Origin of the sequence: Streptomyces sp. NPDC126497, from assembly GCF_040302425.1 — a bacterium.
Classification (GTDB): Bacteria; Actinomycetota; Actinomycetes; order Streptomycetales; family Streptomycetaceae; genus Streptomyces.
In genome coordinates, this window is record NZ_JBEORT010000011.1 from 1 (window position 1) to 114,201 (window position 114,201).

Sequence of the window (114,201 nt, forward strand, 5' to 3'; positions counted from 1 at the left end):
CGAGGACGGTGTCGCCGGGTTCGAGCAGGGCGGTGGCGAGCAGCGACAGGGCCTGCTGCGAGCCGGTGGTGACGAGGACGTCGTCGGCGTCGGTGAGCCGCGTACCGCCGGACGTGCCGGAAGAGAAGCAGGAAGGCTGGACATGACCGCACTGGGAATCCTCTATCCGGGCCACTCCGCAGAGGACGACTATCCGCGTATCGAGCAGTTGTTGGGCAGCGACATCCGGGTGGACCTGGTGCACACCGACCTCGGCGAGGACGCGCACCGGGTGGAGGTGCTGCGGCAGATGGGGGCGCCCGAGCGGCTGGCGGACGGCCTGCAGCAGCTGCGCCTGTCGGGCGCCGAGGCGGTGGTGTGGGCCTGCACCAGCGGCGGTTTCGTGCACGGCTGGGAGGGCGCCCACGAGCAGGTGCGCAGCCTCGCCCTGACGGCGGGCATGCCGGCGTCGTCGACGTCGTTCGCCTTCGTGCACGCGGTGCGGGAGGTCGGGGCGCGGCGGGTCGCCGTCGGCGCGCCCTACCCGGACGACGTGGCCCTGCTCTTCGCCGAGTTCCTGCGGGCCGGCGGGGTGGAGGTGACCGGGGTGCGCGGCTCCGGGACCGTCACGGCGGCGGAGGTCGGCGGCTGGGGCGAGGAGGAGCTGTTCGCCCTGGCCCGGGCGGCCGACACCCCCGACGCGGACGCCCTGCTCCTGCCGGACACGGCCCTGCACACGATCGCCCACCTCCCCGCCCTGGAGAAGGAGCTCGGCAAGCCGGTCCTCACCGCCAACCAGGTCACCGCCTGGGAGTGCCTGCGCCTGACCGACCGCCGGGTGAACGCCCCCGAACTCGGCGCCCTGTTCACGCGGGAGCCGATCGTCCAGGTCTGAGGACGACGGGGTACAACCTTGATCGACTCACGAAGGTCTCACTCCCGTGAGCCCCGCGCCGCGCCTGGGCGCGGGGCGTCCGAATCAGGGAGTGAGCACCATGAGAGTCACCGTCGTCCGCCGTACCGCCCTGGCCGCTTCCGCGGCCGCCCTCGCCCTTCTGGCCACCGCGTGCGGCGGCGGTGACGAGGAGGGCGGGAGCGGCGGGGACGGGGCGGCGAAGGGGGAGACCGCGTCCGGCGCCCCGGCCGCGAAGGCGCTGACCGCCGCCGAACTGGAGAAGCGCGTGATCGCCTCGGCCGACCTCAAGGACCACAAGGTCGTCGAGCCGGGCAAGGACGACGTCTCCGACCCCGGCACCCTCTCCGTCGAGCAGGCCGAGTGCGAGCCCGTCGCCCAGGCGCTGTCGTCGGTGCCGACGGGCAAGCCGGCGGCGAGCGTCCAGCGGCTCGTCACCCAGGAGTCCGAGGCGGCCGGGAAGGGCATGCCGGACCTCACGGGGCTGACGGAGGAGGAGGCCGAGGAGGCGATGCTCGACTCCCTCGACATCACCAAGACGATGACCTCCCTGCGGTCCTACGACGCCGACGGCGCGGAGCGGACCCTCGCCGCGCTGCGGGAGGCCGGCAAGAAGTGCGCCGGAGGCTTCAGCATGTCGATCGACGGTGAGAAGCAGCAGGTCACCAAGGTCACCGAGGAGAAGCTCACGGCCGGCGAGGACGCGGTCGCCTGGACGGTGGGCACCAAGCTGGACGACACCTCCGCCGAGACGAAGGTCGTCGTCTTCCGCCAGGGCACCACGCTCGCCGGCTTCTCGTCCTTCAACATCGCCGCGCTCGGCCGGGGCGAGGCGTTCGGGCAGCCGACCGCCGTCATCGAGGCGCAGGAGGCCAAGCTCGGCTGATCCGCGTCCTGCCGTGGACCGGGTGGCGGCCCCGCCCGGTCCACGGGACCCGCGGAGCAGGCGCCGTGCGGCGGACACGGAAGAACCCCGGTCCCGCTGGAGCGGGGCCGGGGTTCCGTTCGAGCGCCGGGCAGGCCTTGCACCTGCATCTCCCCGCAGGAAGCGGGGCGTCTTTCCTTGGACCACCAACGCGTGACCACTGTCGGGGGGCGACCCCCTCAGCGAGCAAGATGATCGTATCGCATGATCGTCGGGTGTGCACACCGCGAGGTGCCGGGGCGGGGGAGGGAATAACCGGGGACCGTCTCCTGTTACGTCGCGCAGCGACCGTCACACCCCACAGGAGGCACCCCACCATGGCCGCAGACGCCGCAGAGGAGATCCGGGGCACCGCCCACGGCACCGCACCCGTCCCGCTCTCCGTGCTGGACCTGGTGACCGTCGGCGCGGGCCGGACCGCCACCGACGCCCTGCGCACCAGCGTGGACATCGCCCGCCTCGCCGAGGCCCGCGGCTTCCACCGCTACTGGGTCGCCGAGCACCACTCCATGCCCGGGGTGGCCTCCTCCTCGCCCGCCGTGATCCTGGCGCACCTCGCCGCCCACACCGGGCGCATCCGCCTGGGCTCCGGCGGGGTGATGCTGCCCAACCACGCGCCGCTGGTCATCGCCGAGCAGTTCGGCACCCTGGAGGCCATGGCCCCGGGACGGGTCGACCTCGGCCTCGGCCGCGCCCCCGGCACCGACGGGGCCACGGCGGCGGCCCTGCGCCGCTCCGACCGGCTGAACGAGGGCGCCGACGACTTCCCCCAGCAGCTCGCCGAGCTCACCCGCTTCCTCGACGACGACTTCCCCGACGGCCACCCCTACCGCCGCATCCACGCCGTCCCCGGCCCGGTGCAGGCGACCTCGCCCGGCGGTGTGCAGTCCCCGCACCGGCCGCCGATCTGGCTGCTCGGCTCCTCCGGCTTCAGCGCCCGGCTGGCCGGCATGCTCGGCCTGCCCTTCGCCTTCGCCCACCACTTCTCGGCCCAGAACACCGTCCCCGCGCTGGACCTCTACCGCGAGACCTTCCGCCCGAGCGAGGTCCTCGACGCGCCCTACGCCCTCATCGGCGTCTCCGCGCTCGCCACGGACGACGAGAAGGAGGCCCGCCGCCAGGTGCTGGCCGCCGCGCTCAACATGGTCCGGCTGCGCACCGGCCGCCCCGGCCTGGTGCCCACCCCCGAGGAGGCGGAGGCGTACGACTTCAGTCCGATGGAGCGGGAGTTCGTCGACTCCTGGAACGCCAACGTCGTCCACGGCACCCCCGACGAGGTCCGCGCCGGACTGGACGAGCTGCAGAAGCGCACCGGCGCCGACGAGCTGATGCTCACCGCCAACGCCCACGGCGGCGACGTACGCCTGCGCTCCTACGAGCTGATCGCCGACGCCTACGGGTTGCCCACGCCCGCCTGAACCCCGGGCGTGCCCAGCAGTTCGGAGATGCGGTCCGGCGGCACCGGGCGGGAGTACAGCCAGCCCTGACCGGTGTCGCACCCGATCCGGCGCAGCCGGCTGGCCTGCGCCGCGGTCTCCACGCACTCCGCGGTCACGGTCAGGCCGAGCCGGTGGGCGAGCTGCACCATCGCCTCGACGATGACCTCGTCCGCCGGGTTCGGCGGTGCGGCGGCGCGCTCCTCGTACTGGAAGCCCCGGACGAAGGAGCCGTCCAGCTTCAGCACCGACACCGGCAGCCGGCTGAGGTAGGCCAGGTTCGAGTAGCCGGTGCCGAAGTCGTCGATGGCGATGCGCACGCCCATGTCGCTGAGCGCCTTCAGGACCTGGATCGGCCGGCCGGACGAGCCCATCACCGCCGACTCGGTCAGCTCCAGCTGCAGCAGCCCCGCCTCGAGGCCCGTCTCCTCCAGGGTCTCGGCGACGTCCGCCACCAGGTCGGAGTCCCACACCTGACGGACCGCCACGTTCACGCTGACGAAGATCGGCGGCTCGTCCGGGTGCTCCACCTGCCACGCGCGGGCCTGCCGGCAGGCGGTGCGCAGCACCCAGCGGCCGAGCGGCACGATCGAGCCGTCCTCCTCCGCCAGGGGGATGAACCGGTTCGGCGTCAGCGTGCCGAACCGCGGGTGGTGCCAGCGGACCAGGGCCTCCACGCCGTGCACCCGGTCGTCCTCCATGCCCACCAGCGGCTGGTACTCCAGCGCGAACTCGCCCCGGTCGATGGCCGGGCGGAGCGTGGAGGCGAGGGCCTGGCGGGTCACGCGGGAGGCGTTGCGCTCCGGGTCGAACAGCGTCCAGCGGGCCTTGCCGTCGGCCTTCGCCCAGTACAGCGTGGTGTCGGCGGCCTGCATCAGCGCGGTGGGCGTGGTCCCGGCGGCGTGCCGCTCGACCACCCCGATCGACGCCGACACCGACAGCCTGCGCCCGGAGAGGTCGAAGGGCGCCTGGATCGCGTCGAGCAGCGACTCGGCCAGGTCGGCGAGCTGCTCGGTGCCGGTGGAGTCCTCGACCAGCAGCGCGAACTCGTCCCCGCCGAGCCGGGCGACCAGCGGCGGGCCGGTCCTGGCCCGGCCCGCCTCCTCGGCACAGCGCGTCAGCCGCTCGGCGACGGCCGCCAGCAGCTGGTCGCCGACGCGGTGGCCCAGGGTGTCGTTGACGGCCTTGAAGCCGTCCAGGTCGAGGTAGCACAGCCCGATCCGGCCGGTGCCGCCCTCCTCGTACGACTCCGCCTCCAGCGCGGCCGTCAGCCGTTCGAAGAACAGGGTGCGGTTGGGCAGCCGGGTCACCGGGTCGTGCACCCGCAGGTGCCGCAGCTGCGCCTGGAGTTCGCGGTGGTCGCCGATGTCGGCGACGGAGAGCAGGACGCCCCCGCCCCCGTCGTCGGCGGGCAGCGGGGAGACCGTCACCCGCACCCACAGCACGTGCCCCTCGGGGTGCTTCAGCCGGCGCGTGCAGCGCAGCCCGGCCCGCCGTCCGCGCAGCAGCTCCCGGTAGGCGTGCCAGGTGCGGGCGTCGGAGGCCAGGTCCACCAGGTCGGCGGCGGCGGTGCCGGCCAGGGTCTCCGGGTCGCGGCCCAGGAGGGCGGCGAGGGCCGGGTTGACGCCGGTCACCGAGCCCTCGCGGTCGACCACGGCCATGGCGAGCGGCGCGGCCGCGAAGACGGAGCGGTACGGCAGGGACGGTGGGGGCGAGGGAGACGGCGGGGGCGGGGACTCCGTACGCGGAGACGTAGGGATCTCACTCTCTGTGACGGTCGGCCGGTTGAATCCTGGCGCGGGCGCCGGCCCTTCGGACGTTCCGCTCACCGCTCGCTCCCGCAGTGCACTCGATCGCTGTCCGTGCAGAAAGTCTCAGGAAAGTGTGCCGATCATAGAGGCCCACGTCGGGCCCTTCCAGCCACTGTCCGGCCTTCCGGACGGATCCGCATCCCTGCCCGATCGTTTCTGCCCGCGGGTGGACTGCTTAATGCGGGCCTCCGACCAGTTGTGACGTTCCGTGAGTGTGCGGGGTGTCGGTCCCGCCCGGTCCCGCCCGGATGTCCGCGTTTCTCACTCGTCCGGTGCAGCAGAACACGGCGCAGTACGACAAATCAGCACACTCTGGGTGCGGTGTCCCGTGAACCGTCTCCCGGAGGTCCCCGTGCCGCGTCAGCTCACCCCGGGACGACTCGGCCGTGAGACGCTCCGGGAACGACTGACCCGATCGGGTGGACCGGGCCGGCCGGGCGCGCCGGGCGTACGGCCCCGGCTGCGCAGCACCGCCGCGATGTGCACCACGATGTCGGCGCTCGCGGCGACCTCGATGGTGAGCGTCCCCTCCGCCGCCGGGCCCTTCTCCACCGCGCCCTGCGCCCTCACCCGCACCACCGCCCACCACTCCGAGGGGCTGGACACCTGGAACGCCGCCTACCCCCGCCCCGCACGGAGCCTGGACGCGGTGATGGTCTTCCTGTCCTTCCCCGACTCCCAGCCCCTGACCACGCCCGCCGAACTCGCCGCCGACCACTTCCCCGCCACCAGTCGTTTCTTCGAGCAGGCCTCCTACGGCAGGTTCACCCTCCGCCCGCACCCCCTGCGGCGGTGGTTCCGGATGCCGCGCCCGTCCACGGAGTACGCCGTACGGCGCGACTGGACCGTCGCCCACCGGTCCGCCTACCTGCGGGACGCGCTCTCCGTGGTCGACCGGCACGTCGACTTCTCGCGCTACGACATCGTGTACCTCGTCGCCGACCCGGACGCGCCGGGCGTGGACTCCGACGCCACGAAGGTCGTCAACCTGGACCGTCCGCTGCGCGCCGACGGCACCGACATCCGCCGGGTCGTCACCGTGTTCGAGAACCACCCGCCGGACCGGCTCGTCCTCGCCCACGAGACCGGGCACGTCTTCGACCTGCCCGACCTCTACCACCGGCCCGTGGACGGCAAGGGCGACTGGGACACCCACGTCGGCGACTGGGACCTGATGGGCAGCCAGTTCGCCCTGGCGCCGGACCTGTTCGGCTGGCACAAGTGGAAGCTGGGCTGGCTGGAGCCCCGGCAGGTGCGGTGCGTGCAGGACGCGGGGCCGGTGCGGCTGACGCTGGAGCCGCTGGGAGCGGGGGCGGGGACGCCGGTGACGGGCGCCGCGGGGGCGCCGTCCTTCGGGCTCGGACGGGGCACCAAGCTCGCCGTGGTCCGCACCGGACCCGACAGCGTGATCGCCCTCGAAGCCCGCGGACCGGTCGGCAACGACACGGAGGTCTGCCGGCAGGGGGTGCTGGTGTACCGGGTGAGCAGCGACACCCGGTCGGGGCGCGGCCCCATCGAGGTCGTCGACGCCCACCCGCGCACCGGGGCGTGCGCGGGGGACTCGGTCTACCCGCCGCTCGCCGACGCCCCGGTCGCCCTCGGCGAGAGCTTCACGGTGCCCGGGGAGTCCGTGCGGGTGGAGGTGGAGGGGCGCACGGCGTCGGGGGCGTGGACGGTGCGGATCAGCACGGGGTAGGCGCGACGAAGGCCCCCCGCTCGCGCGAGGGGCCTTCGTCGTGTCGTGCGCCGCCAGGGACTCGAACCCCGGACCCGCTGATTAAGAGTCAGCTGCTCTAACCAACTGAGCTAGCGGCGCCTGCTGACGTCGTAGACATTAGCACCCTGATCGGCGGGAGGAAAAATCGAAATCCGCACGGCCGACCGGGCCGCCCGCACGGCCGCCCACAGCAACACCTCCGGGCCCGGCAGCCAGGGGTGACGGGTGTCGGGGGCGACGAGCCAGCGGGAGCCGGAGCGGGCGGCGGCCGCCGGGACGGTCACCGCGTCGCCGGGGCCGTGGCACAGCAGCGGCGGGACGCCGTCCGTGCGTGAGCCGTCCGCGCCGCCCGCGCCCCACTCCTCCCACTCCATGAGGGCGGGAAGCCGCTGTGCCGTGCCCGGTGCGGCGAAGAGCAGCATCCGGCCCCGGAACTCGGCCACCGGACCCGAGCCCGGACCCTCCTCCCACATCCGGTCCAGCATCCGGCGCCCGAAGACCGTGGGCGCGCTCACCACGTCGAAGACCACCCCGCAGGGCAGCACGACCGGCGCGTCCGGCCGCTCCCTCCAGTGTGCGAGCGCGCTGCGCGGATGCGTACCCGCCGAGGCGAGCCAGGCGGCGCCGTCGGGGGTGAGGCCGTCGGCGTCGGAGGCGTTCCATGGGCTGCTCATGACGGACAGGTCTACCCGCTGTGGCGGGACGCTCGCGCAGAGTCGCCGAAATCCGGGACGCGCGGCGGGAAAAGGGGTATCTTGCCCGCCCGGCATATGCCCGCTAGGCGGGATCGGTGTGCCCGGGGCCGCCCTCGCCGCCCCGCATCAGGCCCTGGCCGAACTCGACCATCTTCTTCGCGTAGTCCTCGGTCCACTCGGCGCGCTCGGCGATGTCCGCCGGCGTCAACCGGTCGAAGCGGCGGGGATCGGCCAGCTGGGCCGCCGCCACCGCCTGGAACTCCGTGGCCCGGTCCGCCGCGGCACGGAAGGCGAGCGTCAGCTCGGTCGCCCGCTCCAGCAGCGCGCGCGGATCCTCGATCGACTCCAGGTCGAAGAAGTGCTCGGGATCCGAGGCCGCCGCCGCGGGCTCGAACAGCAGGGGCGCGGGGCGTAGCCGCGGCTGGTCCCGGCGCGGCGTGTGCTCCGCCATGACTTCTCCTTCGTACGTCGCGGTCGGCCCCCCGGGAGGGCGGGCCACCGTCCATTGTCCCGCGCCCCCGCAAGAGGGCCTCGCCCCGCCGCCGGACCGTCCTCGGCCGGCGGGGCGCCGCGGCCTGTCGGCGAGCACCGGAAAACCGCCGGCGCCCTTTCTGTTTCGCCGGCGCAAGTTGTCGGATCAACATTGCGAATGTGTCAGCTTTTCCCACCCGCATTGCACCCCTCACCCCTTGCGGAGGGAAAGTGTCTGTGATGTCCTGATATCAGGTTCCTGTGTCGGGTCGGACGGCATCGAACCCGTACCGGACGGTCGCCCTGCTGGTCACCCTTCCCGAATTCCGTGCGCCGTCGAGGGCCGTCTGCGTGTCCTGAACGCTGTCGCGCGACAGTGGAACCGGCGATTCCGTGACACCCAGGTGATGACCATGTTGCCGGACAAGCCCATTTCCGTTCCGCAGGATGCCGTCGAGGCCGCAGTGGCGCTGCGTAACAAACTGAATGCGCGCAGCGCGGGAAAGTATTCGACCGGTGTCGGACTGAAGCAGGTCGGCGGAAGTTACACCGGCCGGCTGGCCCTGTTCGTCTACGTTCCGGAGAAGAGGGGTGCGGAGGACGTCGCGGAGTCCGAATTCGTCCCGCCCGAGTTCGGCGGCTACGTCACGGACGTGGTGGTGGCCCGGCCGGAACTCCTCGACGACACCGCCAGGTACGACCCCTTGCGCGGCGGCATGGAGATCTCCAGGGAGCGCACCATCGCCGACGGGATCTTCGCCCCGCCGACGGGCACGGCGGGGACGGTCGTCAAGAGCCGCGGGGACGGCGGATTGCACCTGCTCACGAACGCCCACGTCGCCCAGCAGGCCGGCCTCAACGTCTACCAGCCCGGGCAGACCTTCTTCTCCCCCGTGACGGACGTCGTCGGCCAGGTGTCCGCTCTGCGCAACGAAAACAACCCGCTGTTCCTCGACTGCGCGACCATTCGGCTCAACGGATCCCGTGGCGCCAAGGCGATCATCGAGGAGATCGGGCCCGTGCAGGGGGCGTGGACCCGGATTCCCCCTCTGGGGGAAGTGGTGAAGAAGCGCGGCAAACGGACACTGCTCACCCATGGATTCGTGGTGAGGACGATCGCGTCGCTGTTCGCGCCGGTCATCGATCAGATCGAGTTCAGCGGATCCGTCCCCTTCGTGACGGTGTTCGGAGGAAAAGGCGATTCGGGGTCGGTGGTCCTGAATTCCAGCAACCAGGTGATCGGCCTTCTGTTCGGGACCTCCGGCCTGGATCTCGGTGGCGGCCTGAGCAGTCACGGTCTCGCCATGCCCATTCACAATGTGCAGGAGGCTCTCAAGGTGGACGTCGCCACCTGAGCCGGCAGGAATGTGGTGAACGATGGCCGATGTGAAGGTATGGTTCACGGGGCTCGAATGCCGAATTCGCCAGGAGGAACTGGACGAGGTGGTCGGCACCGTCCAGCTGTTTGCCGGGATAAATCCCCAACCGCTGGTCAAGATCCCGGAAAGCGGATTCCTGGAACTGGGGAAAGACGCTCCGCGGATCGCCGTCGTCCAACGGCTCCTCTACTCCGGGCCGGTGCAGGACCTCAGCGTCTCCGCCACGTTGGTGGAGATCGAGACCTCCGATCCGGCGGAGGCGGAGAAGCAGAAGCAGGCGTTGGCCCAGGCCGTCTCCGCCGCGGTCACCGCCGCCCTGTCCGCTCTCGCCGGGGGAGCGGTGGGCGCCGTGGCGGCGCCGGTGGTCGACGTCCTGGCCTCGCTCCTGGTCGACTTCATAGCCGACGAACTCCTGGGCATGGGGCCCGACGCGTACCAGCCGTCGGCCATCGCACTGCCGGCGGCCAGGCTGCTCAGCGCGGACGGCCGTCGGCGCACCCTGCAACGCCCGGACGACCCCCGGACGCTCCAGTACACCGATGAGCTCGTCCTCACCGGCGTGGACGACGCGGGGGACCTGGGGGTGTACGCGATATACCTGGACATCCAGCCATCCGCGCCCGCGCCCACCCCCGCTCCCATGGAACCCGGCGGGGGCGCCACCGACGTGCCCACGCTGAGCCTGGGCTCCCAGGGCCCCGCGGTACGCATCCTCCAGCACTTGCTCAACCACCACCTGCGGCGCGGGGAGCGGCTGGCCGTCGACGGTGACTTCGGTCCCGTCACGGAAGCGCGCGTGCGGGAGTTCCAGCAGCGCGCGGGCATCACCGTCGACGGCGTCGTCGGCCCCCAGACCTGGGAGACGCTGACGAGCAGCGGGTCGACACCGCACACCTCCGTCGGTGCCCCCACGCTGAGCCTGGGCTCCCAGGGGCACGCCGTGCGCGTACTCCAGCGTTTGCTCAACCACCATGTGCGGCGCGGGGAGCGGCTGGCCGTCGACGGTGACTTCGGTCCCGTCACGGAAGCGCGCGTGCGGGAGTTCCAGCAGCGCGCGGGCATCACCGTCGACGGCGTCGTCGGCCCCCGGACCTGGGAGACGCTGACCCGCTGAACGGCTCAGGGCCGCCAGGACACCCGGTGTTCCGTCAGGTGCGCCAGGACCGCGTGGTTCGCCTCCCAGCCGTCCGGGAACTTCACCAGCGTGCCCAGCTGGACCGGTTCGGTGGACGGGTAGTCGTCCAGGAGACCGGTCACCCCCTCGCGGCAGATGACGACGCAGGCGTGGCGGTGGCGGGAGGCGAGGACGCACAGGCGGCCCGTCTCCAGGTGGAAGGCGGTGGCGTCGGGGCGGCCGGAGAGGGGGTGGAGGACGACCGTGACGTCGTACTCGCGGCCCTGGAGCCGGTTGGCCGTGTCGACGGTGACGTCCGCCGCGCCCAGCTCCGCGAGTGCCGACCGGATCGCCGCGGCCTGGTCGCGGTGGGCGGTGCCGACGGCGATGCGGTCGGCGGTGAGGGGGGTGGGGTCCGGGGAGCGTTCGGAGACCGCCGCTCCGCCCCGGTCCAGCAGGCGGCGGACCACCAGCGCGACCGCGTGCACCGCCTCCGGGTCCGTGCGCGGGGTGTGCCGGGCGGGGAGTTCCAGCAGGCCCCAGCCGGACTCCGCCGCCTCGTCGATCACCCGGTCCGGGGCCGAACCGTCCGACGGGACGGCGAAGGTGAGCGCGCGGTCGCCGTGGTCCGTGCCGCTGCGGAACGGGGTGTAGGGGTAGAAGGCGTCGGAGACCAGGGGGGCCGCCGACGCCGGGAGCCGCCAGGACACCGGCAGGCGGTGCTGCGGCAGGTCGGGGTTGTGGGCGAGCAGGGTGGTCACCGCCGACGCCGACGGGTCGTACGACAGGCCCGCCCACTGCTCGCCGCCCACGACGGAGAACGGGTCCAGCTGGCCCGGGTCGCCCACGAACAGCGCCCGTTCGAACAGGTTGGCCACCGCGAGCAGCGCGTCCGAGCGCATCTGGTACGCCTCGTCGACGATCGCGTGCTCCCACGGCTCGACGCCCTTGACGTGCGCCCACTTCGCCGCCGTGGAGATCACCACCGGCAGCCCGGTGAGATCGGCCGCCTTCGCCGACGTGCGGACGTTGTCCAGTGCGTCGAGCGCCTTGTCGTACGGGTCGGTGTCGCTGCTGTGCAGCCGGCCCACCGGCAGGTCGGGGTCCTTCTCGGCGAGGCGGAGGACCAGGTCGTCGACCTGTGCGTTGGTCTGCGCCACCACCATCAGCGGGCGGCCCGCCTGCGCCAGCTCCAGCGCGGCCCGCACCACCAGCGTGGACTTGCCGGCGCCGGGCGGGGAGTCCACGACGACACCGCGCGCGGCACCGCGCAGCGTGTCGCGGAGGATCGCGTCGGTGGCGCGGGCGGCCGCCGCACCCGGGTCGAACACGGCCTGTCGGGCGGGGGCGGTCACAGCACGTCCTCCTCGGTCACCGGGTCGGCGGGCTCCGCGACGGCCTCCTCACCGGGCGGACCGCCGTGGGTCCACGGGGTCTCCTCCGGGTCGGGCAGCTTCGCGCCGCCGCGCGGTTCGTGCTCGAACAGCGTGAAGCACACCCGGTCGCCCTTCTCCGGGACGGAGCCCTCCTCCGGCTCCCTGCCCCGGCCCATCCTGTCCAGGACGCGCAGGACCAGCAGGCCGCCCTCCGGACCGTCCTCGTACCCCGCGAACTCCACCGTCTGCGGCTTCCCGCCCAGCGAGCGGTACGCCCGCACCCGCTCGCCGAGGTGCGGGCGGTCGTCCGTGCGGACGGTGACCAGCGGGCGCGGGCTCGGCCGCCTGCTCTCGCTGTACGCCATCACCACGTCGACCACCTCGCCCGCGAACGCCTCCCCGGACAGCCGCCGGGCCGCCATCACCAGCGGGTCGTCGAGCGCCTCCTGCGCCTCAAGGCGGGCCTGCTCCCGCTCGCGCACGGCGAGCTTGTTGGCCGCGGTCACCGCGTCGTCGCGGCGCGGCTGCGGCGGCTCACCGGCCAGGACGCGGTCCCGGTGACCGGTGAACGACCAGCGGTCGCGCGTCCACCGCTCCTCGACGCGCGCGCCCTCCGGAAGCCCCCGCAGCAGGTCGATCCCCCGCCACACCGCCCTCCAGGTGGGCAGCGTCCGGCTCTCCACCAGCTTCCGGATCTCCCGCTCGGCGGCGGTCAGCGCGCCGAGGCGGTCGTCGGCCTCCAGGCCGTCCTCCGCCGCCGCGAGCGCGCTGCGGGCCCGGTCGTAGCGCTCGATCGCCGGGGCGAGCAGCTTGTTGTCGAACGCCGGGTCGGTCGCCGGGCCCGCGGGCGGGCACACCAGTTGGCCGTCGGCGTCCCGCGCCAGCTCGGCCTCCCGCGCGGCCTCGGCCCCCGAACGCCCCTCGGGCGGGTCGATCCAGGCGAGCAGCGCCCCCAGGTGCTGGTCCTCCAGGGAGGACTGCCCGGTCGCCCAGTGCCGGGCCAGTACGTCGGTCATGGCCAGCAGCAGCGAGGAGCCGGGCACCCGGGCCCGCTCCCCGAAGTGCGTCAGCCACCGCCCCAGCAGCGGCACCCGGGGCGGTGCCGGGAACGGGGCCTCCGGATCCTGCTCCGCCGTGCGCCGGAACCGCGTGGACCGTCCCAGCAGCCGCATCAGGTCGATGCCGGCCCGGGACGGCACGATCAGCTGGGGCGCGTCCGCGCACAGCTCGACCTCGACCTTGACCCGCTTGCCGGTCTCCGGGTCGGTCCCGGAACGCTCGGCGGCCTCCACGACGTCCGCGAAACCGTCGACGTACGGCAGCACCACGTCGGCCAGCTCGGCCAGGAACGCGAACCGCAGGTCGCGGTCGCGCGGCTGCGGCACCACCAGCAGCCGCGGCGCGTCCCGGTCGGTGCCCACCAGCGCGCCGAGCGGGGCGCCCGCCTCACCGGCGGTGATGAGCGGGACGAGGACCAGGGGCCGCTCGGAGAGGTGCCGGTGCCGGACGGTGGCGGCGGGCCGGGCCCGGCCGGTGCTGACGGCCTCGAGGCGGGCGAGGGTGGTGATCAGCGACAAGGGGCCACCTCCGGGGCGGCCGCGCCCAGCGCCTCCGCGCGCAGCGCCGCGGCCCTGCGCAGGGCCGCCACCGCCGGGTCGTCGGGGTCGCCGGCCTCCCCGCGGGCCGCGGCCAGCACCTCCCCGATCGTCGTCAGACCGCCCAGCTCGGCCCGTACCGGACGGCCCAGGCGGGTCACCATGTCCCGCGCGCGGGCCCGGTCCCGGCAGTGGAAGGCCAGCTCGCACGCGGACAGGCACTCCGGCGCGTAGGTGGCCGGGACCGACTCCACGGCCTCGGCCAGCCGCTCGGCGGGCAGCCGGGGCGAGAAGCAGGTGCCCTCGGGGAGCGCGTCGGCGATCTCCTCGATGCGGGTGAGCCGCTCCAGCTGACGGGCGGTCACCGCGCGCTGCCTGCGCACGTCCACGGCGGACGCGGTGGGCAGGTTGGAGAAGTCCTTCGGGCACACCAGCAGGATCCGGTGCCGCACGCGCGGGGCGGACTCCAGCCGCGCGGCGACCTGCTCCAGGGCCAGCACGTACACCGCCGCCTGGCGCGCCGCCGCGCCGACCTTCGCCGGGTCCGCGGCGCCGTCCAGCATCGGGAAGGACTTGATCTCCACCACCGTCCAGCTGCCGTCCGGGTGCACCACCACCGCGTCCGGCTCCAGGAAGGCGGGGGAGCCGGCCACGTCGAGCGCGAGCATGGGGTGGTCGAGCAGCGTCCAGGCGCCGGGCGCCTCGGTGGCCTCGCGCAGCGCCAGCTCCGTACGGGCCGTGCGGCCCCGCGGGCCCTGGGCGGTGAGGTCGGGCACGCGCGCGCCGGCGGGCGGTTCGGCTCCGCGGTCCAGCTTCTCGTGGGCGAGGCGCAGCAGTTCCGTACCGCCGTCCGCCTTGACCTTCGCCTCGAACGCGTTGCCCCGCACGAGGGCGAACTGGGACTGGCCGAAGACCGACGGCGCGCCCAGCGCGTCGGCCAGCACCGCCTTGTCCACCCCGGCGCCGTCGAGGATCGCGCGCCGTCTGCAGCCCGGGTTGGCGGCGAGGGCGGCCAGGGCGCGCGCGTCCAGCGCCCTGGGCTGGACCTCCGGGCCGCGCAGCTCAGCGAGCCGGTGCCGGAGCGCCCTCTCCCGCGTCCGAGGGGGAGGCACCCGGTTCGGTTCCTGGTCCGTACCGCGACTCGGGGTACCGCTGCCGTGGAAATCGCTCACCCGCGGAAGTGTGGCATCCGGCACTGACAATCGGGGAACCGGTGACGGGCGGGTCCGCCGGGACGACCGAAGGGCGGGGCAGGAAGCGGGCCTTCGCCAGGTCCGCGAACCGCGTCACGGCGGGGACCAGCAGCAGGCCGACGCCCATGACGGCGGCGCCCGCCGCCGCGTCGAGGAAGTAGTGGTTCGCGGTGCCCATCACCACGATCGTGGTCACCAGCGGGTAGACGACGGCCGCCGTCCTCGTCAGGCGCGTGCGCCCGTACCGCCAGAGGATCACCCCGCACCACAGCGCCCAGCCCACGTGCAGGCTCGGCATCGCCGCGTACTGGTTGGTCATGCCGCCGAGCCCGCGCGGGGCGCTCGCCTCGCCGCCCCACCAGCCGTACGCGCTGTAGTGCGCCATCGTGTCCACGAATCCGTGGCTCGCGTCGAGCAGCCGGGGCGGACAGGTGGGCAGCAGGGTGAAGCCGATCAGGCCGATGAAGGTGGACGTCATCAGCCAGGTGCGGGCGGCGCGGTAGCGCACCGCGTGGGAGCGGAACAGCCAGACGAGGACCGCCGGTGTCACCAGGTAGTGCAGCGACGCGTACCAGAAGTCGGCGGGTATGCCGAGCCACGGCTCACGGGTGAAGAGGCGGTTCAGCGGGTGCTCGGCGTTGAGGTACAGCGCCTTCTCGATCCGCAGGATCGCCACACCGTGGTCGACGGCGTCGGAGACGTCGCCCCGCACGACCAGCCGGCCCGCCGAGTAGCAGGCGTACACCAGGAGGATGAGCGGCAGCTCCGTCCACCAGCGCAGCCGGGTCGCCCGGGCAGCCTCGGTGCCCGGTGTCTCGGTGTGCGGCATCCGATTGCTCCCCTTGGTCTTGCGCGCGGCGCTCGGTCAGCGGCCAGCCACTCTACGGCGTGCGCGGATCCCCCGTGACACGTCCCCGGACCTGAGAGACGCGGAGATCGCCCCCCGGGTTGCCCCCCGCCGGCGTGCGCGATGATGGAGGGGCTCCGCCTGCGAACTCTCACCCGGAAGGTCTCCCATGGCACCGCGCATCCTGCTGGCCCGGCACGGACAGACCGAGTGGTCGCTGTCCGGCAAGCACACCGGCAGGACCGATGTGCCGCTCCTGGAGGAGGGCCGCCGGGGCGCCAAGCTGCTCGGCGAGCGCCTGCACCGGGCTCCGTACGACGGGCTGCCCGGCGTCGAGGTGCGCACCAGCCCGCTGGTCCGCGCGCGGGAGACCTGCGAGCTCGCCGGTTTCGGCGACCGCGCGCAGACCTGGGACACGCTCATGGAGTGGGACTACGGGGCGTACGAGGGCATGACCCCGGGGGAGATACAGGCGGTGCGGCCCGGGTGGCTGATCTGGCGGGACGGGGTCCCCGAGGGGGAGACCCTGGCCGAGGTGACGGCCCGCGCGGACGAGGTGGTGGACTGGGCCCGGTCGGCCGACCGTGACGTCCTGGTCTTCGCCCACGGGCACGTGCTGCGCTCGATCGGCGCGCGGTGGCTCGGTCTGCCGATCGGCTTCGCGGCCCGCATCCGGTTGAATCCGACCTCCCTGTCGGTGCTGGGGTGGGCGTACGGGGAGCCGGCGGTGGAGTCGTGGAACGAGACGGGGCACCTGGCGGCCTGATGTCCGGGCCCCGGCCCGGTGTGTTCGAGGGTGCCCCGGGGCGGTGCGGGACGGGGTGTCCGCGCGGCCCGGCGCTCATGGGGTGCCTCCCCCACTCCCGGCTTCTCCCCCACTGGGGACCCCCATGAGCGGGGGGACCCCCATCGCCCTGGGGGCACCTCCCGGGCCCTTTCGGGCTCCGGGGGAGGCACGGCTGCCCGCGGCTGTGCGGGGGATCACATGGTGCGGGGGAGGGCTTCGTGGCGGTCCAGGAAGGCTGACACGCCCGAGGTGCGGCGGTGGGGGAGGAGGACGCGGGACGTGCCGGCCAGCATCGTCCGGACCCGGGACGACTGCACGTCGTTCAGCAGGTCCAGCACCCGCATCCCCGCCTCGGCCGCCTCGTCGGGCCGGCCCCCGCGGGCCAGGTCGTCCGCCAGCTCCGCCGTGTACAGCGCGATGTTCCGGGTGAAGTGCGGATCCTGCAGTTCCGCCGCCCGCCGCGCGTGCCGCGCCGCCCGCGGCCAGTCGCCCAGCGTCGACCAGCACTGCGCCTCCAGCCCCTCCAGCTCCGCCTCCCCGTAGAAGCTCATCCACTCCGGATCCGCCTCGGAGGTCCCGCGCTCGAAGTACGCCTGCGCCCGGACCAGCGCCTGCTCGCAGCCCGTGCGGTCGGCGAGCCCGGCCCAGCCGCCCGCCTCCCGCAGCGCCAGCAGCGACATCAGCCGCGGGGAGCCCAGCGGCCGGGCGGCCCGCTGGGCGGCCTGCGCCGCCCGCACCGCCTCCCGGGGCCGGCCCGCGTCCCGCGCGAGGAACGCCGTGTTGCAGAAGGCGTGCGCCTCCACCCCCGGGTCCCCGGTCATCCGCGCGGTCGCCAGCGCCTCCGCGTAGTGCGAGCGCGCGTCGTCGAAGCGGCCCGAGTCGTGCGCCAGCCAGCCCACCGAGATGGCCAGCTCACCGGCGCCCGCGTACAGCCGCTCCGCCGTCCGCTGCCGGATCGCCCCCGCGTCCAGCAGCGCGTAGGCGGCGCGCAGGGGGGCCGCCGCACGGCGGTACAACCCGTCCGCCCCGTGCCGGTCGTCCAGCAGCCGGATGCGGCGGACGGCCTCCTCCAGGGCGCCCGCGTCGCTCGCCCCCGGGCGGCGCACGGCACGCTGCGCCGCCGAGGCGTCGGAGGCGAACCCGTAGGGGCTCAGCGAGGCGGCGGCCACCGTGGCGCCCCCTCCGGTCATGAATGCGCGACGCAGCACGTCGCTCTCCTCGTGGTCGTGCGGGTCGTACGGGTCGTACCGGTCCTGCGTCTCATACGGCTCGTACGCCCCGCTGTTCTCACTCGTGGCGTTCGCCGGGTCCTCGGGGGGAGCCGGGGAGGGCCCCCCGGCGGTCCGCGCTCCGCGCCCGCGCACCGACGAGCGGGGCGCGAAGCCCAGGTCGGTCAGCGTGCGGCCGGGGAACATGTGCAGGAACACCCGCTCGTAGGCGTAGTTCGGGCAGCGGATCTCGCCCGCTTCCACCCGGTGCACGTACCGGGCGTCACAGCTGACCCGCTCGCCGATCTCGCGGGCGGCCCGGCGGACCGCCGCGGCGAACTCGGCCGGCGAGCGCGGTCCCCGCAGCCGCCGGAAGGCGAGGTTCGGCCGGGGGGGCCGGGGGGGCTGGGACGAGGGCACCGTCGACGACGCCATGGCCGGGTCCTCTCTGCGAACCGTCGAACCATGCCGGATCCGGGGCGTTTTGTAGGTGTGGCGCCCTGTTTCCGGCGGGCTAGAACGTACCTGCTGTGACGGAGTCACTACGCGGAGTTTGGCAACAATCCGGATATGTCATCCGTGATCTGCCATGAACTGCCATCCTTTGCGGCGGACTTTCGTCGTAGCCGTTGACGTTCCGGTTCGTTGGTCTCCGTGTAGCCGGGGGCCCTATGCGTGCGGTGGAGGCCGGGATGACGACCAGTGGGAGCAAGAACCCGTCGGAGCTGTCGAGTGCGGACTGCGACGTGGTCACGGTTCCGGCGCGGCAGGGACTGGAGGCGGTCGACATCCTGCGGCGCGGCGCCGGGGACGCGATGGGGCCGGTGCTGCACGACGACGGGTGTGACACGCTGGGGTTCCTGGTGCCGCCGGGGACGGCCGCGGCCTGGGACGTGCCGGGCAGCGTCTGCACGGAGACGGAGGGCCGCGGGCCGAGACCGGCGCCGGCCCCTCCGGGGGAGGGGTCGGTCTGGCTGCTGCCGCCGGGGGAGGCGGAGCCGGCGACGGATCCCGCGGCGCTGCGGGAGGCACTGGACGAGGCCCAGCGGACGATCGAGGCCGCGGACGGGTGCGTGTGAGGTTCGGGTCCGTGGAGGGCCGGGGATTCCGCCCCCGCCGCCCACCCCCGTCCCCGCCCGTTCCCGTCCGTCGGGGGTTCCGGTTCCTCGAGCGCCGGAGGGGCTGCGCGGCGGGGCCGGAGGCTCTGGAACCATGGGGGGATGGGAAGGACCAGGAACAGTGGGCGCCGGCAGGCAGCCGCCGAGGCCGTCGTCGAACCGGTCGACGGGGGGCTCGCCCGGCTCGTCCCGGACCGGGAGCGGGCGCGGGCCTGGACGCTGCTGATCGACGACGCGCCGCAGTCGCACGTCGACCTCGACGACCCGTCGTACCTGTCCTTCGAGTACCAGCGCCGGTTCGGCCACGTCGTCGATCTCGCGGCCCCGCCCGGCAAGCCCCTGCGGGCCGTGCACCTCGGCGGCGGCGCCCTCACCCTCGCCCGGTACGTCGCCGCCACCCGCCCCCGTTCCACCCAGCAGGTCGTCGAACGCGACGCGGCGCTGGTGCGACTGGTCCGGCGGGAGCTGCCCCTGGACACCGGGGCCCGCATCCGGGTGCGTTCGACGGACGCCCGCGAAGGGCTCGCCAAAGTGCCGGACGGCTGGGCCGGACTCGTCGTCGCCGACGTCTTCAGCGGGGCCCGCACCCCCGCCCACCTCACCTCGACCGAGTTCCTCGACGACGTCCGCAGGGCCCTCGCCCCCGGCGGGGTCTACGCCGCCAACCTCGCCGACGGGCCGCCGCTGGCGCACCTGCGCGGCCAGATCGCCACCGCCGCCGCCCGGTTCGCCGAACTCGCGCTGATCGCCGACCCCGCGGTGCTGCGCGGCAGACGCTTCGGCAACGCCGTCCTGGTCGCCTCCGACGCGCCCCTGCCGATCGCCGAGCTGACCCGCCGGGCCGCCTCCGACCCGCACCCGGGCCGCGTCCAGCACGGCAGGGAACTCCTCGACTTCACCGGCGGGGCCGCCCCCGTGACGGACCGGGCGGCGGTCGCCTCACCGGCGCCCCCCGCGTCCGTCTTCCGGTGACGGAACCCCTCAGTACGTTCCGATCTCCACCCGCGGCGGTCCGTCGTGCCAGGTGCAGAAGACCGACACCCGGTCCGCGCCCGAGCCGAACTCCACCCGGATCCACGACTCCGTCTTCCACACCTGCATCGACCAGCCGGCCCCCGGGGTCGCCGACACCAGTGACGCGGAGGTCTCGCCGAGGTCGAACACCGCCCGGCCGCCCTTGGTGTCGTAGCCCTCCACCCGGCCGGAGGCGGCCGGGGCGGTGGGGGAGGTGACGGGCGGGGAGGCGGCGGTCCGGGACGGCTCCGGAACCGGGGCCGAGGACGACGCCGTGCCGGGCTCCGCCGACGGTTCCCGCGTCGCCCCGGGCTGCTTCGAACGCCGCTCCGCCGGCCGCCGCGTCGAGGACGACACCGCCCGCGACTCCTCCTCGGCAGCGTCGGCCGCCGCGACGGGCAGGGCGCGGGGCGGGTCGTAGGCGGTGCCCGCCATCACCGTGCTGACACCCCACCACGACAGGGTGACCGCCGCGCCCGTGGCGAGCAGCCAGGCCAGTACGTGTACGAGTCCTCTGCGCATCGTCGGCCCATACTGCCCCATCCGCCTCGGGGGTGTCGCGCCGGCGGAGGCGTCCGGAGTTGTCCACGGGCCCGCGCCCGGCCTGCCCGGCATGGCGTACGGTGCCGCCCATGGCACGTGTTCTCGTGGTCGAGGACGACCCGTTCGTACGCTCGGCGCTCATCCGGCAACTCACCGACGCCTCGCACACCGTGCGCAGCGTGGGCACGGCGCTGGAGGCGCTGCGCGAGGTCGCCCACCACCGCTTCGACGTGGTCGTCCTGGACCTCGGACTGCCCGATCTCGACGGCTCCGAGGCCCTGAAGATGCTGCGCGGCATCACCGACGTACCGGTGATCGTCGCCACCGCACGGGACGACGAGACCGAGGTGGTACGGCTGTTGAACGCCGGCGCGGACGACTACCTGACCAAGCCCTTCTCGGTGGAGCACCTCTCGGCCCGGATGGCGGCCGTGCTGCGCCGGGCCCGCACCGGCGGCGGCGAGGCGGCGCCCTCCCCGGTCATCCGGGTCGGCGGTCTGACCGTCGACCCGCTGCGCCGCCAGGCCGAACTGGACGGTGCGCGGCTGGACCTGACCCGGCGCGAGTTCGACCTGCTCGCCTTCCTCGCCGGCCGCCCCGGCGTGGTCGTGCCCCGCAAGGAACTGCTCGCCGAGGTGTGGCAGCAGTCCTACGGCGACGACCAGACCATCGACGTCCACCTGTCCTGGCTGCGCCGGAAGCTGGGGGAGACCGCCGCCCGGCCCCGCTACCTGCACACCCTGCGGGGCGTCGGCGTGAAGCTGGAGCCCCCGGCCGCGCCCGGAGCGGAGCCGCCGCGGTGAGATGGGCCCTGGTGAAGGTGTCGCTGGCGGTGACCGCGATGGTCGTGATCGCCTTCGCGGTGCCGCTCGGTCTGGTCATCCGGGAGATGGCCCGCGACCGCGCCTTCTCGAACGCCGAGCGGGAGGCGGCGGCCGTCGCCCCCGCGCTGTCCATCACCACCGACCGCGACCAGCTCGAACGCGTCGTCGCGTCCGTCGGTCCGGGCGCCGCGATGGCCGTGCACATCCCGGCCGGCGGCGGCAGCGAGGCCCTCGACCTGGGGGAGCGGCGGGCCGCCGGGAAGGACATCGCGGCCGTGCGGAAGCTGGGCCGCGCCTCCACCTCCGCCGTGACCGGCGGTTCGGCGCTGCTCCAGCCGGTGGCGCTGAGCACCGGCGAGATCGCCGTGGTCGAGGTGTTCGTCCCCGAGTCCGCGGTCACCAACGGCGTCGGCACGGCCTGGGCGGTGCTCGCCGGGGTCGGGGCCGCGCTGATCCTCGGCTCGGTCGCGGTCGCCGACCGGCTGGGCGTACGGATGGTGCGGCCCGCGCAGCGGCTGGTGGAGGGGGCGCACGAACTGGGCGAGGGGAAGCTGGGCGCCCGGGTGCCCGAGGAGGGGCCGACCGAACTGCGGCTGGCGGCCGTGGCGTTCAACTCCATGGCCGACCAGGTCGTCCAACTGCTCGCCAACGAAAGGGAACTGGCCGCCGACCTGTCCCACCGGCTGCGCACCCCGCTGACCGTGCTGCGGCTGAACGCCGCCTCCCTCGGCGAGGGACCGGCCGCCGAGCAGACCCGGGCGGCGGTCGAGCAGCTGGAGCGGGAGGTGGACACCATCATCCGCACCGCCCGCGAGGCCAAACCGCAGACGGCCGCGGCGGGACCCGGCGCCGGCTGCGACGCGGCCGAGGTGGTGCGGGAACGGATGGCGTTCTGGTCGGCGCTCGCCGAGGACGAGGGCCGCAAGTGGCGGGTGGCCGGCGCCGACCGGCCGGTGCGCATCCCCGTGGCCCGTGCCGACCTGGCCGCCGCCCTCGACGCGCTGCTCGGCAACGTCTTCCGGCACACCGCCGAGGGCACCGCCTTCGCCGTCGACGTGCACAACGGCGAGGACGCGGTGATCGTGCTGGTCTCCGACGCGGGCCCCGGCATACTCGACCCCGAGGCGGCGATGGCCCGCGGCCGGGGCTCCGGCAGCGACGGCTCCACCGGGCTCGGCCTGGACATCGTGCGCCGGCTCGCGGAGTCGACCGGCGGGGACGTGCGGATCGGCTCGTCCGTGCTCGGCGGGACCGAGGTGCGGATCTGGATCCAGCTCGACGGACGCGAGCGGGCGCCCCGGCGGCGCGGGCACCGGGGGAGCGTGCGACGCCGTCGCGGACCGGGCCGTGCGGCCTTCTCCTTTAACCGCTCCCGATCCCTTCCTTAAGCGCGCCCTAAGATCCTCAACGGCCTCCCGGAACAAGAGATTTGTCCGGATCCGGCTCGCTAGCGTGCTGCCGCACCCCCCGAACGGCGACGAAGGCAGGCACGCGATGAGCACCCACCGGCGCAGGATCAGCGGCAGGAACAAGGCGATCGGCGCGGTGACCGCCGCGGCCGTGGCCGGCGGCGGCGCGTTCCTGTTCACCGGCACCGCCCAGGCGGCCGGTGTCGGCGCGGCCTACACCAGGACCAGCGAGTGGTCGACCGGGTACACCGCCCAGTACGTGGTCACCAACGACGGCGGCGAACGGAACCAGGACTGGAAGCTGGAGTTCGACCTGCCCGCCGGCACCGAGCTCGGCTCGCTGTGGAACGCCGAGTCGAGCGTCAGCGGACGGCACGTCACCGTCCGGCCGGCGAAGTGGGACACCGACGGCCTGGCCGCCGGCGAGTCCGTCACCGTCGGCTTCGTCGCCAAGGGCACCGGCGACCCGTCCGGCTGCCTGGTCGACGGCGCCGCGTGCGGCACGGACACCGCGCCCGTGCCGGAACCCGACGGCCGCCCCACCGACGCCCCCACCACGCAGCCCACCCCCACCGAGGAGCCGACGCGGACCGAGGAGCCGACCGCCGAACCCACCGGGGACACCGGCACCGGCACGGGCACCGCCGCGGGGTTCGCGCCCTACGTCGACACCTCCCTCTTCCCCGCCTTCGACCTGGTCGCGAGCGCCGAGGCGACCGGCGTGAAGAACTACAACCTCGCCTTCATCACCGACGGCGGCGGCTGCACCCCCACGTGGGGCGGCGTCAGCGGCCTCGGCGACAACGCGGTGGCCGGACAGATCGGCGCGCTGCGCGCCGAGGGCGGCGACGTCCGCGTCTCCTTCGGCGGCGCGGCCGGCTCCGAACTGGGCACCACCTGCACCTCGGTGGACGCGCTGGCCGCGGCGTACGAGAAGGTCGTGAGCGCCTACGGCCTCACCAAGGTCGACTTCGACGTCGAGGGCGGCGCCCTGCCCGACGCGGCGGCCAACACCCGCCGCGCCCGGGCGATCGCGAAGCTCCAGAAGGCCCACCCGGACCTGGACGTCTCCTTCACCCTCCCGGTGATGCCGGAGGGCCTCACCCAGGACGGCGTGAACCTCCTCGCCGACGCGAAGAGGAACGGCGTGCGGATCGACGCCGTCAACATCATGGCGATGGACTACGGACCGGCGTACAGCGGCGACATGGGCACCTACGCCGAGCAGGCCGCCACCGCCACCCAGGCCCAGATCAAGGGCCTCCTCGGACTGAGCGACGCCGACGCCTGGAAGACGGTCGCCGTCACCCCCATGATCGGCGTCAACGACGTCGTCACCGAGGTCTTCGAGGTCGGCGACGCCACCCAGCTGGTGGACTTCGCCCAGGCCAAGGGCCTGGGCTGGCTGTCCATGTGGTCCGGCGCCCGCGACCGGCAGTGCGCCGGCGGCGCCAAGCAGGCCGCCGACCCCACCTGCAGCTCGATCCTCCAGGACGGGTTCGCCTTCACGAAGGCGTTCGCCGCCTACGAGTGAGACGCCCGCGGAAGCAACGGGGCGCGGCACTCCCCCAGAGTGCCGCGCCCCTTCCCCGCTCCCCCGTCCCCTCGGCCGGAGCCGGTCAGATGTGATCCGGCTCCGGAAGCGTCCCCGACTTCGCGGCCTGCGCGTACCACAGGGCGCTGGACTTCGGGGTCCGCTGCTGGGTCACGTAGTCCACGTACACCGCGCCGAAGCGCTTGTCGTAGCCGTACGCCCACTCGAAGTTGTCCATCAGGGACCACAGGAAGTAGCCGCGCACGTCCGCGCCGTCGGCGATGGCCCGGCGCACCGCCGAGAGGTGCCCGTACAGGTAGGCGACGCGCTCCGGGTCGTGCACCTTGCCGTCGGAGTCCGGCTTGTCGTCGTAGGCCGCGCCGTTCTCGGTGATGTAGAGCGGCAGCCCGGGCGCCTCGCGGTGGTAGCGCATGATCAGCTCGTGCAGGCCCGACGGGTCGACGGACCAGCCCATCTCGGTCTGCTCGCCCGGCGACTGGTGGAAGGCGACGTCGTCCGCGGCCGGCCACGGCGAGTGCTCGCTCGACCCGTGGCCGTCGGCCCGCGGGCCCTTGTCGTCCGGGTCCGCCGCCGAGACCAGGGTGGGCGTGTAGTAGTTGAGGCCGAGCGCGTCGATCGGCTGGTGGATCAGGTCCAGGTCGCCGTCGAGGACGTACGACCAGTCGGTGAGCGACGAGGTCGCCTCCAGCAGCGTCTCCGGGTAGGCGCCGTGCAGGATCGGGCCGTGGAAGATGCCGCCGGACAGGTCGTCGATCTTGCGGGCCGCCGCCCGGTCGGCCGGGTCGCTCGGCGAGAGGGGCCGCACCACCGAGGTGTTGAGGCTGAGCGAGATCTGGTTGCGGGTCGGCATCACCGAGCGCAGCGCCTTGGTGGCGAGGCCGTGTCCCAGGTTCAGGTGGTGGGCGGCCTTCAGCGCGGCCGCCGGGTCGGTGCGGCCGGGGGCGTGCACCCCGGAGGCGTAGCCGAGGAAGGCGCTGCACCACGGCTCGTTGAGCGTCATCCAGTTCTCGACGCGGTCGCCGAGCGCCTCGCCCATGATCTGCGCGTACTCCGCGAAGCGGTACGCGGTGTCGCGCTCCGGCCAGCCGCCCGCGTCCTCCAGCTCCTGCGGCAGGTCCCAGTGGTAGAGGGTGACGGCCGGCTTGATGCCCTTCGCCAGCAGCTCGTCGACGAGCCGGCGGTAGAAGTCCAGACCGCGCTGCACGGCCGGGCCGCGGCCGGTGGGCTGCACCCGCGACCAGGAGACGGAGAAGCGGTAGGCGCCCAGGTTCAGGTCCGCCATCATGGCCACGTCGTCGCGGTAGCGGTGGTAGTGGTCGACGGCGATGTCACCGGTGTCGCCGCCGGACGTCTTGCCCGGCGTGTGGCTGAAGGTGTCCCAGATGGAAGGCGTGCGCCCGTCCTCCCGCACCGCTCCCTCGATCTGGTACGCGGAGGTCGCGGCGCCCCAGAGGAAGGCGGGGGGAAAGGTCACCGGGGTCGCCGGCGTTGCGGAGTCAGACATGGAAGCGCTCCCATAGGAGGTCGTGGAAGACCGACGAGTACGGAAAGGAGGGGGGAGGGGCCGAGGCGGCGGTGACCCGGCCCCCAGGGTACGAGGACGGAAGCGTGCGTCAGCCCTTGACGGCGCCCTGCATGATGCCGCCCACGATCTGCTTGCCGAAGATCGCGAAGACCAGCAGCAGGGGCAGCGTGCCCAGCAGCGCACCCGCCATGATCAGGGACTGGTCCGGGGTGTACCCGCGGCCGAGACCCGCGACCGCCACCTGCACGGTCGGGTTGCCGGTCTGGGTCAGCACCAGGAACGGCCACAGGAAGTCGTTCCAGGTCTGCACGAACATCAGCATGCCGAGCACGGCCATGGCCGGCCGCGCGGCCGGGAAGACCACGTGCCACACCACGCGCCAGCTGCTCGCACCGTCCACCCGGGCGGCCTCGATGACCTCGTCGGGCAGCGCCTGCAGCAGGTACTGCCGCATGAAGAACACGCCGAACGCGCTCACCAGCGACGGGAAGATGACCGCCTGCAGCTGGTCGGTCCAGTCCAGCTTGGCGACCATCATGTACAGCGGGATGATGCTGAGCTGCGGCGGGACCATCATCGTGCCGATGACCAGCAGCATCAGGGCGTTGCGGCCCTTGAACCGCAGCTTGGCGAAGGCGAACCCGGCGATCGTCGACAGCACCACGATGGTCACCGCGGAGATGCCCGCCACGATGGTGGTGTTGAGGAAGGCCTCGCCGAGGTTGGCGTCCTTCCAGGCGATCTCCAGGTTCTTGAACAGGTTCGAGCCGAACCAGAGCGGCGGCGGGTTCTCCGCCAGGCGCTGGTTGTCACGGGACGCGGCGATCGCGGTCCACACCAGCGGGAACAGCGACACGAGGGTGAACAGGATCAGGACCGCGTACGCGATCGGACCGCCGTGCAGGGTGCCGCCCGCTCGCGCGGACTTCGGCAGACGCGAACGCTTCGGCGCCTTGGCGGGCGATGTCTCGGGGGGCGTCACAGTCGTCGTCACGGCCACACTCCTTAACTGCTGGCGCGCAGCCGGCGCGAGATGAGCTGGTTGATGATGCCGATGACGATCAGGATCGCGAACATGGTCCAGGCGATCGCCGAGGCACGGCCCAGGTGCTGGTTGACCCAGCCCTGTTCGTACAGGTAGAGGCCGAGCGTCTGGAACTGGTGCTCCGCGCCGCCCGACGCGCCCTTGTTGGGGTCGAACAGCAGCGGTTCACCGAAGACCTGGCTGGCGCCGATCGTCGAGACCACCACGGTGAACAGGATCGTCGGACGCAGCGAGGGCAGCGTCACGTGCAGGAACTGCCGCCAGCGGCTGGCGCCGTCCAGCGCCGCCGACTCGTACAGGTCCTGCGGGATGGCCTGCATCGCGGCCAGGTAGATCAGCGCGTTGTAGCCGGTCCAGCGCCAGATGATGATGGTCGACACGGCGATCTGGCCGGGCCACTTGTCGTCCTGCCAGCCGATCGGGTCGATGCCGACCGCGCCGAGCGCCCAGTTGATCATGCCGTAGTCACGGCCGAAGAGCAGCACGAAGACCAGGGTGGCGGCGGCGATCGAGGTGGCGTACGGCGCGAGCATCGCGACCCGCCAGAAGGTCGAGGCGCGGAGCTTGTAGTTCAGGATGTGGGCGATGCCCATGGCGATCAGCAACTGCGGGACAGTCGAGATGATGCCGATGGTCAGGGTGTTCTGCGCCGCGTTCCAGAAGAAGTCGTCGTCGAAGATCCGGGTGTAGTTCTTCAGCCCGACCCAGTTCATGTCGGTCGGCGCGGTCAGCTCGACCTGGTGCAGCGAGGCCCAGCCGGTGTAGATCAGCGGGAACAGCCCGAAGGCCGCGAACAGCAGGAAGAACGGCGAGACGAACGCGTACGGGCTCCAGCGGGCGTCGCGCTGCCAGCGGCGGGACAGTTTGGCCCGGCGCCTTTCTTCCTTGTCCACGGAGGGGCCCCCGGGCGCACGGCCCGGGGCCGCGCCCCCCTTGACGGGGGACGCGGCGATGTCGGAACGGGTGGCCATGCGGGTCACTTGTCCAGGTTGTTGTCGATGGTCTTGGTGGCCGTCTCCCAGGCCTCCGCGGCGGACTTGCCCTTGGTCACCAGGATGACGCCGTTGTCCGTCAGACCCTGCTGGATGATCTGGTCCTTCGGGCCGATGACCTGGACCGGGATCTGCTTGGCGGCCTCGGAGAAGATCTCGCCGATCGGGGCGTCACCGGTCATCTCGTTCTTCGCACCGGTCACCTCGGCGCTGTCGTACGCGGCCGGGGCGCTCGGGAAGGAGCCCTGCACCTTGAACAGCTTCGCCTGCTGCTCGGGCGCGGTCAGCCAGGCCACCAGCTTCTGCGCCTCCTCGACGTTCTTGCCGCTCTTCGGCACGCCGAGGAAGGAGCCGCCCCAGTTGCCGGACTTGGGGGCCACGGCGACGTCCCACTTGCCGGCGGCGTCCGGCTTCGACTTGCCCTTGATGGTGCCGAGCATCCAGGGCGGGCAGGCGACGGTGGCGAACTTGCTGTTGGCGATGGTGGTGTCCCAGGCCGGCTGGAACTGCGTCTGCGACTGGACCAGGCCCTTCTCGGCGGCCTCGGCGGTCAGGTCGAAGGCGTCCTTGACGGCCGGGTTGGTCTTGTAGATGACCTCGCCGGAGGCGTCGTAGAACTTCTCCTCCTCACTGCTGAGGATGGCGTTGATCAGGCCACCGGGGGAGTCCATGAAGAAGGAGTCCTTGCCGGCGCCCTTCTTGTACTTCTCACCGGTCTCGATGAACTTCTTCCAGTCACCGGCCCACAGCTCGCCGACCTCCTTGCGGTCGGTCGGCAGACCGGCCTTCTCGAAGAGGTCCTTGCGGTAACAGATGGCCATCGGGCCGACGTCCGTGCCGAGACCGATGGTCTGGCCGTCCTTGGTGGTGGCCTGCTCCCACTTCCAGGGCAGCCAGCCGTCCTTCTTCACGCCCTCGACCTTGGACAGGTCCGTGAACTTGTCCGCCTGGGTGCCGACGACCTCGGCTATGTTGGCGACCTCGATCGCCTGGACGTCCATCAGACCGCTGTTCGTGGTCAGGTGGTTGACGAGAGCCGGGTAGTAGTTCTCGTTCCGCTCGACGACGTTCTCTTCGATGTTGATGTCGGGGTTGAGCTTCTCGTACTCGGCGTAGAGGCCGGCTTCCTTGAAGCCCATGGTGCCGAAGAGGCCCAGGGTGATCGTCGTCTTGCCCTCACCGCCGCCGCCCGACGAGGAGTCGGAGTCGTCTCCACCGTCGTCGGCACAGCCGGCCAGCAGCCCGGTGCTCAGCGCCACCGCCGCTGCGACGGCCAGCGCCTTGCGGGCGATGGGCTTCCCCCCGCCCGACCGCTGCCGAGAGAGGGGGAGGGTACGTGCTCGCATTGCGTCCTCCTGTTGCCCTGACGTGCCGACCCCCCGGCCAACGGCTTTGTTGGACCCGTATCTTGCGCGTTGCGGCTCGGGCGGGGAACGTGCGGGTTGTGTATGTGTCAGGTACCGTGGGAGCGCTCCCACAAGTGATGTGTTGAAGAGTCCCGGGTCCGGGCGGGGGTGTCAAGGGAACAGACACGGCAAAGTGCCTTCAGTTATCTGCCTGTTAACTTGGCGCCGGGGCTCCGCCCCCGGAGGTCCGAGGTCCGCACGCCGCTCTCCCGGCGGCGACCACCGTCACGGGCGGGGCTGTTAGATTCCAGGCCAGCGTGACATACGACGGAAGGCGGAGCCGATGGCAAGCCACGGGGCGCGAGGCCGGAGCGGCGGCCGGCCCACCCTCGAAGAGGTGGCCGCGCGCGCCGGTGTGGGCCGCGGCACGGTCTCCCGCGTGATCAACGGCTCCCCCCGGGTGAGCGACGCCACGCGCGCCGCCGTGGAGGCGGCGGTCGCCGAGCTCGGTTACGTCCCGAACACGGCCGCCCGCGCCCTGGCGGCCAACCGCACGGACGCCATCGCCCTCGTCGTGCCCGAGCCGGAGACCCGGTTCTTCGCCGAACCGTACTTCTCCGACATGCTCCGGGGTGTCGGCGCGGCGCTCTCCGACACCGAGATGCAGCTGCTGCTGATCTTCGCGGGCAGCGACCGGGAGCGGCAGCGGCTCGCCCAGTACCTCGCCGCCCACCGGGTGGACGGGGTCCTGCTGGTGTCGGTGCACGCCGACGACCCGCTGCCCGACATGCTGTCCCAGCTGGAGATCCCGGCCGTGATCAGCGGCCCCCGCTCGGCCGACGAGACGCTCGCCTCGGTGGACTCGGACAACTACGGCGGCGCCCGCCAGGCCGTCGAGCACCTCATCGGCCGGGGCCGGCGGACCATAGCCCACATCACCGGCCGCCTCGACGTGTACGGCGCCCAGCGCCGCATCGACGGCTACCGCGACGCCCTGCGCGACGCCGGCCACGAGGCGGACGAGCTGCTGATCGAACGGGGCGACTTCTCCGAGGAGGGCGGCCGGCGCGCGATGGCGGCGCTGCTGGAGCGCCGCCCCGACCTGGACGCGGTCTTCGCCGCCTCGGACGTCACCGCGGCCGGCGCCCGGCACGCCCTGCGCGAGGCGGGCCGCCGCATCCCCGACGACGTGGCCCTGGTCGGTTACGACGACTCCGCCATCGCCCGCCACCTGGATCCGCCGCTGACCAGCGTGCGCCAGCCGATAGAGGAGATGGGCCGCGCGATGATCGACCTCCTCCTCGCCGAGGTCGCCGACCGCCGCCCGTCCGCCTCCCGGGAACTGGAGCGGCGGCAGATGGTGCTGGCCACGGAGCTGGTGGGCCGCGCCTCGTCGTGACGCCCCGGACGGGCCCCCGCCGGCGCCCGGCGCCGGGGCCCGCCCGGCGTTCACCGCCGGGAACGAGTTCAGCCGGTGACCTCTCCACGAGGTCACCGGCTGAACGGTGAGGGTGAGTGACGGGACTCGAACCCGCGGCATCCTGGACCACAACCAGGTGCTCTACCAGCTGAGCTACACCCACCATGGCCTTGTCGGTTGGAGTCGGTGACTTCCCCGACCGGCCGAGAAAAAGTGTACAGGGTCCGAAGGGGTGCTCGCGCACGCTTTCCGCGGCGGCCCCCGACGACCCCCCGATCCGCCTACTGAGCAGGCAGGACGTGCTTCGCTGCGATCCTCTTCGCGGTGTCCGAGTCGGGTCCCGGCTGCGGTACGAAGACGGCCTCGCGGTAGTAGCGCAGCTCCGCGATGGACTCCCGGATGTCGGCGAGGGCGCGGTGGTTGCCGTTCTTCTCGGGACTGTTGAAGTACGCCTTCGGGTACCAGCGGCGGGCCAGCTCCTTGATGCTGGACACGTCCACGATGCGGTAGTGGAGGTAGTCCTCCAGGGCCGGCATGTCCCGCAGCAGGAAACCGCGGTCGGTGCCGACGGAGTTGCCGCACAGGGGCGCCTTGCCGGGCTCCTTGACGTGCTCCCTCACATAGTCGAGGACCCGCCGCTCGGCCTCCTCGAGCGTCGTGCCGCCCTCCAGTTCGGCGAGCAGCCCGGACGCGGTGTGCATCTCCCGCACCACCTCCGGCATCGTCTCCAGGGCCCGCTCCGGCGGACGGATGACGATGTCGACGCCCTCACCGAGCACGTTCAGCTCGGAGTCGGTGACGAGGGCGGCCACCTCGATGAGCGCGTCGTCCGACAGCGAGAGGCCGGTCATCTCGCAGTCGATCCACACCATGCGATCGTTCATGTGTCTCACCTTACGGGGCGCCGCACGGTGCGGGACCGGGTGGTGAAGCGCGGGCTCCCGTGGCGTCCCGGCGCCGGTGCGGACGTCGCCGGGCCGCCGCCCCGGCCCCGCTCCGGGCCCGGGGTCCGTACACGGCGAACGGGCCGGAGCCCGATGGCTCCGGCCCGTTCGCCGTGTGACGGCGGTCGGCTCACGGCGCGCTGCGCTGGCCCGGAAGGGCCGGGGCCGTCAGGGACGGGCCCAGGGCGCCGGCCGCCGCCGTGCGGCGGGACTGGTGCGGGAGCGGGCCGTCCGGGTGCAGGGCGGCCGGCACCTGGGGTCCCGGCTGGCCCGGCTGGCCGGATGAGAGGGCTCCCGCGGCGCCCTCGGTGTCCTGGTTCCGGTCGGCCTGCGGGCGCCGCGCGCGGTACGCGGCCCGGTAGGCGGCCGGGGACGAGCCCAGCTGGCGCCGGAAGTGTCCGCGCAGCGCGACCGGTGAGCGGAAGCCGCAGCGTCCGGCGACCTCGTCCACCGAGTAGTCCGACGTCTCCAGCAGGCGCTGCGCCTGGAGCACCCGCTGCGTGATCAGCCACTGCAGCGGCGCGCTGCCGGTCAGCGAGCGGAACCGTCGGTCGAACGTGCGACGGCTCATGTACGCGCGTGCCGCCAGCGTCTCCACGTCGAACTGTTCGTGGAGGTGCTCCAGCGCCCAGGCGACGACCTCGGCGAGCGGGTCGGCGCCGATCTCCTCCGGTAAAGACCGGTCGAGGTAGCGCTCCTGGCCGCCGCTGCGGCGCGGCGGGACCACCAGGCGGCGGGCGAGCGCGCCGGCCGCCTCGTTGCCGTGGTCCGTGCGCACGATGTGCAGGCACAGGTCGATCCCGGCGGCGGTGCCCGCCGACGTCAGCACGTCGCCGTCGTCCACGAAGAGTTCCCGTGGATCGACGTGCACCGACGGATAGCGTTTCGCCAGCGTCGGCGCGTACATCCAGTGCGTGGTCGCTGGACGGCCGTCCAGCAGGCCCGCCGCCGCGAGGACGAAGGCGCCGGTGCACAGCCCGACGATGCGGGCGCCCTCCTCGTGGGCCCGGCGCAGTGCGTCCAGGGCCTCCTCCGGCGGTGGCGAGGTGATCGAACGCCAGGCCGGCACCACGACGGTGCCCGCCCGGGATATCGCCTCCAGGCCGTGTGGCGCGGTGAGTTCCATGCCTCCCGTCGTCCGCAGGGGGCCTTCTTCGCCCCCGCAGACGAGCAGGCGGTAGCGCGGTACGCCGGCGTCCTGGCGGTCAACCCCGAACACCGACAACGGTATGGAACTCTCGAAGATGGGGCCGCCGCTGAACAGCAGCACCGCGACGATCTCCTTGCGGCGGCGCCCGGAGAGCTTCCGGTTCGTCGTCTCCTGCGCGGCAGTGGAGTCGTGGCTCATCCTGCTAAGCCCCCCTCGGTGGTCGCGGCTCCTCGGTTGTGTCGCTCCTGCACGTTTCCCCTCGGTCCTGCACGAGTCCCCCGCCGTAAGACATCAAGATCGAATCTACTGTGTCCCGTCGCGCGCCGGTGGCCGGTTCGACACCCGGCGCATTGTCGACTTGGCAACTTGGCGTGAAGCATTCGATCACGAAGCGTTGCACTCGTGGGCCGTGCGGGGAAGTGCGCCTTGTCGCGGTGGCCAATCCGCGTAGGGTGCGCAGGGCCCCGCGGACCCTTTTCGTGCAGGTCGAACGGGGGGTGGGGGGTGGTCACGGCGGGGGACGCACACCGGCCAGAAGTTGGCTGAAAAGATACGAGGGAGGGCATGAAAACCGGTCAGCCGACCGGTGTCGCCTCGCCCCCGCGCCGCCGGCCCCGCGGCAGGCCGCACAGGGGCGGCGCACGGCCGGACCGCGGGTCGCCGCGGGTCGGGGGGCGGCCGTCCGGGACGGCCCTCCCGTCGCCGGCGCGTCCCGCGCGAACCACCTGTAGAGGGCAGCAACCGTTGCGTGACGGGCGGACCCTCGTGCATGCTCCGGGGAACCCGCTTGCCCGTACGCGCGGGATCTGGGCTGAGGAGGCGTGCCGCCGTACCCTTGAGGGTATGGGCCCGGGAAGGCAATTCCCGGACACAGCTCCGCCGCCCACTGTCGTCCCTTCACGAAGGATCACCACCCCGAGACAGCCATGGCCGGTCACGAATTCTTCGAACCCGCGGACCGCAAGCGGCCGGTCGCCGATCCCACGGCGGCCGAACCCCTGGCGGCGGAGGAGCCACGCCATCCCTGTGATCCCGCGTTCCGGCACGGAGTGGTCGTCGGCTTCGACGGCTCCACCTCCAGCGAACGGGCCCTCGCCTACGCCGTCGGCATGGCGCGGCGCTTCGGTTCGAGCCTGATCATCGTCCACGTCGCCAACCGGCTGCCCACCACGGTGTGGGCCGGCTGCGAGCCGCCGGTCTTCGTGGACGTCCCCGACCACCGCACGGAGGTGCTCGGGCTCGAGCTCGCCTGTGCGGACCACCTGACCGAGGTGCCGTGGATCCTCGTCGAGCGCGGCGGGGACATCTGCCACGAACTCGAGGAGGTGGGGCGGGAGTACGCCGCCGACGCGATCGTCGTGGGTTCCACCCACGGTCTCGTGGGGCGGATCTTCGGGTCCGTCGCCGGACGGCTGGCGAAGCGGGCGCAGCGGCCGGTCGTCGTCATTCCGTGAGCGGGCACGGGCCCCCACGTGTCGGTGGCGACACGTGGGGGCCCGTTCCGCTTCGTGGTGTCCCGCGCGGTTCCCCGCGCCTCCCGGGGCGCCGCTACTCGACCGTGACCGACTTGGCGAGGTTGCGCGGCTTGTCGATGTCCCGGCCGAGGGCCAGGGCGGTGTGGTAGGCGAGGAGCTGGAGGGGGATGCCCATGAGGATGGGGTCGAGCTCGTCCTCGTTCTTGGGGACGAGGAGGGTGTGGTCGGCCTTCTCCTGGTGCTGGTGGGCGACCGCCACGATCCGGCCGCTGCGGGCCTTGATCTCCTCCAGCGCCGCGCGGTTCTTCTCCAGCAGGTCGTCGTCCGGGACGATCGCGACCGTGGGCAGGGCCGGCTCGATCAGGGCCAGCGGGCCGTGCTTCAGCTCGGAGGCCGGGTAGGCCTCGGCGTGGATGTAGGAGACCTCCTTGAGCTTCAGGGAGGCCTCACGGGCCACCGGGTAGCCCCTCACGCGGCCGATGAAGAGCATCGAGCGGGCCTCGGCGTACTCCAGGGCCAGCTTCTTGATCTCCTCCTCCTGCTCCAGGATCTCGGAGATCTGGGCCGGGAGCCTGCGCAGCCCCTCGATGATCCGCTTGCCGTCGCGCACCGACAGGTCACGGGTGCGGCCCAGGTGCAGGGCGAGCAGGGCGAAGGCGACCGTGGTGTTGGTGAAGCACTTGGTGGACACCACGCACACCTCGGGCCCGGCGTGCACGTAGACGCCGCCGTCCGCCTCACGGGCGATCGCGGAGCCGACGACGTTGACCACGCCCAGCACCCGCGCGCCCTTGCGCTTCAGCTCCTGCACGGCCGCCAGCACGTCGTACGTCTCACCGGACTGCGAGACCGCGACGTACAGGGTGTCGGGGTCCACGACCGCGTTGCGGTAGCGGAACTCGGAGGCCGGCTCGGCGTCGGCGGGGATGCGGGCCAGCTCCTCGATCATCTGCGCGCCGATCATGCCGGCGTGGTACGAGGTGCCGCAGCCCAGGATCTTCACGCGGCGGATCCGGCGCGCCTCGCGGGCGTCCAGGTTGAGGCCGCCCAGGTGCACGGTGGAGAAGCGGTCGTCGATCCGGCCGCGCAGCACGCGGTCCACGGCCTCGGCCTGCTCGTGGATCTCCTTGTGCATGTAGGTGTCGTGGCCGCCCATGTCGTACGAGGCCGCCTCCCACTCCACGGTGGTCGGCTCGGCGGTCGTCCGGGTGCCCTCGGTGGTGTAGGTGCGGAAGTCGTCGGCCTTCAGCGTCGCCATCTCGCCGTCGTCCAGCGTCACGATCTGCCGGGTGTGGGCGACCAGCGCGGCTATGTCGGAGGCGACGAACATCTCCTTCTCGCCGATGCCGAGCACGACCGGCGAGCCGTTGCGGGCCACCACGATGCGGTCGGGGAAGTCGGCGTGCAGGACGGCGATGCCGTAGGTGCCCTCGACGAGGCGCACGGTCTCGCGGACCCTGTCCTCCAGCTTCTCGGCCGTGGAGCGGGCGATCAGGTGGGTGAGGACCTCGGTGTCCGTCTCGGAGAGGAACTCGACGCCGTCCGCCTCCAGCTTGCGGCGCAGGTCGGAGGCGTTGTCGATGATGCCGTTGTGGACGACGGCGACCTTGCCCTCGGCGTCCAGGTGCGGGTGGGCGTTCACGTCGGAGGGGGCGCCGTGGGTGGCCCAGCGGGTGTGGGCGATGCCGGTGGTGCCCTTGAAGCGCGCCGGGACCTTGGCCTCCAGGTCGCGCACCCGGCCCTTGGCCTTGACCATCTTCAGGCCGGACGCCTTCGGGGAGGTGACGGCGATGCCCGCCGAGTCGTAGCCGCGGTACTCCAGGCGCTGCAGGCCCTCCAGCAGCAGGGGAGCGACCTCACGCCTGCCGATGTATCCGACGATTCCGCACATGTGTGTATGTTCCTAGCCGTAGACGATGCGGCGCAGCTGCCGGAGCGAGAGCTCGGGCGGGGCCACCGCGCGGTATCTGAGGTCCGCCTCGATCCGTTCGAAGATCGTCGCGTTCACCAGGCCCTGGGCCTGGAGCTCGCGGTGGCGGCGACGGACGTACTCCTCGGTCGTCTCGTCGAAGTAGGCGAGCACGTCCTGGACCACGCGCAGCGCCTCGCCCCGGCTGAGGGGCGTGGACCGCGTCAGATGATCAACGAGTTCGTCGTGCACCCGATGATCCTGGGGTACCGGCCACGGTTTCGCAAGAAACCTGCCCGATTTCGGGCAGGACTCACCGCCGAGGTCCGGGATCCGCTCACATCCGCTTGAGGACCGCCTGTTTGGCGAGGGTGAACTCCTCGTCCGTCAGCACCCCGGACCGGTGCAGTTCGCCCAGCTCCCGCAGCCGGCGCAGCAGGGCGTCGTGGTCGTCCTCGGCCGCGGCGGGGGCCGGCCGCGGCGGCGCGGCCGCCGGCTCCCGCGGGCGCTCGTCGGCGGGAGCGGCCGGATGCGGCAGACGGGCCTGGACGGCGGCGGCGACGAGCGCCATCAGCGGGTCCTTCTTGAAGCCCCACAGCTCCACCGCGTGGGGGTCGTACTTGGCGGGCGCCCCGGTGGGGGAGTGCCGCACGAGGAAGCGGAGGTGGCCGTTCTCCAGGCCGGCCGCCGGCTGCCACTCCACACCGGTCAGGTCCGCCAGCGCGAGGGTGCGGACGCCGGCGGCGGCCTTGGCGTCCTCCGTCTTCCAGTTCCACTCCAGCCGGACGCGCTCGCCGTCGAAGCCGACCGTGCCGTCCCCGGCGGAGACGGACAGCGGCACGGACGGGCCGGGCAGCAGGTACTCGGTGACCGGGCCGGAGGGGACCTGGTCCAGCAGCAGGGCGGTGCGGACCTCCTCCGCGAAGTACTCGGCGACGCCGTAGCGGTCGGATTCGACGACCAGCCGGTAGGGGTCGTGCGGTTCGGTGAGCCGGCCGCCGGTCGCCTGCAGCAGGGGGTCGGCGCCGTCGCGCAGCCGGAGCCTGAGCCGCCCCGACCTCTTGCCCTGCTCCAGCGAGACGCCCGCCAGCGCCCGCAGCGGCACCACCAGTTCACCCAGGCTCCTGCGGAGCAGCCCGACGCCCTTGTCCCGCCCGGGGGTCAGCCGCAGGGCGTCCCCGTCGAAGGTCCAGGTGCCGTCCTTCTGGATGATTTCCACCATGGGGGGATTGTTCCACCGGATCCGCCGGAGAGCGCTCCGGGCCGGTCCGCATTCCCTTGCGGGGCAGCGGAGTTGACGCGGTCCTCGTGCCGACGGGCGCCCCGGAGGACCGTACTGCGGGGCGCCCGTCCGTGTCGTGGGTCAGAACCCCGCGATCGGGTTCTTCAGGGTGCCCACCAGCTGGAGCGCGCCGGACGGGTCCGTGAGGTCCACCATCTGCTTGTTGTTGCGCAGCTGCAGGCGGTTGAGGCAGGACAGGGCGAACTCGGGGGCGAAGATGTCGTAGCGGGCGAACCTGTCCTCGAGTTCGGGCACCGACGCCTGGTACTCGCGGGTGATCTCCGCGACCGTGCCCCAGAAGCCGTCCTCGTCCAAGGCGCCCTCCTCGGCGAGGTTCGCGGCGAGGAAGCGGAAGAAGCAGTCGAAGACGTCCGTGAAGAGCGAGAGCAGCTTCGTGTCGTCCGGCACCTCCACCCGGATGCGGGTGACCTCCGGCGGCAGCACCGCGTCCGGGTCCATCACCGCGATCTCCTCGGCGATGTCCTTGTAGACCGCCCGCTTCACGACGCCGTCCTCCAGCACCAGGATGACGTTCTCCCCGTGCGGCATGTACACCAGGTCGTAGGCGTAGAAGCTGTGCAGCAGCGGCACGTAGTACGCCCGCAGGTAGCGCCGCAGCCACTCGGCCGGGGCCAGCCCCGAGCGCTCGATCAGCGCGGCCGCGAAGGACTTCCCCTCGTGGTCGACGTGGAGCAGCGAGGCCATGGTGGCGAGCGACTCGCCGTCCTCCAGGGACGGAACCGGGCTCTCCCGCCACAGCGCGGCCAGCATCTTGCGGTACGGCGAGGAGCGGTCGGTGGCCCGCTCGTACTCCAGGTGCCGGTAGCCCACGGCGGCCCGCTCCCGGATGATCGACAGCCCGGTGGCCCGCAGCACCGGGTCTCCGTCGACGAGCCGCGCCAGCCAGTCGTTGATCGCCGGGGTCGCCTCCATGTAGGCGGCGGACAGTCCGCGCATGAACCCCATGTTGAGGACGGACAGGGCCGTCTTCACGTAGTGCTTCTCGGGGTGCGAGGTGTTGAAGAACGTCCGGATGGACTGCTGGGCCAGGTACTCGTCGTCGCCCTCGCCCAGGCAGACCAGGTGCCGGCGGGCCACCTCCGCGGCGAAGGTGACGGACAGCTTGTTCCACCACTGCCAGGGATGGACGGGGATCAGGAGGTAGTCGGCGGGGTCCAGACCCTGCCCGCGCAGGACGCCGTGGAAGCCCTCGACGGTCTCCTCGCCCAGTTCCTGCCGGATGAACGACTCGTACGCGATCCCCGCCCCGGCCGTGAACGCGGCCCGCGAGCGGTGCGCGGCCAGCCACACCAGCCTCACCGGGGCCGCGGCCTCCGGCGCGTACGCCAGGTACTCGTGGACGCCGAAGCCGAGCCGCCCGTTGTTGGCGACGAAGCAGGGGTGGCCCTCGGTCATGCCGGTCTCGACGGCCTGGAAGCCGGCGTCGACCAGTTCGGCGGAGGTGACCGGCGGCTTGGTGAGCTTGTAGCAGGTGCCGGAGAGGGTGGAGGAGATCTCCTCCAGGTACACCGGCAGGATCTCCTCGCTCAGGCCCAGGGACTTCTGCAGTTCGATGACGAAGTCCAGCGCCGCGAGCTCGAGCTCCGCGTCGCCGCGGTGGCGGGTGATCGAGTCGGCGTCGACCTGCCAGTGGTCCAGGGCGCGGCGCGTGGCCGTGAAGGCGTACCGGGTCAGGCCGTCGTCGCTGCGGACGACGTACCCGCCGTCGCCGGTGGCCTCCGGCGTGATGAGCCGCTCGTGCGCGAACTCGGCGAGCGCCTTGCGGATCAGGAGGCGGTTGGCCCGTGCCCAGCGGTGGGGGGACAGGTGCGCCACGGCGTCGGACGGGGTCATGCGGATGCTCCTCGGGCGGCCTCGAACTGGTGGCGCGTGCAGAAGCTCAGCAGCGCGCGCTTCTCCGGCTTGTCGATCTCGCGCACGGGCACGAAGCCCACGGCCTCGTTGAGCGCGTGCACGGCCTTGTTGGCCACGTCCGGTTCGACCACGACCCGCCGGACGGCCGGGTCGGCGAACAGCTCCTCCATCACGGCGGTGATGACGGCCCGGGTGAAGCCGTGGACCGGCCGGTCGGTGGGGGCGACCAGGAAGTGCATGCCGACGTCGCCGGGCTCGGGGTCGTACAGGCCGGCGAGTTCGACGTACCGGGGGTCGTACCGCTCCATCAGGAACGCCGGTTCGCCGTCGTGCAGGCCCAGGTGGGCGTGGTGGTGCTCGTGGGCGGCGATGCGCAGGTACTCGCGTTCGACGTCCTGGAGCTTCGCGTCCTGCATCATCCAGAACGCCGCCTTGGGGTGGGTGACCCAGCGGTGCAGCAGCTCGGCGTCCTCCAGCGGGTCCAGGGGGCGGACGGTGAACGTACCGATGCTCATACGGCGAACTCCTGGAATGCGATGGACTTCTCGACGGGGTAGTACTCGGTGCCGAGCAGCTCGCGGATGATGGTCGCGTTCCGGTACGGGCCCATGCCCAGGTCGGGGCTGGTGACGCTGTGCGTGTGGACGCCGGCGTTCTGCAGGAAGACGCCGCGGCCGGTGACGTCGATGGCGTAGTCGCGGCTCACGTCGAAGCGGCCGTGGCCGTCGAGACGGAGCCGGTCGCGCACCGGGTCGAGGAAGGCCGGCGGCTCGTAGTGGTAGCCGGTGGCCAGCACCAGGCCCTCGGTGCGGATCTCGAAGTCCTTGTCCTGCTCGTCCTGGTGGAAGCCGAGCGTGTAGCCGCCGTCCTCGTACCGGGCGGTGGTGAGCGAGGAGTTGGTGAGCAGCCGGGTGGGGAGCGGGCGGCCGCCGCTCTCGACGTTCTTCTGGTACAGCAGGTCGAAGATGGCGTCGATCAGCTCCGAGTTGATGCCCTTGAACAGGCCCTTCTGCTGCTTCTCCAGCCGGTAGCGGGTCTCCTCGGGCAGCGCGCGGAAGTAGTCGATGTAGTCCGGGGAGGTCATCTCCAGGGTCAGCTTGGTGTACTCCAGCGGGAAGAACCGCGGGGAGCGGGTGACCCAGTTGAGCCGGTAGCCGTGGACGTCGATCCCGGAGAGCAGCTCGTGGTAGATCTCGGCGGCGCTCTGCCCGCTGCCGACGATCGTGATCGACTCCTTCTCCAGCAGCTCCGCCTTGCGGTGCATGTACTGCGCGGTGTGGAACAGGCCGCCGTCCAGTCCGCGGCACGGCTCGGGGACGAACGGCACGGTCCCGGTGCCGAGCACCAGGTGCCGGGCGCGGTACGTCTCGCCGGCCGCCGTCGCCACGGCGTACAGTTCGTCGGCCTCGTCGTACGTCACCTCGGTGACCGTGGTGCCGAAGCGGATGCTGCCCAGCTTGCCGGCGGCCCAGCGGCAGTAGTCGTCGTACTCGACCCGCAGCGGGTAGAAGTTCTCGCGTATGTAGAACGAGTACAGCCGCCCCTTCTCCTTCAGGTAGTTGAGGAAGGAGTAGGGGGAGGTCGGGTCGGCCAGGGTGACCAGGTCCGACATGAACGGGGTCTGCAGGTGGGCGCCGTCGAGGAACATCCCGGCGTGCCACTCGAAGTCCGGCTTGGACTCCAGGAAGACGCCGTTCAGCTCGGCGATGGGCTCGGTGAGGCAGGCCAGGCCGAGGTTGAAGGGGCCCAGCCCGATGCCCACGAAGTCGTGGGTCGTGGTGCCCGTCGGGTCAGGAAGCGCGGTCAAGGGACTCTCCCAGGTACTGCTCGGCGTGGCCGGCGATCAGATCGAGGACGGCGGCGATGTCGGACGTGGTGGTCTCGGGGTTCAGCAGGGTGAACTTCAGGTAGTGGCGCCCCGCCACCTTGGTGCCCGCGACCACCGCGTCACCCGAGGCGAACAGCGCCTTGCGGGCGTGGAGGTTGGCCCGGTCGATCTCGGCGGGGTCGGTGACGGCGGCCGGGACGTAGCGGAAGACCAGGGTGGACAGGCTCGGCTCGACCACGACGTCGAAGCGGGGGTCGGCGGCGAGCAGGCGCCAGCCCTCGGCGGCCAGGTCGCAGACCTCGTCGAAGAGCTGACCGATGCCGTCGGCGCCCATCACGCGCAGGGTCATCCACAGCTTGAGCGCGTCGAAGCGGCGGGTGGTCTGCAGGGACTTGTCCACCTGGTTGGGGATGCGTTCCTGCACCATGCGGCGCGGGTTGAGGTACTCGGCGTGGTAGGTGGCGTGCCGCAGGGTGGCGGCGTCGCGGACCAGTACGGCCGACGAACTGACCGGCTGGAAGAAGGACTTGTGGTAGTCGACGGTGACGGAGTCGGCGCGCTCGATGCCGTGGATGCGGTCGCGGTACTTCAGCGAGGCGAGCAGACCGCAGCCGTAGGCGGCGTCGACGTGCATCCAGGCGCCGTACCGCTCGCACAGTTCGGCGATCTCCGGCAGCGGGTCGATGGAGCCGAAGTCGGTGGTGCCGGCGGTGGCGACGACGGCCATGGGGATCAGGCCGGCCTCGGTGCAGCGCTCCAGCTCGTGGGCGAGGGCGACGGTCTGCAGGCGCTTGTCGTGGTCGACGGGGACGGACACCACGGCGTCCTGGCCGAGGCCGAGCAGTTTCGCGGACTTCTGCACGCTGAAGTGGCTGACCTCGGAGGCGAAGACGCGCAGCTTCGTCAGGTCGACTCCCCCTTCCCACCCGTCCCGCCCCGGCTTGCTCTCCTCGCGGGCCAGCAGCAGTGCCTGGAGGTTGGACTGGGTGCCGCCGGAGGTGAACACGCCGTCGGCGGCCGGGCCGAGGCCGATGCGGCCCGCCGTCCAGTCGATGAGTTTGCGCTCGATGAGGGTGCCGCCGGCCGACTGGTCCCAGGTGTCCAGGGAGGAGTTGACGGCGGAGAGCACGGCCTCGCCGAGCACGGCCGGGATGACGACCGGGCAGTTGAGGTGGGCGAGGTAGCGGGGGTGGTGGAAGTAGACGGCGTCCCGGAGGTAGACGTCCTCCAGTTCGTCCAGCACGGCGGTGGTGTCGTGCAGCGGCTGGTCGAGGTCGATGCCGTCGATGCGCGGGGCGAGCGCGTCGACGGTGACGCCGGTGAACGGCCGGTCGGTGGTGGCGAGTTTGGCCGCCACCCGCTCGACTCCTTCGGTCACGGAGCGGCGGTAGTGCTCCGCGGTGGTGTCGTTGAGCAGGTGCGAGCGCATGCGGGGGTCCTCCGGTGGGGACGATCCGGGACGGGAAAGGCCGGTGGCTTGTTGCTTAGGTTAGCCTAACCTAACTGTCACGTCGTGGCACCGGTGCCCCCGTGGCCGTGAGCACTCCCGCCTCGGGCGCGACCGGGGCCGACCGCTTCTCCTGCTAGCCCCGTCGGCGCAGCTGTTCCTCCGTCAGCCCGCGGCGCCAGTAGCCCACGAAGGTCACCCGGTCGCGGTCGATCCCGCGTTCGGCGACGAAGTGCCGGCGCAGCCGCTTCACGCAGTCCGCCTCCCCGGCGATCCAGACGTACGGCCGTTCGGCGGGCGGGAGGCCGGCGGCGCGGAGGGTGTCCAGGGCCAGCGGGTCGCCCCGTTCGCGCGCGCCGCGGACGAACCACGTGATCTCGGCGTCGGCGCCGGTCACCAGGTCCTGGACGTCCCCGGCGTGCGGCACCTCCAGCCAGACCCGGGCGCGGGTGCCGGCCGGCAGGGTCTCGAGGACGGCGGCGACGGCGGGCAGGGCGGTCTCGTCGGCCCAGAGCAGGACCAGGTCGGTGTCCCCGGGCGGGCGGAAGCGGATCGCGCGGTTGTCGGCGACCGCGGGGCCGAGCAGCAGCACCCGGTCGCCGGCGCCGGCGCGGGCGGCCCAGCGGGAGGCCGGGCCCGCCCCGGCGGACGCGCCGCCCTCCCCGGTGACGCCGTGCAGCACGAAGTCGACGTCGATCCCGGCGGTGTGCCCCTCGGCGTCCGTGCGCAGCCCCCGGAGCGTGTAGGAACGCATCACGGCCCGCACGTCCTCGGGGAGTTCGCGCCACCCCTGCCACCATGCGTCGCCCAGTTCGAGCGGCACGACCGGCTCGCTCTGCCCCGGGTGCGGCAGGAACAGCGACAGGGACTGGTCGCGCCCCGCGGAGCGGAAGTCGCGCAGGTCGGGTCCGGTGAAGGTGACCCGGACCAGGGACGGGCCGAGCCGCCTCGTCGCTGCGACCTGGAGGGAGAAGAAGCGGAACGGGGCGGCTACGGCGGTGGTCACGGACGGCTCCGGGGGGAGGGAGGGCTTCCGGCGGGTGGGGTCAGCCGACCTTCTCGGCCTTCTCGATGGCCTCGGCGAGGTTGTCGAGCAGCGGGGTGCACTTGTCGTAGGACAGGATCGGCTCGGGGGAGCGGGCGATGACCTGGCCGGCCTTGACCGCGGGCAGCTTCTTCCAGGTCGCCTCGGTGATGTCGGCGGGCTGGATGGTCGAGGCGCGGTCGTCCATGATGATGACGTCGGCCGGGTACGTGTCGACGTTCTCCCAGCTCAGGGTCTCGAACCAGCCGCCGGTCGCCTTCTTGGCCTCCTCCGGCGGCTCGACGAGGTTCACCCCGAGGGCCTTGAAGTACTCCAGGTCGATGGAGTAGTTGGAGCCGGAGACGTAGAAGACGTCCTGCGCGGCGGAACCGGCCAGCACCCTGATCTCCGGCCGGGCCTTGGCGGCCTTGCGCAGCCGCTCGGCGGCGGCCTCGAACCGCTTCTTCGCCTCGACGACCTTCGCGGCCTTCATGTCGGCGCCCAGCGACTCGGCCAGCTCGGCCATGCGCTGCAGCGGCTGCGGCATCTGACGGTCGTAGACGGAGACGGCCACGCTCGGGGCGAGCTTGGCGATCTTGTCCTTGGAGGCCTCGGGGACGTACCAGAGCGTGCCGGCGTCGTCGAACGTCGTGCTGATGAGCAGCTCGGGCCCGAAGGCGGCGTACTGCTCGACGTTGAAGCTGTCGAACTTGTTGCCGAAGATCGTCAGCTTGCTGACGTCCATGTCGCCGGCCTGGACGTCGGCCTTGCCGTCCTGTGTCCTGGTCGGCCCGAAGACGCCCTTCACCTCGATGCCGTAGTCGTGCAGCGCGGCGGCGACACCGGTGAACGCGACGATCTTCGTCGGCACCTTGTCGAGCTTCACGGTGGTGCCGCGGTCGTCCTTGAAGGACCACGGGCCGGACGCGGCGTCGCCGGTGCCCTTCGCGTCCGAGCCGCCGCTCTTCGCGTCGTCGCCCCCGCAGGCGGTGAGCACGGCGCCGAGTCCGAGGGCGCCACCGGCGGCGAGCAGTCCCCGACGGGAGAAGCGGGCGGTTGCGGCGTTCGACATGGGTGCGTCTGCTTTCGTGCGGGCGGAGCCGATCCGGGCTGGAAACAGGATTAGGTTAGCCTAACCTCATGATCTGTCCAGGGGGTGCCCGGTACGCGTCCCCTCACGGAACGGCGCGATGCGCGCCCTGTACCGTGATCCCGGTCGTCCAGGGCCAAGGGGGTTGGTATGGATCCGGTCCGACGATGGGGCCCCACCGTGGCCGCCAACCTGACCCTCGGGGTCTTCGCCGTCGTGCCGCTGTGGCTGACGGCGTCCTTCGCGACGAGCCGTCTCCCGGAGGCCCTGGGCCTCACCCCCCGCCCGCCCGTGGACGGCGACGTGCTCTCCTGGCTGATGCTCCTGGTCCCGTCGTGGGCGGTCCTCCTCGGCCTGTGGATCCCGGCCAACGTCCTGGCCCGGCGCGGCACGGGCGCGTCGCGGTGCCGTCACTGGGCCGTCGGCTCGGTGCTGGTCCTGACGCCGCTGCCGGCGCTGACGGCGCTGCTGCTCCTGGTCGAGGGCTGAGAGGGACCCGGGGCGGACGCGGACCGGCCGGCCCGCCCCGGGACGGCCGCGGGGTTCAGCCCGCCAGGCCCAACTCCCGTGCGATCAGCATCCGCTGGACCTCGCTCGTGCCCTCGCCGATCTCCAGGATCTTGGAGTCGCGCCACATGCGGGCCACCGGGTACTCGTTCATGAAGCCGTAGCCGCCGTGGATCTGGGTGGCGTCACGGGCGTTGTCCACGGCGACCGTCGACGAGTACAGCTTGGCCAGCGCCGCCTCCTTCTTGAACGGCTCGCCGGCCACCAGCCGGCTCGCCGCGTCGCGCCAGGCGAGCCGGGCCGTGTGGGCCTTCATCTCCATGTCGGCGATCTTGAACTGGATCGCCTGGTTGGCGCCGATCGGCCGCCCGAACGCGTGCCGCTCCTTGGCGTACTTCACCGACTCGTCCACGCAGCCCTGCGCCAGCCCCGTGCCCAGCGCCGCGATGGCGATGCGGCCCTCGTCGAGGATGCGCAGGAACTGGGCGTAGCCACGGCCCTCCTCGCCGAGCAGGTTGGCCGCCGGGACGCGGACGTCCTGGAAGGACAGCTCCCGCGTGTCCGAGGCGTTCCAGCCGACCTTGGAGTACGGGGCCGCCACCGTGAAGCCCGGCGTGCCGGACGGGACGATGATCGCCGAGATCAGCGGCTTGCCGTCGGGCTTGCGGCCCGTCACCGCCGTGACCGTGACCAGGCCCGTGATGTCGGTGCCCGAGTTGGTGATGAAGCACTTGGTGCCGTTGACGACCCACTCGTTCGTCGACTCGTCCAGCCGGGCCGTCGTACGGGTCGCGCCCGCGTCGCTGCCGCCGTCCGGCTCGGTCAGCCCGAACGCGCCGAGGATCTCGCCCGAGCACAGACGGGGCAGCCACGCGCGCTTCTGCGCCTCGGTGCCGAACAGGTGCAGCGGCATCGCGCCCAGGGAGACCCCCGCCTCCAGGGTGATGGCCACCGAGGAGTCGACCCGCGCCAGCTCCTCCAGGGCCACGCCGAGCGCGAAGTAGTCGCCGCCCATGCCGCCGTACTCCTCCGGGAACGGCAGCCCGAACAGACCCATCCGGCCCATCTCCCGCACGATCTCGTACGGGAACTCGTGCCGCTCGTAGAAGTCGCCGATCTTCGGCGCCACCACGTCGTGCGCGAACTCCTCGACCGTGCGGCGGAGTTCTTCCAGTTCGGGGGAGAGCTTGTGGTCCATGGCGTTCACTGCTCCTGGTGGGAGAGGGCTCGTACGGTGCGGGACGGGCTGGGTCGGCCCAGGTGGGCGGCCATCCAGACGCTTGTGGCGACCAGACGGCCGAGGTCGATCCCGGTGTCGATGCCGAGGCCCCGCAGCATCCACACGAGGTCTTCGGTGGCGAGGTTTCCGGTGGCGGACTTCGCGTACGGGCAGCCGCCGAGACCGCCGGCGGAGGCGTCGACCGTGCTGACGCCCTGCTGGAGCGCGGCCAGCGTGTTGGCCAGGGCCTGGCCGTAGGTGTCGTGGAAGTGCACGCCGAGCGCGGACACGGGCACGCCCGCCCCGGTGAGCGCGGTGAGCAGGGCCGTGACGTGACCCGGGGTCGCCACGCCGACGGTGTCGCCCAGGCTCAGCTCGTCGCAGCCCATGTCCAGCAGGGCCCGGCAGACCTTCACCACCTGCGGGATCGGGACCGCGCCCTCCCACGGGTCGCCGAAGCACATCGACAGGTAGCCGCGGACGTGGACGTCCTGCGCCTTCGCCCGCCGCACCACCGGCTCGAACATGGCCAGCGCCTCGTCCACCGTGCGGTTGAGGTTGGCCTTGGCGAAGGACTCCGTGGCGCTGGCGAACACCGCCACCCGCCGGGCGCCCAGCGCCAGCGCGCGGTCCAGACCGCGCTCGTTGGGCACCAGCACCGGCAGCTCCACCGGCAGGTCGGACACCGCCGGGTACAGCTCCTCGGCGTCCGCGAGCTGGGGCACCCACGCGGGGTGGACGAAGCTCGTCGCCTCGATCGTGGTCAGACCGGTGCCGGCCAGGCGGCGGACGAACTCCGCCTTGACGGCCGTCGGCACGGTCGCCTTCTCGTTCTGCAGGCCGTCGCGCGCGCCGACCTCGTGGATGCGGACCCGTGCGGGCAGTCCCTCCGCCGGCACGGCCATCGGCAGGACCGGTTCCGGTGCGTTCACTCCGTCTCCTCCTCCACGGGGGCGATGACCGCCAGCACCTGGTCCATCGCGACCGTCGTGCCCGGGGCCACGTCCAGTTCGGTGACCGTGCCGGCGTGCGGGGCGGAGACGACGTGCTCCATCTTCATCGCCTCCACCACCAGCAGGCTCTGGCCCGCGGCCACCTCGTCGCCGACCGCGACCTTCACCACCGTCACCGTGCCCGGCATCGGCGCGGTCAGCGAGTCGGCGCCCGCCTGGCCCGCCCGGGTGAGGGAGGCGGCGACCGGGTCGTGGTCCCGCACCTGCCAGACGTCGCCGTCCCGGCCCAGCCAGGTGCCGTCCGGCAGGGCGGCGAAGGCGTGGGCGACCCCGTCGAGCGCGAAGGCGAACCGGTGCCCGCCCACCGGACCCGCGGACGCCCGCAGCGGGGTGCCGGAGCCGGGAAGCAGCACGTCCGTACCGCCGTCCGGTGTGCTGCGCACGCGCACGGTCACCGGGTCGTGGCCCGCCACCCGCAGGTGGTGCGCCGTCCACGCCCGCCCGCCGCCCATGCGCCAGCCGTCCGCGGCGTCGAACGGGTCGGTCCAGCCGGAGCCGCCGGCGGGCGCGAGGGCGGCCTGGCGCAGCAGCGCCGCCGCCGCGTACGTCTCCGCCGGCACCCCGTCCGGTACGAGCCCGTCCACCTCGCGCTCCACCAGCCCCGTGTCCAGCTCGCCGGAGACCACCGCCGGGTGCGCCAGCAGCCGCCGAAGGAACCCGGCGTTGGTCTGCACGCCCAGCGTCACCGTCTCCGCGAGCGCCGCCCGGAGCCTGCGCAGCGCGGTCGCGCGGTCGGGGCCGTACGCGATCACCTTGGACAGCATCGGGTCGTAGAGGCTGCCGACCTCCGTGCCCTCGCTCAGCCCGGAGTCGGTGCGCACCCCGCCGCCCTGCGGTTCGCGCAGCCCCAGCACCGTGCCGCCGGAGGGGAGGAAGCCGCGCGCCGGGTCCTCCGCGCAGACACGGGCCTCGACCGCGTGCCCGGTGAGCCGGACGTCGTCCTGGCCGAAGCCGAGCGGCTCGCCCGCCGCCACCCGCAGCTGCCACTCCACCAGGTCCAGGCCGGTGATCAGCTCGGTGACCGGGTGCTCCACCTGGAGGCGGGTGTTCATCTCCATGAAGTAGTACGACGAGGGGTCGTTGCCCGGGACGATGAACTCCACCGTGCCCGCGCCCCGGTAGCCGCAGGAGCGGGCCGCCTGGACCGCCGCCTCGCCCATCGCGGCCCGGGTCCGCTCGTCGAGGAGCACGCTGGGCGCCTCCTCGATGATCTTCTGGTGGCGGCGCTGCAGCGAGCACTCGCGCTCGCCCAGGTGGACGACGCCCCCGTGGCCGTCGGCCAGCACCTGGATCTCGATGTGCCGGGGGCGGTCGATCCACCGCTCGACCAGCAGCGTGTCGTCGCCGAAGGAGGCGCGGGCCTCGCGGCGGGCGGCGGCGATCTCGTCGGCCAGCGCCGAGGCGTCCCGCACCAGGCGCATGCCCTTGCCGCCACCGCCCGCGGACGGCTTCAGCAGCACCGGCATGCCGATGCCGCGGGCCGCGTCGGCGAGCTGCTCGTCCGTCAGCCCACTGCCGCTGGAGCCGGGCACCACCGGCACCCCGGCCGCCCGCACCGTCTCCTTCGCGCGGATCTTGTCGCCCATCAGGGCGATCGCGTCCGCCGGGGGACCGATGAAGACCAGCCCCGCCTCCGTGCACGCCCGCGCGAAGGCGGCGTTCTCGGCGAGGAAGCCGTACCCCGGGTGCACCGCCTGCGCGCCGGTGCGGGCGGCCGCGTCCAGCAGCCGCTCCACCGACAGATAGCTCTCCGAGGCCGCCGCCGGCCCGATCCGCACCGCCGTGTCGGCCTCCCGGACGTGCCGGGCGCCCGCGTCCGCGTCGGAGTACACGGCCACCGAGCGCACGCCCATCGACCGCAGGGTGCGGATGACGCGGACCGCGATCTCGCCCCGGTTGGCCACCAGCACCGTCTCGAACATCTGCTCTGTCATCGTCAGGGGTCCCCTCACATCCGGAAGACGCCGAACTGAGGGTCGCTCAGTGGCGCGTTGGCGCACGCGGTCAGGGCCAGGCCCAGGACCTGCCGGGTCTCCATCGGGTCGATCACGCCGTCGTCCCAGAGTCGGGCCGTCGCGTAGTAGGCGTTCCCCTGCCGCTCGTACTGGGCACGGACCGGGGCCTTGAAGGCCTCCTCGTCCTCGGCCGGCCACTCCTCGCCGCGGCCCTCCAGCTGGTCCCGCTTGACGGTCGCGAGGACGGAGGCGGCCTGCTCGCCGCCCATCACCGAGATCTTGGCGTTCGGCCACATCCACAGGAAACGGGGGGAGTACGCCCGCCCGCACATCGAGTAGTTGCCCGCCCCGTACGACCCGCCGACCACCACCGTCAGCTTCGGCACGCGCGTGCAGGCGACCGCGGTGACCATCTTGGCGCCGTGCTTGGCGATGCCGCCCGCCTCGTAGTCCCGGCCCACCATGAAGCCCGAGATGTTCTGCAGGAACAGCAGCGGGATGCCGCGCTGGTCGCACAGCTCGATGAAGTGGGCGCCCTTCTGGGCGGACTCGGAGAACAGGATGCCGTTGTTGGCGACGATGCCCACCGGGTGGCCGTGGATCCGGGCGAAGCCGGTGACCAGGGTCTGCCCGAACTCCGACTTGAACTCCGCGAAACGGGAGCCGTCGGTGACGCGCGCGATGATCTCGCGCACGTCGTACGGCGTGCGGGAGTCGACCGGCACCGCCCCGTACAGCCCCGCGGGGTCCACCTTGGGCTCGACCGCCGGCTCCACCCGCCAGGGCAGGGACCCCCGGGCGGGCAGCGTGGAGACGATGGTGCGCACGATCCGCAGCGCGTGCGCGTCGTCCTCCGCGAGGTGGTCGGTGACGCCCGAGACCCTCGAGTGGACCTCGCCGCCGCCCAGCTCCTCCGCCGTGACCACCTCACCGGTGGCCGCCTTCACCAGCGGCGGACCGCCCAGGAAGATCGTGCCCTGGTTCCGGACGATCACCGCCTCGTCGCTCATCGCCGGGACGTACGCCCCGCCCGCCGTGCAGGAGCCGAGCACCGCCGCGATCTGCGGGATGCCGGCGCCGGACATCCGGGCCTGGTTGTAGAAGATCCGCCCGAAGTGGTCCCGGTCCGGGAACACCTCGTCCTGCATCGGCAGGAAGGCGCCGCCGGAGTCCACCAGGTAGACGCAGGGCAGCCGGTTGTCGAGGGCCACCTCCTGCGCGCGCAGGTGCTTCTTCACCGTCATCGGGTAGTAGGTGCCGCCCTTGACGGTGGCGTCGTTGGCCACGACCACGCACTCGCGCCCGCTGATCCGCCCGATCCCGGCGATCACCCCGGCCGCCGGGGCCTGCCCCTCGTACATCCCGTCGGCCGCCAGCGGGGCCAGCTCCAGGAAGGGCGAGCCGGGGTCGAGGAGCGTGTCCACGCGGTCGCGCGGGAGCAGCTTCCCGCGCGCGGTGTGCCGTGCCCGCGCCCGCTCGCCGCCGCCGAGCGCCGCCGCGGCCAGCTTGCCGCGCAGCTCCCCGACGAGGGCGCGGTGCGCCTCCTCGTTGGCCCGAAAGGCCTCCGACGCGGGATCGACCGCGCTGTGAAGCTCCGGTGCCTCATGCATCCTGCGGGTCCCCTCACCTTGTTAATGAGCGTTAACGCATTTCCTCCAGGTTAACGACCGCTAACCTCCCTGTCTAGAATCGTTCCCATGGCCACCAGAACCGACGCCCCCACCCGCCGCGAGCAGATCCTCAAGGAGGCCGCGCGGCTCTTCGCCGAGCGCGGCTTCCACGGCGTCGGGGTCGACGAGATAGGCGCCGCGGTCGGCATCAGCGGCCCCGGCCTCTACCGGCACTTCGCGGGCAAGGACGCGATGCTCGCGGAGCTGCTGGTGGGGATCAGCGGCCAGCTGCTGACCGGCGCGAAGCGGCGCCTGGCGGAGGCCGGGGAGGAGTCGGTCCCCGAGGCGGTCCTCGACTCGCTGATCGAGGGGCACATCGACTTCGCGCTCGACGACCGCCCCCTCATCACCCTGCACGACCGTGAGCTGGACCGCCTCCGGGACACCGACCGCAAGCTGGTCCGCCAGCTGCAGCGGCAGTACGTCGAGCTGTGGGTGGGAGTGGTGCGGCGGCTGTACCCGGACCTGGCCGAGCCCGCCGCCCGTTCGGCGGTCCACTCGGTGTTCGGACTGCTCAACTCCACCCCCCACCTCACCCGCCCCGGCTCCCTCCCCGGCCGCGCGGGCACCGCCGAGCTGCTGCACCGGATGGCCCGGGGCGCGTTCGCGGCGGCGGGCTCGCGATGACCCCGGGGGAGTGACGAGCGTTACGGGACGTCCCGTCTGGACGGCTGTGGATACTCGCCGGTACCTTTGCTCTGAGCAAGCGCTTAGACATGCCCAGGTACTGGAGGTGGCGGACAGTGCGCCGTACGGTTTTCAACGAGGATCACGAGGCGTTCCGGGAGACCATCCGCGCCTTCATCGAGGCCGAGGTCGTCCCGGTCTACGACGAGTGGTTCGCGGCGGGCCAGGCGCCCCGCGACTTCTACTACAAGCTCGGTGAGCTGGGCATCTTCGGCATCAGCGTGCCCGAGGAGTTCGGCGGCGCGGGCATGGACACCCACAAGTTCGAGGCCGTCCTCTACGAGGAGACCGCCCGCGCCGGCGTCCAGTTCGGCGGCTCCGGCGTGCACGTGCTGCTCGCCCTGCCCTACATCAAGATGCTGGCCACCGACGAGCAGAAGAAGCGCTTCCTGCCGAAGTTCGTCACCGGCGAGGAGATGTGGGCCATCGCGATGACCGAGCCGGGCACCGGCTCCGACCTCGCGGGCATGAAGACCACCGCCAGGCTCAGCGAGGACGGCACGCACTACGTCCTCAACGGCGCCAAGACCTTCATCACCGGCGGCGTCCACGCCGACAAGGTGATCGTCTGCGCCCGCACCGCCGCCCCGACGGCCGAGGACCGCCGCCACGGCATCTCCCTGTTCGCCGTCGACACCAAGTCCGAGGGCTACTCCGTCGGCCGCAAGCTCGACAAGCTCGGCCTGAAGACCTCCGACACCGCCGAGCTGGCGTTCGTCGACGTCAAGGTGCCCGTCGAGGACCTGCTCGGCGAGGAGAACAAGGGCTTCTACTACCTCGGCCACAACCTCGCCTCCGAGCGCTGGGGCATCGCCTTCGGCGCCTACGCGCAGGCCAAGGCCGCCGTCCGGTTCGCCAAGCAGTACGTGCAGGAGCGCACCGTCTTCGGCAAGCCGGTCGCCCACTTCCAGAACACCAAGTTCGAGCTGGCCGCCTGCCAGGCCGAGGTGGACGCCGCCGAGGCCGTGGCCGACCGCGCCACCGAGGCCCTGGACGCCGGCGAGCTCACCCCCGCCGAGGCCGCCAGCGCCAAGCTGTTCTGCACCGAGGTCGCCCACCGCGTCATCGACCGCTGCCTCCAGCTGCACGGCGGCTACGGCTACATGAACGAGTACCCGATCGCCCGCCTGTACGCGGACAACCGCGTCAACCGCATCTACGGCGGCACCAGCGAGATCATGAAGTCGATCATCGCCAAGGACATGGGCCTGTAAGGTCCCGGAAATCCCTGCCGTATACAACTGACCTCATGAGTCAGGCACTACAGGACCTCCTCGATCTGCTCGACCTCGAGCAGATCGAGGAGAACATCTTCCGCGGCCACTCCCGCAGCGCCGTCGTCCCCCGCGTCTTCGGCGGACAGGTCGCGGCGCAGGCGCTGGTCGCCGCCGGGCGGACCGTCCCCGAGGAGCGGCCCGCCCACTCGCTGCACGCGTACTTCCTGCGCCCCGGCGACCCCGGCGCCCCGATCGTCTACACCGTCGACCGGATCCGCGACGGCCGCTCCTTCACCACCCGGCGGGTGGTCGCGGTCCAGCACGGAAAGCCGATCTTCCACCTCTCGGCGTCCTTCCAGGCGTACGAGGAGGGCCTGGACCACCAGGACCCGATGCCGTCCTCCCCCGACCCGGCCACGCTGCCCGCCTCGGAGGAACGCCTGCGCGGGTACGCCCACCTCGCGCCCGAGGTCGTGGAGCGCTTCCTGGAGGCCCGCGCCGCCGTCGACCTGCGCTACGTCGACGAGCCGCCCTACGGCCGCTTCGGCGAACCCCGCGAACCCCACTCCCAGGTGTGGTTCCGCACCAACGGCAAGCTGGCGGACGACCCCCTGCTGCACGTCGTCCTCGCCACGTACGTCTCCGACATGACGCTCCTGGACTCCGTCCTCCTCGCCCACGGGCGCGGCGGCTGGGCCGTCGGCGACGTCGTCGGCGCCTCCCTGGACCACGCCATGTGGTTCCACCGCCCGTTCCGCGCCGACGAGTGGCTGCTGTACGACCAGCAGTCCCCGTCGGCCCACGGCGGCCGGGGCCTGGGCCAGGGCCGCATCTACACCCGGGACGGCCGGCTCGCGGTCTCGGTCATCCAGGAGGGCGTGGTCCGGGTCCCGCGCTCCTGAGCCGGCCCTCGACACCCCTTCCCCCCGCGCCCCCTTCCCCGTGACGTGCGGAAGCGGCCCCCGCACGTGTCCCGCGCGGGGGCCGCACGGCTGTCCGCGTCCCAGTGGACCGTTCCAGGCGGTCGGCATCCTTGCTGGTCAGAGGCCGTTCCAGCGTTCCGGCGTCCCGTGATGGGCGTCCGGTGTGGCGGGTGGGACGGATCACGGCACAAGCTGCGGTCATCCCGGCAGCCCGCCGGCCGATCCACCACGTCACACCCTGGAGACCGCCATGCGTTCACGCCTCGCCACCCGCTCCGCCCGCCTCGCCCTGGCCGCCGTCGCCGCGCTCGCCCTCGGCGGCGCCGCCACCGCCACGGCCACCGCCGACAGCGGCCGCTCCACCACCCGGCCCTGCGCGACCGGCGACCTGAAGTTCAAGGTCACGTCCGAGACGCAGGCGGGCGGCTACTACCTGATCACCGCCAAGGCCAAGCCCGGCATCGCCTGCCACCTGGAGGGCGTCTTCCCCTCCGCCTCCTTCGGCTCCCACCCCGACACCGCGGTCTCGCCCGCCGAGCACGGTGTCAGCGACGACGTCGTCCTCGGCGGCTCCGCCGTCGCCTACGCCGGCATCAGCCCCAAGTCCACCAACGACAACGACGGCGTGGAGTTCGACCGGCTCCACCTCTCGGTCGCCGGCGACGAGGAGAACTCCGTCACCCTCCGTCTCCCCGACACCGCCACGGTCGACCGGCCGATCGCCACCAACTGGCACGCCGACCGCGCCGACGCCGTCCCGTTCGTCAACTGAGCCCCGCGGCCACCAGGCCGCCCCGTCGGCCGGGCGCGTTCCCCGCGCCCGGCCGGCGGGCCGTCTCACCGCGCCAGACCGGCCTCCGCCAGCAGGTACGCCGTCATCGGGTCGTAGTGGCGGGGGCTGGTGACGTGGTCGTCGAGGGGGACCGTGACCTGGACGGTGCCCTCGGACTCGGCGACGAAGAGGGCCGGGTCGTTGCAGTCGGCGTAGCCGACGCTGTCCACGCCGTACTGCCCCGCGGCGCCCGCCCAGCCGTGGTCGGCGACGACCAGGTCGGGCAGCGGGCGGCCCGCGCGCTCCAGGGCGGTCAGGACGGCCCTCATCGGCTCACCGGAGTGGGTGTGCCACAGCGTGGCGCCGTGCTCCAGCACCGCCACGTCCGCGAACTGCATCACGTACCCCTCGTCCGTGATCAGGCCGTCCGGGATGACCACGATCTCGCAGCCGGCGGCCCGCAGCGCGGCGGCCGTCGCCCGGTGCACGTCCAGCAGCCCGCCCGGGTGACCGGTCGCGAACAGCACCCGCTGCCGCCCGTCCGCCGCCTTGCGCAGCCGTCCGGCCATGCGCTCGAGCCCGGCCACGGTCAGCTCCGGGTCGATGGTGTCCTGCCCGTACCGGTACTCCGGGTCGTCGTTGACGCCGACCCGCTCCGCCATCACCGCCAGCACGTCCTGCTCGTCGGTCCAGCGGTCGCCGAGCTCCAGGCCGAGCCAGAAGTGGCGGTCGCCGTTCGCCAGTTTGCGGTAGTGCGAGAGGTTGTTCTCGCGCGGCGTGGCGACGTCGCCCGCGATGCGGGTGGCGACGAGGTGGGCGAGGAGTTCGGCGCGGTCGGGCGTCCCGGGTATCGGCATGCCCTCATTGTGAGGCAGCGCCCCGGGGGCGTCCCCGGGGTATCGCGTGCTGGGACGTGCGTCACGTACTCGGGCGACTCCGTACGGCTGCCCGGGTCCTCACGTCCCGCGCAGCGCGAACCACAGCTCCATCCGCACGTCCGGGTCGTCCAGGTCCGCCTCCAGCAGCGCCGCGCACCGCGCGATGCGCTGCCGCACGGTGTTGCGGTGCACCGACAGCGCCACCGCCGTGCGGTCCCAGCTGCCGTGCAGGGACAGCCAGGTGCGCAGGGTGTCGGTGAGGGCGGGAGCGGCCGCTATCGGCGCGAGCAGCGACCGGGCGTGGGCCTCCGCGTCGTGCGGCGGGACGAGGTCGGCGAGGGCGGGGCGGTCGCCGTGCCGGAGCAGCGGGACACGGCTGGCGCGGGCCCGGGCCAGGGCGCGGGCGGCCCGGGTGTCGGCGTCCGGCAGGTCGGGCGGGGCGGCTGCGGTGCCGACGCCGAGGGTCCAGCCCGGCAGCGGCTCCACGGGCCGGTCGGCCGGCACCAGCACGCGGACGGCCTCGCCCGCCGGGTCGACCAGCGCCGATCCGAGCGCGGCGCCGAGCGCGGAGGCGGCCAGCGGGTCGGGTGCGGTGCGGCCGTCCGGCCGGGCGTGCACGACGTGCCACCGCTCCCCGCCGAGCAGGGGGGCGACGTCCTCGGGCGGGGCGCCCAGCAGCAGGCGTACGAGCGCGGAGGAGTGGGCCGTGGCGGTGCCGCTGCGGTGCCGGCCGGTGAGGAGGGAGAGCAGGGCGGCCGCGACGGAGGCGATGGTGTGGTCGCCGGGGGTGCGGTGGGGGGAGGCGACGCCGAGGACGTACCCGTGTCCGGGGTTGAGGGAGTAAGCGGCGAGGTGGGTGCCGTCGACGGTGTCGCTGGCGGTGGTGGGGGCCGGGGCGGGCGTCACCGGCCGGCGTTCGCCGGGTGCCGCCGCGCCCGCCCTCCCCCGCTCCCGGCCCTGCTCGAGCGGGGGGACACCCGTCGCCCCGGGGGCACCTCCCCGGCCCTTTCGGGCTCCGGGGGAGGCATGACCGCCCGCGGCCGGGGCGGGTCGTACCACCTCGGCCAGGTCGGTCAGGGCCTGTCGTGCCCCGGGGGGCGGGGTGGTTCCCGCGGTGGCGAGTTCGGTGGTGTCCGGGGCGAACAGCACGGCCCAGCCGTCGGTCCGCTGAGCCAGCTGGTGGAGCACCGGCCGCAGCGGATCCGGGCGGGCGGCGGCGGTGGCGAGGCTCTGCTGGGCCTCCGTGACCCGGCGCAGCTCCGCCGTGCGGGCCTGCGCCATCAGCTGCCAGACCGCCCGCGCCACCGCCGAGAACGTGGTCCGCGGCGGCACCTCCAGCAACGGCAGCCCGTGCATCTCGCAGGCCTCCACCAGCGCCCCCGGCACCGCCTTGTGGACCGGTGCCAGACCGAAGCCGAGCGCCGCCCCGCCCGCCGCCACGATCCGCGAGACGTACGCGTCGAAGTACCCCGCGCCGGCCCCCTCCGGGACGTGCACCCCCGCCGACAGCAGCAGCTCCCCGCCCAGCAGGTACGGGTACGGGTCCGCCATCTCCGAGGTGTGCGCCCCGTGCACGACGGTGCCGGGGTCCTCGGGCCCCGCGATCCGGCGCAGGCCGAGGTCCGCCCGGGCCAGCAGGGCCTCCAGGGACACGGGGGGCGTGGGCGGAACCATGGAGTCCGGCATGCTGGACACTTCCTCCATTCCGTGCGGCGGGAATGGAGGAAACGTACACTTCGCAGATGCTTTCCGCCCCCTTATGGTCGGGACAGAGCGGCAGCCCACGGGTACGGGCGCATGCGTGAGCCAAGGCGAAGAGCAGGAAAGAAGGCACTCCCATGAGCAGCAACGAGACGCCCCGCGGCCCCGTCGACTCCTCCCGCGTCCCGCGGTACGCCGGGCCCGCGACCTTCGCCCGGCTGCCCCGGCTCGACGAGGTCGGCCGCGCCGACGTCGCCGTGGTGGGCGTGCCGTTCGACTCGGGCGTCTCCTACCGGCCGGGCGCCCGCTTCGGCGGCAACGCCATCCGCGAGGCGTCCCGGTTGCTGCGCCCCTACAACCCCGCGCAGGACGCCTCCCCCTTCGCCCTCGCCCAGGTGGCGGACGGCGGCGACATCGCCGTGAACCCCTTCAACATCAACGAGGCCGTGGAGACGGTCGAGGCCGCCGCCGACGACCTCCTCGGCACCGGCGCCCGCCTGATGACCCTGGGCGGCGACCACACCATCGCCCTGCCGCTGCTCCGCTCCGTCGCCAGGAGGCACGGCCCCGTCGCCCTGCTCCACTTCGACGCCCACCTCGACACCTGGGACACCTACTTCGGCGCCGAGTACACCCACGGCACCCCGTTCCGCCGCGCGGTGGAGGAGGGCATCCTCGACACCTCCGCCCTCTCCCACGTCGGCACCCGCGGCCCGCTCTACGGCAAGCAGGACCTCACCGACGACGAGAAGATGGGCTTCGGCATCGTCACCTCCGCCGACGTCTACCGCCGGGGCGCCGACGAGGTCGCCGACCAGCTCCGCCAGCGCATCGGCGACCGCCCGCTGTACATCTCCATCGACATCGACTGCCTGGACCCGGCGCACGCCCCCGGCACCGGCACCCCCGAGGCCGGCGGCATGACCTCCCGCGAGCTCCTGGAGATCCTGCGCGGACTCGCCTCCTGCAACCTGGTCTCGGCGGACGTCGTCGAGGTGGCGCCCGCGTACGATCACGCCGAGATCACCTCGGTCGCCGCGTCCCACACGGCGTACGAGCTGACCACGATCATGTCCCGTCAGATTGCGGAGGCCCGCGAGAAGTGACCCACGACCACGACCTGGTGCTCCGCCCGACCGCCGCGCAGACGGAGGCCGCGCTGAACCCTCCGCCCGGCCGCACCGGCGGGGACCTGGTCGTGGAGACCCTGGCCGGGCTCGGCGCGACCACCGTCTTCGGCCTGCCCGGCCAGCACGCCCTCGGCGTGTTCGACGCCCTGCGCCGCTCCGACCTGCGCTACGTCGGTCTGCGCGTGGAGAACAACGCCGCCTTCGCGGCGGACGCGTACGGCCGGATCACCGGCGAGGCGGCCCCGCTGCTGCTGTCGACCGGCCCGGGGGCCCTCACCTCGCTGGCCGCGCTCCAGGAGGCGGCGGCGGCCTCCGCCCCCGTACTGGCGGTCTGCAGCCAGGTCCCGACACCGGGCCTGGGCGGTGGCCGCCACGGCTACCTGCACGAACTCCCCGACCAGGCGGCCTCGTTCCGGGGCGTGGTCAAGTCCGTCCACACGGTCCGCACGCAGTCCCAGATCCCGTCCGCGCTCGCGGAGGCCTGGAAGTCGGCGCTGACCGTGCCGCACGGCCCCGTGTGGGTGGAGATCCCGCAGGACGTCCTGCTCGCCGGGACGATCCTGCCGGTGGTGACGGCGATGGACGCCACCCCCGACGAGCTGCCCCCGCGCCCCGAGCTCACCGCGCTCGCCGCCCACCTGCTGGCGAACGCCGCCCGTCCCGCGGTCGTCGCGGGCGGGGGAGTGGTCCGCTCCGACGCCTCCGGCAAGCTGAGGCAGCTCGCCGAGCGCATCCAGGCGCCGGTGGTCACCACCCCCGGCGGCAAGGGCGCCTTCCCCTGGACGCACCCGCTGTCGCTGCAGTCCTGGCTGGAGGACCGGCACACCACCGACTTCCTTCAGGACGCGGACGTCCTGCTGGTCGTCGGCTCGGGACTGGGCGAACTCTCCTCGAACTACCACACGTTCAGGCCCCGCGGCCGGGTGATCCAGATCGAGGCCGACCTCGGCAAGCTGGAGTCCAACCACCCGGGCCTCGGCATCCACGCCGACGCCCGCCTCGCGCTCCAGGCGCTCCTGGAGACGGTGGAGCCGCGCGAGGACGCGACGGCTCCCGAGCGGGTGCGGGGAGTCCTGGACCGGGTCCGCGAGCGCATCGCCGCCCAGGAACTCACCCTGGAGCAGCAGGTGCTGACGGCGGTCCGCCGCGCCCTGCCCACCGGCTCGCCGTCCTTCTGGGACATGACGATCCTGACGTACTGGGCCTGGTCCGCCTTCGACGCCATGGGCCCCAACCACCTGCACTCCGCGCAGGGCGCCGGCGGCCTCGGCTACGGCTTCCCGGCCGCCCTCGGCGCGGCCGTCGCCGACCCCACCCGCCCGGTGCTGGCGGTCTCCGGCGACGGCGGCGCCCTGTACTCCGTCGCCGAACTGGCCACCGCCCGCCAGCACGACCTGGACGTCACCTGGCTGATCGTCGACGACGGCGGCTACGGCATCCTGCGCGAGTACATGACCGACGCCTTCGGCGAGCCCATGGCGACGGACCTCACCCGGCCGGACTACGTGGCCCTGGCGGAGTCCTTCGGCGTACCGGCCCTGCGCACCGCTCCCGAAACCCTGGAACGGGACCTCGCGAAGGCCCTGGCGACCCCGGGCCCGACGGTGGTCGTCCTCCCCGCCGTGCTGCGGATGTTCGCGCCGACCCACGGGGAGTGATCCCCGCCCGGAGCGATCAGCGGGGATCCGCTCCGGGCGCGGACGTGCCTCGGGCCCCTGCGCCTACCAGGGGTACATGACCACGTGGTGGCCCTCCTGCACGCAGGTGAAGCCCGTCAGCTCCCCCCTCTGCGCAGCCTGGTTGCCGAGCGTCTGGCACTCCAGGAAGGAGTCGGTGTAGTGCGGGAGCAACCTCGTCTCGGCGGCGGCCGAACCGGCCAGCGGAAGCACGACTGCCGCGGAAGCCACGGCCCCTACGAGTGCAGCCCTGGTGGTGCGCAGTTTCCTCATGGTCCTACCCCTTCGACGTGTCCGATGACGAGGGAAACCCTCTGGTGGCCATTACAACGGCGCCGCCACGGGGAAGGATCAGGAACCACTGATCATTAAGGGTCCCGCCGTTCGCGCATCACCGACGCGTCATACGGTGACGCCCGGGTGTCCACGGCCCCTCATCGCCACCGTCACCCCTCGGACCGGCGGCGAGCCACGGCCGTCGCCGGCGGGACCGGCCGGCGGAGGCGCACGGTGACCCCGGCGCACGGCCGCGGACCGCCGGCACCGGGCCGGGGCCCGAGGGCCGAACACCGGCACCGGGTCTTCGGGGGCCTGGGAGTCCGCACGCTCCGGGGCCGACTCCGCCGGTCAGCAGCCGCCCGGGCCCACACCGTCGATGCGGCCGCCGAAGTCGCCGAGGTAGCGGGAGCGCCAGTCGCCGTTGAAGACGTCCCGCTTCTCGACCGGCTGCCAGTTCACGAAGCAGGCCCGGGTGCTCGCGACGAACGAGCCGACGTGGTCGTGGAGGCGGGGCGGCATGTCGCGGTAGCCGCTGCGCGCGGTCCACTCCCAGTAGTCGCCGCCGAAGCCCTCCTTGCTCCAGAAGCACACGGACCCGTCGGGGCAGGACGGGGGCGCGGCCGGGGCGGCGGACGCCGTGTGGGCGGGCAACAGGAGCGCGGTCAGGGCGAGGACGGCGGCGAGGGACCAGGAACGAGTTTTCACGGCACTCTCCAGTGAGGCGTCGCGGAGGCATGGAAGCGCCCCGGCGGACGTGCCGGGGTGCTTCCATGGTCGCGGCCGGTTCGGGCCGATCACCCGGCGTCGCCGCCCACACCACCTGATGGAGCGAACCGGGGGCTCGGCGGCGTGGCCCCGCCGAACACCGGGCCCGGACGCGCGGGGCGTGCGCGCCCGGCGTCGCCGGAGCCCGGACCCTTGCGCCGGCAACGGTCCGGGGACCTAGGATCGGGAGCCGGCCGTAGGGGGGACCGTGGATCCGGAGATCGCCGCACTGGCAGGGACGGCGGGCACGACCGTCGTCGCGTTGATGGCGACGAACGCCTGGGAAGCGGCGAGGGACGGCATGGTCGCCCTGTGGCGCCGTTTCCAGCCCGCCAGAGCCGAGGGCATCGGTGAGGAACTGGAAGCGGGCCGTGCGGACCTGCTCCTCGCACGCCGGGCCGGCGACACCGGATCCGAGGCCGGGCTGACCGCCGAATGGCAGGGCCGCGTACGGCGGTTCCTTCTCGCCCAGCCGGAGGCCGCCGACGAACTGCGGCGCATCCTGGACGAGTTGAGCCCGTCGGTTCCGGAGGATCCGGGGCCGGGACAGATCCGCCTGCAGGCCCGGGCGTCGGGCAGTGCCCGGATCTACCAGGCCGGACGCGACCAGCACATCACCGAACGATGAGCGTGCCGCCGCCGATGGAGGGACGCGCGTCGGGCCGCGCCCGGGTCTACCAGACCGGCGGCGACCAGTACGTCGAGGAACACGTCCACCACTACGCCCCGGGCTCGGCCCCGCTGTTCGGACGCCACGTGGTGGCCCCGGCCGAACCCCGGCCGGCCGCTCCCGACTCCGTCCGCCTGCCCCTGGTCGGCCGCGCGCCCGGCGTCCTGCGGGACCGCACCGACCTCATGGAACGCTTACGGGCGGCCGTGGCCGGCCCCGGCGGCGACATCCAGGTCCTGCACGGCATGGGCGGCTGCGGCAAGACGGCGGTCGCCCACGCCCTGTTCACCGAGGCCGTACGGGACCACGGCCGCGTCGGCCTGTGGGTCAACGCCTCCGAACGGGTGTCGCTGCGCGCCGGCATGCTCGCCGTCGCCGGCGACCGCGGCGCCACCGGCGGCGAACTGGCCGCCGCGGCCGGCGGCCGGCGCGCCGCGGCCGACCTGGTCTGGCACCACCTGGACCACTCCGCGGAGCCCTGGCTGCTGGTCCTCGACAACGCCGACGACCCCGGCATCCTGGAGGAAGGCGCCTGGCTGCGCCCGAGCCCCTCGGGCACGGTGCTGGTGACCACCCGCCACGCGACCTCCCCGCTGTGGCGCGCCCCGGGGGTGAGCAGCCACCGGATCGGTGTGCTCCCCCTGGAGGACGCCGCCCTGCTCCTGCACGACCTGGCCCCGGAGGCGGGTACACGGGAGTCCGCACGGAAGGTCGCCCGGCGCCTGGGCTGTCTGCCCCTGGCCCTGACCCTGGCCGGGGCGCACCTGGCCCACCAGCTGCTGGAGTCGTGGACCATGGACGAGTACGACCGGAGGCTGGGCGAGGAGTCGACGGCCCTGGTCGACCGGGGGGCGCCGGCGACCGGCGGCGGACCGTCCCGGCACCTGGTGGGCCGCACGTGGCAGCTGTCGCTGGACACCCTCGCGGAGGGCGGCCTGCCGGAGGCGACGACCCTGCTGCGGCTGCTGTCCTTCTGGGCGGCGGATCCCGTCCCGCTGTCGCTGCTGACGCCGGCGGCACGGGGCGGGGTCGACGGCCTCGAACACCTCGATCCGCCGCTGACCGCCGAACGGGTCGAGCCGGCCCTGCGCGCGCTCCTCGACCACTCGCTGATCGACCTGGTCGAGACGGACGGGCACCGCTGCGTGAAGGCCCACGGGGTCCTGCTGGACAGCGTCGCCGCAGGCGTGTCCGACGCGCAGCGCGCGCTCCTGGCGGGAGCGGCGGGCCGGCTGCTGCGGGCGGCACTGCCGCCGGAGGGCGCCGCGGCACCGCGGGCCCGCTCCCAGGTGCGGCTGCTGGCGCCGCACGCGACCGGTCTGCTGCACCGGTCCCACCGCCACGGCCTGGTGACGGCGGAATCCGTGCGGATCGCGGCGCGCGTCGCGCGACTGGTGTACGAGGCGGGGGACTGGACCGCCGCGCTGTCCCTGGCCTCCGCCGCCGCGAGGACGGCCGCGGAGCACCTGGGGGACGAGCACCCGGCGACCGTCGAGGCCCGGTCGGGCCAGGGGCCCGTCCTGTTCCGGCTCGGCCGGTACGCCGAGGCCGCCGACCTCCTGCGGCAGGTCCACCGGGACGCGCTGCGCACGCTCGGCCCCCGTGACGCGCGCACCCTGGACGCGGCCTACGAACTGCAGCGGGTACTGCACCGCCTGGGAGACCTGGGGCAGGCCCGTACGCTCCTGGAAGCGGTCCTGGACGGTCGCCGCCACGCGCTCGGCGAGGACCACGTCGCCACCCTCAAGACCCGCTGCGAGATGCTGGAACTCCGCGCCGCACAGAACGAGTTCGACCACTACGTGGAAGCGGCCGGGGAACTGGCGGAGGACTGCGAACGCCGTCTCGGCCCCGACCACCTGGTGACCGTGTGGGCGCGCGACGCGCTGGCGCGGGGGCTCCTGCGCTCAGGGCGGGGCGCCGAGGCGGAGGACCTCTTCCGCCGGGTGCTCGCCGGACAGCGGGCCGGGTACGGGGACGACCACCCCCTGGTCCTCGGGGTGCTCATCCAGCTCAGCCGCGCCCAGTACGCGCAGGGCAAGCGGCCGGAGGCCGCCGAGAGCGCGCGCGAGGTGGCCGAGCAGCGGGCCGCGATCCTGGGCGAGGACCACCCCGAGACCGCCGCGGCCCGCGCCTGGTACGCCGAGGTCCGGGCGGGGCTGAGCCCGCCCGGGGAGTCCTGATCGCCTCAGTCCAGCAGCTCGCCGAACTCCTTCCGGTCGTGGGCGAGACGCTCGGCGTAGCCCGCGGAGAAGGCCGCCTGCTCGGCGGGGCTCATGGTGTCGTGGGGCAGGCGGGACGGAGGCAGCAGGTCCGGCAGTTCGCGGTGGACGGTCACCGCGGCCTTCCAGGGTTCGCCTCCCCGCTCCCTCGCCCGGAGGAGGCGGTCCGCCAGGTGGGAGAGCTCCTCGTCCAGCAGCTGCTTTGGGACCTTCTTCGAGAGGAACTCCTCGGGTCCGGGAGGCGATCCCCCCGAGGCGGCGAGGAGCCGCAGCGTCCAGAGTGCGGCGAGGAGCCGTCCGGAAAGGGTGTGAGCGTTCGGTTTCGCGTCGGTCATGAGGAAGTCTGCCCCGGTCCCGGCACCGGCCACCGTGCCGGCCGGAACCGGTGTCCGGCCTACCAGATCGACTCGACCCACTCCGGGTGGTCGATGAACGGGTTGCGGTTGTGCTGGTACGAGGCGTAGATGACCTCGTTGCGGTTCTTCTCGAACGCGCTCGGCGGGTCCTCCTGGTGCCACTGCTTCAGGACCGGGAGGCGGCCGTGGTACGGGTCGCTGCCGTTGGTCACGGAGTCGTTGGGCTCCAGGTCGGGCCAGCCGTCGGTGCCCTCGTAGCGGACGGCCATGTAGAGGATCATGCGGGCCACGTCGCCCTTGACCGCGTCGCGCGGCTCGAAGGAGTTCGAGTCGGTCAGGCTGCCGCCGCCGTTCGCGACGGCGCTGCCGCCGTTGTCGAAGTCCTTGTTGCCGCGGACGGAGTTGACCCGGACGTCCTCGGGGCGCAGGTGGTGCAGGTCGGTGCCGGGGCCGGTGGAGGTGCCGAAGTCGCCGTGGGACTTGGCCCACACGTGCTCGCGGTTCCAGTCGCCGGTGTCGCCGCCGTTGAGGGACTTGCTGCGGGAGACGCCCGAGTACAGCAGGATCACGTTGTTGCTGTTGTTCGGGTCCTGGTCGGTGACCTTCAGGGCGTTCCAGACGGCCGAGTACGAGATCTTCGTCTGGTCGCTGATGATCGTGTGCAGGGAGTCCTTGAGCGCCGTGCCGGACTTGCCGAGCGCGTCGGCGTAGTACGTGTCGTCGTACGCGGTGGTCGCGGCGCCGGCGGAGGGCGCGTTCAGCGCGGGGACGGCGAGGCCGACCAGGGCGGCCGAGGTGGCCAGGGCGAGGCTCTTCCAGCGGCGGCGTATGGGGGTGACGGGCATGGGGGCGTCCGATCTACGCGGGTTGACGTCCGAGTGATACCGCAGAGAGTGACATGAACATGCGATCCAGGGCGTGAAGAGAAGGTGGCGGTTGCGTGACGAGACCCCCGCCGGCCCCCCGCGGCCGAGCGGGGTGTGCCGGGGACGGGCGCGCACCGTGTCCGGGCCGGTCACCCGAGTGCTGCGGAGGGATGAAATCCGCTTCCGCCGGTGTTGGTGCCTTCCGGCAGATCAGGACGATCGGAGGGCACCGCGTGACACCGCAACGGGGATGGGCACGGCGACTGGCCGGATACGCGTGGCGTCATCCCGGGGACGTGGTCCTCGCGCTGGGCTCCTCGCTCGGCGGCATGGCCGTCATGGCCCTGGTCCCGCTGATCACCAAGGTGATCATCGACGACGTCATCGGTGACAGGACCAGATCCATGGCCACCTGGGCCGGGCTGCTCGTCGGCGCCGCGCTCGTGGTCTACGTCCTCACCTACGTCCGCCGCTACTACGGCGGACGGCTCGCCCTCGACGTGCAGCACGACCTGCGCACCGAGATGTACGACACGATCACCCGGCTCGACGGCAGACGTCAGGACGAGCTGTCCACCGGGCAGGTCGTCGGACGCGCCACCAGCGACCTCCAGCTGATCCAGGGCCTGCTCTTCATGTTGCCGATGACCATCGGCAACCTCCTGCTGTTCCTGATCTCCCTGGTGATCATGGCGTGGCTGTCGCTGCCGCTCACCGCCGTCGCCCTCGCCGTCGCCCCCGCCCTGTGGTGGATCGCCAAGCGCAGCCGCACCCGGCTGCACCCCTCCACCTGGTACGCCCAGGCCCAGGCGGGAGCCGTGGCCGGGGTGGTCGACGGGGCGGTCGGCGGCGTCCGCGTGGTGAAGGGCTTCGGGCAGGAGGAGCAGGAGACCGGCAAGCTGCGCGAGGTCGGACGGCGGCTGTACGCGGGCCGGCTGCGCACCATCCGGCTGAACGCCCGGTACACCCCCGCGCTCCAGGCCGTCCCCGCCCTCGGCCAGGTGGCGATGCTGGCGCTCGGCGGCTGGCTCGCGGTGGACGGGCACATCACGCTGGGCACGTTCGTCGCCTTCTCCACCTACCTCGCCCAGCTCGTCGGCCCGGTCCGGATGCTCGCCGTGGTGCTCACCGTCGGCCAGCAGGCCCGCGCCGGCACCGAACGCGTCCTGGAGCTGATCGACACCGAGCCGTCCCTGACCGACGGCACCAAGGAGCTGCCCGCCGACGCCCCGGCGACCGTGGAGTTCGACGACGTCTCCTTCGGCTACGAACCCGGCCGGCCGGTCCTGGACGGCCTCTCCTTCGAGATCCGGCCCGGCGAGACCCTCGCCGTCGTCGGCGCCTCCGGATCCGGCAAGTCCACCGTCTCCCTGCTGCTGCCGCGCTTCTACGACGTCACCCACGGTGCCGTGCTCGTCGGCGGCCACGACGTGCGCGAGCTGACCACCGGGTCCCTGCGCGCCGCGATCGGCCTGGTCCCCGAGGACTCCTTCCTCTTCTCCGACACCGTGCGCGCCAACATCGCGTACGGCCGCCCGGACGCCACCGAGGAGCAGATCGTCGCCGCCGCCCGCGCGGCCCAGGCCGACCGGTTCATCAGCGAGCTGCCCGACGGCTACGACACCACCGTCGGCGAGCACGGACTGACCCTCTCCGGCGGCCAGCGCCAGCGCGTCGCCCTGGCCCGCGCGATCCTCACCGACCCGCGCCTGCTGGTCCTGGACGACGCGACCTCCGCCGTGGACGCCCGCGTCGAGCACGAGATCCACGAGGCGCTCAGGAGCGTCATGCGGGGGCGCACGACCCTGCTGATCGCCCACCGCCGCTCCACCCTCAACCTCGCCGACCGCATCGCCGTCCTCGACGGCGGCCGGCTCGCCGACCTCGGCACCCACGACGAGCTGCAACGGCGCTCCGCCCTCTACCGCAAGCTGCTCACCGACCCCGACGAGCTGGGCGCCGTCTCCCCGGGCCACACCCCGCCCGCCGGACCGCGGGAGCCGGAGGAGGGGGACACCTCGGTCCGCGCGGAGCTGGACGCCGAGTTCGACGCCGAACGCGGGGTCACCCCCCGGCTGTGGACCGGCGACCGCGAACCCAAGGACACCGCGCTGGCCGGCACCCCGGCCACCCCGGAGCTCCTCGCCCAGGTCGAGGCGCTGCCCCCGGCGGACGACGTCCCCGACGTCGACGAGGAGCAGGCCGTCCGCCCCGAGGACTCCTACGGCCTGCGCCGCCTCCTGCGCGGCTTCCGCACGCCCCTCCTCGTCAGCCTCGGCCTGGTCGCCGTGGACGCCGGGTCGGGCCTGCTGCTGCCGGTGCTGATCCGGCACGGCATCGACCAGGGCGTGACGCAGGCCGCCCTCGGCGCGGTCTGGGCGGCCGCGCTGCTGGGCCTGCTCACCGTGATCGTCCAGTGGGCGGCGCAGATCGGCGAGATGCGGATGACCGGACGCACCGGCGAACGCGTGCTGTACGCGCTGCGGCTGAAGATCTTCGCCCAGCTGCAGCGGCTCGGCCTGGACTACTACGAGCGCGAGCTGACCGGCCGGATCACGACCAGGATGACGACCGACGTCGACGCGCTGTCGACGTTCCTGCAGACGGGCCTGGTCACGGCGTTCGTCTCGGTGGTCACCTTCTTCGGCATCATGGTCGCCCTGCTGGCCCTCGACGTCGGGCTCGCCCTCGTCGTCTTCGCCACCCTGCCCCCGCTGATCGTCGGCACGTACTTCTTCCGCCGGGCCAGCGTGAAGGCGTACGAGCTGGCGCGCGAGCGGGTCTCGGGCGTCAACGCCGATCTGCAGGAGTCGATGTCGGGGCTGCGGATCGTGCAGGCGTTCCGCCGCGAGCGGGACGGCAGGCGCCGGTTCGCCGAGCGCAGCGCCGACTACCGCGAGGCACGCATACGGGGCCAGTGGCTGATCTCGGTGTACTTCCCGTTCGTGCAGCTGCTGTCCTCGGTCGCCGCCACGGCGGTGCTGGTCGTGGGCGGCGGCCGGGTCGACGACGGGACGCTGGCGATCGGCTCGCTGGTGGCGTACCTGCTCTACATCGACCTGTTCTTCGCGCCGGTGCAGCAGCTCTCCCAGGTCTTCGACGGCTACCAGCAGGCGTCCGTCTCGCTGGGCCGCATCCAGGAGCTGCTGCGGGAGCCGACCTCCACGAAGGCCGCCGGGAAGCCGCTCGGCGTGCCGTCCCTGCGCGGCGAGATCGCCTTCGAGGACGTGCACTTCGCCTACGGCGACGGCGAGGAGGCCCTCGACGGCATCGACCTGACCATTCCCGCCGGACAGACCGTCGCCTTCGTCGGCGAGACCGGCGCGGGCAAGTCCACGCTGGTCAAGCTGGTCGCCCGGTTCTACGACCCGACCGGCGGGCGGGTCACCGTCGACGGCACGGACCTGAGGGACCTGGACCTCACCGCGTACCGGCACCGGCTCGGGGTGGTACCGCAGGAGGCGTACCTCTTCCCGGGCACCGTCCGCGACGCCATCGCCTACGGCCGCCCCGACGCCACCGACGCCGAGGTGGAGGCGGCGGCCCGCGCGGTCGGCGCGCACGAGATGATCGCCACCCTGGAGGGCGGCTACCTCCACGAGGTCGCCGAGCGCGGGCGCAACCTGTCCGCCGGACAGCGCCAGCTGATCGCGCTCGCCCGCGCCGAACTCGTCGACCCGGACGTGCTGCTGCTCGACGAGGCCACGGCCGCGCTCGACCTGGCCACCGAGGCGCAGGTCAACCAGGCGACCGACCGGCTGGCCGGACGCCGCACGACCCTCGTCGTCGCCCACCGCCTGACCACCGCCGCCCGCGCCGACCGGGTGATCGTGATGGACCACGGCCGGATCGCGGAGGACGGCACGCACGAGGAACTGCTGCGGCTCGACGGCGCGTACGCCGCGTTGTGGCGGACGTTCGTCGGGGAGGACGTGCCGGCGGTGGCGTGAGCGGCGCCCGCCGTGGTGAGACGACTGGGAACGCAACCATCCGGCCTACGCCATGCGTCCGTACACGCGTACGCCGCCCGGTGCGGCGGGTGCGGCAGGTGCGGTACGGGAGGACGACTGTGGACAGTGGACCGATACGCCGGCGGCTCGCGCTCGGTCTGGCGATGCTGACCGCCTCGGGGCTGCTCGCGGTCGCCGCGCCGGCCGACGCGCACGCCGCCGCGTACTGCGCCGGACGCAAAGTGCGCACCCTGCCGTTCTCCACCGGCTCGGTGGCCGTCTACAAACGCGGCGGCTACGTCTGCGCCGTCACCCTCGCCAAGAAGCCCGGCACCAGACGGAAGATGTCGGTGAGCGTACGGGCGCGCGGGGGCCGCCCGGTCGTCGACGAGGGCACCTACAAGCACCACGCGGGACCGGTGACCGTGCACGCCGGCCACCGCTGCGTGTGGGTGAAGGGCAGGGTCGGCGGCGGGTCCGTCAGCTCCGGCTGGATCCTGTGCTGACCCGGCGCCGACACAGGGTTTTCCCCATGTCCCCTGGTGCTTGGGAGAGTTGGTCCAGTAGCTTCCGGCGCACATCTGTCTCACAGGGGAGTGCGCATGCGCAAGGCGCTCAGATGGCTGCTGGCGCTCACGGTGCTCATAGGCACGCTGGGCACGGCCGGGGCGGCCACCGCCGCCGGGCCGGAGGCCACCGGCACCACTGACATCAAGGAGAGGCTGCTCTCCGTACCGGGCATGAGCCTGGTGGAGGAGAAGCCGTACCCCGGGTACCGCTTCTTCGTCCTCACCTACACGCAGCCGGTCGACCACCGCAGGCCCGCCGGGGGCACGTTCCAGCAGCGGATCACCGTGCTGCACAAGGACACCGCGCGGCCCACCGTCTTCTACACCGGCGGCTACGGCGTCTCCACGACGCCCCGCCGCGCGGAGCCGACCCAGATCGTGGACGGCAACCAGGTCTCCCTGGAGTACCGCTTCTTCACCCCGTCCCGGCCCGAGCCGGCCGACTGGTCCAAGCTGGACATCTGGCAGGCCGCCGGCGACCAGCACCGCGTCTTCACGGCGCTGAAGGGGATCTACCCGAAGAACTGGATCTCCACCGGCGGCTCCAAGGGCGGCATGACCGCCACCTACTACGAGCGCTTCCACCCGCACGACATGGACGGCGTCGTCGCCTACGTCGCCCCCAACGACGTGGTGAACAAGGAGGACTCGGCCTACGACCGCTTCTTCCGCACCGTCGGCACCGAGGAGTGCCGCGACCGGCTGAACGCGGTGCAGCGCGAGGCGCTGGTGCGCCGGGCCCCGCTGGAGGAGAAGTACCGGGCGTACGCCGCCGAGAACGGCCACACCTTCGACACCATCGGCAGCCTCGACCGCGCGTACGAGGCCGTCGTCCTCGACTACGTGTGGGGCTTCTGGCAGTACAGCACCCTCGCCGACTGCGAGCGGATCCCGGCGGACGCGAAGAACGCCACCGACGACGAGATCTGGACCTCGATCGACACGATCGTCGGCTTCTCGGCCTACGCGGACCAGGGGCTGAGCCCGTACACGCCGTACTACTACCAGGCCGGCACCCAGCTGGGCGCGCCGACCGTCCGCTTCCCGCACATCGAGAAGAAGTACGTCCGCTACGGCTACCAGCCGCCGCGCAACTTCGTGCCCCGCTCGATCGACATGAGGTTCCAGCCCCACGTCATGCGGGACGTCGACACCTGGGTCCGCCACCACGCGCGGCACATGCTGTTCGTGTACGGCGAGAACGACCCGTGGGGCGCCGAACCGTTCCGCCTCGGGCACGGCGCGCGCGACTCGTACGTGTTCACCGCGCCCGGCATGAACCACGGCGCGGACGTGGCCGGACTGGTCGCCGAGGAGAAGGCGCTGGCCACGGCCCGCATCCTGGACTGGGCGGGCGTCGCGCCGAGCACGGTGCGGGAGAACCCGGCGGCCGCGAAGCCGCTGGCGAGGTTCGACGCCGAGCTGGACGAGCGGGACGTCGAGCGGGAGCGGACGCTGCGCCCGTGACGGGGGCGGGGCGGGACTGCACCGGGCGGGCGCAGCCCACCGGTGACGAACCGCCCAGCCGGACGTAGAGGGCCGTGGACGCCGGGCACTCGGACCGGTCGTCCACGGCCTTCGTCACCTCGAACTCCGGTTGCCGCTCGGCGCTGCCGTCGCACGCCGTCTCGCGGACCCTGCCGTCGTCCAGGCCGTGGACGCAGTCGCCGACGACGGTGCGCGGCCCGCCCCCGCCGCCCGGGTCCCCGGGGTGCGGCGGCCGGAGGTGGCGCATGCAGGCGTGACCGCGCGCCACCACGCCGTCGCCGTCCTCGTCGGCGGAGGGGCGCCGCTCGCCGATGTGCAGCACGAAGTCGGTGGTGGCCGGACAGCGCGGCCCGTCGCGCACGGTCCCGTCGTGCCGGGCGACGACCCGGGCCGCCGCCCGCTCGCTGCGGCAGGAGACCTCGGTGAAGTCGGCCCGGCCGGAGGAACCGCACTCGCCGACCGCGAGGAACACCGCCCCGTACCCGGCCGGCGGGGCCGCCGACGACGCCGTCCCCGTGCGCAGCCCGCCCGCCCGGCCGTCCTCTCCGGCGCCGCCGCCCGGCGCGGCCTGGCAGCCGGTGAGCAGCACCGCGACCGCCGCCGCGGACGCGGCGAGCGGCCCCCGCCCACTTCCCACGCGCATCGTCATCCCCCGGACACTCCCGTCCGGCGCGCCCCGATCCGCCGGGGCACGCCGGACGTGGGGTGGGCTTTCACCCCATCAGGGAGGGCGCGCCGGAGGGGTGACGCACGCGGGCCACGTCCGGCGGGGCGCGCCCGGGTGCGCTCAGTACCTCAGCCCGTGCCCGACGGGGTACAGCACCGTCGCCGGGTCGTCCGCCCGCTGCACCGGCACCGGCAGCGTGCCGCGCGGGCCCACCTTGCCCGCGATCACCCGCGCGACCGCCCGCAGTTCGACGTCGGTCCAGGAGTACGTCGCCAGGCAGGCCGCCACGCCGGGCAGGTGGGCCACGTCGTAGGGGTTGCGGACCGCGACCGCGACGACCGGCCTCCCGGTCCCGAGGAGCCGTTCGACGAGGGTCTTCTGGCCGCTCGCCGCGCCGACGTTGTACGTGGCGACGAGCACCGCGTCCGCGTCCCGGGCCGCCGCGACCGCCCCGGCGACGGTGGCGGCGGACGGCGCCGTGCCGGTGGACAGGGCGGTGGCGGTGAAGCCCAGCCCGGTCAGCGCGTCCGCGAGCACCCCGGTCGGCGGCCCCGTCGTACCGGACGGGGAGGCCGGGTCCGCGCCGACCACCAGCAGCCGGGGGTGCCTGCGCCGGGACAGCGGCAGCAGGCCGCCCTCGTTGACCAGCAGGGTGGTGGTGCGTTCGGCGATCCGGTCGGCGGCGGCCAGGTGCGCGCGGGTGCCGACGGCGCGGTCGACGCCGTCGTGCGAGACGTACGGGTCCTCGAACAGGCCCAGCCGTGCCTTCAGCCGCAGCACCCGCAGGACCGACTCGTCGAGCCGGGACTCGGTCAGCTCGCCGTCCCGCACGGCGTTCAGGACGGCGTGCCAGGCCACGTCCAGGGAGGGCGGGTTGAGCAGCTGGTCCACGCCCGCCTTCAGCGCCAGCACGGGCACCCGGTCGTCGCCGTACTTGGTGCGGACGCCCTCCATGCCGAGGGAGTCGGTGACCACCACCCCGTCGTAGCCCAGCTCCCCGCGCAGGATGCCGGTGAGGACGGGCCGGGAGAGGGTGGCCGGGTCCTCGGAGGCGTCGAGGGCCGGGACGACGATGTGCGCGGTCATGATCGAGTCGATGCCCGCGGCGATCGCCGCCCGGAACGGCGGCGCGTCCAGGCGCTCCCACTGCTCGCGGGTGTGGTGGATGTACGGCAGCTCGGCGTGGCTGTCGGTGATCGTGTCGCCGTGTCCCGGGAAGTGCTTGGCCGTCGCGGCGACGCCGGACGACCCGTAGCCCTCGACCTCCGCCGCGACGAGGTCCGCGACCGCCTCCGGGTCGGAGCCGAAGGAGCGGACGCCGATGACCGGGTTGGCCGGGTCGACGTTGACGTCGGCCACGGGGGAGTAGTTCTGCCGGATGCCCAGGGCGCGCAGTTCGCGGCCCGCGATCCGGCCGAGGGCGCGGGCGTCGGCGCGGGAGCGGCCCGCGCCGACGGCCATCGCGCCGGGGAACAGGGTGGCGGGCTCGCCCACGCGCGCCACGATGCCGTGCTCCTGGTCGGTGGAGATCAGCACGGGCAGCCCGCGCTCCAGGCCGAGGGACGCCTTCTGGATGCCGTTGGACAGGTCCGCGATCTGGTGCGGGTCACGGGTGTTGTGCGCCCAGGCGAAGTAGATGATGCCGCCGACCCGGTACCGGGCGAGCAGCTCGGCGGCCGTGCGCACGCCGATCTCCTCGAGGTTGGCGTCGACGTCGGCCTGGTCCGGGTCGGTGGCCGAGTGGCCGTGGACCCGCATCACGAACAGCTGGCCGACCTTCTCCTCCAGCGTCATACGGGAGACGAGGGCGCGCAGCCTCCGGTCGTCGTGCGCGGACGGGCCGGCGGCCGCGTGGGCGCCGCCGGCCGCGAGGGCGGTGGTGACGCCCGCCGTCGCGGCGAGGACGGTGCGTCTGGACGGACGTGCGGTGCTTCCCGTGCTTCCGGTGCTGCTGTCGGGCACGTGCGCTCCTTTGGGAGGTGATCCCCGGGAACCGGGGATCCGCTGAAGGAAACTGCCAGGATGTCACCAATATCCGGGAAGTTTCTGCCAGTCAAGGGAGTGCGCGGCGGCCGGGCGGGCCCGGGGGCCGGACCGGGTCAGCGGGGGGCGTGCGCCGACACCTCGGGCCAGTGGCCGCACAGCGTGCGGACGGTCTCCGCGATCGCCGGGCGGCGGGCCGCGCCGGCGCGCCACAGCGCGTACAGCCGCCGCACCGGCACCGGGTCCAGCGGCACCTCCACCACGCCCTCGGGCAGCGGGCCGCGCCCCAGCCGGGGGATCAGCGCGATGCCGAGCCCGGCCGCGACCAGGGCGACCAGGGTCGGGTTCTCGTCGGCCTGGTGGACGATCTCCGGCTCGTGCCCGGCCGCGCGCAGGGTGCGCACCAGCCACTCGTGGCAGACCCGCCCCGGCGGCTGGCAGATCCACCGCTCGCCGCCCAGCTCCTTTCGCCGCACCGCCGTGCGCCCCGCGAAGGGGTGGCCGCGCGGCACCAGCAGATCGCACAGGTCGTCGCCGATGACCGCCTGCTCCATGCCCGCCGGGGCGGGCAGCGGAGCGATGTCCCAGTCGTGCGCGACCGCGAGGTCGACCGCGTTCTTGGCGACCAGGTCCACGGAGAGGTGGGGGTCGACCTCGGTGAGCCGGGTGTCGAGCGCGGGGTGCCGGCGCGCCAGGTCGGCCAGCACGGGCGGCATCAGCCCGCGGGCCGCCGAGGGGAACGCGGCCACCGTCAGCCGCCCGGCCGGCACCCCGCGCCGCTCCTCCAGCTCGGTCTCCGCCCGCTCCACGATGGCGATCAGCTCCCCCGCCGCACGCACCAGTCGGTGCGCCTCGTCGGTCAGCCGCACGCCCCGGCCCTCCCGCTCCAGCAGCACGGTCCGGGTCTCCCGCTCCAGCTTGGAGATCTGCTGGGAGACGGCCGAGGAGGTGTACCCGAGCGCCGCGGCGGCGGCGCCGACGGTGCCGTGGACGGAGACGGCGTGCAGGGCGCGCAGCCGCTGGAGGTCGAGCATGACGGCTCCCCGATCGGTTAGCGGTGCTTCATCCAACCATGCAGGAACCGTCGCTGGTGCTGAAGGGTGGCGGGCGGTGATCCTCTCGGTATGCGTCCTTCCCACGTGTTCCTCGCCGTCCTCGTCACCGCCGTGTGGGGGGTGAACTTCACCGTCATCGAGGTCGGGCTCGACCACTTCCCGCCGCTGCTCTTCTCCGCCCTGCGCTTCCTGGTGGCGGCGCTGCCCGCGGTGTTCCTCGTGGGGCGGCCCAAGGTGGCGTGGAAGTGGATCGTGGGGGTGGGACTGGCGCTGGGGGTGGCCAAGTTCGGGCTGCTGTTCGTCGGCATGGACGCGGGCATGCCGGGCGGGCTGTCCTCGCTGGTGCTCCAGGTCCAGGCGGTGTTCACGGCCCTGTTCGCCTTCGCGCTCCTCGGCGAACGCCCCTCCCGGACACGGCTGGCGGGCATGGCGGTGGCGCTGGCCGGCATCGGCGTGGCGGCGGTCGACGAGGGCGCCTCCGGACCGCTGCTCGGCTTCGCCCTGGTCGTCGCGGCGGCGGCCTGCTGGGGCGTCTCCAACATCCTCACCCGCAGGGCGGCGCCCCCCGACGCCCTGAACTTCATGGTCTGGGTGAGCACGGTGCCGGTGCTGCCGCTGCTCGTCCTCTCCCTGCTGCTGGAGGGCCCGTCGGCGGACCTCGACGCGCTGCGCGGCCTGGACGGGGCGGGCGTGGGCACGGTGCTCTTCGTCGCCTGGGTCGCCACGGTGTTCGGCTTCGGCGCCTGGGGCTGGCTGCTGCGCCGCCACCCCGCCTCCACGGTCGCGCCGTTCTCCCTGCTCGTCCCGGTCTTCGGGATGTCGTCGGCCGCGCTGTTCCTGGGCGAGTCGGTCACCCCACTGCGGTGGTGCGCGGCGGTGCTGCTGGTGGGCGGGGTGGCGCTGGCGTCGGTGACGCCGCCGCGGCGGCCGGCGGCGCCGGCCGTGAAATCCGCTCGACGGGCGAAGACGCTTGCGGAGGACTCCCCGGTCGGCCGATGAGGGAGAGGGCACGTCCGGCCCGCCCCCCGGAGGGTCAGTGCACCTCCGCCGAGGGAGCCCCCTCACGCAACTCCGGCGTGCTCACGCCGACGTACACCACCGCGACCACGCACAGCAGCCCACCCGTCACCAGCGCCGTCGCACCCGAGGTCGCGCCGGCCACCAGCCCCGCGCGCATGTTGCCGAGGTGCGGCCCGGCCTGGCCGACGATCTGCTCGGCGGCCGTGACCCGGCCCAGCAGCGCGTCGGGCGTACGGGTCTGCACGATCGTGGTGCGGGAGAGCACCGACAGGGCGTCGGCCCCGCCCGCCGCCACCAGCAGCCCCAGGCCGACCCAGGGGCTGCTCATGACCCCGAACGAGGCCAGCGCGGCACCCCACACGCCGGCGCCGCACAGCATCACCAGGCCGGGACGGCCCAGGTGGGTCACCGCCCCGGACAGCGCGGACGCCAGCACGCCGCCGATCGCGATCGCCGACAGGAACAGGCCCAGCGTGCGCGGGTCACCGCCGAACCGCTCGTCGTTGATCAGCGGGAACAGGCTGACCGGCATCGAGAGCACGGTGGCGGCCAGGTCGGTGACGAGCGCGCCGCGCACCGCCCGGTGGCCGGCCAGGAAGCGCAGCCCGTCCAGGACCCCGTGCAGCCCGGCCCGTGACGGCTCCCCCTCGGGCGGCAGCGCGGGCAGTCCGAACGCCCCGTAGAAGGCGATGAGGAAGCTCAGCGAGTCCAGCAGGTAGCAGACGCCGATGCCGAACCAGCCGAGCATCAGCCCGCCGAGAGCCGGGCCGACCAGCATCATCGACTGGGCGGTGACCTGGTACAGCGCCAGCCCGGAGGCCACCTGCTCCTTGGGCAGCAGCCGGGGCACGAACACGCCTGCCGCCGGACCGCCGACCGCCGCGCAGGCGGACTGGGCGGCGACCAGGGCGAGCACGCCGGCCACCGGCACGTCCCCGGTGAACCCCTGGACCGCCAGCAGCAGCGAGCACAGCGCCTGGCCCACCGTCGCCGCCAGGAAGATCCGGCGCCGGTCGCCCCGGTCGACCCAGGCCCCGGCGAACAGGCCGAAGCAGACCAGCGGCAGCGCCTGCGCGAGGCCCACCGCGCCGCTCCAGGCCGTGCTGTGCGTCATCTCCCAGACCTGGTACATGACGGTGACCATGGTCATGAAGCCGCCGAGCACGGACACCGTCCGCCCGATCAGCAGGCGCCGGAAGACCGGCGAGGTACGCAGCGGACGCACGTCGATCAGCGTGCGGGACAGGCTCACGAGGGGAGGGCGGCGGGGCGGGGCGCGGGCTGGGGCACGGCGGGAGACGCTATCCGGCGGCCCGCCGCACCGGCCAGTGAATTTCCGCGTCCGGTCAGGCCGACTCGCCGAGCAGCCGGGCCAGGTGTGCGCGGCCGGGGGTGAGGAGGCCGGGGAGCGGGGCGACGTCGGTGTACCAGCGCTTCTCGTACTCCCAGCACAGCCAGCCGTCCCAGTCGTGCCGGGAGAGGACCTCCACCACGTCGGTCAGCGGCAGGACGCCGGCGCCGAGCGGGAGCGGGGTCGTGTCGTCGGCGGAGGCGATGTCCTTGACCCGGACGTAGCCGAGGTGCGGGGAGAGGGCCGCGAAGCTCTCCACGGGCTGCTCGCCGCCGAGCCAGGTGTGCATCACGTCCCACAGGGCGCCCACCTGACGGTGCCCGACCAGGCCGAGGACCCGCATCGCGTCGGCGCCGGTGCGGTGCGAGTCGTGGGTCTCCAGCAGGATGCGGACGCCCAGGTCGGCGGCGTGCTCGGCGGCCGTGCCCAGCCGGCGGGCGGCCGTCGCGTCCGCCTCCTCGGGGCTCTGCCCGGTGTCGCCGCCGGGGAGGACCCGGACGAAGGGGGCGCCGAGGTCCCGGGCGAGTTCGAGGAGGGCGCGGATCTCGTCGATGACGGGTCCGTCCTCACCGGGCGCGGCCGCCCGGGCGTGTCCGGCGAGGCCCAGGATCTCGACACCGGCCGCCTCGAACGCGGCCGCCACGTCGGCGCGTTGCGCCGGGGTGAGACCCGGGTGGACGGGCTCTTCGGGGTGGGCGCGCAGCTCGACACCGTGGTAGCCGTGCGCGGTCGCGAGGGCCGGCAGGTCGGTGAGGGGCAGCCCGGGGACGCCGAGGGTGGAGAACGCCAGCTTCATGGAATCGGACCCTACCCGCGACCTCGGGTGTCACTCCCTCCCGCCGCTTCGGTGTCGCGGATCCCGTGCGCGTGCGACGGCCCTCCCGCACCACCGGAACGCATCGGTGCCTCCGGCGGCTCCGGCAAGGACACGCCCCGGGGGGCGCGGGGCCGTGGCACCGGCGGCTCCGCCGCATGGGCGCGACCGCCCCCGGCCCGCGCCGACGCCGCGGTCCCGGGGCCCCGGGACCGATCAGTCCCGCGGCCCCGCGGTGGACCCCCGCACCATCAGCTCCCCCCGCACCGAGGCGATCCCCCCGGGCGGCTCCTCCTCCCGCCCCATCGCGATCCGCCCCGCCCGGGCCCCCGCCTCCGCCAGCGGCAACCGCACCGTCGTCAGCGCCGGCACCGCGTCGACGCTGAACGGCAGGTCGTCGAACCCGGCCACCGACACCTCGTCCGGAATCCGCAGCCCGGAGTCCCGCAGCGCCGCGCACGCCCCCAGCGCGACGGAGTCGTTCGCCGCGACCACGGCCGTCAACGACGGGTCCCGCCGCAGGAGTTCGAGCGTCGCCTCGTATCCGGAGCGCCGGTCGTACCGGCCGTGCACGGTCCACCGGGGATCCTCCTCGATCCCGTGCGCGGCCAGCGCGTCCCGGTGCCCCTCCAGCCGGTGCCGGGTCGTCGTCCGCTCCTGGGGTCCCGCGATGTACCCCACCCGCCGGTGCCCCAGCCCGATCAGGTGCTCGGTGAGTTCCCTCCCGCCGCCCCGGTTGTCGAAGGTCAGCGCGATCGCCCCGGTCTCCGCCGCCGGCGGCCGCCCGCACAGCACCACCCGGGTCCCGGCGTCCGCCAGCTTCCGCAGCTTGGCGTGCATGGCCGCCCGGTGCGGCGCGTCCTCGATCGCGCCGCCGGTCAGCACCACCGCCGCCGCCCGCTGCCGCTGGAGCAGGGTGAGATAGGTCAGTTCGCGTTCGGGCGAACCGCCCGTGTTGCACACGACCGCGAGTCTCTCCCCGCCCGCGCGCCCGCCCGGACCCCCGATCTCCCCCTGGATCGCGCTCGCCATGATCCCGAAGAACGGGTCGGCGATGTCGTTCACCAGGATGCCCACCAGGTCGGAGGTGGCGGCGGCCAGGGCGCTGGCGGGCCCGTTGAGGACGTAGTCCAGCTCGTCGACGGCCTTCAGCACCCGTTCGCGGGTGGTCGCGGCCACCGGGTAGTTGCCGTTGAGCACGCGCGACACGGTCGCGGGGGAGACCTGCGCGCGCGCCGCCACGTCCGCCAGGGTCACCGTCATGTCTCGTCCTCCGCCTCGCGCGTTCGCCGTACGCCGTCGTACACATCCACGCCCACACCCGTGGTTCCGAGCAGACCCTACGGCCATCCGCGCGGCTGTTCGCCCACTCGAACAACTCCGGTTCGCCGTGGTCTTGTCCGCACCGCCGTTCAGAGGCTAGCTTCTCCCTACATAGAAAGCGCTTGCTGTCACGCTCACCAGTGGGGCGTACGCGGCGCGCGAACCGCGTACGAAGGGAATGACGTGACACGCAAGACGGTGCGTATCGCCATGAACGGTGTGACCGGGCGCATGGGCTACCGCCAGCACCTCGTCCGCTCCATCCTGGCCCTGCGCGAGCAGGGCGGCCTCGACCTCGGTGACGGCACCGTGCTGTGGCCGGAGCCGATCCTGGTCGGCCGGCGGGAGCACGCGCTGAAGGCGCTGGCCGAACGGCACGGACTGGAGCACATCGCGACGGACCTGGACGCGGTCCTCGCCGACGACAGCGTCGACATCTACTTCGACGCCCAGGTGACCTCGGCCCGCGAGGAGGCGATCAGGAAGGCGATCGCCGCGGGCAAGCACATCTACACGGAGAAGCCCACCGCCACCGGCCTCGACGGCGCCCTGGAACTCGCCCGCCTGGCGAACGCGGCCGGCGTCAGGCACGGCGTCGTCCAGGACAAGCTGTTCCTCCCCGGCCTGCTCAAGCTGAAGCGCCTCATCGACGGCGGCTTCTTCGGCCGCATCCTCTCCGTGCGCGGCGAGTTCGGCTACTGGGTGTTCGAGGGCGACTGGCAGGAGGCCCAGCGCCCGTCCTGGAACTACCGCAGCGAGGACGGCGGCGGCATCGTCGTCGACATGTTCCCGCACTGGGAGTACGTGCTGCACGAGCTGTTCGGCCGGGTGAGGTCCGTCCAGGCCCTCACCGCCACCCACGTCCCGCAGCGCTGGGACGAGAACGGCAAGCCCTACGACGCCACCGCCGACGACGCCGCCTACGGCATCTTCGAACTGGACGGCGGCGCCGTCGCCCAGATCAACTCCTCCTGGACGGTCCGCGTCAACCGCGACGAACTGGTCGAGTTCCAGGTCGACGGCACCGAGGGCTCCGCCGTCGCGGGCCTGCGCAACTGCCGTGTCCAGCACCGCTCCGCCACCCCCAAGCCGGTCTGGAACCCGGACATCCCCGCCACCGAGGTCTTCCGCGACCAGTGGCAGGAGGTCCCGGACAACGGCGAGTTCGACAACGGCTTCAAGGCCCAGTGGGAGCTGTTCCTGCGCCACGTCTACGCCGGCGCCCCCTACCACTGGGACCTGCTGGCCGGCGCCCGCGGCGTCCAGCTCGCCGAGCTGGGCCTGAAGTCCTCGGCCGAGGGCCGCCGCCTCGACGTGCCGGAGATCGCGCTGTGACCCTCCACCTCCCCGACGCGAGCGGCGCCCTGCGGGCCTACGAGCCCCGCACCGAGCCCCTCGCCACCACGCCCGGAGCCCCCCTCACCTCCCGCACGGTCTTCTCGGCCGCGCACGTCGTCGCCGACCCGTACGCCGACACCACCCCCGACTCGCCGGCCGCCGTCGACTGGGACGCCACCCTCGCCTTCCGCCGCCACCTGTGGGCGCACGGCCTGGGCGTCGCCGAGGCCATGGACACCGCCCAGCGCGGCATGGGCCTGGACTGGGCGGGCGCGGCCGAGCTGATCCGCCGCTCCGCCGCCGAGGCGAAGGCGGTCGGCGGCCGCATCGCCTGCGGCGTCGGCACCGACCAGCTCGCCGGCGGCACCCTCGCCGAGGTGCGGGCGGCCTACGAGGAACAGCTCGCGGTCGTCGAGGAGTCCGGCGCGCAGGCCATCCTGATGGCCTCCCGCGCGCTGGCCGCGACGGCGAAGGGCCCGGACGACTACCTGGAGGTCTACGGCCACCTCCTCCGGCAGGCCGCCGAGCCGGTGATCCTGCACTGGCTGGGCCCCATGTTCGACCCGGCCCTGGAGGGCTACTGGGGCTCGTCCGACCTCGACGCGGCCACCGACACCTTCCTGGAGGTCATCGCCGCCCACCCGGACAAGGTCGACGGCATCAAGGTCTCCCTCCTCGACGCGCAGCGCGAGGTCGACCTGCGCCGCCGCCTGCCGCAGGGCGTGCGCTGCTACACCGGCGACGACTTCCACTACCCCGAGCTGATCGCCGGCGACGAGCAGGGCTTCAGCCACGCCCTGCTCGGCATCTTCGACCCGCTGGGCCCGCTCGCGGCGGAGGCGGTCCGGGTCCTCGACACCGGGAACACGGAGGGCTTCCGCGCCCTCCTCGACCCGACCGTCGCACTCTCCCGCCACCTCTTCCAGGCCCCCACCCGCTTCTACAAGACGGGCGTGGTGTTCCTCGCCTGGCTGGCCGGCCACCAGTCCCACTTCGCCATGGTCGGCGGACTGCAGTCGGCGCGCTCCCTGCCGCACTTCGCCCGCGCCTACGAACTCGCCGACGGTCTCGGCCTGTTCCCCGACCCGAAGCTGGCCGAGGAACGGATGAGGACCCTGCTGCACCTGTACGGAGTGACCCCGTGACCGCCGCCCTCGCGCGTTTCAGCATCAACCAGATGACGGTCAGGCAGCTCTCGCTGCCCGACCTCGCCCGCGCCTGCCGGGAGCTGGGCGTACCGGGCGTGGGCCTGTGGCGCGAGCCCGTCCAGGCGTACGGCGTGGAGGCGGCCGCCAAACTGGTCCGCGACGCGGGCCTGGCGGTGACGACCCTGTGCCGGGGCGGCTTCCTCACCGCGATCGACCCCGGGGAGCGGACGGCGGCCCTGGCCGACAACCGGCGGGCGGTCGACGAGGCGGCCGCGCTCGGCACCGACACCCTGGTCCTGGTCTCGGGCGGACTGCCGGCCGGCTCCAAGGACCTGCACGGCGCCCGCGAGCGCATCGCCGACGCGCTCGCCGAACTCGGCCCCTACGCCGAGGAGCACGGGGTGAGACTGGCCATCGAGCCGCTGCACCCCATGTTCGCCTCCGACCGGTGCGTGGTCTCCACCCTCGCCCAGGCCCTGGACCTCGCGGAACGCTTCCCCGCCCACCAGGTCGGCGTCACGGTCGACACGTACCACATCTGGTGGGACGACCGGGCCCCCGCGCAGATCGCCCGCGCGGGCGCCCAGGGCCGCATCCACACCTTCCAGCTCGCCGACTGGACCACCCCGCTGCCCGAGGGAGTCCTCAACGGCCGCGGTCAGATCGGCGACGGCGCGATCGACATGCGGGAGTGGAAGGGCTACGTGGAGGCGGCCGGCTACACCGGCCCCATCGAGGTCGAGCTCTTCAACGACGCCCTCTGGGCCCGCGACGGCCGCGAGGTGCTCGCCGAGACGGCGGCACGGTTCACGGAGCACGCGGGCTAGGGCCTCTCGTTTGGATCATGTCGGCGTCGCGGGGCTTGGCACGCGCATCTGCCGCGTTGTCGTCAGTTGCCAACGCTCCGCGTTGGCGCCCTCCTCCGCCTTGCATCTGCACGCACCAAACCCCGCTCGGGTCGGCCACGACGCACCGTCGGTCGCGGCCGACCTGATCCAAACGAGAGGCCCTAGGAGCCGCACGCGGCGTCCCGGGTCTTGTGCGGGGCCCGGGTTCCCCCCGCGTGGCGTCCCGGGTCCCGTGCACGGCCCGGGGCGCCGCGCGCCGAGGCGCGGGGCACGGGAGAAGCTCCGGGGAGAGGTCTTCCCGTGCCCCGTCCCGCCCGGGCGGACGTCGCACGGAGGCCGGGGCCGGGGCCGGGGCCGGAAAAATTACGGAGGGACCGTGCAACCCTCCCCGCACCTCACGGGTCGTACTCGGAGTCAGGACCTCTGGGAGGGGACCCGGGGGGGGCTTTGAGGGGTGCTGACGGGGGAGGGACCGAGGGGGCCCGGTCGACGGACCGGGCCCCCTCGAAGGCCGTACGGCCACCCGCCTCAGAAGAACACCCCGCAGCGCAGCAGCACGTTCGCGTACGGCCGTGCCTCACCGGTGCGCACGACGAGCCGCGCGCCGGCGCTCAGCTCCTTGAGCCGCTCGTGCGGGACCAGCGCGAGACCGGGGAAGCGGTCCGCGAGCAGCCCGGCCGCCGCCGGATTGGCGTCCCGCACCTCACCGGCGGCGGTGGCGCCCTCGACGACCAGCTCCTCGAGCAGCCCCTCCAGCACCTCCGCGAAGGACGGCACCCCGGCACGGAACGCCAGGTCCACCACGCGCGGCCCGTCGGGGATCGGCATCCCCACGTCGCACACCAACACCCCGTCGCCGTGCCCGAGCCCGGCCAGGGCGCCGGCGAGGTGCCGGTTCAGGATCCCGTGCCTCTTCACCGGGTGCCGCCTTCCGGGGCCACGCCGGACGCGCCGTCCGGCCCCCGGGAGCCGTCCCTTGGACCGGCACCGCACAGCCCGTCGACCTCCGCCGCCGTCGGGAAGGACACCTGCGCGCCCTCCTTGGTGACCGTCGCCGCCCCCACCCGGGCCGCGTACGCCGCCGCCCCGGCGAGCGGCTCGCCCGCGCCGAGGCGCCAGGCCAGCGCGGCGGTGAACGCGTCACCCGCCCCGGTGGTGTCCACGGCGCGCACCGTCACGGACGGGACGCGGGCGACACCGTCGGCGGAGGCCACCAGCGCGCCCGCACCGCCCAGCGTCACCACCACCGACCGCGGGCCCTTCGCCAGCAGCAGCCGCGCCCACTCCTCGGGCCCGTCACCCGCCCCGGCGCCGTCGCCCAGGATCACCTTCGCCTCGTGCTCGTTGACGATCAGCGGGTCGCAGGCCGCCAGCACCTCCGCCGGGAGCGGGCGCGGCGGGGACGGGTTCAGCACGAACCGGCTGCCCGGCGCCAGGCTCCGCACCACCTCCACCACCGTCTCCAGCGGGATCTCCAGCTGCGCGGAGACCACCCGGGAGGCGTGGAACAGGCTCCCGGCCGCCCGCACGTCGTCCGGCGTCAGCCGGCCGTTGGCGCCGGGCGAGACGACGATGCTGTTGTCCCCCGACGGGTCCACCGTGATCAGCGCGACCCCGGTGGGCGCCCCGCCCACCAGCACGCCCACCGTGTCCACCCCGGCCGCCCGCTGCGAGTCCAGCAGCAGCCGCCCGTGCCCGTCGTCGCCGACCCGCGCCAGCAGGGCCGTACGGGCGCCGAGCCGGGCGGCCGCGACCGCCTGGTTCGCGCCCTTGCCGCCCGGGTGGACGGCCAGGTCGGAGCCGAGCACCGTCTCCCCGGCGCCCGGCCGGCGCTCGACACCGATCACCAGGTCGGCGTTGGCCGATCCGACGACCAGGAGGTCGTAGTCGTACATGAATCGCTCCCGATCCCGGTGTCAGCCCTCGAAGCCGGCCACGTTCTCCCGCGTGACCACCTTCACCGGCACCTTCACCGTGTTCTCCACCTTCTCGTCCTCGGCGGCCCGCAGCGCGTTCCGCACCGCGATCCTGCCGAGTTCCGACGGCTGCTGCGCCACGGACGCGTACAACGTGCCGGCCTCGACCGCCTTCAGCCCGTCCGGCGTACCGTCGAAGCCGACGACCTGGACCGACCTGCCGGCCTTCGAGCCGAGCGCCTTGACCGCGCCGAGCGCCATCTCGTCGTTCTCCGCGAAGACGCCGTCGATGCCGGGGTGCGCCTGGAGCAGGTTGGTCATCACGTCCAGGCCCTTGGTGCGGTCGAAGTCCGCGGGCTGCTTGGCGACGACCTTGACGCCCGGGTAGTCCTTCAGGCCCTCGGCGAAGCCCGCCCCGCGCTCCCGGCTGGCGGAGGTGCCCGCCTGGCCCTGCAGGATGACGATCGTGCCCTTGCCGCCGAGCTTCTCGGCCAGCGCCTTCGCGCCCAGCGCGCCGCCCTCGACGTTGTCGGAGGCGACCAGCGCGGCCGTGTCCGCCTCGTTCACCCCGCGGTCCACGGCGACGACCGGGATGCCGGCCTTGTTGGCGCCGCGCACCGCGGGAGCGGCCGCGTCGGAGTCCACCGGGTTGACGACGACCGCGGAGAGCGAGCCGCTGGTGAAGTTCTGCAGCTGGTTGGCCTGCTGGGAGGCGTCGTTCTGCGCGTCGGTGACCGTCAGGTCCACGCCCAGCTTCTTCGCCTCCTCCTCGGCGCCGGCCCGGATCTGCACGAAGAACGGGTTGTTCAGCGTCGACAGCGACAGGCCGATCCTCTGCGCCTTGCCGGCCGGTGACCCGTTGTGCAGCAGCGAGGTCGCGCCGACCACCGCGACGGCGACGGCGGCGGCGATCACGTACGTGAGGGCCTGCCTGCCCCGGTTCCCGCCCCCGGACGCCCCGGCCGCCGGGGCGGTCGCGCCCGCCTTGCGGCGCAGCGTGTCGAACAGCACCGCCAGCGCGATGACCACACCGATGACCACCTGCTGCCAGAACGCGGACACCGACAGCAGGTTGAGCCCGTTGCGCAGCACCGCCAGGATCAGCGCGCCGACCAGCGTGCCCGACGCCTTGCCGGTGCCGCCCGCCAGCGAGGCGCCGCCGATGACGACGGCGGCGATCGCGTCCAGCTCGTAGCCCTGCGCGGCCTGCGGCTGCGCGGAGGACAGCCGGGAGGCGAGCACGATGCCCGCGGCGGCGGCGAACAGGCCGGAGAACGCGTAGACGGCGAGCTTCTGCCGCTTCACCCGCAGGCCCGAGAGGCGCGCGGCCTCCTCGTTGCCGCCGATGGCGTACATGGAACGGCCGATGTACGTCCGGCCGAGCACGAAGGCGGTGAGCAGCCCCATGACGACCATCACCAGCACCGGCACCGGCAGCCAGCCGCCCAGCGTGTCGCCCAGGTGGGAGACGGAGTCCGGGAAGGCGATCGGCGAGCCCTGCGAGATCACGAGCGACAGACCGCGCCCCACCGACAGCATGGCCAGCGTCGCGATGAACGGCGGCAGCTTCCCGTACGAGACGAGGAAGCCGTTCACCAGACCGCAGGCGATGCCCGTGGCGACGGCCAGCAGGACGGCCAGGGCGACCGGGATCCCGGCCTCGGTCGCGCTCCACGCCAGCACGGTCGCGGACAGCGCGGCGACCGAGCCGACCGACAGGTCGATGCCCGCCGAGACGATCACGAAGGTGACGCCGAAGGCGAGGATCGCGGTCACGGCGGCCTGGACGCCGACGTTGAGCAGGTTGTCGGCGGTCAGGAAGTCCCCGGACAGCGCCGACATGGCGATCACGAGGACGATCAGCGCGGTCAGCGCGCCGTTGTCGAGGAGCAGGCGGCGCAGGCCGGCGGTGGCGCCGCCCCGCGCGCCCGGCTCGCCCTTGAGCGTGTCAGTGGCCACCGGAGGCCTCCGTTCCGTTGCTGTGGGGAGTAGTGCTGACGGCGAGGGCCATCACGGCGTCCTGGGTGGCCTGCCCGGCGGCGAGTTCGCCGGCGACGCGCCCCTGCGCCATGACCACCACCCGGTCGCTCATGCCGAGCACCTCCGGCAGATCGCTGGAGATCATGAGCACGGCGGCGCCCGCGGCCGTCAGTTCGTTGATGAGCTGGTAGATCTCGACCTTGGCGCCGACGTCGATGCCGCGCGTCGGCTCGTCGAGGATCAGCACCCTGGTGTTCGCCAGCAGCCACTTGCCGATGACGACCTTCTGCTGGTTGCCGCCGGAGAGCGTGCGCACGTGCTGCCCGAGCCCGGCCATCCGCACGCCGAGCTGCCCGGCGATCCGCTCGGCGGCCTCGTGCTGCCCCTTGAGGTCGACGAGCCCGGCGCGGGAGGCGGACCGCAGGGTGACCAGGCCGAGGTTCTCCTCGACGGAGGCGTCGAGCACCAGCCCCTGCCCCTTGCGGTCCTCGGGCACGAGTCCGATCCCGGCCGCCATGGCGGCGTTGACGTCGTGGCGGCGCAGCGGCCGCCCCGCGACGTGCACGGTCCCGGCGTCGTACGGGTCGGCCCCGAACACGGCCCGGACCACCTCGGTCCGCCCGGCCCCGACGAGCCCCGCGATGCCGACGACCTCACCGGCCCGCACCTCGAAGCTCACGTCGTGGAAGACGCCGTCGCGCGTCAGCCCCTCGACCGCGAGCAGCGCGTCACCGGCCTCGCCCCGCTCGCGCGGGTACTGCTGCTCGATCGACCGTCCGACCATGAGCCGCACCAGCTCGTCCTCGGGGGTGGAGGCGGGCACCCGGCCGACGCTGCGGCCGTCCCGGATGACGGTGACCCGGTCGCCGAGGGCGGCGATCTCCTCCAGGTGGTGGGTGATGAACACGATCCCGACGCCGTCCTCGCGCAGCCGCCGCACGATGGCGAACAGCTTCTCGACCTCCTCGGAGGTCAGCACGGCGGTCGGCTCGTCCATGACCAGCACGCGGGCGTCCAGGCTGAGCGCCTTGGCGATCTCGACCATCTGCAGCCGCGCGATGCCGAGTTCGCGCACCCGCGCCCGGGGGGAGACGTCCACCCCGACCCGCTTCAGCAGCGCCTCGGCGTCCGCGTCCATCCGCTTCCGGTCGATCATCCCGAAGCGGCGCGGCTGCCGCCCCAGGAAGATGTTCTCGGCGACCGTCAGATCGGGGACGAGGTTGAACTCCTGGTAGATGGTGGCGATCCCGAGCCGCTCGGAGTCCTGCGCACCGTGGATGCGCACCTCCTGGCCGCCGACCGTGATCCGGCCGGCGTCGGGGGTGTGGGCGCCGGAGAGCATCTTGATCAGCGTGCTCTTGCCGGCGCCGTTCTCACCGAGGAGCACGTGCACCTCGCCCCGGCGCAGGTCGAAGTCGACGCCGTCGAGCGCGACCACGCCGGGGAAGGTCTTGCGGATGCCCTCGATGCGCAGCAACTCGTCCGGGTTGCTCACGACGTACTCCTTCGTACGGGGGAGGGGGACTGCGGGGACGCCGGCTCACCGCACGAGCGGCGCACGACGAGCCGGGCGGGCAGGGTCACGGACTCGCCGGGCCCGCCCTCGATGCGGTCGACCAGCGCGCGCACGGCGGCCCGGCCCAGGTCACGGGTGGGCTGGGCGACGGCGGTGACCGGCGGGTCGGTGTGCACGAACCACGGGATGTCGTCGAACGCGGCCAGCGCGATGTCGTCGGGCACCCGCAGCCCGCGCGCGCGGACGGCGTCCAGCGCGCCGAGCGCCATCAGGTTGTCGGCGGCGAACACGGCCTCGGGCGGTTCGGCCAGGTCGAGGAAGCCCTCGGTGACCCGGCGTCCGCTGTCGGCCTGGAAGTCGCCCTGGCCGATGTAGGCGTCGGGGAGGGCGAGCCCGTACGCGCCGAGCGCCTCCCGGAAGGCGTCCACGCGCTCGCGGCCGGTGGTGGTGGCGGCCGGTCCGGCGATGATCGCGAGCCGCCGGTGCCCGAGGGCGTGCAGGTGGGCGACCAGGTCCCGCACGGCGTCGCGTCCGTCGGACCTGACGACGGGCACGTCCACCCCGGGGATCCACCGGTCGACGAAGACCATGGGCGTGCCCGTGCGGGCGGCGTCCAGCATGCGCGGGGAGCCGCCGTCGGTGGGGGAGACGAGCAGGCCGTCGATGCGCCGGTCCAGCAGCGTCGTCACGTGGTGGTCCTGGAGGTCGGGCCGCTCGTCGGCGTTGCCGATGATCACGCTGTACCCGAGCGCGCGGGCCTCCTCCTCGACGGAGCGGGCCAGCTCGGTGAAGTACGGGTTCATCACGTCGCTGATGACCAGCCCGAGGGTGCGGGTCTGGTCGGTGCGCAGGGAGCGTGCGACGGCGTTCGGGCGGTACCCCAGCGCCTCGACGGCGGCCAGCACGCGGGTGCGGGCGTCCGCGCTGACCGACGGATGGTCGTTCAGGACGCGCGACACCGTGGCGACGGACACCCCGGCCCGCGCGGCGACGTCCTTGATGCTCGCCATCGCCGTCCCACCTCCTCGTGGAATCGATTACACGGAGGATTGGAATCGATTACACGGGTGGCTGGCAAGGGGGCGCGGGGTGGCCGAAACCCAATCGTGACCGGGGTGGGGACGGGGAGCCCGGCCGGTCTGCCGTCAGCACCCTCGGCCGCCCCCGAACCACGCCGGGGCGGCGGCGACCCGCACATTCCGCGTACGGGATCGGCTGCGTCATCCGGTGGGACAGGGCTTCCCCCGGGCTCGCGCCCCCTCGCCCCACGGGACAAGGGTGAGCATCCGGCGGGCGAATGCACCGTGCGCACCCGGATGGGCGGAACGCGGACGCCGCAGGCCGAAATGCCCCCGGTTCTCAGGCGAGGGCGAGCAAACTCCAGGCAGCCGCGCGGAGTTCCTCGTCCTCGTGGTCCTCGGAGAAGGGGGTGGCGCCGAGCAGGCGGCGCGGGGAGAAGGCGCAGGCCCGGAGGACCGGGCGCAGCTCCTCGGGTGTCCGGCCGATGGCGGCGAGGGCCTTGAGGGCGTGAAGACCGACCGGACTGGGACCGGCCAGTTCCGCGAGGACGGGGACGGCGCGGTCCGGGGAGCCGGTGATCCAGTGGTGCGCCTCGGCGGCGGTCGCCCGCGTCCACTCGTAGCGCGTGGTCAGCATCGGCTCGACGAGGGGGAGCAGGGGGGCGGCGGCACTGCCGAGGGGCCGGAGGTGGCTCAGATGCCAGTGTGTCGGGACCTGTGCCGCCGAGAGCAGCTCCTCGAAGGCGCGAAGTGCCGGGACGGGGTCACCGGTCAACCGGTAGTGGGCGACGGCCGCAGCGGTCCGCAGTGAGGCGTCGCCGCTCTGCCCGGCCTCCCGCAGGGCGGAAGAGACCTCCCCGGTCAGGGCACCGTTCAGGCCGAGCTGCCGGGCGGCGGCGACGGCCGCCCGGCGGGTCCGGAGACATTCCACCAGTTCGGGACGGGCCCGCCGGGCGGGAGCGCCGAGCGGTTCCAGCGCTGCGATCAAGGCGTCGGCCGCGTTCCCGGTGGCGCCCGCCGACAAGGTTTCGCGGATCACAGCTGTGAGCTCGTCGCCCGCCTCCGGGAAGGCCGTCGCCGCGGCTCGGACCGCCTCGGTGTCGGGGCGGCGCGGGAGCACTTCCAGGGCGCGCGGGTCACGCGACCGGACCAGGGCGAGGAGGGCCGGCCGTGCGGCCTCCCCGTCCGTACGGGCGTAGTCGTACAGGGTGTCCCGGAGTTCGTCGCCGGGCTCGGGCAGACGGCCGACCCAGCGACCGATGACGTCCAGCGTGTGGACGAGTGAGCGGGTGTCCCGCTGGTGGGGCAGGGCGGCGAGCAGGAGGTCCAGCACCTCCGGTTCCCGGTCGCGCCAGACCTCCGTGATCTCCCGGGCCAGCCACGATCCGCGTGAGCCCAGGTCGCCCGCGTCGATCCAGTGGGCCGCCACGGTGAGAGCGGCGTCCGGGTCGTCCGCCAGCAGCGCGGTGAGGTGGGATTGCGGGGTGTCGGCGCCCGGCCAGGGGAAGTCGTCCTCCCCGGGATCGGGCTCGGCCCCGTCCTCGGCGAGGATCGTCACCAGCTCCGCCGGGTACGGCGGGCCGGACCGCTCGGCGGCGAGCGTGGCCGCCGCCAGCCTGACCTCGGACCACGCGCTGTCGAAGGGCAGCGGTTCCCGCCCGCTCCGGTGCAGGACGACCATTGCGTCGGCCCGTACCGCCGGGACCGGATCACCGGTGTACAGCTCGCCGACCCGCTCCTCGACGCGGGCCCGCAGCTCGGCGGGGAGCAGGTCCGCCACGCTCGCCACCACGCGGAGCGCCGCCCGGCGCACCGGCCGTTCGACGTCCGTCAGGCAGGGCAGCAGCTCCGGAAGCACCCGGCACAGCTCCGTGCAGACCTCGGCGACCGGACTGCGCGGCCAGTGCGGTGACTCGGTGTCCGCGGGGGTGTGGTCGGCGAGCGTCGCCAGCAGCATCAGCAGCTCGGTGCGCCTGCGGGGAAGGTGCCGGGCGGCGTGCGCGAGGAAGGGGACGGCGGGCGCCGAGGCCGAATACACCGTGCCCTGGTGGTGGATGTTCCCGTACAGCTCGTGAACGGCATCGTCGACGGCCGTGTCATCACCCTGGTGGAGCGCCCTGATCAGGTCGGGCACGTCCACGGCCGGGCCGTAGGCGTGGGTCAGTGTCTGCCACTGGACGGCGTCCAGTTCGGCCGGGGACTTCACGGTCGGCGCTCCTTCGCTGATCAGGTACGTCGACCCTATGGGGCACCACCGACAGCGCCGGCCCTCACGCGGCGGGCGGAGGCGCGACGACGGGCGGGTTGAGGCGGGCGAAGCCTTCCTGGCGCTGGTAGGGGAAGTACGGGTAGGGCGCGGTCCTGGCGCTCGCCGCGTCGAGCCTCGCCGTCTGGTCGGGCGTGAGCGTCCAGCCGACGGCGCCGAGGTTCTGGCGGAGCTGGTGCTCGTCGCGGGCGCCGATGATGACGGAGGAGACGGTCGGCCGCCGCAGCAGCCAGTTGAGGGCGATCTGCGGGATGCTCCTGCCGGTCTCCCGCGCGACCTCGTCGAGGGCGTCGACCACGCGGTAGAGGTGTTCGTCCTCGACCGGCGGGCCGTAGTCCGCGGTCCGGTGCAGTCGGCTGCCGGCCGGGAGCGGCCGGCCGCGGCGGACCTTGCCGGTGAGCCGTCCCCAGCCGAGCGGGCTCCAGACGAGGGCCCCGAGGCCCTGGTCGAGTCCGAGGGGCATCAGCTCCCATTCGTAGTCGCGGCCGACGAGCGAGTAGTAGACCTGGTGCGCGACATAGCGCGTACGGCCGTGCCTCTCCGCGCTCGCGAGGGACTTCATCGCCTGCCAGCCGGAGAAGTTGGAGATGCCGAGGTAGCGGACCTTCCCCGCCCGTACGAGGTCGTCGAGCGCGGACAGGACTTCCTCGACCGGCGTCCCGGCGTCGTAGGCGTGCAGCTGGAACAGGTCGATGTGGTCGGTGCCGAGCCGGCGCAGGGCGTCCTCGCACGCGGCGATCAGGCGCGAACGGGAGGTGCCCGCCTCGCCCGGGCCGTCACCCATCGGCAGACCGGTCTTGGTGGACACGATCACCCGGTCCCTGCGGCCCTTGATCGCTTCGCCCAGCACCTCCTCGGAGGCCCCGCCGGAGTAGACGTCGGCGGTGTCGAACATCGTGATCCCGGCGTCGAGGCAGATGTCCACGAGACGTCGCGCCTCCCGGGCGTCCGTGGTGCCCCAGGCGCCGAACAACGGCCCCCGGCCGCCGAAGGTGCCGGCGCCGAAGCTCAGCGCGGGGACCTCGAGGCCGGACGCGCCCAGCCGCCTGTACTCCATGACCGTTCCTCTCGTCGCACGACATGGCTAACGGGTCTGTGGTTCCGTTAGTGTGGGCCCCAACGTAGCAGGAGTGGACGAGTAATGGAACTGGAGTCCCGTTATGGGTTTTGAGGGAGCGGATCCCGGAACCGTCCGACCCGGTGGGCGCACGGCGCGGGTGCGGGCGTCGGTGCTGCGGGCGGCCGGGGACGCCCTGGCGGAGCACGGCTTCGCCCACCTGGACCTCGCCGACGTCGCGCGCCGGGCCGAGGTGGGCAGGACCACCGTCTACCGCCGCTGGGGGACGGTGACCGGTCTGGTCGCCGATCTGCTGCTGGACATGGCCGAGCAGTCATTGCCGCGCACCGAGACCGGCTCGCTGCTCGGCGACCTCCGTGCCAACGCCCGGCTGGTGCAGCGCACCCTGGCCGACCCGCGGCAGGGGGCGCTGTTCAAGGCGGTGATCGCCGCCGCCACCGGCGAGGCGAGGACGGCCGAGGCCCTGCACCGCTTCTACGACGTCCGCGTGGGGGAGTGGGCGCCCTGCGTCCAGCAGGCCGTCGACCGGGGAGAGGTCCCCGAGGGCACCGACGCCCACGAGGTGATCCGCGCCGTCTCCGCCCCCCTCTACTACCGCCTGCTGACCACCGGCGCCCCCCTCGACGAAGCGGCCGCGGACCGGGCCGCCGAGGCCGCGGCGGCGGCGGCGCGCGCGGGGGCGTACGTGCGGGGCGGCGACGCCCGTACGTGACGGGCTCGCGCGCGGCCCGACCGCCCGTCAGACCGCCGACGCACCGTACGGCACCGGATTCATTGACTCCGAGGCCCAACTCGGCGTCCTTCGAACGGTTTTCCGCAGAGTGGAGGACGCGTCGCTCGACTCCGTTCGGTCGCGTGACCTCACCCAGGGACTGGCCAGGCAACTGCGAGGCTCCCGTGTCCACCCCTGACAACTGGCGCAAGTCGTCCTGCTCCGGCGGCGGCGACGGCAACAACTGCGTGGGGATCGCGGCCTCTCCCGCCCATGCCGCCGTCCGCGACTCCAGGGCCCCCGCCCGATCCCCCTCGCCTTCCCCGCCGATGCCTTCGCCCCCTTCCTCGAAGCCCTCAAGACGCATCCCCGTCGTTGGTGGCCTCCGCCCCTACGACGACGGAGGCCGATCGATGGCGGAAGCAGGGCGGGCGAGCCCTTCGACGGACCGGGCCGGGGCCTTCCCGTTCGGTGTCCTCCTCGGAGGCTCACCTCGCTCGTCTCCACCGTCGTCATCGGGCGGGTGCGGGCGGCGTGCGACATCGGCGCGGCGCGGCGGCGAACTCCCTGCCCCTGCTCGTCCTCGCCCCGCTGATCCGGACCGCCACGGCGATCCCGCTCGGCGTCCTGTACGGCGTCCTCGGCGGACGCCACCGGCGCGCGGCCCTGGCCGCGGGGTTCCTGTCCACCGTGTGCTGCACATGGTTCCTGGTCACCTGGACCGGCGTGCCGGACTCCTACCCGGACCCCGTGTGCCCGGGGAACGTCCCGCCGTGGTGGCCGGATCCCATACCCGTGCGACCGGGTCGGACCGCGCGTACGGCGAACGCCGGACCGCCCCGCTCCCGCCTTCGCCCACCTCCTCGAGGTGCTGAAGGAACCCGGACCGGCGGGGACCGACAGGACGGCAACTCCGTTGTCACCGCTGCTCGGAGCGATCCCGTGGAACCGGGCCACACCGTTCCGCAGTCTTACCGACAGCCGCCCTGCCCGGCGGCCCCCCTTCCGCCCCATCCGCATCCCGGAGCCCGCTTTGCCTCTACGGACAGGTACCGCCCGCCCCGTGCTCCTGCTCCTGTCGACCGTGCTCGCGGCCGGAACGCTCACCGGCTGCGCGCTGCGGGAGCTCGCCATGGACTGCGAGGGGACCGACGGCCGGGTGAAGGAGATGGCCGCGCTCGGCATCCTCGACTCCCGGCCCGCCGGGGCCACCGTCGCCCGGGGCTTCGAGGAGGTCGACGCGGGCTGCTGGGCGGACAGCGGTGACGTCTCGGTGTACGCCGGCCGGACCTACGCCTTCCCCGGCACGGAGGCCGAGGTCGCCGCCCACTACCGGAGGGCAGCGGTACGGGACGGATGGGATCCGGATCCCGGAGCCCCGTCCGGCGACCTGTGCTTCGTCAAGGAGGACATGACCCTGCGGGTCGTCTTCCTCACCGCCGAGGGCCTCGCGGAGGACGGCCACGGAGACCGCCCCGACCTCACCACCGGGGCCGGCTACTCGGTCGACGCCGACTCGTCCACGAACAGCGGCGTCAAACCGGGTTGCTAGAGCCGTCCCTGCCGTACCTGCGGAACTCCGACGTCTCCACCGTCCACGGCCCGAACGGCACCGAGTCGCCGAAGACCCCTCGAGCTGTTCCGAGTAGGCCCCGAGCTCCGCGGCGATGGCGCGCATCCTGGCGTAGTCCATGGGCCCAGAGTGCTGAGGGGGCGACTCTCCGGCCGCCCTGTCACACCCCACGGGTACCGTCGGACCCATGCCCAACCAGTCCGCAGCCGCCGCCCCCGGTGAACGCCGGCTCGCCACCCTCGAAGGCGTCCTGGAGCGCATCACGTACGCCAACGAGGAGAACGGCTACACCGTCGCCCGCGTCGACACCGGCAGGGGCGCCGGCGATCTGCTCACCGTCGTCGGCGCGCTGCTCGGTGCCCAGGTGGGGGAGTCCCTGCGGATGGAGGGACGCTGGGGGTCGCACCCCCAGTACGGCAAGCAGTTCCACGTCGAGAACTACACGACCGTGCTGCCCGCCACGGTGCAGGGCATCCGCCGCTACCTCGGCTCCGGACTGGTCAAGGGCATCGGACCGGTCTTCGCCGACCGGATCACGCAGCACTTCGGCGTCGACACCCTCACGGTCATCGAGGAGGAGCCGAAACGCCTCATCGAGGTCCCCGGCCTCGGGCCCAAGCGGACCAAGAAGATCGCCGACGCCTGGGAGGAGCAGAAGGCGATCAAGGAGGTCATGCTCTTCCTCCAGACCGTCGAGGTCTCCACCTCCATCGCCGTGCGCATCTACAAGAAGTACGGCGACGCCTCGATCTCCGTGGTGAAGAACCAGCCGTACCGCCTGGCCGCCGACGTCTGGGGCATCGGCTTCCTCACCGCCGACAAGATCGCCCAGTCCGTCGGCATCCCGCACGACAGCCCGGACCGGGTGAAGGCCGGACTGCAGTACGCCCTGTCGCAGGCCACCGACCAGGGGCACTGCTACCTCCCCGAGGAGAAGCTGATCGCCGACGCGGTGAAGCTGCTCCAGGTGGACACCGGCCTCGTCATCGAGTGCCTGGCCGAGCTCGCCGCCGAGCCCGAAGAGGGGGAGGACCCCGGTGTGGTGCGCGAGAAGGTCCCCGACCCGCAGGGCGGCGACCCCGTCACCGCCGTCTACCTGGTCCCCTTCCACCGCGCCGAGCTGGCCCTCTCCGCCCAGCTGCAGCGGCTGCTGCGCACCGACGAGGACCGGATGCCGGCCTTCCGGGACGTGACCTGGGACAAGGCGCTCGGCTGGCTGAAGGGCCGTACCGGCACCGACCTCGCCCCCGAGCAGGAGGCCGCCGTCAAGCTGGCGCTGACCGAGAAGGTGGCCGTCCTCACCGGCGGACCCGGCTGCGGCAAGTCCTTCACCGTCCGCTCCATCGTGGAGCTGGCCCGCGCCAAGAAGGCCAAGGTCGTCCTCGCCGCCCCGACCGGCCGCGCCGCCAAGCGGCTCGCCGAGCTGACCGGCGCCGAGGCCTCCACCGTCCACCGCCTCCTCGAGCTCAAGCCCGGCGGCGACGCGGCCTACGACCGGGACCGCCCGCTCGACGCCGACCTGGTGGTGGTCGACGAGGCGTCCATGCTGGACCTCCTCCTCGCGAACAAGCTGGTCAAGGCGGTGCCCCCGGGCGCCCACCTGCTCTTCGTCGGCGACGTCGACCAGTTGCCCAGCGTCGGCGCCGGCGAGGTGCTCCGGGACCTCCTCGCCGCCGACAGCCCCGTCCCCGCCGTCCGGCTCACCCGCGTGTTCCGCCAGGCCCAGCAGTCCGGCGTGGTGACCAACGCGCACCGGATCAACGCCGGGCAGCACCCCGTCACCGACGGCATGAAGGACTTCTTCCTCTTCGTCGAGGACGACACCGAGGAGGCCGGCCGGCTCACCGTCGACGTCGCGGCCCGGCGCATCCCGGCGAAGTTCGGCCTCGACCCCCGCCGGGACGTGCAGGTCCTCGCCCCCATGCACCGGGGCCCGGCCGGCGCGGGCACGCTCAACGGGCTGCTCCAGCAGGCCATCACCCCCGGCCGCCCCGACCTCGCCGAGAAGCGGTTCGGCGGCCGGGTCTTCCGCGTCGGCGACAAAGTCACCCAGATCCGCAACAATTACGAGAAGGGGGAGAACGGGGTCTTCAACGGCACCGTGGGCGTGGTCACCGCCCTCGACCCGGTCGACCAGCGCCTGACGGTGCTGACCGACGAGGACGAGGAGGTGGGTTACGACTTCGACGAGCTGGACGAGCTGGCGCACGCCTACGCCGTGACCATCCACCGTTCCCAGGGCAGCGAGTACCCGGCGGTCGTCATCCCGGTGACCACGGGCGCCTGGATGATGCTCCAGCGCAACCTGCTGTACACGGCGGTGACCCGGGCCAAGCGGCTGGTCGTCCTCGTCGGCTCCCGCAAGGCGATCGGACAGGCGGTGCGCACGGTCTCGGCGGGCCGCCGGTGCACGGCGCTGGACTTCCGCCTGGCCGGCTCCCGCCTCCCCGGGGACTGACCGGCCCCGCCCCTCACACCCCCGGAGCGCCCCGGTGAGCGGTCCGTCACCAAAAAATGATCGATCAAATGAGTCACAAAGGTCACAGAGGCCTTCCGGATCGTGAACACAAGGGGCAGGATGGGCAAGTTGGCGGCACTGAGTGCCGCCAATAGGCCCGATGGTCGACCCCGAGTGCACTCTCCTGAGCCGAGTGGGGGATGGTAGAGACAGTCAGGGCACCTCGAAGATGAGGCACAACGTCGGTGAGGGAAGACGTGAGCGACAACTCTGTAGTACTGCGGTACGACGGCAGCGAGTACACCTACCCGGTGATCGACAGCACCGTCGGCGACAAGGGCTTCGACATCGGGAAGCTCCGCGCCCAGACCGGTCTGGTGACGCTGGACAGCGGCTACGGCAACACCGCAGCCTATAAATCCGCGATCACCTATCTCGACGGCGAGGCCGGCATCCTCCGGTACCGCGGCTACCCGATCGAGCAGCTGGCCGAGCGCTCCACCTTCCTGGAGGTCGCCTACCTGCTGATCAACGGCGAGCTGCCGACCGTCGACGAGCTCTCCGCGTTCAAGGGCGAGATCACGCAGCACACCCTGCTGCACGAGGACGTCAAGAACTTCTACAAGGGCTTCCCGCGCGACGCCCACCCGATGGCCATGCTGTCGTCGGTGGTCTCCGCGCTGTCGACGTTCTACCAGGACAGCCACAACCCGTTCGACGAGCAGCAGCGCAACCTCTCCACCATCCGCCTGCTCGCCAAGCTCCCGACGATCGCGGCCTACGCGTACAAGAAGTCGGTCGGCCACCCGTTCGTCTACCCGCGCAACGACCTCGGCTACGTCGAGAACTTCCTGCGCATGACGTTCTCGGTCCCGGCCCAGGAGTACGAGCTCGACCCGACGGTCGTCGCCGCCCTGGACAAGCTGCTGATCCTGCACGCGGACCACGAGCAGAACTGCTCGACCTCCACGGTCCGCCTGGTCGGCTCCTCGCAGGCGAACATGTTCGCCTCGATCTCCGCCGGCATCAACGCGCTGTGGGGCCCGCTGCACGGCGGCGCCAACCAGTCGGTGCTGGAGATGCTGGAGGGCATCCGCGACGCCGGCGGTGACGTCGACTCCTTCATCCGCAAGGTGAAGAACAAGGAGGACGGCGTCCGCCTGATGGGCTTCGGCCACCGGGTCTACAAGAACTTCGACCCGCGCGCCAAGATCATCAAGGCCGCCGCGCACGATGTGCTGTCCGCCCTCGGCAAGTCCGACGAGCTGCTGGACATCGCGCTGAAGCTGGAGGAGCACGCGCTCTCCGACGACTACTTCGTCTCGCGCAGCCTCTACCCGAACGTCGACTTCTACACCGGTCTGATCTACCGGGCCATGGGCTTCCCGACCGAGATGTTCACGGTCCTGTTCGCCCTCGGCCGCCTCCCGGGCTGGATCGCCCAGTGGCACGAGATGATCAAGGAGCCGGGTTCCCGCATCGGCCGCCCGCGCCAGATCTACACGGGCGTCGTCGAGCGCGACTTCGTCCCGGTCGAGGAGCGCTGACCGCCGCTTCGAGCCGCGAACGCACCGGGCCCCGTACACGACGCCGGTCGTGCACGGGGCCCGTCCTGTGCGGACCGCGAGGAGCCCGTCCCGCGCGGACTCCGAGGAGCCCGTCCCGCACGGGCCGCGGGAACGCGGACGGGGAACGGGAGCGACGAGAACACGGAAAGGGAAAAGGCGCCCCGGCCGCCGGTCCCCCCACGGGCCGACGAGCCAGGGCGCCTTCCCATGTCCCGGTGCGGATTCCCCCCACGGGATCCGGCCGGGCGTCTGTGAGGACAGCGCCTGAATCGCTGAGTGAGCACGGGCGGACCTGAACCCGCCGTACTCGTCGGTGTGCGGTCTGCCGGGACAGCGCACATTCGGGAGGGCCGCTCAAAGCTCCCCACTGGGTACGTGCCCCGGCAACGCAATCTCTGGGAAAGTCCCCCAAGACATCCCCAGATGCCAGGAAGCGCCCCCCAAGACGCTGCCCGACATCGCCAACTTAGACCTTCGAACCCCTTCGATGGTTACGTTCAGATCACTGTGATCCGCGTCTCTCGCCCATCCCCCCAAGGTGCGCAGGAGCCCGCACACCACTCACGGGGCCCAAGCGTAAGGAAGATGCGCGAGCCGTGTGAAGAGCTTATGTGAGGGTCGTACCGGACGACAGGGGTACACCCCAACTCGAGACCTCAATGAAACGCCCGCAGGCGCAGGCTGTTGGTCACCACGAAGACCGAGGAGAACGCCATCGCCGCGCCGGCGATCATCGGGTTCAGCAGTCCGGCCGCGGCCAGGGGCAGCGCGGCCACGTTGTAGCCGAAGGCCCACACCAGGTTGCCCTTGATCGTGCCGAGTGTCCTGCGGGAGAGCCGTATCGCGTCCGCGGCCACCCGCAGGTCGCCGCGGACCAGGGTCAGGTCGCCCGCCTCGATCGCCGCGTCCGTGCCGGTGCCCAGGGCGAGACCCAGATCGGCGACGGCCAGCGCGGCCGCGTCGTTGACGCCGTCGCCGACCATGGCGACGCTGCGCCCCTCGGCCTGCAGCCGCCGCACGACGTCCGCCTTGTCCTCGGGCAGCACCTCGGCGATCACCCGGTCGATGCCCACGGTCCGCGCCACCGCCTCGGCGACGGTCCGGTTGTCACCGGTCAGCAGCACCGGCGTGAGCCCGAGCGCGCGCAGCTCGCGCACCGCCTCGGCGCTGGTCTCCTTCACGGCGTCGGCGACCGTCAGGACACCGCGTGCCGCACCGTCCCAGCCGACCACGACGGCCGTGCGCCCGTCCCGTTCGGCCTCGTCCTTGGCCCGCGCCAGCTCCGCGGGCAGCTCCCCGGACAGCTCGGTGAACCGCCCCACGGCCACCTCGTGGCCCTCCACGCGCCCGCGCACGCCCCGGCCGGGGACGCTCTCGAAGCTCTCGGTGCGCGGCAGCGCACCGGCGCGCTCCTCCGCGCCCGCCGCGATCGCCCGTGCGACGGGGTGCTCGGAGGCGTGCTCCAGGGCGCCCGCGAGCCGCAGCAGCAGCCGCTCGTCGGTGCCCTCGGCGACGTGGACCTCCTGGAGGGTCATCCGCCCGGTGGTGACGGTGCCGGTCTTGTCCAGCACGACGGTGTCGACGCGACGGGTGGACTCCAGGACCTCGGGGCCCTTGATGAGGATGCCGAGCTGGGCGCCCCGCCCGGTGCCGACCAGCAGGGCGGTCGGGGTGGCCAGTCCGAGGGCGCAGGGGCAGGCGATGATCAGTACGGCGACGGCGGCGGTGAACGCGGCGACGGTGTCGCCCGTGGCGCCGAGCCACATCCCGAAGGTGGCCACCGCGATCAGCAGCACCACCGGGACGAAGATCCCGGAGATCCGGTCGGCGAGGCGCTGCACCCGGGCCTTGCCGTTCTGCGCCTCCTCCACCAGCTTCGCCATCCGCGCGAGCTGCGTGTCGGCGCCGATCCGGGTCGCCTCGACGACGAGCCGTCCGCCCGCGTTGACCGTGGCGCCGGTGACGGTGTCGCCGACGGTGACGTCCACCGGGACGGACTCGCCGGTCAGCATGGACGCGTCCACGGCGGAGAAGCCCTCGACGACCGTGCCGTCGGTGGCGATCTTCTCCCCGGGCCGCACGACGAACCGGTCGCCCACGGCCAGCCGCTCCGCCGGGATCCGCACCTCCCGCCCGTCGCGCACCACGGCGACGTCCTTGGCGCCCAGCTCCATCAGCGCCCGCAGGGCCGCTCCCGCGCGGCGCTTGGAGCGGGCCTCGAGGTAGCGGCCGAGCAGGATGAAGACGGTGACGCCCGCGGCGACCTCGAGGTAGATCGTGGAGGCGCCGTCGGTGCGGGCGACGGCGAACTCGAAGGGGTGCCGCATGCCGGGCATGCCCGCGTCGCCGAGGAACAGCGCCCACAGCGACCAGCCGAACGCGGCGAGCGTGCCCACGGAGACCAGGGTGTCCATGGTGGCCGCGCCGTGCCGGAGGTTGGTCCAGGCGGCCCGGTGGAAGGGGGCGGCGCCCCAGACCACGACGGGCGCGGCGAGGGTGAGCGAGAGCCACTGCCAGTTGTCGAACTGCAGGGGCGGGACCATCGCCAGGAGGACGACGGGGAGGGCGAGGAGCGCGGAGGCGGTGAGGCGCCGGCGCAGCGCGGCCGTCTCGGGGTCGGTCTCCTCCGCGGCGGGCGCCGCGTCGTCCTCGTCCTGCGGGGGTGCGGGTTCCTCGGCGGTGTAGCCGGTCCGCACCACCGTGCCGATCAGGTCGGCGACCTCGACGCCCGGCGGGTAGCTGATCCGGGCCTTCTCCGTCGCGTAGTTGACCGTGGCGGTGACGCCGTCCATGCGGTTGAGCTTCTTCTCGACGCGGGCCGCGCAGGAGGCGCAGGTCATCCCGCCGATGAGCAGCTCGACCTCGGAGCGGGCCGGCTGCCCGGCGGCCGGCGCCTCGGTGGCGGTGGTGCTGGTCATGTCCGTACTCCAGGAACGCCCGGGGCCCCGGGCGGACCCGGGGCTCCGGGGACGGTGGCGTGCCGGGCCGCCGCGGTGGCGGACCGCGGGGAACGGGCGGCCGCTGCGGCCCGGTTCACGCCGTGCGGAAGCGGGAACCCCGGGTCAGGCCCGGCCGGCCAGCTCGAAGCCGGCCTCGTCGACGGCGGCGCGGACGGCCTCCTCGTCGAGCGGGGCCGCGGAGACCACGGTCACCTCGCCGGAGGAGGCGACCGCCTTCACCGAGCTGACCCCGGGGAGCCGGGAGATCTCGCCGGAGACGGCGCCCTCGCAGTGCCCGCAGCTCATCCCGCTCACCTGGTAGACGGTGGTGACGGAACCCTGGGTGTCGGTCTGGGAGGTCATGTCGTTGCTCCTCGTCGAGGTGGAGGGGGTCGGTGCGGCCGTGGCCACGACGCCAGGTTATACCCCTAGGGGGTATGAATCAAAGCGTGGCGGCCGGAACGGGGCGCGTCGGACCGGCGGCGGGGGCGGGTGTGACCGTCGTCGCGCCCCGGAGCCGACCGGGGCCGGAAATCCCGCCCGGGCCGGACGGGGGTCAGTCCCGCCTGCGGCCCCGGTTGCCCGGGCGGGCGGCGACCCAGGCGCGGATGGTGTCGGCGTACCAGTAGGGCTTGCCCGCCTCCACCTGGTCGGGCGGGGGCAGCAGGCCGTGCTTGCGATAGGAGCGGACGGTGTCCGGCTGCACCTTGATGTGGGCCGCGATGTCCTTGTAGGACCACAGCGATCGGTCGGTCATGGTGGCACCTCCCCGCGCGCACCGCGGTGACGGCCGGGGGCGGCCGTCCGGGGGGCCGGGCGCGCGCTGGTGATCGGGCAGTACGTCGTGCCCGGTGAACGAGGCCCGTCGGCGGCGGGGCAGGGGCTGTGCGCCGGGTGTGACGGAAGGCCCGCGCAGGTGTGACGCCCGTGACGGCACGGCAGTGTTTGTGACAGGAACGCCACACAGGCGCACGCCGGAACACCGGCGGGGCGCGTTGACTTCCCCCCAGGGAAGCGGGTCCGGGTGACGTGCCGACGAATTTCGTCCGAATGTCCGGACAAAACATTGACAGGGCTTCACGGACGGGGCTAGAACCAGGGAGGGCCACACGGGCGTGGAGCCGCACGGAGGAGACGCGATGGCGTACGACGTGATCACCGGGGGTCGGACCGGGGTGGACCTCCACCCGCTCCGGACGGGTGCGCCGCTGCCGCGGGTCACGTCCCCCGGCACGCTCCCCGGTGGCCCGGCGGCCGGCCCCGCGGTCGCCGCCGCCCGCCCCGGCCGCCGCACCGCCGTGATCACCCGCACCGGCGACGACCCCTTCGGCACCCGCCTCCGCGAGGCCCCGCGCGACTTCGGCGCCGACGACCGCCGGGGCGCCCCCGTCCTGGGCACTCCCGCCCCCGGCGGGAGCGACGCGGCGCTCACCGCCGGGGCCGTCCCATGACCGAGCCGTACGTCCCCCGGGGCGCCGTCACCGGCGCCCCGCCGAACGCCTCCGGCGCGGGAGGCCGCCTCGCTTTGGCAGGAGCGAAGTGCGAGCGACGACTCCCCGCCCGCCGCGGCCCCGCGCCGGAGGTTCCGCCGACGTCGCATGTGTCCACTCGGGGACCCGAACGGCCGACACTGTGTCGGGCCCGACCGGGCGTCCGGTCCTGGTGGGATGGATCCGTGACCGGGGCCGCGGCGCGTCCGCCCGCGGCCGGGGCGCACGAGCTGCACGAACGGCACGTCTCCACCCGTCGCCGCCATCTGTGAAGGAGTTCTCGGGCATGACGAAGACCGTCAACCACTGGATCGGCGGCAGGACCGCCGAAGGCGCCTCGGGCACCTACGGCCCGGTGACGAACCCGGCGACCGGCGAGGTCACCACGAAGGTCGCGTTCGCCTCCGTCGAGGAGGTCGACGCCGCGGTCGCCGCCGCCAAGGAGGCGTACCTGAGCTGGGGCCGATCCTCCCTGGCCACCCGCACCTCGATCCTCTTCAGGTTCCGCGCGCTGCTCGACGCCCACCGCGACGAGATCGCCGAACTGATCACCGCCGAGCACGGCAAGGTGCACTCCGACGCGCTCGGCGAGGTGGCCCGCGGCCTGGAGATCGTCGACCTGGCCTGCGGCATCCCCGTGCAGCTCAAGGGCGAGCTGTCCACCCAGGTCGCCAGCCGCGTCGACGTGTCGTCCCTCCGCCAGCCGCTGGGCGTCGTCGCCGGCATCACGCCGTTCAACTTCCCGGCGATGGTGCCGATGTGGATGTTCCCCCTCGCCATCGCCTGCGGCAACACGTTCGTCCTGAAGCCGTCCGAGAAGGACCCGTCCGCCTCGATCCGCCTCGCCGAGCTGCTCTCCGAGGCCGGTCTCCCCGACGGCGTGTTCAACGTCGTGCACGGCGACAAGGTGGCCGTCGACCGCCTCCTCGCCCACCCCGACGTCAAGGCGGTCTCCTTCGTCGGCTCCACCCCGATCGCCCGCTACATCCACACCACCGCCTCCGCGAACGGCAAGCGCGTCCAGGCCCTCGGCGGCGCCAAGAACCACATGCTGGTCCTCCCCGACGCCGACCTCGACGCGGCGGCCGACGCGGCCGTCTCCGCCGCCTACGGCTCCGCCGGCGAGCGCTGCATGGCGATCTCCGCGGTCGTCGCCGTCGGCGCGATCGGCGACACCCTGGTGGAGAAGATCCGCGAGCGCGCCGAGAAGATCAGGATCGGCCCCGGCGACGACCCCGCCTCCGAGATGGGCCCGCTGATCACCAAGGCCCACCGCGACAAGGTCGCCTCCTACGTGGCCGGCGCGGCGGACGAGGGCGCCGAGGTCGTCCTGGACGGCACCGGCTACACCGTCGACGGCCACGAGAACGGCCACTGGATCGGCATCTCCCTGCTCGACAAGGTGCCGACCACGGCGAAGGCCTACCAGGACGAGATCTTCGGCCCCGTCCTGTGCGTCCTGCGCACGGACACCTACGAGGAGGCCCTCGACATCGTCAACGCCTCCCCCTTCGGCAACGGCACCGCGATCTTCACCCGGGACGGCGGCGCCGCCCGCCGCTTCCAGCTGGAGGTCGAGGCCGGCATGGTCGGCGTGAACGTCCCGATCCCGGTCCCCGTCGGCTACCACTCCTTCGGCGGCTGGAAGGACTCCCTCTTCGGCGACCACCACATCTACGGCAACGACGGCACGCACTTCTACACCCGCGGCAAGGTCGTCACCACCCGCTGGCCCGACCCGGCCGACGCCCCCACCGGCGTCGACCTGGGCTTCCCCCGCAACCACTGAGGCGCGCGGACCGTCACCCCGGCCGACCGGGGCGACGGTCCACGCCGTCCGCCGGACGCAACCGCTCCGGGGAGGCGGTCCACTCCCGTCCCCCGCCGACGGGACGTACGAACGCGATCGGACGCGGACGCTGGTCCCCTCACCGGGGAGACACGTACGCGATGACGTCCTGGAGCACCCCGACCCGCCCCGAATCCAGATCCTCCACCAGCGCCCCGCGCGGGATCCCGTCCGTGCCGCGCGGCGGTGCCGGCCGGTCCACGTCCGAGTCCGACGACCGCCCGGTCACCGCAGACCGCCCCGGTGACTGCTCCAGCGGTTGAGCTCCCGAACCCGCGTCCTCAAGGCCCGCGCGGACGACGGTGGCGCCTCGCCGGCCGGTTCCTGCTGCTCAGGACTGTCCTTCAGGCATGTCAGCACCCGCAGCATCAACAGCCGCTCCTCAGCCGTGAGCGGCCGCGCCTCCCCGCTCACCGCGCCGTTCCGGCGGCCCGCAGTACCGCCGCGAGCTTGCGGGCGGTCGGGAGGTTGCAGCGCCCGAGGTCGACGAGCGGCTCCGCGTGGCACGCCGCGACCATGGGAACGTCCAGCGCCAGCGAGGGCAGCGTGACCCCGACACCGGCCAGCGCCGCCCCCAGCTCCTCCCGCACGGCCTCCGCCCGCTGAATCCCGTCCATCACCGCTTCGAGTCCCTTGTCCGTCATGTGCCTGCTCCGATCACCCGTCACGTGGTGCACTCAAAGCGTCACGCTGAGCGGACGGTGCGACCAGGTCCGACGCGTTGCCGCCCCACCCGGCAGCGGAGGCGGCACGAGACAGAGGGGGAAGGCCGATGGACGTACGCCCGGAGCACCGGGACGGCAACGAGGACTCCGCGCGGGGCGCGCTCGGCAGCACCCTGCGCTACCTCCGCGAGAAGGCGGGCAAGTCCCTGAGCCAGCTCGCCGACGACACCAACTACGACAAGAGCTACCTCTACCGCCTGGAAGCCGCCGAGCGCATCTCCAAGCGTCCGGTGATGGAGGACCTGGACACGTACTACGAGACCGGGGACCTGCTGGTACGCCTGTGGAAGCTGGCGCGGATGGAGGTGTTCAAGGACGGCTACAAGATGTTCATGCGGTACGAGGCCACCGCCACCATCATGCACAAGTACATGCTGACGATCCCCGGTCTGCTTCAGACGGAGGCATACGCCAGAGCTGTTCTCTCCCTGTGGCCGGGACGCGATGAGGAAGACCTGGAGGAGCAGGTTGCCGCTCGCGTCGGCCGACAGGACCTGCTGCACCGCAAGCCGCCACCGAACATCCGCGTGATTCTCGACGAGTCGGTGTTGCGCTGCCCGGTCACTGATCAGAAGGTCTGGGCGGACCAGTTGGCCCATCTCCGCTTCTCCGCCGAGCAGCCCTCCATCACTCTCCAAGTGCTGCCGCTGGCGGCAGGGTTCCATGCCCTGAAGGGTTACGGCTCCCTCTCCCTGCTCTGGCAGGCGGACGGAGGTGGGGTCGTCTACTTGGAAGGCAACGCGTCGGGTGAGTTGTTGGACGAGGCCGGGGACCTTCAGAAGTACCGCCTGGCCTACGATCAGGTAAGAGACTTGGCGCTGTCGCCGTCAGAATCGGTGGCGTTCATCGAGCGTGTCATCGAGGAGTACCCGTCATGAGCTGCAATCTCGGTCTCACCGCCATCACCTGGCGCAAGTCGAGCTACAGCGAAGGGGGCGATGGAAACTGCGTCGAGGTCGCCGCCGGCCTCCCCGCCGTTGTCCCCGTCCGCGACAGCAAGTCCCCGCACGGCCCCGTCCTCCGCTTCCCCGCCACCGCCTGGACGGCCTTCCTCGACACCCTCAAGGACTCTGGCTCCCCGGCTGCCTGATGCGTAGCCGCTCACCTTGCGGGAACATCCCGTGTGGACGGGAAGGCGATGCAGGGTTGTTCTCGGAGTCGCTTTTGATCATCTTCCCCGCCGGCGCGGGGGTGTTCGGACGGCCTGGATGGTAGAGAGCTGCTCGTGTGCCCCACCATTCCTCACTCGTGTCACCGTCAAGAAGCGCGACTTGTTGTCCGTGCTGACGTCAACCATGCCACCCGTTGTATGACCTGCTGTGGCCGGATTCCGTTCGCCCCATTGATCGCTTCTCTGCCGCCCCAGAAGATGGTTGCGGGCTCTCCCGTCCATGGTGAGAGCCAAGAACACGCGACACTGGTTCTTCGGATCCGGTAGATCGGGGGCGGGTCGTGTCGGCGGGCAGTGACGCGGTCGTGAGCGGTGCCGTATGAGGCACCGGATGCAGGTGCTGCTCCAGATCATGCTGGCGCTGATTGCCTGCTTACTCGGCATCACCACCAACTACGCCACCAGCACCGACGAGGCTCCGTGGGCGTTGCAGGTCATCCAGCGGTTCTCGGTCCCGGCGATCGGGCTGCTGGTGGTGGCCATGGTGGTCGGGCAGGTCGTGGTGTACCGGCTGGAGAATCCCGCGCCGCCGCAAGCAGACTGGCCGCGTGACCGAGTCCCGTATCCGGGCCTGGACGCGTATGACGAGGACGAGGCAGCCGTCTACTTCGGTAGGGAGGCCCAAGTCGCCGAGATGACGCGCAGGTTGCACGCCACCGCGACGCGCCCTGTCGACCGGTTCCTTCTGCTGGCCGGTGCCTCCGGCAGCGGGAAGTCATCACTTGTGCGGGCCGGGGTACTGCCCCGCTTGCGAGGTCGCCGCTGGACTGTCGTCCCGCCCTTCTCACCCGGTCCGAATCCGCTCGGCGCTCTGGCCTCGTCCCTTGCGACCGCCGCTGGAGAGAGGGAAACAGCTGGTGCCGTACTACGGCGGTTGCGTCAAGGGCCGGATGCCCTGCGGGCGGAGCTGGCCCGGCTGCGCGGAGGGCGGTTCCGGCGGACACTCCTTGTCATCGACCAGTTCGAGGAACTCGTCACCCTCGGGGGCGAGCGGGAACGAGCCCAATTCCTCGATTCCTTGCGCACCTGCCTGGAGCAGGACTCCTCGGTTCGGGTGTTGGCCACGCTCCGCGTGGATCTCCTGGGAAGGCTTCTCGGTACCGAGCACGCCGAACTCTTTCAACACCCCATCACCATCGGCACCCTGGGCAGGGCCCAGCTCGCCGAGGTGGTGGAGGCACCCGGCGCCCTGGTGGGTCTCTCCTTCGCACCTGGCGTGGTCGACACGATCGTGGGAGAGACGGGCACCGACGACGCTCTCCCCCTGCTCGCCTACCTCCTCCAGGAGCTGTACTTCGCGTCCGGCCCCGGCGGCACGGTCACCGAGGAGCTGTATCAGCGGCTCGGTGGCGTACCGGGCGCGCTGGCGCGGCAGGCCGACAACACCGTGGCCGGTCTCGGTACGGATGACACCGTCGACTTCGTCCTCCGTGTACTGCTGAAGTTCGTCACCGTGGAGGGGCAGGAGGTCGCCCGCCGCCATGTACCGCTGTCGGACCTCACCGACCGGGAGCGGCATGTGGTGGACGCCTTCATCGACGCCCGGCTGCTGCGGTCCGATGCACGTGGGGACGCGGCCATCGGCCAGGAACCGTACGCGCAGGTGACGCACGAGGCTCTGTTCCGACAGTGGGCGCCGCTGCGGCAGGAGGTCGAGGCGCGAGCCGAGCGGTTGCGGGAGCGTGCCGAGCTTGAGCGGTGGACCGAGGACTGGGAACGGTCCGGGCGCAGCGCCGACTACCTCCTCACCGGCGAACGACTCACCGTGGCCCAGCGCTGGCTCGAAGCCCTGGACGAGGCCGGACAGGCGTCGACGCCCGCGCGAGCGCTTGTCGAGGCTTCCCAGCGTCGGGACCTCGCCTTCCTGAGCCGTGTCTCCGACAGCATCGGCCGACAGGTTCTCAGCAGTGCGGAGACCGAGCCCGAGCGCGCCCTGCTGCTGTCGCTGGCAGCGCTCGGCGAGTGCACGCCGACACCCTCAGCGAGGCGCGGACTGATGGCGGCCCTGGCAGCCAGCCATCCGTGCATCCGGCTCGACGGGCATACGGACACGGTCCGCGACATCGCCTGGTCGCCGGACGGACGACTACTGACAACGGCCTCCCGGGACGGTACAGCCCGGATCTACGACGCCAGGTCGGGACGGCCCATGCTCGTCCTGCCGTCCGACGGTGCGATGGTCGAGGCCGTCACCTGGTCACCCGACTCGTCCCGGGTGGCCACTGCCGGCCGGGACCATGTCGTACGGATCTGGGACGCCGTTTCCGGTGAGCCCGTACGGCTGCTGACCGGAGCCCGGGACATCGGCAGGCAGGTGGCCTGGTCGCCCGACGGGACGCACATCGCCGCCACCTTCAAGGACCGAGTGGTACGTGTCTGGGAGGCTCGGACAGGCCGACTCGTGCACGAACTGCACGGGCATGGCAACGACGTCTGGGGTGTCGCCTGGTCGCCGGACAGCAGCCGTCTCGCCTCCGCCTCCCACGACCAGACGGTGATCGTGTGGGACCGTGCGACAGGGACGGCCACCGCGAACCTGACGGGGCACACGGATTTCGTCGAAGGCATCGCCTGGTCCCCGGACGGGGGCCGCATCGCGACCGGTTCCGGTGACCACACCGCCCGCGTCTGGGACGCGGGGACGGGCGAGCTGCGACTGCTGCTGCGCGGGCACACCGATTACGTGTGGAACCTGGCCTGGTCGCCGGACGGCCGGATGCTTGCCTCCGCCTCCTCCGACCGAACCGTGCGCATCGTCGACGCCGAGGACGCGAAGGTCCTGGCGGTGCTGCGCGGACACACCGACACCGTGTGGGGAGTGACCTGGTCTCCCGACGGCACACAGCTCGCCACAGGCTCAACCGACGGCACCGGGATCGTTTGGGATCTGCGTCCGCGCGGAGCCGAGACCACGCTCGTCGACGGGCACGACGGCCCGGTGAACGAGGCCGCGTGGTCCGGCGACCACAGCCGCGTCGCCACTGCTTCCGATGACGGCAGCGTGCGCGTGTGGGACGCGGCGACAGGCACTCCCGCTGGGCCTGTGATGAGGCTGGAGGACCGGGTGTGGAGTGTGGCCTGCTCGCCGCATGGCGACCGGCTCGTGCTCAGTACCAACGACGGGCTTCTCCGGGTCGTGGACGGGGCGGGCCGCACACTTTTCGAGCAGCGCGGGGAGGTCGTCGAAGGATGTGCCTGGTCCCCGGACGGCCGGCGGATCGCGACCGGCGGGCACGACGGCGCGGTACGCGTCCTGTCGGCACAGGACGGGAGCGAGCTGACGAAGCTCACGGAGCACCAAGACTGGGTGGGCCGCGTGTCGTGGTCGCCGAGCGGGCGGCTGCTCGCCAGCTGTTCCGACGACCGGACCTGCCGGCTCTGGGACACCAGCGACAGTCGGCAGCTCACCGTCCTGCGCGGACACGACAACTATGTGGAGGACGCCGCCTGGTCCCCGGACGAAGCGCGTGTCGCCACGGCCTCGGGGGACTGGACGGCCGCCGTGTGGGATGTGGCCACAGGCCGTCGTATCGACATCCTGAAGGGACACGAAGGACGTGTTCGTGCCGTCTCCTGGTCACCCGACGGCAGGTACGTCGCCACGGGGTCCGACGACCGCACTGTTCGGCTATGGTCCGCAGCCACCTTCGATGAGATTGGTGTCGTCGGTGTTCACCAGGCCAAGGTGACCTCGGTGGCATGGTCCCGCGACAGCGCACGACTGCTGACCGGTTCCACTGACGGGACGGCCCGGGTGTGGTCCGCGGAGCCGGACTACGACCGGCTGGAAGCGATCGCACGGACGAGGGTCTTCCGCACACTCACGGAAGAGGAGCGACGGCACCACATGCTGCCGCTCGACCATCCGTGATCAATAGACCTGTTCGACCGTGCAGTCGTCGGTATGGACGAGGTAGTCGTCCGGGTCCAGGTTCATCGCCTTGCGCTCGGGCGACGACCAGTACAGCGCGTTGCGCTCTTGAAAGGTTTCCGGACCCTCGTAGGAAATCAGCCACACGAACTGGTTGCGTTCCCGCTCCACCCATGCCCCGCCGATGGTGAAGCCCAACTTCAGCCGCAGCGGCACGATCTCCTGACGCCAGCGCTCGACCCACTCGTCGAGCATGCCGTCACGAACGGTGTATGTACGCAGCTGTGTAGTCCTGGGCATGGTGGACAGTCTCCCGGCGTTCGGTCGTCGTGACCACAGCCTAGGTAGATCGGGGGCCGCTACGGGGCATTCCTGGAACGCTTCTCCTCAGCAATGGCCTTGACCCGCATGCCTGCCTCGATGACCAGAAATCCTGTTTGACCTCACCACCGGCACCTGCTGCAGGTTGATACAGCGAAGAGGTCAGAACACTGCGTCAAGGCTGCCGACGGCCTTACCGCTGCCCTCCCCTGCGACCCGGCCTCCGCTTTCCCGCCGCGATCCGGACGACCGGCACGGACGATCGAGTCCTCCTGGAACCGAATGATCCGGCTGAGTGATCCTATTGTTCGAGACCGTGACCGGAGGAGAGGGCGATCTTGGACAGCGCACGACGGCCCGCGTCCCGGCGCACCGTGCTCGCCTGGGGAGCCGGCGCGGCACTGACCGCCGCCCTGACCGTGAGCGGAAACGCCCACGCCGCGGCGCCGGAGGGCGGGATCGTGCGCCGGCTGAGGGAGCTCGAGCGGCGGCATGACGCCCGGCTGGGCGTGTACGCCCGCGACACCGCCACCGGCAAGGCCGTGCGGTACCGCGCGGACGAGCGCTTCCCCGTGTGCTCGGTCTTCAAGCCGCTGGCGGTCGCCGCCGTGCTGCGCGACCTCGACCGGGACGGGGAGTTCCTGGCCAGGCGCATCCGGTACGGCGAGAAGGAGGTCACGGACTCGGGATACGCGCCGGTCACCGGCATGCCCGGGAACCTCGCCTCGGGCATGACCGTCGAGGAGCTCTGTGACGCCGCGGTCCGCCACAGCGACAACGCCGCCGGGAACCTCCTGCTTCGGGAGCTGGGCGGGCCGGGTGCGGTCACCCGGTTCTGCCGGTCGCTGGGGGACCGGACGACACGGCTCGACCGCTGGGAGCCCGAGCTGAACTCCGCCGAACCGTGGCGGACGACGGACACCACCACGCCGGACGCCATCGGGCGGACCTACGCGCGCCTGACGCTCGGTACCGCCCTCGCCCCCAAGGACCGCGGACGGCTCACCGGCTGGCTGCTGGCCAACACCACGGGCGCCGCCAAGCTCCGGGCCGGCCTGCCCGCCGGCTGGACCGTCGCGGAGAAGACCGCGGGCGGGAAGTACGGCACCAACCACGACGTGGGCCTCGCCTGGCCCCCGCGGCGCGCGCCCCTCGTCCTGGCGGTCCTCACGACGAAGCACGAACCCGACGCCGCACCCGACGACCCGCTGATCGCCGAGACCGCCGCGCTGCTGGCCGAAGCGCTCGCCTGACCACGCCCGCGTACCGCGGGCGCGGTACGCGGCACCGCTGGCGTACGCCGCCAGGAGGCCCCCGGGTTCGGTCTGTGGTCGACAACCCGGTGACAGTTTCACCCCGTACGGTTGACGCATGGATCTTCGACTGCCCGGATCGCGGTGGCTGCGGTCACGGCGGCCGCGACGGACCGTCGCCGCCGCGGCCGCCGTCGTCGTGCTCGCCGGTGCCGGTACGTGGAGTGCCGTCGCCTCCGACGACGCGCCCGCGGTCCGCCGCGCCGACCGGGTCATGAGCGTGGGCGACGGGGTGCGCATCGACACCTCGTACTTCACCGCCGGCCCCGGCGGCCGCCGCCCCGCCGTCCTGCTCGGGCACGGCTTCGGCGGCAGCAAGGACGACGTGCGGGAGCAGGCCGAGGACCTCGCGCGCGACGGGTACGCGGTGCTGACCTGGTCCGCGCGCGGCTTCGGCGAGTCCGGCGGGAGGATCGGGCTGAACGACCCGGAGGGCGAGGTCGCCGATGTCTCCCGGCTGATCGACTGGCTGGCGGACCGGCCCGAGGTCGAGCTGGACGGGGACGGCGACCCGCGGGTGGGCATGACCGGCGCCTCCTACGGCGGCGCCGTCGCCCTGCTCGGCGCCGGGTACGACGACCGGGTCGACGCCATCGCCCCGGCGATCACCTACTTCGACCTCGCCGACGCGCTCTTCCCGAACGGCGTGTTCAAGAGACTGTGGGCCGGCGTCTTCGTCAACTCCGGCGGCGGCTGCGAGAAGTTCGAGGCCGCGCTGTGCGCGATGTACCAGCGGGTCGCCGAGTCCGGCGTCCCGGACGACGGGGCGCGCGAGCTGCTCGAGGCGCGCTCGCCGTCCGCCGTCGCCGACCGCATCGACGTGCCCACGCTCCTGGTGCAGGGCCAGACCGACTCCCTCTTCCCGCTCGGCCAGGCCGACGCCGCCGCGAAGGCGATCCGCGCCAACGGCGCCCCGGTCGGCGTCGACTGGATCGCCGGCGGCCACGACGGCGGCGACCCGGAGAGCGGCCGGGTGCAAGGCCGCGTCGAGGCGTGGTTCGACCGGTACCTCAAGGGCGACGGGAGCGCCGACACCGGCCCCGCCTTCCGCGTCACCCGCACCGGGGGCGTCGACTCCACCGACGGCGAGGCCGTGCTGAACGGCGCGAGCGCCGACACCTACCCGGGGCTGACGGGCGGCGGCCGCGCCTTCCCCCTCACCGGACGCGAGCAGCGCTTCGCCAACCCGGCGGGCGCCAACCCGCCCGCCGTCTCCTCCCTGCCAGGACTCGGCGGCTCCGGCGGACTCGCCCAGCTCTCCTCGCTCGGCGTCGGCGTCTCCCTGGACTTCCCCGGCCAGTACGCCCGCTTCGAGTCCGCCCCGGTCGCCGACGACCTGCGGATCACCGGATCGCCGACCGTCACCGTGCACGTGAAGTCGACCGGCGACGACGCCGTCCTCTTCGGCAAGGTCTACGACGTCGGCCCGGACGGACGGCAGCAGGTGCTGCCCGCGCAGCTGGTCGCGCCCGTCCGCGTCGAGGGCGCCAAGGGCGGCAAGGACGTGACGCTCACCCTCCCGGCCGTCGACCACGAGGTGCGCAAGGGCCACCGGCTGCGCCTGGTCCTCGCCTCCACCGACCTCGGCTACGCCTCCCCGGCCGCCCCGGCGACGTACACCGTCTCCCTGAGGAGCGACCTCACGGTGCCCACCGCGCCCGGCGTGACCACCGCCGCGGCCCCGTTGCCCGCCTGGGTGGTGTGGCTGCCGGTCGCCGGCGCCCTGATCGCCCTCGCCCTGCTGCTCACCGGCCGCCGCCGCACCACCGCCCCGGCGCCCGACCCCGAGCTGGCCGACGTCCCCCTGCGGATCACCGGCCTGAGCAAGCGCTACGCCCGCTCCTCGGACCGGTACGCCGTGCGGGACCTGTCCTTCCGGGTCGAGAAGGGACAGGTGCTCGGCCTCCTCGGCCCGAACGGCGCGGGCAAGACGACCACCCTGCGCATGCTGATGGGCCTGATCAGGCCCGACGACGGCGAGATCCGCGTCTTCGGCCACGCCGTCCGCCCCGGCGCCCCGGTGCTCTCCCGGGTCGGCGCCTTCGTCGAGGGCGCGGGCTTCCTGCCGCACCTGTCGGGGCGGGAGAACCTGGAGCTGTACTGGCGGGCCACGGG

At 72.9% G+C, this 114,201-nt stretch carries 92 protein-coding genes, 2 tRNA genes and 3 pseudogenes (1 of these 97 only partly in view); 43 read left to right on the plus strand and 54 right to left on the minus strand.

Annotated elements, in window-relative coordinates:
* Window positions 1-142 precede the first annotated feature (142 nt).
* From ABTY20_RS08385 to ABTY20_RS08395, 3 genes are all read left to right on the plus strand, one after another.
* Window positions 143-874, plus strand: a complete 732-nt coding sequence (locus tag ABTY20_RS08385) for a maleate cis-trans isomerase family protein (protein ID WP_351996185.1) — start codon at window positions 143-145, stop codon at window positions 872-874.
* A gap of 100 nt (window positions 875-974) precedes the next feature.
* A complete protein-coding gene (locus tag ABTY20_RS08390) occupies window positions 975-1,778 on the plus strand; it encodes a hypothetical protein (protein WP_351996186.1) in 804 nt (267 codons plus the stop codon).
* A gap of 356 nt (window positions 1,779-2,134) precedes the next feature.
* Window positions 2,135-3,235 carry an LLM class flavin-dependent oxidoreductase gene (locus ABTY20_RS08395; RefSeq protein WP_351996187.1) on the plus strand — a complete coding sequence of 367 codons (1,101 nt, stop codon included), beginning with the start codon at window positions 2,135-2,137 and terminating at the stop codon, window positions 3,233-3,235.
* Here the strand turns inward: ABTY20_RS08395 and ABTY20_RS08400 are convergent.
* A complete protein-coding gene (locus ABTY20_RS08400) occupies window positions 3,211-5,082 on the minus strand; it encodes a putative bifunctional diguanylate cyclase/phosphodiesterase (protein WP_351996188.1) in 1,872 nt (623 codons plus the stop codon). The two genes, ABTY20_RS08395 and ABTY20_RS08400, sit on opposite strands and share 25 nt — an antisense overlap.
* A 460-nt stretch (window positions 5,083-5,542) precedes the next feature.
* On the opposite strand from ABTY20_RS08400, the gene ABTY20_RS08405 reads away from it, so the two are divergent.
* Complete coding sequence (locus ABTY20_RS08405) at window positions 5,543-6,760, plus strand: M6 family metalloprotease domain-containing protein (RefSeq protein ID WP_502991772.1); 1,218 nt, start codon at window positions 5,543-5,545, stop codon at window positions 6,758-6,760.
* Between the two features lie 46 nt (window positions 6,761-6,806).
* On the opposite strand, the gene ABTY20_RS08410 is transcribed toward ABTY20_RS08405, so the two are convergent.
* The 3 genes from ABTY20_RS08410 to ABTY20_RS08420 all read right to left on the minus strand — a co-directional run bounded on the left by ABTY20_RS08410 (window position 6,807) and on the right by ABTY20_RS08420 (window position 7,927).
* Window positions 6,807-6,880, minus strand: a tRNA-Lys gene (locus tag ABTY20_RS08410).
* Window positions 6,871-7,455 carry a bifunctional DNA primase/polymerase gene (locus ABTY20_RS08415; RefSeq protein WP_351996190.1) on the minus strand — a complete coding sequence of 195 codons (585 nt, stop codon included), beginning with the start codon at window positions 7,453-7,455 and terminating at the stop codon, window positions 6,871-6,873. Before ABTY20_RS08415 ends, ABTY20_RS08410 begins: the two co-directional genes overlap by 10 nt.
* A gap of 103 nt (window positions 7,456-7,558) precedes the next feature.
* Complete coding sequence (locus ABTY20_RS08420; protein WP_351996191.1) at window positions 7,559-7,927, minus strand: DUF8844 domain-containing protein; 369 nt, start codon at window positions 7,925-7,927, stop codon at window positions 7,559-7,561.
* A 427-nt stretch (window positions 7,928-8,354) separates the two neighbouring features.
* On the opposite strand from ABTY20_RS08420, the gene ABTY20_RS08425 reads away from it, so the two are divergent.
* Both ABTY20_RS08425 and ABTY20_RS08430 read left to right on the plus strand, forming a co-directional pair.
* Complete coding sequence (locus ABTY20_RS08425) at window positions 8,355-9,302, plus strand: hypothetical protein (protein WP_351996192.1); 948 nt, start codon at window positions 8,355-8,357, stop codon at window positions 9,300-9,302.
* Window positions 9,303-9,324: 22 nt separating this feature from the next.
* Window positions 9,325-10,440, plus strand: coding sequence for a peptidoglycan-binding domain-containing protein (locus ABTY20_RS08430; protein ID WP_351996193.1), 1,116 nt, complete (start codon window positions 9,325-9,327; stop codon window positions 10,438-10,440).
* Between the two features lie 5 nt (window positions 10,441-10,445).
* On the opposite strand, the gene ABTY20_RS08435 is transcribed toward ABTY20_RS08430, so the two are convergent.
* From ABTY20_RS08435 to ABTY20_RS08450, 4 genes are read right to left on the minus strand one after another with little or no spacing between them, the layout of a single operon-like run.
* Window positions 10,446-11,795 carry an AAA domain-containing protein gene (locus ABTY20_RS08435; protein ID WP_351996194.1) on the minus strand — a complete coding sequence of 450 codons (1,350 nt, stop codon included), beginning with the start codon at window positions 11,793-11,795 and terminating at the stop codon, window positions 10,446-10,448.
* The gene (locus tag ABTY20_RS08440) at window positions 11,792-13,393 is read right to left on the minus strand and encodes a hypothetical protein (protein WP_351996195.1); all 1,602 of its coding nucleotides are present in this window, start codon (window positions 13,391-13,393) and stop codon (window positions 11,792-11,794) included. Before ABTY20_RS08440 ends, ABTY20_RS08435 begins: the two co-directional genes overlap by 4 nt.
* Window positions 13,384-14,523, minus strand: a complete 1,140-nt coding sequence (locus ABTY20_RS08445) for a hypothetical protein (protein ID WP_351996196.1) — start codon at window positions 14,521-14,523, stop codon at window positions 13,384-13,386. The genes ABTY20_RS08440 and ABTY20_RS08445 overlap by 10 nt, the downstream gene beginning before the upstream one ends.
* Window positions 14,474-15,433, minus strand: a complete 960-nt coding sequence (locus tag ABTY20_RS08450; RefSeq protein WP_351996197.1) for a phosphatase PAP2 family protein — start codon at window positions 15,431-15,433, stop codon at window positions 14,474-14,476. Before ABTY20_RS08450 ends, ABTY20_RS08445 begins: the two co-directional genes overlap by 50 nt.
* Before the next feature lie 187 nt (window positions 15,434-15,620).
* Between ABTY20_RS08450 and ABTY20_RS08455 the strand changes: the two genes are divergently transcribed.
* Window positions 15,621-16,217 carry a histidine phosphatase family protein gene (locus tag ABTY20_RS08455; protein WP_351996198.1) on the plus strand — a complete coding sequence of 199 codons (597 nt, stop codon included), beginning with the start codon at window positions 15,621-15,623 and terminating at the stop codon, window positions 16,215-16,217.
* 215 nt (window positions 16,218-16,432) lie between these two features.
* Here ABTY20_RS08455 and ABTY20_RS08460 read toward each other — a convergent pair whose 3' ends face one another.
* Window positions 16,433-17,881: an NsdA family TPR-like regulatory protein gene (locus tag ABTY20_RS08460; protein WP_351996199.1), complete on the minus strand. Its 1,449-nt coding sequence runs from the start codon at window positions 17,879-17,881 to the stop codon at window positions 16,433-16,435.
* 257 nt (window positions 17,882-18,138) lie between these two features.
* Between ABTY20_RS08460 and ABTY20_RS08465 the strand changes: the two genes are divergently transcribed.
* Together ABTY20_RS08465 and ABTY20_RS08470 are read left to right on the plus strand one after the other, a co-directional pair.
* Window positions 18,139-18,525, plus strand: coding sequence for a hypothetical protein (locus ABTY20_RS08465; protein WP_351996200.1), 387 nt, complete (start codon window positions 18,139-18,141; stop codon window positions 18,523-18,525).
* Between the two features lie 141 nt (window positions 18,526-18,666).
* Window positions 18,667-19,536: a spermidine synthase gene (locus ABTY20_RS08470; protein WP_351996201.1), complete on the plus strand. Its 870-nt coding sequence runs from the start codon at window positions 18,667-18,669 to the stop codon at window positions 19,534-19,536.
* Between the two features lie 9 nt (window positions 19,537-19,545).
* On the opposite strand, the gene ABTY20_RS08475 is transcribed toward ABTY20_RS08470, so the two are convergent.
* Window positions 19,546-20,100 (minus strand): hypothetical protein, encoded by a 555-nt coding sequence (locus tag ABTY20_RS08475; RefSeq protein ID WP_351996202.1) that lies wholly within the window; start codon window positions 20,098-20,100, stop codon window positions 19,546-19,548.
* 110 nt (window positions 20,101-20,210) lie between these two features.
* Between ABTY20_RS08475 and ABTY20_RS08480 the strand changes: the two genes are divergently transcribed.
* From ABTY20_RS08480 to ABTY20_RS08490, 3 genes are all read left to right on the plus strand, one after another.
* Complete coding sequence (locus tag ABTY20_RS08480; protein ID WP_351996203.1) at window positions 20,211-20,924, plus strand: response regulator transcription factor; 714 nt, start codon at window positions 20,211-20,213, stop codon at window positions 20,922-20,924.
* The gene (locus ABTY20_RS08485; RefSeq protein ID WP_351996204.1) at window positions 20,921-22,333 is read left to right on the plus strand and encodes a sensor histidine kinase; all 1,413 of its coding nucleotides are present in this window, start codon (window positions 20,921-20,923) and stop codon (window positions 22,331-22,333) included. Before ABTY20_RS08480 ends, ABTY20_RS08485 begins: the two co-directional genes overlap by 4 nt.
* Before the next feature lie 106 nt (window positions 22,334-22,439).
* Window positions 22,440-23,888: a cellulose binding domain-containing protein gene (locus tag ABTY20_RS08490; RefSeq protein ID WP_351996205.1), complete on the plus strand. Its 1,449-nt coding sequence runs from the start codon at window positions 22,440-22,442 to the stop codon at window positions 23,886-23,888.
* Window positions 23,889-23,973: 85 nt separating this feature from the next.
* Here the strand turns inward: ABTY20_RS08490 and ABTY20_RS08495 are convergent, their stop codons facing one another.
* From ABTY20_RS08495 to ABTY20_RS08510, 4 genes are all read right to left on the minus strand, one after another.
* Window positions 23,974-25,413, minus strand: a complete 1,440-nt coding sequence (locus ABTY20_RS08495; RefSeq protein ID WP_351996206.1) for a GH1 family beta-glucosidase — start codon at window positions 25,411-25,413, stop codon at window positions 23,974-23,976.
* A gap of 109 nt (window positions 25,414-25,522) precedes the next feature.
* Window positions 25,523-26,428, minus strand: a complete 906-nt coding sequence (locus ABTY20_RS08500) for a carbohydrate ABC transporter permease (RefSeq protein WP_351996207.1) — start codon at window positions 26,426-26,428, stop codon at window positions 25,523-25,525.
* A gap of 11 nt (window positions 26,429-26,439) precedes the next feature.
* Complete coding sequence (locus ABTY20_RS08505; RefSeq protein WP_351996275.1) at window positions 26,440-27,450, minus strand: carbohydrate ABC transporter permease; 1,011 nt, start codon at window positions 27,448-27,450, stop codon at window positions 26,440-26,442.
* 5 nt (window positions 27,451-27,455) lie between these two features.
* Window positions 27,456-28,817 carry an ABC transporter substrate-binding protein gene (locus tag ABTY20_RS08510; RefSeq protein WP_351996208.1) on the minus strand — a complete coding sequence of 454 codons (1,362 nt, stop codon included), beginning with the start codon at window positions 28,815-28,817 and terminating at the stop codon, window positions 27,456-27,458.
* Between the two features lie 343 nt (window positions 28,818-29,160).
* Here ABTY20_RS08510 and ABTY20_RS08515 point away from each other — a divergent pair, with 343 nt between their 5' ends.
* Window positions 29,161-30,216: a LacI family DNA-binding transcriptional regulator gene (locus ABTY20_RS08515; RefSeq protein WP_351996209.1), complete on the plus strand. Its 1,056-nt coding sequence runs from the start codon at window positions 29,161-29,163 to the stop codon at window positions 30,214-30,216.
* Between the two features lie 111 nt (window positions 30,217-30,327).
* Here ABTY20_RS08515 and ABTY20_RS08520 read toward each other — a convergent pair.
* The 3 genes from ABTY20_RS08520 to ABTY20_RS08530 all read right to left on the minus strand — a co-directional run bounded on the left by ABTY20_RS08520 (window position 30,328) and on the right by ABTY20_RS08530 (window position 32,529).
* Window positions 30,328-30,400 (minus strand) — tRNA-His (locus ABTY20_RS08520).
* Window positions 30,401-30,518: 118 nt separating this feature from the next.
* Window positions 30,519-31,121, minus strand: a complete 603-nt coding sequence (orn, locus tag ABTY20_RS08525) for an oligoribonuclease (RefSeq protein WP_351996210.1) — start codon at window positions 31,119-31,121, stop codon at window positions 30,519-30,521.
* 190 nt (window positions 31,122-31,311) lie between these two features.
* Complete coding sequence (locus tag ABTY20_RS08530; protein ID WP_351996211.1) at window positions 31,312-32,529, minus strand: helix-turn-helix domain-containing protein; 1,218 nt, start codon at window positions 32,527-32,529, stop codon at window positions 31,312-31,314.
* 728 nt (window positions 32,530-33,257) lie between these two features.
* Here ABTY20_RS08530 and ABTY20_RS08535 point away from each other — a divergent pair.
* Window positions 33,258-33,785, plus strand: a complete 528-nt coding sequence (locus ABTY20_RS08535) for a universal stress protein (protein WP_351996212.1) — start codon at window positions 33,258-33,260, stop codon at window positions 33,783-33,785.
* 94 nt (window positions 33,786-33,879) lie between these two features.
* Here ABTY20_RS08535 and glmS read toward each other — a convergent pair whose 3' ends face one another.
* The 9 genes from glmS to ABTY20_RS08580 form a co-directional block, all read right to left on the minus strand.
* A complete protein-coding gene (gene glmS / locus ABTY20_RS08540) occupies window positions 33,880-35,697 on the minus strand; it encodes a glutamine--fructose-6-phosphate transaminase (isomerizing) (protein ID WP_351996213.1) in 1,818 nt (605 codons plus the stop codon).
* A gap of 12 nt (window positions 35,698-35,709) precedes the next feature.
* A complete protein-coding gene (locus ABTY20_RS08545) occupies window positions 35,710-35,967 on the minus strand; it encodes a hypothetical protein (RefSeq protein ID WP_030217181.1) in 258 nt (85 codons plus the stop codon).
* An 85-nt stretch (window positions 35,968-36,052) separates the two neighbouring features.
* Window positions 36,053-36,937, minus strand: a complete 885-nt coding sequence (locus ABTY20_RS08550; protein WP_351996214.1) for a DUF4429 domain-containing protein — start codon at window positions 36,935-36,937, stop codon at window positions 36,053-36,055.
* 141 nt (window positions 36,938-37,078) lie between these two features.
* Window positions 37,079-38,851 (minus strand): IucA/IucC family protein, encoded by a 1,773-nt coding sequence (locus tag ABTY20_RS08555; protein WP_351996215.1) that lies wholly within the window; start codon window positions 38,849-38,851, stop codon window positions 37,079-37,081.
* Window positions 38,848-39,387: a GNAT family N-acetyltransferase gene (locus ABTY20_RS08560; RefSeq protein WP_351996216.1), complete on the minus strand. Its 540-nt coding sequence runs from the start codon at window positions 39,385-39,387 to the stop codon at window positions 38,848-38,850. Before ABTY20_RS08560 ends, ABTY20_RS08555 begins: the two co-directional genes overlap by 4 nt.
* The gene (locus tag ABTY20_RS08565) at window positions 39,384-40,679 is read right to left on the minus strand and encodes a lysine N(6)-hydroxylase/L-ornithine N(5)-oxygenase family protein (RefSeq protein WP_351996217.1); all 1,296 of its coding nucleotides are present in this window, start codon (window positions 40,677-40,679) and stop codon (window positions 39,384-39,386) included. Before ABTY20_RS08565 ends, ABTY20_RS08560 begins: the two co-directional genes overlap by 4 nt.
* Window positions 40,663-42,129 (minus strand): lysine decarboxylase DesA, encoded by a 1,467-nt coding sequence (gene desA / locus ABTY20_RS08570; RefSeq protein WP_351996218.1) that lies wholly within the window; start codon window positions 42,127-42,129, stop codon window positions 40,663-40,665. The genes ABTY20_RS08565 and desA overlap by 17 nt, the downstream gene beginning before the upstream one ends.
* 154 nt (window positions 42,130-42,283) lie before the next feature.
* The gene (locus ABTY20_RS08575) at window positions 42,284-43,153 is read right to left on the minus strand and encodes a siderophore-interacting protein (RefSeq protein ID WP_351996219.1); all 870 of its coding nucleotides are present in this window, start codon (window positions 43,151-43,153) and stop codon (window positions 42,284-42,286) included.
* A 40-nt stretch (window positions 43,154-43,193) separates the two neighbouring features.
* Window positions 43,194-44,243, minus strand: coding sequence for an ABC transporter substrate-binding protein (locus tag ABTY20_RS08580; RefSeq protein WP_351996220.1), 1,050 nt, complete (start codon window positions 44,241-44,243; stop codon window positions 43,194-43,196).
* Between the two features lie 198 nt (window positions 44,244-44,441).
* Here ABTY20_RS08580 and ABTY20_RS08585 point away from each other — a divergent pair, with 198 nt between their 5' ends.
* Window positions 44,442-44,750, plus strand: coding sequence for a hypothetical protein (locus ABTY20_RS08585; RefSeq protein ID WP_351996221.1), 309 nt, complete (start codon window positions 44,442-44,444; stop codon window positions 44,748-44,750).
* A gap of 55 nt (window positions 44,751-44,805) precedes the next feature.
* Here ABTY20_RS08585 and ABTY20_RS08590 read toward each other — a convergent pair whose 3' ends face one another.
* The 4 genes from ABTY20_RS08590 to ABTY20_RS08605 are packed head-to-tail and all read right to left on the minus strand — an operon-like array spanning window position 44,806 to window position 50,565.
* Window positions 44,806-45,966, minus strand: coding sequence for an acyl-CoA dehydrogenase family protein (locus ABTY20_RS08590; RefSeq protein ID WP_351996222.1), 1,161 nt, complete (start codon window positions 45,964-45,966; stop codon window positions 44,806-44,808).
* 5 nt (window positions 45,967-45,971) lie between these two features.
* Complete coding sequence (locus ABTY20_RS08595) at window positions 45,972-46,919, minus strand: hydroxymethylglutaryl-CoA lyase (protein ID WP_351996223.1); 948 nt, start codon at window positions 46,917-46,919, stop codon at window positions 45,972-45,974.
* Entirely contained in the window at window positions 46,916-48,922 is a 2,007-nt protein-coding gene (locus tag ABTY20_RS08600) for an acetyl/propionyl/methylcrotonyl-CoA carboxylase subunit alpha (RefSeq protein WP_351996276.1), read from the minus strand. Before ABTY20_RS08600 ends, ABTY20_RS08595 begins: the two co-directional genes overlap by 4 nt.
* 26 nt (window positions 48,923-48,948) lie before the next feature.
* Window positions 48,949-50,565 carry a carboxyl transferase domain-containing protein gene (locus ABTY20_RS08605; RefSeq protein WP_351996224.1) on the minus strand — a complete coding sequence of 539 codons (1,617 nt, stop codon included), beginning with the start codon at window positions 50,563-50,565 and terminating at the stop codon, window positions 48,949-48,951.
* Window positions 50,566-50,652: 87 nt separating this feature from the next.
* Here ABTY20_RS08605 and ABTY20_RS08610 point away from each other — a divergent pair, with 87 nt between their 5' ends.
* From ABTY20_RS08610 to ABTY20_RS08625, 4 genes are all read left to right on the plus strand, one after another.
* Entirely contained in the window at window positions 50,653-51,252 is a 600-nt protein-coding gene (locus ABTY20_RS08610; protein ID WP_351996225.1) for an SACE_7040 family transcriptional regulator, read from the plus strand.
* A 116-nt stretch (window positions 51,253-51,368) separates the two neighbouring features.
* The gene (locus tag ABTY20_RS08615) at window positions 51,369-52,526 is read left to right on the plus strand and encodes an acyl-CoA dehydrogenase family protein (protein WP_351996226.1); all 1,158 of its coding nucleotides are present in this window, start codon (window positions 51,369-51,371) and stop codon (window positions 52,524-52,526) included.
* A gap of 35 nt (window positions 52,527-52,561) precedes the next feature.
* On the plus strand, window positions 52,562-53,431 hold the full coding sequence (gene tesB, locus ABTY20_RS08620; protein WP_351996227.1) for an acyl-CoA thioesterase II: 870 nt from the start codon (window positions 52,562-52,564) through the stop codon (window positions 53,429-53,431).
* Between the two features lie 271 nt (window positions 53,432-53,702).
* Window positions 53,703-54,224 carry a DUF4232 domain-containing protein gene (locus tag ABTY20_RS08625; RefSeq protein WP_351996228.1) on the plus strand — a complete coding sequence of 174 codons (522 nt, stop codon included), beginning with the start codon at window positions 53,703-53,705 and terminating at the stop codon, window positions 54,222-54,224.
* 65 nt (window positions 54,225-54,289) lie between these two features.
* Here ABTY20_RS08625 and ABTY20_RS08630 read toward each other — a convergent pair whose 3' ends face one another.
* Complete coding sequence (locus tag ABTY20_RS08630) at window positions 54,290-55,081, minus strand: phosphatase (protein ID WP_351996229.1); 792 nt, start codon at window positions 55,079-55,081, stop codon at window positions 54,290-54,292.
* A gap of 99 nt (window positions 55,082-55,180) precedes the next feature.
* Window positions 55,181-56,788 (minus strand): PucR family transcriptional regulator, encoded by a 1,608-nt coding sequence (locus tag ABTY20_RS08635; RefSeq protein ID WP_351996230.1) that lies wholly within the window; start codon window positions 56,786-56,788, stop codon window positions 55,181-55,183.
* 152 nt (window positions 56,789-56,940) lie between these two features.
* On the opposite strand from ABTY20_RS08635, the gene speB reads away from it, so the two are divergent.
* A complete protein-coding gene (gene speB, locus ABTY20_RS08640) occupies window positions 56,941-57,909 on the plus strand; it encodes an agmatinase (RefSeq protein ID WP_351996231.1) in 969 nt (322 codons plus the stop codon).
* Complete coding sequence (locus ABTY20_RS08645; RefSeq protein ID WP_351996232.1) at window positions 57,906-59,591, plus strand: thiamine pyrophosphate-binding protein; 1,686 nt, start codon at window positions 57,906-57,908, stop codon at window positions 59,589-59,591. The genes speB and ABTY20_RS08645 overlap by 4 nt, the downstream gene beginning before the upstream one ends.
* Window positions 59,592-59,654: 63 nt before the next feature.
* Here ABTY20_RS08645 and ABTY20_RS08650 read toward each other — a convergent pair whose 3' ends face one another.
* Window positions 59,655-59,840 carry a hypothetical protein gene (locus ABTY20_RS08650; RefSeq protein WP_351996233.1) on the minus strand — a complete coding sequence of 62 codons (186 nt, stop codon included), beginning with the start codon at window positions 59,838-59,840 and terminating at the stop codon, window positions 59,655-59,657.
* A gap of 396 nt (window positions 59,841-60,236) precedes the next feature.
* Window positions 60,237-60,593, minus strand: a complete 357-nt coding sequence (locus ABTY20_RS08655; protein WP_351996234.1) for a peptidase inhibitor family I36 protein — start codon at window positions 60,591-60,593, stop codon at window positions 60,237-60,239.
* 268 nt (window positions 60,594-60,861) lie between these two features.
* Between ABTY20_RS08655 and ABTY20_RS08660 the strand changes: the two genes are divergently transcribed.
* A complete protein-coding gene (locus tag ABTY20_RS08660; protein ID WP_351996235.1) occupies window positions 60,862-61,281 on the plus strand; it encodes a hypothetical protein in 420 nt (139 codons plus the stop codon).
* Window positions 61,278-63,506: a tetratricopeptide repeat protein gene (locus ABTY20_RS08665; RefSeq protein WP_351996236.1), complete on the plus strand. Its 2,229-nt coding sequence runs from the start codon at window positions 61,278-61,280 to the stop codon at window positions 63,504-63,506. Before ABTY20_RS08660 ends, ABTY20_RS08665 begins: the two co-directional genes overlap by 4 nt.
* A gap of 5 nt (window positions 63,507-63,511) precedes the next feature.
* Here the strand turns inward: ABTY20_RS08665 and ABTY20_RS08670 are convergent, their stop codons facing one another.
* On the minus strand, window positions 63,512-63,880 hold the full coding sequence (locus ABTY20_RS08670; RefSeq protein WP_351996237.1) for a hypothetical protein: 369 nt from the start codon (window positions 63,878-63,880) through the stop codon (window positions 63,512-63,514).
* A gap of 59 nt (window positions 63,881-63,939) precedes the next feature.
* The gene (locus ABTY20_RS08675; protein ID WP_351996238.1) at window positions 63,940-64,746 is read right to left on the minus strand and encodes an endonuclease I family protein; all 807 of its coding nucleotides are present in this window, start codon (window positions 64,744-64,746) and stop codon (window positions 63,940-63,942) included.
* A 254-nt stretch (window positions 64,747-65,000) separates the two neighbouring features.
* Here ABTY20_RS08675 and ABTY20_RS08680 point away from each other — a divergent pair, with 254 nt between their 5' ends.
* The 3 genes from ABTY20_RS08680 to ABTY20_RS08690 all read left to right on the plus strand — a co-directional run bounded on the left by ABTY20_RS08680 (window position 65,001) and on the right by ABTY20_RS08690 (window position 70,753).
* Window positions 65,001-68,717, plus strand: coding sequence for an ABC transporter ATP-binding protein (locus tag ABTY20_RS08680; protein ID WP_351996239.1), 3,717 nt, complete (start codon window positions 65,001-65,003; stop codon window positions 68,715-68,717).
* Window positions 68,718-68,836: 119 nt separating this feature from the next.
* Complete coding sequence (locus ABTY20_RS08685; protein ID WP_351996240.1) at window positions 68,837-69,223, plus strand: hypothetical protein; 387 nt, start codon at window positions 68,837-68,839, stop codon at window positions 69,221-69,223.
* 96 nt (window positions 69,224-69,319) lie between these two features.
* Window positions 69,320-70,753, plus strand: a complete 1,434-nt coding sequence (locus ABTY20_RS08690; protein ID WP_351996241.1) for a S28 family serine protease — start codon at window positions 69,320-69,322, stop codon at window positions 70,751-70,753.
* 19 nt (window positions 70,754-70,772) lie between these two features.
* Here ABTY20_RS08690 and ABTY20_RS08695 read toward each other — a convergent pair.
* From ABTY20_RS08695 to ABTY20_RS08705, 3 genes and pseudogenes are all read right to left on the minus strand, one after another.
* A pseudogene (locus tag ABTY20_RS08695) lies at window positions 70,773-71,417 on the minus strand (LppU/SCO3897 family protein); the annotation flags it as partial.
* Between the two features lie 144 nt (window positions 71,418-71,561).
* Entirely contained in the window at window positions 71,562-73,403 is a 1,842-nt protein-coding gene (locus tag ABTY20_RS08700) for a glycoside hydrolase family 3 protein (protein WP_351996242.1), read from the minus strand.
* A 137-nt stretch (window positions 73,404-73,540) separates the two neighbouring features.
* Window positions 73,541-74,458, minus strand: a complete 918-nt coding sequence (locus tag ABTY20_RS08705) for a LysR family transcriptional regulator (RefSeq protein ID WP_351996243.1) — start codon at window positions 74,456-74,458, stop codon at window positions 73,541-73,543.
* Between the two features lie 90 nt (window positions 74,459-74,548).
* Here ABTY20_RS08705 and ABTY20_RS08710 point away from each other — a divergent pair, with 90 nt between their 5' ends.
* On the plus strand, window positions 74,549-75,478 hold the full coding sequence (locus ABTY20_RS08710; protein ID WP_351996244.1) for an EamA family transporter: 930 nt from the start codon (window positions 74,549-74,551) through the stop codon (window positions 75,476-75,478).
* Between the two features lie 34 nt (window positions 75,479-75,512).
* Here ABTY20_RS08710 and ABTY20_RS08715 read toward each other — a convergent pair whose 3' ends face one another.
* The 3 genes from ABTY20_RS08715 to ABTY20_RS08725 all read right to left on the minus strand — a co-directional run bounded on the left by ABTY20_RS08715 (window position 75,513) and on the right by ABTY20_RS08725 (window position 78,927).
* Window positions 75,513-76,751, minus strand: coding sequence for an MFS transporter (locus ABTY20_RS08715; protein WP_351996245.1), 1,239 nt, complete (start codon window positions 76,749-76,751; stop codon window positions 75,513-75,515).
* 94 nt (window positions 76,752-76,845) lie between these two features.
* Window positions 76,846-77,646: a sugar phosphate isomerase/epimerase family protein gene (locus ABTY20_RS08720; protein ID WP_351996246.1), complete on the minus strand. Its 801-nt coding sequence runs from the start codon at window positions 77,644-77,646 to the stop codon at window positions 76,846-76,848.
* A gap of 234 nt (window positions 77,647-77,880) precedes the next feature.
* The gene (locus tag ABTY20_RS08725; protein WP_351996247.1) at window positions 77,881-78,927 is read right to left on the minus strand and encodes a LacI family DNA-binding transcriptional regulator; all 1,047 of its coding nucleotides are present in this window, start codon (window positions 78,925-78,927) and stop codon (window positions 77,881-77,883) included.
* 243 nt (window positions 78,928-79,170) lie between these two features.
* Between ABTY20_RS08725 and ABTY20_RS08730 the strand changes: the two genes are divergently transcribed.
* The 3 genes from ABTY20_RS08730 to ABTY20_RS08740 are packed head-to-tail and all read left to right on the plus strand — an operon-like array spanning window position 79,171 to window position 82,300.
* Window positions 79,171-80,322, plus strand: a complete 1,152-nt coding sequence (locus ABTY20_RS08730; protein WP_351996248.1) for a Gfo/Idh/MocA family protein — start codon at window positions 79,171-79,173, stop codon at window positions 80,320-80,322.
* The gene (locus ABTY20_RS08735; protein WP_351996249.1) at window positions 80,319-81,470 is read left to right on the plus strand and encodes a dihydrodipicolinate synthase family protein; all 1,152 of its coding nucleotides are present in this window, start codon (window positions 80,319-80,321) and stop codon (window positions 81,468-81,470) included. The genes ABTY20_RS08730 and ABTY20_RS08735 overlap by 4 nt, the downstream gene beginning before the upstream one ends.
* A 32-nt stretch (window positions 81,471-81,502) precedes the next feature.
* Window positions 81,503-82,300: a sugar phosphate isomerase/epimerase family protein gene (locus tag ABTY20_RS08740; RefSeq protein ID WP_351996277.1), complete on the plus strand. Its 798-nt coding sequence runs from the start codon at window positions 81,503-81,505 to the stop codon at window positions 82,298-82,300.
* A 549-nt stretch (window positions 82,301-82,849) separates the two neighbouring features.
* On the opposite strand, the gene rbsD is transcribed toward ABTY20_RS08740, so the two are convergent.
* From rbsD to ABTY20_RS08775, 7 genes are all read right to left on the minus strand, one after another.
* Window positions 82,850-83,239 (minus strand): D-ribose pyranase, encoded by a 390-nt coding sequence (gene rbsD, locus ABTY20_RS08745; protein WP_351996250.1) that lies wholly within the window; start codon window positions 83,237-83,239, stop codon window positions 82,850-82,852.
* Window positions 83,236-84,216, minus strand: coding sequence for a ribokinase (locus ABTY20_RS08750; RefSeq protein WP_351996251.1), 981 nt, complete (start codon window positions 84,214-84,216; stop codon window positions 83,236-83,238). Before ABTY20_RS08750 ends, rbsD begins: the two co-directional genes overlap by 4 nt.
* Window positions 84,217-84,237: 21 nt before the next feature.
* The gene (locus ABTY20_RS08755; RefSeq protein ID WP_351996252.1) at window positions 84,238-86,196 is read right to left on the minus strand and encodes an ABC transporter permease/substrate-binding protein; all 1,959 of its coding nucleotides are present in this window, start codon (window positions 86,194-86,196) and stop codon (window positions 84,238-84,240) included.
* Entirely contained in the window at window positions 86,186-87,712 is a 1,527-nt protein-coding gene (locus ABTY20_RS08760; RefSeq protein ID WP_351996253.1) for a sugar ABC transporter ATP-binding protein, read from the minus strand. Before ABTY20_RS08760 ends, ABTY20_RS08755 begins: the two co-directional genes overlap by 11 nt.
* Window positions 87,709-88,743 carry a LacI family DNA-binding transcriptional regulator gene (locus ABTY20_RS08765; protein WP_351996254.1) on the minus strand — a complete coding sequence of 345 codons (1,035 nt, stop codon included), beginning with the start codon at window positions 88,741-88,743 and terminating at the stop codon, window positions 87,709-87,711. Before ABTY20_RS08765 ends, ABTY20_RS08760 begins: the two co-directional genes overlap by 4 nt.
* Window positions 88,744-89,092: 349 nt before the next feature.
* On the minus strand, window positions 89,093-90,958 hold the full coding sequence (locus tag ABTY20_RS08770; RefSeq protein ID WP_351996255.1) for a hypothetical protein: 1,866 nt from the start codon (window positions 90,956-90,958) through the stop codon (window positions 89,093-89,095).
* A gap of 64 nt (window positions 90,959-91,022) precedes the next feature.
* Window positions 91,023-92,075: an aldo/keto reductase gene (locus ABTY20_RS08775; protein ID WP_351996256.1), complete on the minus strand. Its 1,053-nt coding sequence runs from the start codon at window positions 92,073-92,075 to the stop codon at window positions 91,023-91,025.
* A gap of 103 nt (window positions 92,076-92,178) precedes the next feature.
* Here ABTY20_RS08775 and ABTY20_RS08780 point away from each other — a divergent pair, with 103 nt between their 5' ends.
* From ABTY20_RS08780 to ABTY20_RS08800, 5 genes are all read left to right on the plus strand, one after another.
* Window positions 92,179-92,808, plus strand: coding sequence for a TetR/AcrR family transcriptional regulator (locus ABTY20_RS08780; RefSeq protein WP_351996257.1), 630 nt, complete (start codon window positions 92,179-92,181; stop codon window positions 92,806-92,808).
* Between the two features lie 248 nt (window positions 92,809-93,056).
* Window positions 93,057-93,683 carry a hypothetical protein gene (locus ABTY20_RS08785; protein ID WP_351996258.1) on the plus strand — a complete coding sequence of 209 codons (627 nt, stop codon included), beginning with the start codon at window positions 93,057-93,059 and terminating at the stop codon, window positions 93,681-93,683.
* Between the two features lie 188 nt (window positions 93,684-93,871).
* Window positions 93,872-94,360 carry a hypothetical protein gene (locus ABTY20_RS08790; RefSeq protein ID WP_351996259.1) on the plus strand — a complete coding sequence of 163 codons (489 nt, stop codon included), beginning with the start codon at window positions 93,872-93,874 and terminating at the stop codon, window positions 94,358-94,360.
* A 208-nt stretch (window positions 94,361-94,568) separates the two neighbouring features.
* Window positions 94,569-96,839: an SF1B family DNA helicase RecD2 gene (recD2, locus tag ABTY20_RS08795; protein WP_351996260.1), complete on the plus strand. Its 2,271-nt coding sequence runs from the start codon at window positions 94,569-94,571 to the stop codon at window positions 96,837-96,839.
* 257 nt (window positions 96,840-97,096) lie between these two features.
* Window positions 97,097-98,386 (plus strand): citrate synthase, encoded by a 1,290-nt coding sequence (locus ABTY20_RS08800; protein WP_351996261.1) that lies wholly within the window; start codon window positions 97,097-97,099, stop codon window positions 98,384-98,386.
* A gap of 677 nt (window positions 98,387-99,063) precedes the next feature.
* Here ABTY20_RS08800 and ABTY20_RS08805 read toward each other — a convergent pair.
* From ABTY20_RS08805 to ABTY20_RS08815, 3 genes are all read right to left on the minus strand, one after another.
* The gene (locus ABTY20_RS08805) at window positions 99,064-101,325 is read right to left on the minus strand and encodes a heavy metal translocating P-type ATPase (RefSeq protein WP_351996262.1); all 2,262 of its coding nucleotides are present in this window, start codon (window positions 101,323-101,325) and stop codon (window positions 99,064-99,066) included.
* A gap of 144 nt (window positions 101,326-101,469) precedes the next feature.
* On the minus strand, window positions 101,470-101,709 hold the full coding sequence (locus ABTY20_RS08810) for a heavy-metal-associated domain-containing protein (RefSeq protein ID WP_351996263.1): 240 nt from the start codon (window positions 101,707-101,709) through the stop codon (window positions 101,470-101,472).
* Window positions 101,710-101,902: 193 nt separating this feature from the next.
* On the minus strand, window positions 101,903-102,103 hold the full coding sequence (locus tag ABTY20_RS08815) for a helix-turn-helix transcriptional regulator (RefSeq protein ID WP_351996264.1): 201 nt from the start codon (window positions 102,101-102,103) through the stop codon (window positions 101,903-101,905).
* Between the two features lie 382 nt (window positions 102,104-102,485).
* Here ABTY20_RS08815 and ABTY20_RS08820 point away from each other — a divergent pair.
* From ABTY20_RS08820 to mmsA, 3 genes and pseudogenes are all read left to right on the plus strand, one after another.
* Window positions 102,486-102,755, plus strand: a pseudogene (locus ABTY20_RS08820) (PfkB family carbohydrate kinase); the annotation flags it as partial.
* 50 nt (window positions 102,756-102,805) lie between these two features.
* A pseudogene (locus tag ABTY20_RS08825) lies at window positions 102,806-102,934 on the plus strand (5-deoxy-glucuronate isomerase); the annotation flags it as partial.
* Window positions 102,935-103,122: 188 nt separating this feature from the next.
* On the plus strand, window positions 103,123-104,625 hold the full coding sequence (gene mmsA, locus ABTY20_RS08830) for a CoA-acylating methylmalonate-semialdehyde dehydrogenase (protein ID WP_351996265.1): 1,503 nt from the start codon (window positions 103,123-103,125) through the stop codon (window positions 104,623-104,625).
* A 470-nt stretch (window positions 104,626-105,095) separates the two neighbouring features.
* On the opposite strand, the gene ABTY20_RS08835 is transcribed toward mmsA, so the two are convergent.
* Entirely contained in the window at window positions 105,096-105,329 is a 234-nt protein-coding gene (locus tag ABTY20_RS08835) for a hypothetical protein (protein ID WP_351996266.1), read from the minus strand.
* Window positions 105,330-105,457: 128 nt separating this feature from the next.
* Between ABTY20_RS08835 and ABTY20_RS08840 the strand changes: the two genes are divergently transcribed.
* The 3 genes from ABTY20_RS08840 (at window position 105,458) to ABTY20_RS08850 (ending at window position 110,452) form a co-directional block, all read left to right on the plus strand.
* Complete coding sequence (locus tag ABTY20_RS08840; protein ID WP_351996267.1) at window positions 105,458-106,288, plus strand: helix-turn-helix domain-containing protein; 831 nt, start codon at window positions 105,458-105,460, stop codon at window positions 106,286-106,288.
* Complete coding sequence (locus tag ABTY20_RS08845; RefSeq protein WP_351996268.1) at window positions 106,285-106,500, plus strand: DUF397 domain-containing protein; 216 nt, start codon at window positions 106,285-106,287, stop codon at window positions 106,498-106,500. The genes ABTY20_RS08840 and ABTY20_RS08845 overlap by 4 nt, the downstream gene beginning before the upstream one ends.
* A 412-nt stretch (window positions 106,501-106,912) precedes the next feature.
* Window positions 106,913-110,452 carry an nSTAND1 domain-containing NTPase gene (locus ABTY20_RS08850; protein ID WP_351996269.1) on the plus strand — a complete coding sequence of 1,180 codons (3,540 nt, stop codon included), beginning with the start codon at window positions 106,913-106,915 and terminating at the stop codon, window positions 110,450-110,452.
* Here ABTY20_RS08850 and ABTY20_RS08855 read toward each other — a convergent pair whose 3' ends face one another.
* Window positions 110,453-110,752, minus strand: a complete 300-nt coding sequence (locus ABTY20_RS08855; protein WP_351996270.1) for an NIPSNAP family protein — start codon at window positions 110,750-110,752, stop codon at window positions 110,453-110,455.
* A 359-nt stretch (window positions 110,753-111,111) separates the two neighbouring features.
* Here ABTY20_RS08855 and bla point away from each other — a divergent pair, with 359 nt between their 5' ends.
* Window positions 111,112-112,026 carry a class A beta-lactamase gene (gene bla / locus ABTY20_RS08860; RefSeq protein ID WP_351996271.1) on the plus strand — a complete coding sequence of 305 codons (915 nt, stop codon included), beginning with the start codon at window positions 111,112-111,114 and terminating at the stop codon, window positions 112,024-112,026.
* 118 nt (window positions 112,027-112,144) lie between these two features.
* Window positions 112,145-114,201, plus strand: partial view of an alpha/beta fold hydrolase gene (locus tag ABTY20_RS08865; RefSeq protein ID WP_351996272.1) — the 5' portion only. It continues 598 nt past the right edge of the window; only the first 2,057 of its 2,655 coding nucleotides appear in the window; it begins with the start codon at window positions 112,145-112,147; its stop codon lies beyond the right edge, outside the window.

Bases quoted from the DNA above. Each gene is read 5' to 3' on its own strand.
- ABTY20_RS08385 (WP_351996185.1), top strand. From the start codon at position 143: ATGACCGCACTGGGAATCCTCTATCCGGGCCACTCCGCAGAGGACGAC.
- ABTY20_RS08390 (WP_351996186.1), top strand. From the start codon at position 975: ATGAGAGTCACCGTCGTCCGCCGTACCGCCCTGGCCGCTTCCGCGGCC.
- ABTY20_RS08395 (WP_351996187.1), top strand. From the start codon at position 2,135: ATGGCCGCAGACGCCGCAGAGGAGATCCGGGGCACCGCCCACGGCACC.
- ABTY20_RS08405 (WP_502991772.1), top strand. From the start codon at position 5,543: ATGTGCACCACGATGTCGGCGCTCGCGGCGACCTCGATGGTGAGCGTC.
- ABTY20_RS08415 (WP_351996190.1), bottom strand. From the start codon at position 7,455: ATGAGCAGCCCATGGAACGCCTCCGACGCCGACGGCCTCACCCCCGAC.
- ABTY20_RS08420 (WP_351996191.1), bottom strand. From the start codon at position 7,927: ATGGCGGAGCACACGCCGCGCCGGGACCAGCCGCGGCTACGCCCCGCG.
- ABTY20_RS08425 (WP_351996192.1), top strand. From the start codon at position 8,355: ATGACCATGTTGCCGGACAAGCCCATTTCCGTTCCGCAGGATGCCGTC.
- ABTY20_RS08430 (WP_351996193.1), top strand. From the start codon at position 9,325: ATGGCCGATGTGAAGGTATGGTTCACGGGGCTCGAATGCCGAATTCGC.
- ABTY20_RS08450 (WP_351996197.1), bottom strand. From the start codon at position 15,433: ATGCCGCACACCGAGACACCGGGCACCGAGGCTGCCCGGGCGACCCGG.
- ABTY20_RS08455 (WP_351996198.1), top strand. From the start codon at position 15,621: ATGGCACCGCGCATCCTGCTGGCCCGGCACGGACAGACCGAGTGGTCG.
- ABTY20_RS08460 (WP_351996199.1), bottom strand. From the start codon at position 17,881: ATGGCGTCGTCGACGGTGCCCTCGTCCCAGCCCCCCCGGCCCCCCCGG.
- ABTY20_RS08465 (WP_351996200.1), top strand. From the start codon at position 18,139: ATGACGACCAGTGGGAGCAAGAACCCGTCGGAGCTGTCGAGTGCGGAC.
- ABTY20_RS08470 (WP_351996201.1), top strand. From the start codon at position 18,667: ATGGGAAGGACCAGGAACAGTGGGCGCCGGCAGGCAGCCGCCGAGGCC.
- ABTY20_RS08475 (WP_351996202.1), bottom strand. From the start codon at position 20,100: ATGCGCAGAGGACTCGTACACGTACTGGCCTGGCTGCTCGCCACGGGC.
- ABTY20_RS08480 (WP_351996203.1), top strand. From the start codon at position 20,211: ATGGCACGTGTTCTCGTGGTCGAGGACGACCCGTTCGTACGCTCGGCG.
- ABTY20_RS08490 (WP_351996205.1), top strand. From the start codon at position 22,440: ATGAGCACCCACCGGCGCAGGATCAGCGGCAGGAACAAGGCGATCGGC.
- ABTY20_RS08495 (WP_351996206.1), bottom strand. From the start codon at position 25,413: ATGTCTGACTCCGCAACGCCGGCGACCCCGGTGACCTTTCCCCCCGCC.
- ABTY20_RS08505 (WP_351996275.1), bottom strand. From the start codon at position 27,450: ATGGCCACCCGTTCCGACATCGCCGCGTCCCCCGTCAAGGGGGGCGCG.
- ABTY20_RS08510 (WP_351996208.1), bottom strand. From the start codon at position 28,817: ATGCGAGCACGTACCCTCCCCCTCTCTCGGCAGCGGTCGGGCGGGGGG.
- ABTY20_RS08515 (WP_351996209.1), top strand. From the start codon at position 29,161: ATGGCAAGCCACGGGGCGCGAGGCCGGAGCGGCGGCCGGCCCACCCTC.
- orn (WP_351996210.1), bottom strand. From the start codon at position 31,121: ATGAACGATCGCATGGTGTGGATCGACTGCGAGATGACCGGCCTCTCG.
- ABTY20_RS08530 (WP_351996211.1), bottom strand. From the start codon at position 32,529: ATGAGCCACGACTCCACTGCCGCGCAGGAGACGACGAACCGGAAGCTC.
- ABTY20_RS08535 (WP_351996212.1), top strand. From the start codon at position 33,258: ATGGCCGGTCACGAATTCTTCGAACCCGCGGACCGCAAGCGGCCGGTC.
- glmS (WP_351996213.1), bottom strand. From the start codon at position 35,697: ATGTGCGGAATCGTCGGATACATCGGCAGGCGTGAGGTCGCTCCCCTG.
- ABTY20_RS08550 (WP_351996214.1), bottom strand. From the start codon at position 36,937: ATGGTGGAAATCATCCAGAAGGACGGCACCTGGACCTTCGACGGGGAC.
- ABTY20_RS08555 (WP_351996215.1), bottom strand. From the start codon at position 38,851: ATGACCCCGTCCGACGCCGTGGCGCACCTGTCCCCCCACCGCTGGGCA.
- ABTY20_RS08560 (WP_351996216.1), bottom strand. From the start codon at position 39,387: ATGAGCATCGGTACGTTCACCGTCCGCCCCCTGGACCCGCTGGAGGAC.
- desA (WP_351996218.1), bottom strand. From the start codon at position 42,129: ATGCGCTCGCACCTGCTCAACGACACCACCGCGGAGCACTACCGCCGC.
- ABTY20_RS08580 (WP_351996220.1), bottom strand. From the start codon at position 44,243: ATGTCGAACGCCGCAACCGCCCGCTTCTCCCGTCGGGGACTGCTCGCC.
- ABTY20_RS08590 (WP_351996222.1), bottom strand. From the start codon at position 45,966: ATGGACCACAAGCTCTCCCCCGAACTGGAAGAACTCCGCCGCACGGTC.
- ABTY20_RS08600 (WP_351996276.1), bottom strand. From the start codon at position 48,922: ATGTTCGAGACGGTGCTGGTGGCCAACCGGGGCGAGATCGCGGTCCGC.
- ABTY20_RS08605 (WP_351996224.1), bottom strand. From the start codon at position 50,565: ATGCATGAGGCACCGGAGCTTCACAGCGCGGTCGATCCCGCGTCGGAG.
- ABTY20_RS08610 (WP_351996225.1), top strand. From the start codon at position 50,653: ATGGCCACCAGAACCGACGCCCCCACCCGCCGCGAGCAGATCCTCAAG.
- tesB (WP_351996227.1), top strand. From the start codon at position 52,562: ATGAGTCAGGCACTACAGGACCTCCTCGATCTGCTCGACCTCGAGCAG.
- ABTY20_RS08625 (WP_351996228.1), top strand. From the start codon at position 53,703: ATGCGTTCACGCCTCGCCACCCGCTCCGCCCGCCTCGCCCTGGCCGCC.
- ABTY20_RS08630 (WP_351996229.1), bottom strand. From the start codon at position 55,081: ATGCCGATACCCGGGACGCCCGACCGCGCCGAACTCCTCGCCCACCTC.
- ABTY20_RS08635 (WP_351996230.1), bottom strand. From the start codon at position 56,788: ATGCCGGACTCCATGGTTCCGCCCACGCCCCCCGTGTCCCTGGAGGCC.
- speB (WP_351996231.1), top strand. From the start codon at position 56,941: ATGAGCAGCAACGAGACGCCCCGCGGCCCCGTCGACTCCTCCCGCGTC.
- ABTY20_RS08665 (WP_351996236.1), top strand. From the start codon at position 61,278: ATGAGCGTGCCGCCGCCGATGGAGGGACGCGCGTCGGGCCGCGCCCGG.
- ABTY20_RS08670 (WP_351996237.1), bottom strand. From the start codon at position 63,880: ATGACCGACGCGAAACCGAACGCTCACACCCTTTCCGGACGGCTCCTC.
- ABTY20_RS08675 (WP_351996238.1), bottom strand. From the start codon at position 64,746: ATGCCCGTCACCCCCATACGCCGCCGCTGGAAGAGCCTCGCCCTGGCC.
- ABTY20_RS08690 (WP_351996241.1), top strand. From the start codon at position 69,320: ATGCGCAAGGCGCTCAGATGGCTGCTGGCGCTCACGGTGCTCATAGGC.
- ABTY20_RS08705 (WP_351996243.1), bottom strand. From the start codon at position 74,458: ATGCTCGACCTCCAGCGGCTGCGCGCCCTGCACGCCGTCTCCGTCCAC.
- ABTY20_RS08710 (WP_351996244.1), top strand. From the start codon at position 74,549: ATGCGTCCTTCCCACGTGTTCCTCGCCGTCCTCGTCACCGCCGTGTGG.
- ABTY20_RS08720 (WP_351996246.1), bottom strand. From the start codon at position 77,646: ATGAAGCTGGCGTTCTCCACCCTCGGCGTCCCCGGGCTGCCCCTCACC.
- ABTY20_RS08725 (WP_351996247.1), bottom strand. From the start codon at position 78,927: ATGACGGTGACCCTGGCGGACGTGGCGGCGCGCGCGCAGGTCTCCCCC.
- ABTY20_RS08740 (WP_351996277.1), top strand. From the start codon at position 81,503: ATGACGGTCAGGCAGCTCTCGCTGCCCGACCTCGCCCGCGCCTGCCGG.
- ABTY20_RS08750 (WP_351996251.1), bottom strand. From the start codon at position 84,216: ATGTACGACTACGACCTCCTGGTCGTCGGATCGGCCAACGCCGACCTG.
- ABTY20_RS08765 (WP_351996254.1), bottom strand. From the start codon at position 88,743: ATGGCGAGCATCAAGGACGTCGCCGCGCGGGCCGGGGTGTCCGTCGCC.
- ABTY20_RS08775 (WP_351996256.1), bottom strand. From the start codon at position 92,075: ATGGAGTACAGGCGGCTGGGCGCGTCCGGCCTCGAGGTCCCCGCGCTG.
- ABTY20_RS08780 (WP_351996257.1), top strand. From the start codon at position 92,179: ATGGGTTTTGAGGGAGCGGATCCCGGAACCGTCCGACCCGGTGGGCGC.
- recD2 (WP_351996260.1), top strand. From the start codon at position 94,569: ATGCCCAACCAGTCCGCAGCCGCCGCCCCCGGTGAACGCCGGCTCGCC.
- ABTY20_RS08805 (WP_351996262.1), bottom strand. From the start codon at position 101,325: ATGACCAGCACCACCGCCACCGAGGCGCCGGCCGCCGGGCAGCCGGCC.
- ABTY20_RS08810 (WP_351996263.1), bottom strand. From the start codon at position 101,709: ATGACCTCCCAGACCGACACCCAGGGTTCCGTCACCACCGTCTACCAG.
- ABTY20_RS08815 (WP_351996264.1), bottom strand. From the start codon at position 102,103: ATGACCGACCGATCGCTGTGGTCCTACAAGGACATCGCGGCCCACATC.
- mmsA (WP_351996265.1), top strand. From the start codon at position 103,123: ATGACGAAGACCGTCAACCACTGGATCGGCGGCAGGACCGCCGAAGGC.
- ABTY20_RS08835 (WP_351996266.1), bottom strand. From the start codon at position 105,329: ATGACGGACAAGGGACTCGAAGCGGTGATGGACGGGATTCAGCGGGCG.
- ABTY20_RS08840 (WP_351996267.1), top strand. From the start codon at position 105,458: ATGGACGTACGCCCGGAGCACCGGGACGGCAACGAGGACTCCGCGCGG.
- ABTY20_RS08845 (WP_351996268.1), top strand. From the start codon at position 106,285: ATGAGCTGCAATCTCGGTCTCACCGCCATCACCTGGCGCAAGTCGAGC.
- ABTY20_RS08850 (WP_351996269.1), top strand. From the start codon at position 106,913: ATGCAGGTGCTGCTCCAGATCATGCTGGCGCTGATTGCCTGCTTACTC.
- ABTY20_RS08855 (WP_351996270.1), bottom strand. From the start codon at position 110,752: ATGCCCAGGACTACACAGCTGCGTACATACACCGTTCGTGACGGCATG.